This is a genomic window from Streptomyces roseolus (assembly GCF_014649855.1).
Taxonomy (GTDB): Bacteria; Actinomycetota; Actinomycetes; order Streptomycetales; family Streptomycetaceae; genus Streptomyces; species Streptomyces roseolus.
In genome coordinates this window covers 1-111,730 of sequence record NZ_BMTV01000007.1, presented here as the reverse complement: position 1 = coordinate 111,730, position 111,730 = coordinate 1, and the positions used below count along the sequence as shown (strand labels likewise).

At 73.4% G+C, this 111,730-nt stretch carries 113 protein-coding genes and 3 pseudogenes (1 of these 116 cut by a window edge); 53 read left to right on the top strand and 63 right to left on the bottom strand.

All coding sequences use genetic code 11. From position 1 onward, the window contains the following. A protein-coding gene (locus IE245_RS10410; protein ID WP_189946505.1) for a lipoprotein crosses the window boundary here: on the top strand, positions 1-187 show its 3' portion. Its footprint begins 440 nt before the window's first position; 187 of the gene's 627 nt are visible here — the last part of the coding sequence; the start codon falls outside the window, past its left edge; it ends in the stop codon at positions 185-187. A gap of 118 nt (positions 188-305) precedes the next feature. Here IE245_RS10410 and IE245_RS10405 read toward each other — a convergent pair whose 3' ends face one another. Continuing rightward, positions 306-1,832 carry a ricin-type beta-trefoil lectin domain protein gene (locus IE245_RS10405; protein ID WP_189946504.1) on the bottom strand — a complete coding sequence of 509 codons (1,527 nt, stop codon included), beginning with the start codon at positions 1,830-1,832 and terminating at the stop codon, positions 306-308. Positions 1,833-1,948: 116 nt separating this feature from the next. Between IE245_RS10405 and IE245_RS10400 the strand changes: the two genes are divergently transcribed. The 3 genes from IE245_RS10400 to IE245_RS10390 all read left to right on the top strand — a co-directional run bounded on the left by IE245_RS10400 (position 1,949) and on the right by IE245_RS10390 (position 6,345). Next, positions 1,949-3,349, top strand: coding sequence for a class II fumarate hydratase (locus tag IE245_RS10400; protein ID WP_373305308.1), 1,401 nt, complete (start codon positions 1,949-1,951; stop codon positions 3,347-3,349). 110 nt (positions 3,350-3,459) lie between these two features. After that, the gene (gene fomD, locus IE245_RS10395; protein WP_189946502.1) at positions 3,460-4,134 is read left to right on the top strand and encodes a cytidylyl-2-hydroxypropylphosphonate hydrolase; all 675 of its coding nucleotides are present in this window, start codon (positions 3,460-3,462) and stop codon (positions 4,132-4,134) included. A gap of 309 nt (positions 4,135-4,443) precedes the next feature. Beyond that, positions 4,444-6,345, top strand: a complete 1,902-nt coding sequence (locus tag IE245_RS10390; protein WP_189946501.1) for an ATP-binding SpoIIE family protein phosphatase — start codon at positions 4,444-4,446, stop codon at positions 6,343-6,345. A 78-nt stretch (positions 6,346-6,423) separates the two neighbouring features. Here IE245_RS10390 and IE245_RS10385 read toward each other — a convergent pair whose 3' ends face one another. Beyond that, a complete protein-coding gene (locus IE245_RS10385; protein WP_189946500.1) occupies positions 6,424-8,679 on the bottom strand; it encodes a transglycosylase domain-containing protein in 2,256 nt (751 codons plus the stop codon). A gap of 304 nt (positions 8,680-8,983) precedes the next feature. On the opposite strand from IE245_RS10385, the gene IE245_RS10380 reads away from it, so the two are divergent. Genes IE245_RS10380 through IE245_RS10370 form a run of 3 tightly spaced genes read left to right on the top strand, consistent with a single transcriptional unit; the run spans position 8,984 to position 12,545 of the window. Beyond that, on the top strand, positions 8,984-9,508 hold the full coding sequence (locus IE245_RS10380) for a PadR family transcriptional regulator (RefSeq protein WP_189946499.1): 525 nt from the start codon (positions 8,984-8,986) through the stop codon (positions 9,506-9,508). After that, a complete protein-coding gene (locus tag IE245_RS10375) occupies positions 9,505-10,179 on the top strand; it encodes an ABC transporter ATP-binding protein (RefSeq protein WP_189946498.1) in 675 nt (224 codons plus the stop codon). The genes IE245_RS10380 and IE245_RS10375 overlap by 4 nt, the downstream gene beginning before the upstream one ends. Beyond that, the gene (locus IE245_RS10370) at positions 10,176-12,545 is read left to right on the top strand and encodes an FtsX-like permease family protein (protein WP_189946497.1); all 2,370 of its coding nucleotides are present in this window, start codon (positions 10,176-10,178) and stop codon (positions 12,543-12,545) included. Before IE245_RS10375 ends, IE245_RS10370 begins: the two co-directional genes overlap by 4 nt. Before the next feature lie 129 nt (positions 12,546-12,674). On the opposite strand, the gene IE245_RS10365 is transcribed toward IE245_RS10370, so the two are convergent. Next, positions 12,675-13,610, bottom strand: coding sequence for a hydrogen peroxide-inducible genes activator (locus IE245_RS10365; protein WP_229851198.1), 936 nt, complete (start codon positions 13,608-13,610; stop codon positions 12,675-12,677). 152 nt (positions 13,611-13,762) lie between these two features. Between IE245_RS10365 and IE245_RS10360 the strand changes: the two genes are divergently transcribed. Together IE245_RS10360 and IE245_RS10355 are read left to right on the top strand one after the other, a co-directional pair. Continuing rightward, positions 13,763-14,317: a peroxiredoxin gene (locus IE245_RS10360; RefSeq protein ID WP_189946495.1), complete on the top strand. Its 555-nt coding sequence runs from the start codon at positions 13,763-13,765 to the stop codon at positions 14,315-14,317. 2 nt (positions 14,318-14,319) lie between these two features. Further along, positions 14,320-14,853, top strand: coding sequence for an alkyl hydroperoxide reductase (locus IE245_RS10355; protein WP_030498144.1), 534 nt, complete (start codon positions 14,320-14,322; stop codon positions 14,851-14,853). A 61-nt stretch (positions 14,854-14,914) separates the two neighbouring features. On the opposite strand, the gene IE245_RS10350 is transcribed toward IE245_RS10355, so the two are convergent. The 5 genes from IE245_RS10350 to IE245_RS10330 all read right to left on the bottom strand — a co-directional run bounded on the left by IE245_RS10350 (position 14,915) and on the right by IE245_RS10330 (position 20,627). Further along, positions 14,915-15,583 (bottom strand): hypothetical protein, encoded by a 669-nt coding sequence (locus tag IE245_RS10350; RefSeq protein WP_189946494.1) that lies wholly within the window; start codon positions 15,581-15,583, stop codon positions 14,915-14,917. Then, complete coding sequence (locus tag IE245_RS10345) at positions 15,580-17,022, bottom strand: AI-2E family transporter (protein ID WP_189946493.1); 1,443 nt, start codon at positions 17,020-17,022, stop codon at positions 15,580-15,582. The genes IE245_RS10350 and IE245_RS10345 overlap by 4 nt, the downstream gene beginning before the upstream one ends. A gap of 100 nt (positions 17,023-17,122) precedes the next feature. After that, complete coding sequence (locus IE245_RS10340; protein WP_229851197.1) at positions 17,123-17,854, bottom strand: aggregation-promoting factor C-terminal-like domain-containing protein; 732 nt, start codon at positions 17,852-17,854, stop codon at positions 17,123-17,125. Positions 17,855-18,242: 388 nt separating this feature from the next. Beyond that, positions 18,243-19,568, bottom strand: a complete 1,326-nt coding sequence (gene phoH2, locus IE245_RS10335) for an RNA 5'-3' helicase PhoH2 (RefSeq protein WP_189946491.1) — start codon at positions 19,566-19,568, stop codon at positions 18,243-18,245. Positions 19,569-19,865: 297 nt separating this feature from the next. Further along, positions 19,866-20,627: an isoprenyl transferase gene (locus tag IE245_RS10330; RefSeq protein WP_189946490.1), complete on the bottom strand. Its 762-nt coding sequence runs from the start codon at positions 20,625-20,627 to the stop codon at positions 19,866-19,868. Between the two features lie 129 nt (positions 20,628-20,756). Between IE245_RS10330 and mgrA the strand changes: the two genes are divergently transcribed. Continuing rightward, complete coding sequence (mgrA, locus tag IE245_RS10325) at positions 20,757-21,794, top strand: L-glyceraldehyde 3-phosphate reductase (protein WP_189946489.1); 1,038 nt, start codon at positions 20,757-20,759, stop codon at positions 21,792-21,794. Between the two features lie 335 nt (positions 21,795-22,129). Here the strand turns inward: mgrA and IE245_RS10320 are convergent, their stop codons facing one another. After that, a complete protein-coding gene (locus tag IE245_RS10320; protein ID WP_189946488.1) occupies positions 22,130-22,876 on the bottom strand; it encodes a prepilin peptidase in 747 nt (248 codons plus the stop codon). 29 nt (positions 22,877-22,905) lie between these two features. Here IE245_RS10320 and IE245_RS10315 point away from each other — a divergent pair, with 29 nt between their 5' ends. Next, a complete protein-coding gene (locus IE245_RS10315) occupies positions 22,906-23,403 on the top strand; it encodes a DUF192 domain-containing protein (protein WP_189946487.1) in 498 nt (165 codons plus the stop codon). Here the strand turns inward: IE245_RS10315 and IE245_RS10310 are convergent. Both IE245_RS10310 and IE245_RS10305 read right to left on the bottom strand, forming a co-directional pair. Next, complete coding sequence (locus IE245_RS10310; protein WP_189946665.1) at positions 23,375-24,445, bottom strand: mannosyltransferase family protein; 1,071 nt, start codon at positions 24,443-24,445, stop codon at positions 23,375-23,377. The genes IE245_RS10315 and IE245_RS10310 overlap by 29 nt on opposite strands. 115 nt (positions 24,446-24,560) lie before the next feature. Continuing rightward, positions 24,561-24,938, bottom strand: coding sequence for a hypothetical protein (locus IE245_RS10305; RefSeq protein ID WP_229851196.1), 378 nt, complete (start codon positions 24,936-24,938; stop codon positions 24,561-24,563). A gap of 245 nt (positions 24,939-25,183) precedes the next feature. On the opposite strand from IE245_RS10305, the gene IE245_RS10300 reads away from it, so the two are divergent. The 3 genes from IE245_RS10300 (at position 25,184) to IE245_RS37675 (ending at position 28,775) form a co-directional block, all read left to right on the top strand. Continuing rightward, positions 25,184-26,011 (top strand): hypothetical protein, encoded by an 828-nt coding sequence (locus IE245_RS10300; protein WP_229851195.1) that lies wholly within the window; start codon positions 25,184-25,186, stop codon positions 26,009-26,011. Positions 26,012-26,132: 121 nt separating this feature from the next. After that, positions 26,133-26,645 carry a hypothetical protein gene (locus IE245_RS37680; RefSeq protein ID WP_189946486.1) on the top strand — a complete coding sequence of 171 codons (513 nt, stop codon included), beginning with the start codon at positions 26,133-26,135 and terminating at the stop codon, positions 26,643-26,645. A gap of 3 nt (positions 26,646-26,648) precedes the next feature. Next, complete coding sequence (locus IE245_RS37675; protein WP_189946485.1) at positions 26,649-28,775, top strand: tetratricopeptide repeat protein; 2,127 nt, start codon at positions 26,649-26,651, stop codon at positions 28,773-28,775. Here IE245_RS37675 and IE245_RS10285 read toward each other — a convergent pair. The 13 genes and pseudogenes from IE245_RS10285 to IE245_RS10235 all read right to left on the bottom strand — a co-directional run bounded on the left by IE245_RS10285 (position 28,765) and on the right by IE245_RS10235 (position 38,083). Beyond that, complete coding sequence (locus IE245_RS10285; RefSeq protein ID WP_373305307.1) at positions 28,765-29,403, bottom strand: OmpA family protein; 639 nt, start codon at positions 29,401-29,403, stop codon at positions 28,765-28,767. The two genes, IE245_RS37675 and IE245_RS10285, sit on opposite strands and share 11 nt — an antisense overlap. Before the next feature lie 12 nt (positions 29,404-29,415). Beyond that, on the bottom strand, positions 29,416-29,988 hold the full coding sequence (locus IE245_RS10280) for a hypothetical protein (protein ID WP_189946483.1): 573 nt from the start codon (positions 29,986-29,988) through the stop codon (positions 29,416-29,418). A 14-nt stretch (positions 29,989-30,002) separates the two neighbouring features. Continuing rightward, positions 30,003-30,608: pseudogene (locus tag IE245_RS36835) on the bottom strand (pilus assembly protein TadG-related protein); the annotation flags it as partial. A gap of 20 nt (positions 30,609-30,628) precedes the next feature. Next, positions 30,629-30,838, bottom strand: coding sequence for a Flp family type IVb pilin (locus IE245_RS36830; protein WP_229851193.1), 210 nt, complete (start codon positions 30,836-30,838; stop codon positions 30,629-30,631). Positions 30,839-31,027: 189 nt separating this feature from the next. Then, positions 31,028-31,915: a DUF5936 domain-containing protein gene (locus IE245_RS10270; RefSeq protein WP_189946662.1), complete on the bottom strand. Its 888-nt coding sequence runs from the start codon at positions 31,913-31,915 to the stop codon at positions 31,028-31,030. 15 nt (positions 31,916-31,930) lie between these two features. Beyond that, positions 31,931-32,872, bottom strand: a complete 942-nt coding sequence (locus tag IE245_RS10265; protein ID WP_189946482.1) for a type II secretion system F family protein — start codon at positions 32,870-32,872, stop codon at positions 31,931-31,933. An 8-nt stretch (positions 32,873-32,880) separates the two neighbouring features. Further along, a complete protein-coding gene (locus tag IE245_RS10260; protein WP_189946481.1) occupies positions 32,881-34,236 on the bottom strand; it encodes a TadA family conjugal transfer-associated ATPase in 1,356 nt (451 codons plus the stop codon). Further along, the gene (locus IE245_RS37920) at positions 34,233-34,454 is read right to left on the bottom strand and encodes a hypothetical protein (protein ID WP_308436603.1); all 222 of its coding nucleotides are present in this window, start codon (positions 34,452-34,454) and stop codon (positions 34,233-34,235) included. Before IE245_RS37920 ends, IE245_RS10260 begins: the two co-directional genes overlap by 4 nt. 63 nt (positions 34,455-34,517) lie before the next feature. Next, positions 34,518-34,817: pseudogene (locus IE245_RS37915) on the bottom strand (hypothetical protein); the annotation flags it as partial. Beyond that, positions 34,814-35,191, bottom strand: a complete 378-nt coding sequence (locus tag IE245_RS10250; protein WP_189946480.1) for a TadE/TadG family type IV pilus assembly protein — start codon at positions 35,189-35,191, stop codon at positions 34,814-34,816. The gene IE245_RS10250 and the pseudogene IE245_RS37915, both read right to left, overlap by 4 nt. Positions 35,192-35,194: 3 nt before the next feature. Then, on the bottom strand, positions 35,195-36,457 hold the full coding sequence (locus IE245_RS10245; protein ID WP_189946479.1) for a CpaE/TadZ family protein: 1,263 nt from the start codon (positions 36,455-36,457) through the stop codon (positions 35,195-35,197). 9 nt (positions 36,458-36,466) lie between these two features. Next, on the bottom strand, positions 36,467-37,180 hold the full coding sequence (cpaB, locus tag IE245_RS10240; protein ID WP_189946478.1) for a Flp pilus assembly protein CpaB: 714 nt from the start codon (positions 37,178-37,180) through the stop codon (positions 36,467-36,469). Between the two features lie 51 nt (positions 37,181-37,231). Then, positions 37,232-38,083, bottom strand: a complete 852-nt coding sequence (locus IE245_RS10235) for a hypothetical protein (protein ID WP_189946477.1) — start codon at positions 38,081-38,083, stop codon at positions 37,232-37,234. Positions 38,084-38,422: 339 nt separating this feature from the next. Here IE245_RS10235 and IE245_RS10230 point away from each other — a divergent pair, with 339 nt between their 5' ends. After that, positions 38,423-40,144 carry a chitinase gene (locus IE245_RS10230; RefSeq protein WP_189946476.1) on the top strand — a complete coding sequence of 574 codons (1,722 nt, stop codon included), beginning with the start codon at positions 38,423-38,425 and terminating at the stop codon, positions 40,142-40,144. 196 nt (positions 40,145-40,340) lie between these two features. Further along, positions 40,341-41,687 carry a M14 family metallopeptidase gene (locus IE245_RS10225; protein ID WP_189946475.1) on the top strand — a complete coding sequence of 449 codons (1,347 nt, stop codon included), beginning with the start codon at positions 40,341-40,343 and terminating at the stop codon, positions 41,685-41,687. A 12-nt stretch (positions 41,688-41,699) separates the two neighbouring features. On the opposite strand, the gene IE245_RS10220 is transcribed toward IE245_RS10225, so the two are convergent. The 4 genes from IE245_RS10220 to IE245_RS10205 are packed head-to-tail and all read right to left on the bottom strand — an operon-like array spanning position 41,700 to position 44,509. Further along, positions 41,700-42,206, bottom strand: coding sequence for a hypothetical protein (locus IE245_RS10220; protein ID WP_189946474.1), 507 nt, complete (start codon positions 42,204-42,206; stop codon positions 41,700-41,702). A 44-nt stretch (positions 42,207-42,250) separates the two neighbouring features. Further along, on the bottom strand, positions 42,251-42,661 hold the full coding sequence (locus IE245_RS10215; protein ID WP_189946473.1) for a RidA family protein: 411 nt from the start codon (positions 42,659-42,661) through the stop codon (positions 42,251-42,253). Continuing rightward, positions 42,654-43,430: an IclR family transcriptional regulator gene (locus IE245_RS10210; protein WP_189946472.1), complete on the bottom strand. Its 777-nt coding sequence runs from the start codon at positions 43,428-43,430 to the stop codon at positions 42,654-42,656. The genes IE245_RS10215 and IE245_RS10210 overlap by 8 nt, the downstream gene beginning before the upstream one ends. Continuing rightward, on the bottom strand, positions 43,427-44,509 hold the full coding sequence (locus IE245_RS10205; RefSeq protein WP_189946471.1) for a sugar kinase: 1,083 nt from the start codon (positions 44,507-44,509) through the stop codon (positions 43,427-43,429). Before IE245_RS10205 ends, IE245_RS10210 begins: the two co-directional genes overlap by 4 nt. 88 nt (positions 44,510-44,597) lie before the next feature. Here IE245_RS10205 and IE245_RS10200 point away from each other — a divergent pair, with 88 nt between their 5' ends. Both IE245_RS10200 and IE245_RS10195 read left to right on the top strand, forming a co-directional pair. After that, positions 44,598-45,866, top strand: a complete 1,269-nt coding sequence (locus IE245_RS10200) for an alanine racemase (RefSeq protein WP_189946470.1) — start codon at positions 44,598-44,600, stop codon at positions 45,864-45,866. 13 nt (positions 45,867-45,879) lie between these two features. Continuing rightward, positions 45,880-47,478, top strand: coding sequence for an N-acyl-D-amino-acid deacylase family protein (locus tag IE245_RS10195; protein ID WP_189946469.1), 1,599 nt, complete (start codon positions 45,880-45,882; stop codon positions 47,476-47,478). On the opposite strand, the gene mptB is transcribed toward IE245_RS10195, so the two are convergent. Beyond that, complete coding sequence (gene mptB, locus IE245_RS10190) at positions 47,475-48,863, bottom strand: polyprenol phosphomannose-dependent alpha 1,6 mannosyltransferase MptB (protein WP_189946468.1); 1,389 nt, start codon at positions 48,861-48,863, stop codon at positions 47,475-47,477. The two genes, IE245_RS10195 and mptB, sit on opposite strands and share 4 nt — an antisense overlap. 52 nt (positions 48,864-48,915) lie before the next feature. Further along, on the bottom strand, positions 48,916-49,362 hold the full coding sequence (locus tag IE245_RS10185; protein WP_189946467.1) for a hypothetical protein: 447 nt from the start codon (positions 49,360-49,362) through the stop codon (positions 48,916-48,918). A gap of 107 nt (positions 49,363-49,469) precedes the next feature. On the opposite strand from IE245_RS10185, the gene IE245_RS10180 reads away from it, so the two are divergent. From IE245_RS10180 to IE245_RS10155, 6 genes are all read left to right on the top strand, one after another. Continuing rightward, positions 49,470-50,681: a pyridoxal phosphate-dependent aminotransferase gene (locus IE245_RS10180; RefSeq protein ID WP_189946466.1), complete on the top strand. Its 1,212-nt coding sequence runs from the start codon at positions 49,470-49,472 to the stop codon at positions 50,679-50,681. Between the two features lie 108 nt (positions 50,682-50,789). Beyond that, entirely contained in the window at positions 50,790-51,164 is a 375-nt protein-coding gene (locus IE245_RS10175; protein WP_189946465.1) for an SCO4983 family protein, read from the top strand. A gap of 204 nt (positions 51,165-51,368) precedes the next feature. Then, positions 51,369-52,493 (top strand): hypothetical protein, encoded by a 1,125-nt coding sequence (locus IE245_RS10170; RefSeq protein ID WP_189946464.1) that lies wholly within the window; start codon positions 51,369-51,371, stop codon positions 52,491-52,493. Continuing rightward, positions 52,490-53,746 carry a toxic anion resistance protein gene (locus tag IE245_RS10165; RefSeq protein ID WP_229851192.1) on the top strand — a complete coding sequence of 419 codons (1,257 nt, stop codon included), beginning with the start codon at positions 52,490-52,492 and terminating at the stop codon, positions 53,744-53,746. Before IE245_RS10170 ends, IE245_RS10165 begins: the two co-directional genes overlap by 4 nt. Then, positions 53,743-55,341, top strand: coding sequence for a substrate-binding and vWA domain-containing protein (locus IE245_RS10160; RefSeq protein ID WP_189946463.1), 1,599 nt, complete (start codon positions 53,743-53,745; stop codon positions 55,339-55,341). The genes IE245_RS10165 and IE245_RS10160 overlap by 4 nt, the downstream gene beginning before the upstream one ends. Continuing rightward, entirely contained in the window at positions 55,328-55,918 is a 591-nt protein-coding gene (locus IE245_RS10155; RefSeq protein ID WP_189946462.1) for a hypothetical protein, read from the top strand. Before IE245_RS10160 ends, IE245_RS10155 begins: the two co-directional genes overlap by 14 nt. Positions 55,919-56,057: 139 nt before the next feature. On the opposite strand, the gene IE245_RS10150 is transcribed toward IE245_RS10155, so the two are convergent. After that, the gene (locus IE245_RS10150) at positions 56,058-57,875 is read right to left on the bottom strand and encodes a phosphoenolpyruvate carboxykinase (GTP) (RefSeq protein WP_189946461.1); all 1,818 of its coding nucleotides are present in this window, start codon (positions 57,873-57,875) and stop codon (positions 56,058-56,060) included. Positions 57,876-58,073: 198 nt separating this feature from the next. On the opposite strand from IE245_RS10150, the gene trhA reads away from it, so the two are divergent. After that, positions 58,074-58,772, top strand: a complete 699-nt coding sequence (trhA, locus tag IE245_RS10145) for a PAQR family membrane homeostasis protein TrhA (RefSeq protein ID WP_189946460.1) — start codon at positions 58,074-58,076, stop codon at positions 58,770-58,772. Positions 58,773-58,799: 27 nt separating this feature from the next. Beyond that, positions 58,800-59,396, top strand: a complete 597-nt coding sequence (locus tag IE245_RS10140) for an acyl-CoA-like ligand-binding transcription factor (protein ID WP_229851191.1) — start codon at positions 58,800-58,802, stop codon at positions 59,394-59,396. Here the strand turns inward: IE245_RS10140 and IE245_RS10135 are convergent. Genes IE245_RS10135 through IE245_RS10125 form a run of 3 tightly spaced genes read right to left on the bottom strand, consistent with a single transcriptional unit; the run spans position 59,362 to position 61,569 of the window. Beyond that, a complete protein-coding gene (locus tag IE245_RS10135) occupies positions 59,362-60,387 on the bottom strand; it encodes a glycoside hydrolase family 26 protein (RefSeq protein ID WP_189946458.1) in 1,026 nt (341 codons plus the stop codon). The genes IE245_RS10140 and IE245_RS10135 overlap by 35 nt on opposite strands. A gap of 1 nt (position 60,388) precedes the next feature. Then, positions 60,389-61,048 carry a vitamin K epoxide reductase family protein gene (locus IE245_RS10130; RefSeq protein WP_189946457.1) on the bottom strand — a complete coding sequence of 220 codons (660 nt, stop codon included), beginning with the start codon at positions 61,046-61,048 and terminating at the stop codon, positions 60,389-60,391. A gap of 17 nt (positions 61,049-61,065) precedes the next feature. Then, complete coding sequence (locus tag IE245_RS10125) at positions 61,066-61,569, bottom strand: DUF5949 family protein (RefSeq protein WP_189946456.1); 504 nt, start codon at positions 61,567-61,569, stop codon at positions 61,066-61,068. 149 nt (positions 61,570-61,718) lie between these two features. On the opposite strand from IE245_RS10125, the gene IE245_RS10120 reads away from it, so the two are divergent. Both IE245_RS10120 and IE245_RS10115 read left to right on the top strand, forming a co-directional pair. Beyond that, positions 61,719-62,117 (top strand): tyrosinase family oxidase copper chaperone, encoded by a 399-nt coding sequence (locus IE245_RS10120; protein ID WP_189946455.1) that lies wholly within the window; start codon positions 61,719-61,721, stop codon positions 62,115-62,117. Then, positions 62,101-62,967, top strand: a complete 867-nt coding sequence (locus tag IE245_RS10115; protein WP_189946454.1) for a tyrosinase family protein — start codon at positions 62,101-62,103, stop codon at positions 62,965-62,967. Before IE245_RS10120 ends, IE245_RS10115 begins: the two co-directional genes overlap by 17 nt. Positions 62,968-63,042: 75 nt before the next feature. On the opposite strand, the gene IE245_RS10110 is transcribed toward IE245_RS10115, so the two are convergent. From IE245_RS10110 to IE245_RS10085, 6 genes are all read right to left on the bottom strand, one after another. After that, the gene (locus IE245_RS10110; RefSeq protein WP_189946453.1) at positions 63,043-63,327 is read right to left on the bottom strand and encodes a chaplin; all 285 of its coding nucleotides are present in this window, start codon (positions 63,325-63,327) and stop codon (positions 63,043-63,045) included. A 297-nt stretch (positions 63,328-63,624) separates the two neighbouring features. Then, entirely contained in the window at positions 63,625-64,137 is a 513-nt protein-coding gene (locus IE245_RS10105) for a hypothetical protein (RefSeq protein ID WP_189946452.1), read from the bottom strand. A 123-nt stretch (positions 64,138-64,260) separates the two neighbouring features. Further along, positions 64,261-65,367 (bottom strand): hypothetical protein, encoded by a 1,107-nt coding sequence (locus IE245_RS10100; RefSeq protein WP_189946451.1) that lies wholly within the window; start codon positions 65,365-65,367, stop codon positions 64,261-64,263. 161 nt (positions 65,368-65,528) lie between these two features. Continuing rightward, positions 65,529-65,801, bottom strand: coding sequence for a hypothetical protein (locus IE245_RS10095; RefSeq protein ID WP_189946450.1), 273 nt, complete (start codon positions 65,799-65,801; stop codon positions 65,529-65,531). 241 nt (positions 65,802-66,042) lie between these two features. Then, entirely contained in the window at positions 66,043-66,834 is a 792-nt protein-coding gene (locus IE245_RS10090) for a hypothetical protein (protein ID WP_189946449.1), read from the bottom strand. A 274-nt stretch (positions 66,835-67,108) separates the two neighbouring features. After that, positions 67,109-67,348: a chaplin gene (locus IE245_RS10085; RefSeq protein ID WP_189946448.1), complete on the bottom strand. Its 240-nt coding sequence runs from the start codon at positions 67,346-67,348 to the stop codon at positions 67,109-67,111. A gap of 403 nt (positions 67,349-67,751) precedes the next feature. On the opposite strand from IE245_RS10085, the gene IE245_RS10080 reads away from it, so the two are divergent. The 9 genes and pseudogenes from IE245_RS10080 to IE245_RS10040 all read left to right on the top strand — a co-directional run bounded on the left by IE245_RS10080 (position 67,752) and on the right by IE245_RS10040 (position 77,956). After that, positions 67,752-68,237 carry a hypothetical protein gene (locus IE245_RS10080; RefSeq protein ID WP_229851190.1) on the top strand — a complete coding sequence of 162 codons (486 nt, stop codon included), beginning with the start codon at positions 67,752-67,754 and terminating at the stop codon, positions 68,235-68,237. A gap of 1 nt (position 68,238) precedes the next feature. Beyond that, a complete protein-coding gene (locus tag IE245_RS10075; RefSeq protein ID WP_189946446.1) occupies positions 68,239-69,375 on the top strand; it encodes a glycosyltransferase in 1,137 nt (378 codons plus the stop codon). Continuing rightward, a complete protein-coding gene (locus IE245_RS10070; protein WP_189946445.1) occupies positions 69,372-70,826 on the top strand; it encodes an exopolysaccharide biosynthesis polyprenyl glycosylphosphotransferase in 1,455 nt (484 codons plus the stop codon). Before IE245_RS10075 ends, IE245_RS10070 begins: the two co-directional genes overlap by 4 nt. Positions 70,827-70,828: 2 nt before the next feature. Then, positions 70,829-72,166 carry an O-antigen ligase family protein gene (locus IE245_RS10065; protein WP_189946444.1) on the top strand — a complete coding sequence of 446 codons (1,338 nt, stop codon included), beginning with the start codon at positions 70,829-70,831 and terminating at the stop codon, positions 72,164-72,166. A gap of 238 nt (positions 72,167-72,404) precedes the next feature. Further along, positions 72,405-74,228, top strand: coding sequence for a murein biosynthesis integral membrane protein MurJ (gene murJ / locus IE245_RS10060; RefSeq protein WP_229851189.1), 1,824 nt, complete (start codon positions 72,405-72,407; stop codon positions 74,226-74,228). Further along, on the top strand, positions 74,125-74,928 hold the full coding sequence (locus tag IE245_RS10055) for a polysaccharide deacetylase family protein (RefSeq protein ID WP_189946443.1): 804 nt from the start codon (positions 74,125-74,127) through the stop codon (positions 74,926-74,928). The genes murJ and IE245_RS10055 overlap by 104 nt, the downstream gene beginning before the upstream one ends. Positions 74,929-74,951: 23 nt before the next feature. After that, a pseudogene (locus IE245_RS10050) lies at positions 74,952-76,085 on the top strand (glycosyltransferase); the annotation flags it as partial. A gap of 57 nt (positions 76,086-76,142) precedes the next feature. After that, positions 76,143-76,811, top strand: coding sequence for a YveK family protein (locus IE245_RS10045; protein WP_189946442.1), 669 nt, complete (start codon positions 76,143-76,145; stop codon positions 76,809-76,811). Positions 76,812-76,813: 2 nt separating this feature from the next. Continuing rightward, a complete protein-coding gene (locus IE245_RS10040; RefSeq protein WP_189946658.1) occupies positions 76,814-77,956 on the top strand; it encodes a GNAT family N-acetyltransferase in 1,143 nt (380 codons plus the stop codon). Positions 77,957-77,959: 3 nt separating this feature from the next. On the opposite strand, the gene IE245_RS10035 is transcribed toward IE245_RS10040, so the two are convergent. After that, positions 77,960-79,480 carry a glycoside hydrolase family 26 protein gene (locus IE245_RS10035; RefSeq protein ID WP_189946441.1) on the bottom strand — a complete coding sequence of 507 codons (1,521 nt, stop codon included), beginning with the start codon at positions 79,478-79,480 and terminating at the stop codon, positions 77,960-77,962. Positions 79,481-79,633: 153 nt separating this feature from the next. On the opposite strand from IE245_RS10035, the gene IE245_RS10030 reads away from it, so the two are divergent. Beyond that, positions 79,634-80,953 (top strand): carboxylate--amine ligase, encoded by a 1,320-nt coding sequence (locus IE245_RS10030; RefSeq protein ID WP_229851187.1) that lies wholly within the window; start codon positions 79,634-79,636, stop codon positions 80,951-80,953. A gap of 463 nt (positions 80,954-81,416) precedes the next feature. Here the strand turns inward: IE245_RS10030 and IE245_RS10025 are convergent, their stop codons facing one another. Continuing rightward, complete coding sequence (locus IE245_RS10025; RefSeq protein ID WP_189946440.1) at positions 81,417-81,650, bottom strand: chaplin; 234 nt, start codon at positions 81,648-81,650, stop codon at positions 81,417-81,419. 179 nt (positions 81,651-81,829) lie between these two features. After that, positions 81,830-82,243: a rodlin gene (locus IE245_RS10020; RefSeq protein WP_189946439.1), complete on the bottom strand. Its 414-nt coding sequence runs from the start codon at positions 82,241-82,243 to the stop codon at positions 81,830-81,832. Positions 82,244-82,462: 219 nt separating this feature from the next. Here IE245_RS10020 and IE245_RS10015 point away from each other — a divergent pair, with 219 nt between their 5' ends. Continuing rightward, a complete protein-coding gene (locus tag IE245_RS10015) occupies positions 82,463-82,873 on the top strand; it encodes a rodlin (RefSeq protein ID WP_189946438.1) in 411 nt (136 codons plus the stop codon). Between the two features lie 58 nt (positions 82,874-82,931). Here IE245_RS10015 and IE245_RS10010 read toward each other — a convergent pair whose 3' ends face one another. Then, a complete protein-coding gene (locus IE245_RS10010; RefSeq protein ID WP_189946437.1) occupies positions 82,932-83,090 on the bottom strand; it encodes a hypothetical protein in 159 nt (52 codons plus the stop codon). A 187-nt stretch (positions 83,091-83,277) separates the two neighbouring features. Between IE245_RS10010 and IE245_RS10005 the strand changes: the two genes are divergently transcribed. Next, positions 83,278-84,312 carry an LCP family protein gene (locus IE245_RS10005; protein ID WP_189946436.1) on the top strand — a complete coding sequence of 345 codons (1,035 nt, stop codon included), beginning with the start codon at positions 83,278-83,280 and terminating at the stop codon, positions 84,310-84,312. 96 nt (positions 84,313-84,408) lie between these two features. Continuing rightward, the gene (locus tag IE245_RS10000; protein ID WP_189946435.1) at positions 84,409-84,807 is read left to right on the top strand and encodes a rodlin; all 399 of its coding nucleotides are present in this window, start codon (positions 84,409-84,411) and stop codon (positions 84,805-84,807) included. A gap of 76 nt (positions 84,808-84,883) precedes the next feature. On the opposite strand, the gene IE245_RS09995 is transcribed toward IE245_RS10000, so the two are convergent. The 5 genes from IE245_RS09995 to mca form a co-directional block, all read right to left on the bottom strand. After that, positions 84,884-86,908: a thioredoxin domain-containing protein gene (locus IE245_RS09995; RefSeq protein WP_189946434.1), complete on the bottom strand. Its 2,025-nt coding sequence runs from the start codon at positions 86,906-86,908 to the stop codon at positions 84,884-84,886. Between the two features lie 36 nt (positions 86,909-86,944). Continuing rightward, the gene (locus tag IE245_RS09990) at positions 86,945-87,664 is read right to left on the bottom strand and encodes a 4'-phosphopantetheinyl transferase family protein (protein WP_189946433.1); all 720 of its coding nucleotides are present in this window, start codon (positions 87,662-87,664) and stop codon (positions 86,945-86,947) included. Next, positions 87,661-88,539 carry a metallophosphoesterase family protein gene (locus IE245_RS09985; RefSeq protein ID WP_189946432.1) on the bottom strand — a complete coding sequence of 293 codons (879 nt, stop codon included), beginning with the start codon at positions 88,537-88,539 and terminating at the stop codon, positions 87,661-87,663. Before IE245_RS09985 ends, IE245_RS09990 begins: the two co-directional genes overlap by 4 nt. Before the next feature lie 221 nt (positions 88,540-88,760). Then, positions 88,761-88,994, bottom strand: coding sequence for a hypothetical protein (locus IE245_RS09980; RefSeq protein WP_189946431.1), 234 nt, complete (start codon positions 88,992-88,994; stop codon positions 88,761-88,763). Position 88,995: 1 nt separating this feature from the next. Beyond that, positions 88,996-89,877 carry a mycothiol conjugate amidase Mca gene (gene mca / locus IE245_RS09975; protein WP_189946430.1) on the bottom strand — a complete coding sequence of 294 codons (882 nt, stop codon included), beginning with the start codon at positions 89,875-89,877 and terminating at the stop codon, positions 88,996-88,998. A 98-nt stretch (positions 89,878-89,975) separates the two neighbouring features. Between mca and IE245_RS09970 the strand changes: the two genes are divergently transcribed. Together IE245_RS09970 and greA are read left to right on the top strand one after the other, a co-directional pair. Continuing rightward, positions 89,976-90,377 (top strand): DUF4307 domain-containing protein, encoded by a 402-nt coding sequence (locus IE245_RS09970; RefSeq protein ID WP_189946429.1) that lies wholly within the window; start codon positions 89,976-89,978, stop codon positions 90,375-90,377. Positions 90,378-90,566: 189 nt separating this feature from the next. Then, positions 90,567-91,064, top strand: coding sequence for a transcription elongation factor GreA (gene greA / locus IE245_RS09965; protein ID WP_030497204.1), 498 nt, complete (start codon positions 90,567-90,569; stop codon positions 91,062-91,064). Between the two features lie 81 nt (positions 91,065-91,145). On the opposite strand, the gene msrA is transcribed toward greA, so the two are convergent. Both msrA and IE245_RS09955 read right to left on the bottom strand, forming a co-directional pair. Further along, the gene (gene msrA, locus IE245_RS09960) at positions 91,146-91,805 is read right to left on the bottom strand and encodes a peptide-methionine (S)-S-oxide reductase MsrA (protein WP_189946428.1); all 660 of its coding nucleotides are present in this window, start codon (positions 91,803-91,805) and stop codon (positions 91,146-91,148) included. Positions 91,806-92,220: 415 nt separating this feature from the next. Beyond that, positions 92,221-93,327: a tetratricopeptide repeat protein gene (locus IE245_RS09955; protein ID WP_189946427.1), complete on the bottom strand. Its 1,107-nt coding sequence runs from the start codon at positions 93,325-93,327 to the stop codon at positions 92,221-92,223. Between the two features lie 139 nt (positions 93,328-93,466). Here IE245_RS09955 and IE245_RS09950 point away from each other — a divergent pair, with 139 nt between their 5' ends. Continuing rightward, positions 93,467-94,621, top strand: a complete 1,155-nt coding sequence (locus IE245_RS09950) for a cystathionine gamma-synthase (RefSeq protein ID WP_189946426.1) — start codon at positions 93,467-93,469, stop codon at positions 94,619-94,621. Positions 94,622-94,763: 142 nt separating this feature from the next. Here IE245_RS09950 and IE245_RS09945 read toward each other — a convergent pair whose 3' ends face one another. From IE245_RS09945 to IE245_RS09930, 4 genes are all read right to left on the bottom strand, one after another. Then, positions 94,764-94,955: a DUF1059 domain-containing protein gene (locus tag IE245_RS09945; RefSeq protein WP_189946425.1), complete on the bottom strand. Its 192-nt coding sequence runs from the start codon at positions 94,953-94,955 to the stop codon at positions 94,764-94,766. Between the two features lie 71 nt (positions 94,956-95,026). Further along, positions 95,027-95,275: a hypothetical protein gene (locus tag IE245_RS09940; protein ID WP_189946424.1), complete on the bottom strand. Its 249-nt coding sequence runs from the start codon at positions 95,273-95,275 to the stop codon at positions 95,027-95,029. Beyond that, complete coding sequence (locus IE245_RS09935; protein WP_189946423.1) at positions 95,272-95,718, bottom strand: sigma factor-like helix-turn-helix DNA-binding protein; 447 nt, start codon at positions 95,716-95,718, stop codon at positions 95,272-95,274. Before IE245_RS09935 ends, IE245_RS09940 begins: the two co-directional genes overlap by 4 nt. 33 nt (positions 95,719-95,751) lie before the next feature. Continuing rightward, positions 95,752-96,264 carry a MarR family winged helix-turn-helix transcriptional regulator gene (locus IE245_RS09930; RefSeq protein ID WP_189946422.1) on the bottom strand — a complete coding sequence of 171 codons (513 nt, stop codon included), beginning with the start codon at positions 96,262-96,264 and terminating at the stop codon, positions 95,752-95,754. 146 nt (positions 96,265-96,410) lie between these two features. On the opposite strand from IE245_RS09930, the gene ilvA reads away from it, so the two are divergent. From ilvA to IE245_RS09915, 3 genes are all read left to right on the top strand, one after another. Further along, a complete protein-coding gene (ilvA, locus tag IE245_RS09925) occupies positions 96,411-97,640 on the top strand; it encodes a threonine ammonia-lyase (protein WP_189946421.1) in 1,230 nt (409 codons plus the stop codon). A 63-nt stretch (positions 97,641-97,703) separates the two neighbouring features. Beyond that, the gene (locus IE245_RS09920; protein WP_189946420.1) at positions 97,704-98,714 is read left to right on the top strand and encodes an ATP-binding cassette domain-containing protein; all 1,011 of its coding nucleotides are present in this window, start codon (positions 97,704-97,706) and stop codon (positions 98,712-98,714) included. Next, the gene (locus tag IE245_RS09915) at positions 98,711-99,571 is read left to right on the top strand and encodes an ABC transporter permease (RefSeq protein WP_189946419.1); all 861 of its coding nucleotides are present in this window, start codon (positions 98,711-98,713) and stop codon (positions 99,569-99,571) included. Before IE245_RS09920 ends, IE245_RS09915 begins: the two co-directional genes overlap by 4 nt. A gap of 76 nt (positions 99,572-99,647) precedes the next feature. Here the strand turns inward: IE245_RS09915 and IE245_RS09910 are convergent, their stop codons facing one another. Together IE245_RS09910 and IE245_RS09905 are read right to left on the bottom strand one after the other, a co-directional pair. Then, on the bottom strand, positions 99,648-100,919 hold the full coding sequence (locus IE245_RS09910; protein WP_189946418.1) for a L,D-transpeptidase: 1,272 nt from the start codon (positions 100,917-100,919) through the stop codon (positions 99,648-99,650). A 219-nt stretch (positions 100,920-101,138) separates the two neighbouring features. Continuing rightward, positions 101,139-101,501, bottom strand: a complete 363-nt coding sequence (locus IE245_RS09905) for a hypothetical protein (protein WP_189946417.1) — start codon at positions 101,499-101,501, stop codon at positions 101,139-101,141. A 114-nt stretch (positions 101,502-101,615) separates the two neighbouring features. On the opposite strand from IE245_RS09905, the gene IE245_RS09900 reads away from it, so the two are divergent. Beyond that, positions 101,616-101,882, top strand: coding sequence for a hypothetical protein (locus IE245_RS09900; protein ID WP_189946416.1), 267 nt, complete (start codon positions 101,616-101,618; stop codon positions 101,880-101,882). Between the two features lie 77 nt (positions 101,883-101,959). Here IE245_RS09900 and hutH read toward each other — a convergent pair whose 3' ends face one another. The 5 genes from hutH to IE245_RS09875 form a co-directional block, all read right to left on the bottom strand. Then, positions 101,960-103,501, bottom strand: a complete 1,542-nt coding sequence (gene hutH, locus IE245_RS09895; protein WP_189946656.1) for a histidine ammonia-lyase — start codon at positions 103,499-103,501, stop codon at positions 101,960-101,962. Between the two features lie 79 nt (positions 103,502-103,580). Continuing rightward, the gene (locus IE245_RS09890) at positions 103,581-104,714 is read right to left on the bottom strand and encodes a GGDEF domain-containing protein (protein ID WP_189946415.1); all 1,134 of its coding nucleotides are present in this window, start codon (positions 104,712-104,714) and stop codon (positions 103,581-103,583) included. An 85-nt stretch (positions 104,715-104,799) separates the two neighbouring features. Next, positions 104,800-105,588 (bottom strand): enoyl-CoA hydratase/isomerase family protein, encoded by a 789-nt coding sequence (locus IE245_RS09885; protein ID WP_189946414.1) that lies wholly within the window; start codon positions 105,586-105,588, stop codon positions 104,800-104,802. A 52-nt stretch (positions 105,589-105,640) separates the two neighbouring features. Beyond that, entirely contained in the window at positions 105,641-106,918 is a 1,278-nt protein-coding gene (locus IE245_RS09880; RefSeq protein WP_189946413.1) for an adenylate/guanylate cyclase domain-containing protein, read from the bottom strand. A 122-nt stretch (positions 106,919-107,040) separates the two neighbouring features. Further along, positions 107,041-107,892 carry a biotin--[acetyl-CoA-carboxylase] ligase gene (locus IE245_RS09875; protein WP_189946412.1) on the bottom strand — a complete coding sequence of 284 codons (852 nt, stop codon included), beginning with the start codon at positions 107,890-107,892 and terminating at the stop codon, positions 107,041-107,043. Positions 107,893-108,026: 134 nt separating this feature from the next. Between IE245_RS09875 and IE245_RS09870 the strand changes: the two genes are divergently transcribed. The 4 genes from IE245_RS09870 (at position 108,027) to IE245_RS09860 (ending at position 110,789) form a co-directional block, all read left to right on the top strand. Continuing rightward, positions 108,027-109,640: an acyl-CoA carboxylase subunit beta gene (locus IE245_RS09870; protein WP_189946411.1), complete on the top strand. Its 1,614-nt coding sequence runs from the start codon at positions 108,027-108,029 to the stop codon at positions 109,638-109,640. Positions 109,641-109,660: 20 nt separating this feature from the next. Further along, positions 109,661-109,873 (top strand): acyl-CoA carboxylase epsilon subunit, encoded by a 213-nt coding sequence (locus IE245_RS09865; RefSeq protein WP_189946410.1) that lies wholly within the window; start codon positions 109,661-109,663, stop codon positions 109,871-109,873. A gap of 150 nt (positions 109,874-110,023) precedes the next feature. Next, positions 110,024-110,152 carry a morphogenic membrane protein MmpB gene (gene mmpB / locus IE245_RS37670; protein WP_268256536.1) on the top strand — a complete coding sequence of 43 codons (129 nt, stop codon included), beginning with the start codon at positions 110,024-110,026 and terminating at the stop codon, positions 110,150-110,152. Positions 110,153-110,165: 13 nt separating this feature from the next. Next, positions 110,166-110,789, top strand: coding sequence for a nucleoside triphosphate pyrophosphatase (locus tag IE245_RS09860; RefSeq protein ID WP_189946409.1), 624 nt, complete (start codon positions 110,166-110,168; stop codon positions 110,787-110,789). 66 nt (positions 110,790-110,855) lie between these two features. Here the strand turns inward: IE245_RS09860 and IE245_RS09855 are convergent, their stop codons facing one another. Continuing rightward, a complete protein-coding gene (locus tag IE245_RS09855; protein WP_189946408.1) occupies positions 110,856-111,293 on the bottom strand; it encodes a hypothetical protein in 438 nt (145 codons plus the stop codon). A 372-nt stretch (positions 111,294-111,665) separates the two neighbouring features. Here IE245_RS09855 and IE245_RS38035 point away from each other — a divergent pair. Continuing rightward, positions 111,666-111,730, top strand: a 65-nt coding sequence (locus tag IE245_RS38035; protein WP_344069737.1) for a biotin carboxylase N-terminal domain-containing protein, incomplete at its 3' end; no start/stop codon positions are given.

Below are 111,730 nucleotides of genomic sequence, written 5' to 3'. Positions count from 1 at the left end.
GGCCGCCGTGGAGGCCCGCTACTCCGTCTACAGCGAGCTCGACGAGGCCTGGCGGGACGGGCGCTCCTTCGCGGTGACGACCCCGAAGGGCGCGGTCGTCATCGTGGAGCTCGGCGGTCTCGACGCCGAGGAGGACGCGGTGGTCGCCGCGTACGAGCGGGCGAAGTCGACCCTGGAGCTCACCTGAAGGCGACTGGGGAGCTCACCTGAGGCGGCCGGGGAGCCCACCCGGGGCGCCCGGGAAAAGGACCGTGGCCCTCCGTCCCGCACCGGACGGAGGGCCACGGCGTTCTCGGGCCCGCGGGCTACGCGAACCGCTGGTTCGCCGAGCCGTCGCAGGTCTGGAGCCGGACCGGCTCCTTCGCGGCGCCCTGCGCCAGGCAGAGTCCGGCCGCGGCGGCGGGCCGGATGGTGGCGCCGTCGCGGACGAACCTCTGGTTGGCGGCGCCGGAGCAGTTCCAGACGACGAGCGCCTTGCCGGCCTGGTAGGCGGCGCCCGGCACGTCCAGGCAGCGGTCCTGGGTGAGTTCGGTGTGGAGGGTCTTGCGGGCGGAGTCGTACCACCAGCCCTGGTTGCGGCCGCCGTGGCAGTCCCAGCCGAGGACGGCGGTGCCGTTGGCGGACTCGGCGGCGTTCACGTCGAGGCAGTCGCCGGTGGCGCCGTTCCGCAGCGGCTTGTAGACGTCGTCCCAGGCGAGCGGGAAGAGCGTCGGGGTGCCGGAGGAGTTCACGTCGGCGCAGCTCGCCTCGCGCAGGCCGGAGGCGTAGAGCTGGGTCAGGCAGGAGGCGAAGGCGGCGTGGCCGCTCTTGTTGGGGTGGAAGGACTGCCGGGTGGAGTTCTCGTCGATCCCGCCGGGCTTGGAGAGGTCGATGTACAGGCCCCGGGCCCAGGTGTCCTCCATGCAGACCTCGTGGCCGTGGAAGAGCCGCGAGTTGTCGAGGTAGACGGCGCCGGTGGAGGCGGCGACCCGGCGCATGCCGCGCTCGAAGGCGGGGACGGCGGTGTTGCGGCCCCACTTGGTGTCGGAGTCGTAGCCCATGCCGCCACAGGCCAGCTTGCCGGAGAAGTCCGGGTTGTCGCGGAAGTCGGGGCCGATGGGGCTGGGGTAGCCCATGACGACGAGCTTGTAGTCGCCGTCGGCGTATCCGGCGTCCCGCATGACGGTCTTCAGGTCGCGGACGGTCTGCTCGACCTTGGGGACGAGGGCGTCGACGCGGGCCTGCCAGCCGGGGGCGTACTTGGGCTCGCAGGCGCCCTGGCTGAGGACGTACCGGGTGACGCAGTCGGTCATGACCGGGCCGAACTGGAGGTCGTCGTTGGCGCCGGCGACCAGGAGGACCATCTTGATGCGGGTGTTGCGGGCCTTGACGGCGAGGTTGTCGCTCTGGACGAGCTCGTCCGCGTACTGCTTGTTCCCGCCGATCCGGATGTGGCCGGTGGAGGCGCCGGAGCAGGAGACGTTGAAGGTGAGGTCGGCGGCGATGCCGGTGCGGTGGATGGCCGCGTCGGGCGAGCGGTGGCACCAGTTGGTGGGACCGTTGGTGGGGGACTCGTAGTTCCCCACGCCCTCGCCGGAGATCTCGCTGTCGCCGAGCGAGATGAGGCCGGTCTTCCGCTGGTCGAGGGGGCGTTCCTCGGGGCTGCCGTAGATCTTCGTGGCCTCGGCCGCCCGGATGGCCTCCAGCTCGGGCGGGAGGGGTACGGAGGCGACGGCGGCCCTCGTACCGGTGTCGGCCGCTCCGGCGGGGGCGGCGGTCAGGGAGCCGAGGGCGGCGGCCGCCGCGGCGACGGCGGCGACGGGCCAGCGGAGTCTGTACCTGGTGCGCGTCATTGCGCCTCCTGGAAGTGGGGTTACCCACGGTTTTTACTGGCCGGTACACGCCTTGGGAATACATCGAACAAGACAAGTGCTCATCTTTTCATGGAGGTTGAGTGATGACCGAGGACATGAAGAACGACGACGGCTACCGGACCGAGCGCGACTCCATGGGCGAGGTGCGGGTCCCCGCGCACGCCAAGTGGCGGGCCCAGACCCAGCGCGCGGTGGAGAACTTCCCGGTCTCCGGGCAGCGCCTGGAGCGCGCCCACATCGAGGCGCTGGCCCGGATCAAGGCCGCCGCCGCCGCCGTCAACGCCGAGCTCGGGGTGATCGACCGGGACCGCGCGGAGGCCATCGCGGCCGCCGCCGCGGAGGTCGCGGAGGGCCGCTGGGACGACCAGTTCCCGGTCGACGTCTTCCAGACGGGTTCCGGCACCTCCTCCAACATGAACACCAACGAGGTCCTCGCCACCCTCGCCGGGGAGCGGCTTCCGGCCGACCGGGCCGTCCACCCCAACGACCACGTCAACGCCTCGCAGTCGTCCAACGACGTCTTCCCGTCCTCCATCCACATCGCCGCCACCGCCGCCGTCACCCACGACCTGATCCCCGCGCTCGACCACCTGGCCGCCGCCCTGGAGCGAAAATCGGCCGAATTCGCGACGGTCGTGAAGTCGGGCCGTACGCATCTGATGGACGCCACCCCGGTCACCCTGGGCCAGGAGTTCGGCGGCTACGCGGCCCAGGTCAGGTACGGGATCGAACGGCTGCGCTCCGCCCTCCCCCGGCTCGCCGAACTCCCCCTCGGCGGCACCGCCGTGGGCACCGGGATCAACACCCCGCCCGGCTTCTCGGCCGCCGTCGTCGCCGAGCTCGCCCGCGCCACCGGCCTGCCCTTCACCGAGGCCCGCGACCACTTCGAGGCGCAGGGCGCCCGGGACGGCCTGGTGGAGACCTCCGGCCAGCTCAGGACCATCGCCGTCTCCCTCACCAAGATCGCCAACGATCTGCGGTGGATGGCCAGCGGCCCCCGAACCGGCCTGGCCGAGATCAACCTCCCCGACCTCCAGCCCGGCTCCTCGATCATGCCCGGCAAGGTCAACCCGGTGGTCCCCGAGGCGGTCCTCATGGTCGCCGCCCAGGTCACCGGCAACGACACCACCGTCGCCGTGGCCGGCGCGGCCGGGAACTTCGAGCTCAACGTGATGCTCCCGGTGATGGCCAAGAACCTCCTCGAGTCCGTACGGCTCCTGGCCAACGCCTCCCGGCTGCTCGCCGACCGGACCGTCGACGGCGTCACCGCCAACGTCGAACGCGCCCGCGAGTACGCCGAGTCCTCCCCCTCCGTCGTCACCCCGCTCAACAAGTACATCGGCTACGAGGAGGCCGCGAAGGTCGCCAAGCGGTCCCTGGCCGAGCGGAAGACCATCCGCGAGGTCGTCCTGGAGTCCGGCTACGTGGAGCGCGGCGACCTCACCCTCGAACAGCTCGACGAGGCCCTCGACGTCCTGCGCATGACCCGGCCGTGACCCCGACATGACCCGGAGGTGGCCCCGGCACGAACCCGGGGCCGCTTTCGGATGACTCAACCGTGACCTGTGCCGCAGCGCCGGTGGGAGCGCGCCCCTAAGATCTGCGCATGACAGGAGCGGACGGTTCGGACGGCATCCGGCGCTGGGCGCCCGGGGAGCACATCCTCTGGCGCTATCGCGGCGTCGGCACCGACGAGGTGCACATCTGCCGGCCGGTGACCGTCGTCCGCGACACCCCGGACCTGCTCGCCGTGTGGATGGCGCCCGGCACCGAGTGCGTCCGGCCGGTGCTCGCCGACGGCACCTCCGTCCACGACGAGCCGCTCGCCACCCGCTACACCGCGCCCCGCACCACCGAGCGCGCCCGCTGGGCCGGCAGCGGGGTCCTCAAGCTGGCGAGGCCCGGCGACCCGTGGTCGGTCTGGCTCTTCTGGGAGCGCGGCTGGCGCTTCCGCAGCTGGTACGTGAACCTGGAGGAGCCGCGCCGCCGCTGGGCCGGCGGCGTCGACTCCGACGACCACTTCCTCGACATCTCCGTCTACCCCGACCGCAGCTGGCTCTGGCGGGACGAGGACGAGTTCGAGCAGGCGCAGCGCGCCGGGCTCATGGACCCGGCCGGGGCCGCCCGGGTGCGGGAGGCCGGCGCGGCGGCCGTACGGCTGGTCGAGAGCTGGGGAACACCCTTCCGGGACGGCTGGGAGGAGTGGCGGCCCGATCCCTCCTGGACCGTCCCCGCCCTGCCGGCGGACTGGGATCGCACCCCGGCGCACACCGCTCCATGAGACCCTTGCCGCGCCCCCCGGGTCGAAACGTAGGATCGTCCTCCGGGCGCCCGACGACGGGCGGACGCCACGTCACCGACCGAAGGCAGCGCAGCAACTGACCACACGTCACCGCACGTCATCGATGAGGGGGAGAGCAGTGCCGGAGCTGTGCCCGGGTCGCACTCCCCCCGCCCCTGCCGCGGTCCGCGGATCGTCCGTATCCACCGCGAACGCCGTCGCCGGAGGGTTTATCCCCGCCGGAGGCGCGGCATCGGCGAGAAGAGCGAGTGCATCGCACCACCGGCCCGGACGGACGGAATCCCACGCGTGACGGAGCATCCCACCTCCCACGAAGGCCGGCAGCCGCTGGCCGACCGGCCCCAGGAGCAGACGCGGCCTCGTCAGGAGGCGGCGCCCGCCGGCCTGCCCTCCGACATCCCCGCGCAGCCGGCGCAGCTCCCGGAGCCCCCGCCGGTGCCGGGGCCCGCGGCGCCCGCGGTCGCCGTCGCCGTCTCCCCCAGGGGGGCGGAGCCGGCCGGTCGGCGCGAGGGCGACCGGCTGCGGTTCGTCGGCGCCGCGACCCGGCGGATCGCCCGCGGCCTCGACCTCGACGAGATCGTGCTCGGCCTGTGCCGCGCCACCGTGCCGGCCTTCTCCGACGAGATCCTCGTCTACCTCCGCGACCCGCTGCCGGTCGGCGACGAGCGCCCGGTGGCGCCCTTCGTGCTGCGGCTGCGCCGCACGGACCGGCTGCGGTTAACGGATCTGGAGGGCGACGAACTCGTCCTCGTGCCCGATCCCGACCCGACGCCCGCGGCCGAACTGTGCGAGGTGCGCTCCGGCAGTTCCCTGGCCGAGGTGCTCCGCGGGGTCCGGCCGGTCTTCGGCGACTCCGCGGCCGCCCGGGCCGCGCTCGGCGAGCTCCTGGGGTCCGGCCATCCGCTGCCCCGCGGTCCGCGGGCGATACTGGCGCCGCTGCGCGGCCGTCGCCGGGTGATCGGCGCCGCCGTCTTCCTGCGCCGCGCCGAGCAGCCCGCCTTCGACCCGGACGACCTGCTCGTCGGCGCCCAGCTGGCCACCCACACCGCGCTCGGCATCGACAAGGCGGTGCTGTACGGCCGGGAGGCGTACATCGCGGACGAGCTCCAGCGCACCATGCTGCCGGACTCGCTGCCGCAGCCGACCGGCGTCAAGCTCGCCTCCCGCTACCTGCCGGCGGCCGAGACGGCCCGGGTGGGCGGCGACTGGTACGACGCGATCCCGCTGCCCGGCAGCCGGGTCGCCCTGGTCGTCGGCGACGTCATGGGCCACTCCATGACCTCGGCGGCGATCATGGGCCAGCTGCGGACCACCGCGCAGACCCTGGCCGGGCTCGACCTGCCGCCGCAGGAGGTGCTGCACCACCTCGACGAGCAGGCCCAGCGGCTCGGCGAGAACCGGATGGCGACCTGCATGTACGCGGTGTACGACCCGGTCTCGCACCGGATCACGGTCGCCAACGCCGGTCATCCGCCGCCGATACTGCTCCACCTGGACGGGCGCGCGGAGGTGCTGCGGGTGCCCGCGGGCGCCCCGATCGGGGTCGGCGGCGTGGACTTCGAGGCGGTCGAGCTGGACGCCCCGGCCGGTGCGACGCTGCTGCTGTACACGGACGGTCTGGTGGAGTCCCGGCTGCGGGACGTGTGGACCGGGATCGAGCAGCTGCGGGAGCGGCTCGCGGCGGCGGCCCAGCTGACCGGGCCGGACCACGCGCCGCCGCTGGAGGCGCTCTGCGACGACGTGCTCGACATGCTGGGTCCGGGCGACCGGGACGACGACATCGCGCTGCTCGCGGCCCGCTTCGACGGGATCGCGCCGAGCGACGTGGCGTACTGGTTCCTGGATCCGGAGGACGCGGCCCCGGGCCGGGCCCGCCGGCTCGCCCGCCGGGCGCTCGCCCGCTGGGACCTGGAGGAGCTGACGGACTCGGTGGAGCTGCTGATCAGCGAGGTGGTGACGAACGCGGTGCGGTACGCGGAGCGGCCGGTGACCCTGCGACTGCTGCGGACGGACGTGCTGCGCTGCGAGGTCGGCGACGACTCCCCGCAGCTGCCCCGGCAGCGGCGGGCCCGCGACACGGACGAGGGCGGGCGCGGCCTGTTCCTGGTGAACCGGCTGGCGCGGCGGTGGGGCGCGACCCGGCTGTCGGGCGGCAAGGTCGTCTGGTTCGAGCTGTCGACACGCGTCTGACCGCCGTACGTACAGAAGGCCGGTCCCCTGGTGGGGGCCGGCCTTCGTCGCGTACGGGAAGTCGCGTACGGGAGGGGGTCAGCGGGGCCGCTGGGTGGTGCGGTCCGGCGGGGCGGCGTCCTCGTCGCCGTCCGGGCCGCCGGCGTCGGGCGGCTGGACCGTCGCCGTGGTGGTCGGCTCCCCGGTGGGCTCGCGGGTCGGGTCCGGCGGGGTGGTGGTCGGCGTCCGGGTGGGCGTCGGCCGGGTCGTCGGCGGCGTGGTGGGCGGTGTGGTCGGCGCGGTGGGGGTGCGGGCCGGCGGGGTCGTGGCGGTCTCCGTCGGCTCCTCGGTGGGCTCCTCGGTCGCGGTCGGCGAGCTCGTCCCGGTCGGCAGGCCGCCGCCGCCGTCCCAGCCGCCGTCGGTCTCCAGGTCGAACTCGGCGTCGGAGCCCCCGTTCAGGGCGCGCTCGGTGTACGCGCCCCAGATCTTGGCCGGGAAGCCGCCGCCGTTGGCGCGGCCGGGCTCGATGGTGTCGGTGAGGGTGACCTGCTCGGCGATCTTGCCGGAGGTGTCCTCGCCGAAGAGGGCGACGGCGGTGACCAGTTCGGGGGTGTAGCCGACGAACCAGGCGGAGCGGTTGTTCTCGGAGGTGCCGGTCTTGCCGGCGGCCTCGTAGTCGCCGGCGGCGCGGAAGCCGGAGCCGTTCTCGACGACGCCCCGCATGGCCTTGGTGACGGTGTCGGCGGCCCGGCGGCTGATGACCTGCTCGCCGGTCTGCCGGACGGTCTCGACCCGGCGGTCGCTGTGCTGGGCGGCCTTGACGAGGACCGGGGTGACCTTCCGGCCGTGGTTGTCGAGGGTGGCGTAGGCGCCGGCCATGTCGAGGGTGGAGGCGCCCATGGTGCCGAGCGCCATGGCGGGGGTGGGCTCGAAGTCCTGGCCGTCCTTCATGCCGAGGTCGAGGGCGGTCTTCTTGGTCTTCTCAGCGCCGACGTCGACGATCATCTGGGCGTAGACCGAGTTGATGGACTTGTCGGTGGCCCGCTGGACGGAGACGGGACCGTACGACTGGTCGCCCTGGTTCTCGGGGGCGTAGGGGATCTTGCTGCCGACGACCGGACGCCGGGAGTCGCCGTCATAGACGGTGCCGAGGCCGATCTCGCGGCCGTCCTGGGTGGTCGCCTCGTTGTCGAGGGCGGAGGCGAGGACGATCGGCTTGAAGGTGGAGGCGGGCTGGAAGTCGCGCCGGGTGGCGTTGGACATCCAGTGCTCGGTGGCGCCGACGCCGCCGTACATCGCGACGACCGCGCCGGTCTTCGGGTCGACGGAGGTGGCGCCGGCCTGGACGGTGGCGGCCTTCTTGTCGCCCTTGCGGTCGAGCTTGGCCTCCAGCTCCTTGTCGACCGCGGCGACCAGGTCCTTCTGCTTGTCCTCGTCGATGGTGAGGGTGATGGTCCAGCCGCCGGCCTTGATGTCCTCCTCGCTGACGCCCTGGCGCATCAGCTCCTGGTTGGCGGCCTCGACGATGTAGCCGGTCTGGCCCTCCATGCCGGGGAGCGGCTTGGGCGCCCGCGGGACGGGGAACTCCAGTCCCGCGCGCTCGGCGGCGGGCAGCCAGCCCATCTCGACCATGTTGTCGAGGACGTAGTTCCAGCGCTCCTCGACGAGCTTCCGGCCGGTGGCGTTGGCGGAGGTCCAGTCGTACTGGTTGGGGGCCTGGAGCAGCGAGGCGAGGTAGGCGCCCTGGGCGGTGGTGAGCCGGGAGGCGTCGGTGCCGTAGTACGAGCGGGCCGCGGCCTGGATGCCGTAGGCGGAGCGCCCGTAGTAGCTGGTGTTCATGTACCCGGCGAGGATGTCGGACTTGGACATCTCCTCGTCGACCTTGACGGCGATGACCATTTCCTTGAGCTTGCGGGTCGCCGTCTGGTCCTGGCTCAGGTAGAAGTTCTTGACGTACTGCTGGGTGATCGTGGAGCCGCCCTGCTTGCCCTTGCCGGTGAGGGTGTTCCAGGCGGCGCGGGTGGTGCCCTTGATGTCGACGCCGTTGTCCTTGTAGAAGGTCTTGTTCTCGGCGGCGACGAAGGCCCGCTGGACGGGGAGCGGAATCTTCTCCAGGCCCACGATCTCGCGGTTGATCTCGCCGGTGCGGGCGAGGATCTTGCCGTTGGAGTACTTGTAGATGTTGCTCTGCATGGTGGCCTCGGCGTTGGCCGTGGGCACGGGGACCAGCAGGTAGACGGTGTAGAGGGCGCCGACACCGATGAGGCAGAGCAGGAGGAAGGTGCCCAGCAGCTTCTTCCAGGTGAAGAGGCGGTGTATGCCCCGTTTCTTCGCCTTCGCGTCCGGTCGGCCCATGTCGTGTGTCGCTCCGCTCGTCGTGTGTCCCGTCGCCCGGTCGTCCGGCGCGCCGGATCAGCTCAGCAAGCTAACACCGACACTGCGGACATAGGGCAACCGATCACGCCTTTTCAGGACGTGAGAATCAGCACCCACTCCCAGGGGAACCGACGCCCGGGCGGAGGTGATGGTTGCGTGAAGGAATGGCTCCGCTTCGGATCCACTTCGGCTCCGCTTCGCCCCCGTCTTCCCGCGCGTGTACCGCCGACACCCCTCGACTCATCTATACATCGCGCGTATACACACCGTGTAGAGTGGCGCCATGTCCATCGGTCACACCCTCCTCGGGCTCCTCGAATCGGGACCGCGCCACGGCTACGACCTCAAGCGCGCCTTCGACGAGCGGTTCGGCCACGACCGGCCGCTCCACTACGGCCAGGTCTACTCGACCATGTCCCGCCTCCTGAAGAACGGCCTCGTCGTCGTCGACGGCGTCGAGGCCGGCGGCGGCCCCGAGCGCAAGCGGTACGCGATCACCGACGCCGGCATCACCGACGTCGCCACCTGGCTCGCGACCCCCGAGAAGCCGGAGCCGTACCTCCAGTCCACGCTCTACACCAAGGTCGTCCTCGCCCTGATGACCGGCCGCGGGGCCGCCGAGCTGCTCGACACCCAGCGCGCCGAGCACCTGCGCCTGATGCGCGAGCTCACCCGCCGCAAGAAGGACGGCGACCTCGCCGACCAGCTCATCTGCGACCACGCCCTCTTCCACCTGGAGGCCGACCTGCGCTGGCTCGAACTCACCGCGGCCCGCCTCGACCGGCTCGCCGAGGAGGTCCGGCGATGACGCTCCTCCGCGCCGAGGGCCTGACCAAGGCGTACGGCCCCACCACCGCGCTCTCCGGGGCGGACTTCGCCCTGCGCGCCGGCGAGGTCGTCGCCGTCATGGGGCCGTCCGGCTCCGGCAAGTCCACCCTCCTGCACTGCCTCGCCGGGATCGTCCGCCCCGACGCGGGCACCCTCACCTACGACGGGCGCGACCTCACCGCCCTCTCCGACGGCGCCCGCAGCGCCCTGCGCCGCACCGACTTCGGCTTCGTGTTCCAGTTCGGCCAGCTCGTCCCCGAGCTCAGCTGCGTGGAGAACGTCGCCCTGCCGCTCCGGCTGAACGGCGAGAAGCGCAAGGCCGCCGAGGCGCGGGCCGCCGAATGGCTCGCCCGCCTGGAGGTCGACGACACCGCCGCCAAGCGCCCCGGCGAGATATCCGGCGGCCAGGGCCAGCGGGTCGCCGTCGCCCGCGCCCTCGTCACCGCCCCGCGCGTGATCTTCGCCGACGAACCGACCGGCGCCCTCGACTCCCTCAACGGCGAGCGGGTGATGCGGCTGCTCACCGACGCCTCCCGGGACACCGGCGCCGCCGTCGTCCTCGTCACCCACGAGGCCCGCGTCGCCGCCTGGTCCGACCGCGAGGTCGTCGTCCGCGACGGCGCGGCCCGGTCCACGGAGTGGGCCGCGTGAGCCCCCGCCTCTGGGCCCGCGACCTCGCCCTCGGCGCCCGCTTCGCCGTCACCGGCGGCCGCTCGGGCGTGCTCCGTACGCTGCTCACCGCCTCCGGCGTCGGCTTCGGCGTGGCACTGCTGCTGCTCGCCGCCTCCTTCCCGAACATGCTCTTCCAGCGGGAGGTGCGGGAGTCGGTCCGCGCCGTCGACGGCAGCGAGCAGGTCACCTCGCCCCGGCCCGACTCCTTCCTCCACCTCTCGCGGACCACGGTCTACCGCGACGACGTCGTGAGCGGACTGCTGCTGCGCCCCGAGGGCGACGCTCCCCCGGTCCCGCCCGGCGCCGACGCGTTCCCCAAGGCCGGCGAGATGCTGGTCTCCCCCGCGCTCGGCGAACTGCTCGACTCCCCCGAGGGCGCCCTCCTCAAGGAACGGCTGCCCTTCGAGGTCGCCGGGACGATCGGCGAGGCCGGCCTCATCGGCCCCGCCGAACTGCGCTACGTCGCCCACGCCGGCTTCCTCGACCCGGAGAACCTCGACGGTCGCGGCGTCCGCTTCGGCTGGTCGGTGCCCGAGGAACCGATGAACGCGTTCCTCATCCTCCTCGTCGTCGTGGCCTGCGTCGTCCTGCTCCTCCCGGTGCTCGTCTTCGTCGCGACCGCCGTCCGCTTCGGCGGCGAGCAGCGGGACCGGCGGCTCGCGGCGCTCCGGCTGATCGGCGCCGACACCGCCTCGACCCGGCGGATCGCGGCCGGCGAGTCCCTCGCGGGCGCGCTGCTCGGCCTCCTGGTGGGCCTCGGACTCTTCGCGGCGGCCCGGCAGTTCGCGGGCGCCTTCACCGTCTGGGACGTCAACGCCTACCCGGGCGACGTCATGCCGATGCCCGCGCTCGCCGCGCTCGTCCTCGCCGTCGTCCCGGTCGCCTCGGTCGTGGTCACCCTCTTCGCCATGCGGGGCGTGGTGGTCGAGCCGCTCGGCGTCGTCCGCACCTCCACCCCGCGCCGCCGCCGGCTGTGGTGGCGGCTGCTGCTCCTCGCGGTCGGCGCGGCCTTCCTCGTCCCGCTCATGGGCGACGTGCAGGTCACCCAGACCGGCCTCGACGCCGTGAGCGTCGTCACCGGCACCACGCTCGCCCTGATCGGCCTCACCACGCTCCTGCCGTGGCTCGTCGAGGCGGGCGTCAAACGGCTGGGCAAGGGCCCCCTGGCCTGGCAGCTCGCGGTCCGCAGGCTCCAGCTGAGCTCCGGCACGGCGGCCCGCGCGGTCAGCGGCGTCGTCGTCGCGGCCACCGGGGCGATCGCGCTCCAGATGCTCTTCCAGGCGATGGAGAGCGACTTCACCCAGCTCACCGGCCAGGACTCGTCCCGCGCCCAGATCGTCTTCGGCACCGACGCGGAGAACGCCGCCGAGGCCCGCGCGGTGATCGACCGCATCGAGCGGACCGAGGGCGTCGCCGGAGTGATCGGCACCGTCCAGTCGACCGTCTGGCGGCCCGGACCGCTGAAGGGGGGCGAGGAGTTCGCCCCGATGACCTCGCTCCGCGTCGGCGACTGCGCCTCCCTCCGGGAGTACGCCACGCTGCCGTCCTGCGCGGACGGAGACGTCTTCGTCTTCCTCGCGCACGGCGCGCAGGGCAACCCGGACGACTCCCACGTCACCCGGGCCGCCCGGCCCGGCGCCACGGTCGCCCTGCGCGACCCGCACCCCCACCCGGACGAGCCGAAGCGCCCCGCCGGCGCCCCGACGCTGTGGCGGATCCCCGCCGACGCCCGGGTCGTCGACTCCCGGCCGGCCCCGACGGGCATGTACGAGTACGGCGTGCTCGCCACCCCGTCGGCACTCGGCACGGCAGTCCTCGACGAGCCCGACGCCCAGGTCATGGTCCGGCTCGACCCGTCCGTGCCCGACGCCGCCGAGTTCGTGCGGAACGCGGCCGCGGACATCGACCCGACGTCCTACGTCACCGACCTGAAGGACACCGAGCGGGACGCGGCCTTCTCCAGCGTCCGCACCGGCATCCTCGTCGGCTCCACCCTGACGATGCTCCTCGTGGCGGCCTCGCTGCTGGTCTCGACCCTGGAGCAACTGCGGGACCGCAAGCGGCTGCTGTCCTCGCTCGTCGCCTTCGGCACCCGGCGCTCCACCCTGAGCTGGTCGGTGCTGTGGCAGACGGCGGTGCCCATCCTCCTCGGGCTCGCGCTCGCCGTGGCGGGCGGCCTCGCCCTCGGGGTCGTCCTGCTGCGCCTCGGCGGCCAGCAGGTGCGGGACTGGTGGGCGTTCCTGCCCGTCGTCGGGATCGGCCTCGGGCTGATCGCGGCCGTGACGCTGCTGAGCCTGCCACCGCTGTGGCGGCTGATGCGCGCGGACGGCCTGCGCACGGAGTGACCCCTCGGGCGGACGTACGGGGGAAAGGGCGCGGGTTCCCGATACCGGGGGGTTTCGGGAGCCCGCGCCCCTCCTCGTCTCGGGAATCCGTCGCCGCCGCGCCCCGGGAAACCCGTCGCCCCCCGCCTCTCAGGAGTCCGCGCCCAGCACCCGTACCGGCAGCGCCGCCAGCTCCTCGCGCAGCGCCCCCGCCAGCTCCTCGAACTCGGAGTGCCGGGCCGCGCCGGCCCGCATCGCGAGGGCGATCCGGCGGGTGGGCGCCGGGGCGGTGAAGGAGCCGGTGCTCAGGGCGGTGTTGCGGGCGGTCTCGACGGTGACGGCGGTGCGCGGCAGCAGCGTCACGCCGAGCCCCCCGGCGACCAGCTGGACCAGGGTCGACAGGCCGGCGGCGGTGGTGGTGACCTCGGCGCCGTCCTCCCGCCCGGCCTCGCGGCAGATGTCGAGGGCCTGGTCGCGCAGGCAGTGCCCCTCGTCGAGGAGGAGCAGCCGCAGCCCCCTGAGGGCCTCGCGCGGGATGTCGTCCCGGCCGGCCAGCGGGTGCGCCTCGGGCGCGACCAGGACGAAGTCCTCGTCGAACAGCGGGAGTTCGACGACCCCGGGCACCCCGAGCGGCACGGCGAGGAGCAGCAGGTCGAGCCGGCCCGCGGCGAGCCCCTCCAGGAGGGACGCGGTCTGCTCCTCGTGGACCTGGAGGTCGAGCTCCGGGTAGCGGGTGTGGACGAGCCGCAGCACGGTCGGCAGCAGATAGGGCGCGACCGTCGGGATCACGCCGAGCCGCAGCACCCCGGTGAACGGCGCCTGCGCGGCCTCCGCCTCCTCCATCAGCTCCCCGACGGCGTCGAGCACCGCGTCGGTCCGGGCCGCGAGCCGTTCCCCGGCGGGCGAGAGCAGCACTCTCCGTGTCGTACGCTCCAAGAGCTGGACACCGAGTGCCTCTTCGAGAGCCGAAACCGCGCCCGAAAGTGCCGGCTGGCTCATCCCGATCGCCGCCGCCGCGTCCCGGAAGTGCAGGTGCTCCGCGACCGCCGCGAAGGCTCTGAGCTGGGACAGGCTGGGTTGCTTCACGCGCCGGACGGGAACCACTGATAACCACCTTCGATCAACACGACCCACTCTAGCTATTTCACTGATCAATGCACTCCGTGCCAGTATGTGAGACGTCCAACCCCTCACGGAAGCCCTCAAAAGGGATCCTTCCGACTGTGCAAGGAGAGCGCGTGCTCACTGTCGGTGACCAGTTCCCCACCTACGACCTGACCGCCTGTGTGTCGCTGGAGAGCGGCAAGGAGTTCGAGCAGATCGACCACAAGTCCTACGAGGGCAAGTGGCGCGTGGTGTTCTTCTGGCCGAAGGACTTCACCTTCGTCTGCCCGACCGAGATCGCCGCGTTCGGCAAGCTGAACGACGAGTTCGCCGACCGCGACGCCCAGATCCTCGGCGTCTCCGGCGACTCCGAGTTCGTCCACCACGCCTGGCGCAAGGACCACGCCGACCTGCGTGACCTGCCCTTCCCGATGCTCGCCGACTCGAAGCACGAGCTCATGAGCGACTGCGGCGTCCGCGGCGAGGACGGCTTCGCCCAGCGCGCGGTCTTCATCGTGGACCCGAACAACGAGATCCAGTTCACCATGGTGACCGCCGGTTCCGTGGGCCGTAACCCCAAGGAGGTCCTGCGGGTCCTCGACGCCCTGCAGACCGACGAGCTCTGCCCCTGCAACTGGAACAAGGGCGAGGACACCCTCGACGCCGGCAAGCTCCTGGCCGGTGAGTGAGCATGGCCCTCGATGAGCTGAAGGCCGCCGTACCGGACTTCGCCAAGGACCTGAAGCTGAACCTCGGCTCGGTCATCGGCAACAGCGAGCTCCCGCAGCAGCAGCTGTGGGGCACCGTCCTCGCCTGCGCGATCGCCTCGCGCTCGCCGAAGGTGCTGAAGGAGCTGGAGCCCGAGGCCCAGGCGAACCTGAAGCCCGAGGCGTACCAGGCCGCCAAGTCCGCCGCCGCCATCATGGCGATGAACAACGTCTTCTACCGGACCCGGCACCTGCTGTCGGACCCCGAGTACGGGACGATGCGGGCCGGTCTGCGGATGAACGTCATCGGCAACCCGGGCGTCGAGAAGGTCGACTTCGAGCTCTGGTCGCTCGCCGTCTCCGCGATCAACGGCTGCGGCCAGTGCCTGGACTCGCACGAGCAGGTCCTGCGCAAGGCCGGCGTCGACCGCGAGACGATCCAGGAGGCGTTCAAGATCGCCGCGGTGATCCAGGCGGTCGCCGTCACCCTGGACGCGGAGGCCGTCCTCGCCGAGTAGGACGCCCCGCAGGTACGGGAGAGGGCCCCGGAGCACGCGTGCTCCGGGGCCCTTCCTCCTGTCACTTCCTGAGCGCCGCGAGCAGCGCGAGGGCGTCCTGGGTCAGCGGGACGTCGAGCCCGGAGAGGTCGGGTGCCCCGCGCTCGACCATTTCGCCGTTCTCGTCCTCGATGTAGGTGCGGTAGAGGGAGAACTCCAGGACGGCCTGCCCGTCGAGCACCCGCAGCGTTCCACCGTCCTCGCTGCCGCTGAAGAACGCCTGCTCGCCGACGCCCCCGACCGGCTCGGTCAGGTCGACCTGCTTCGCCCGCGCCGCGAACTCGGGCCCCGGATCGGTCTGCTTGTGCAGGGTGTAGGTGATCTGGACGCCCTGCTGGCGCTCCCCCTTGCCGAAGTCGACCGAGCAGGAGCTCTCGCTCAGCGTCGGCTCGTCCAGGTACGGGCCCGTCCCGGAGCCGCTCCGGTCGCCGAGGACCGCTTCCAGGCTCTTCAGTTCGGCCCGCGCGCACAGGTCCTCGACCGACGCGTACCCCCGCAGGTCCACGCCTTCCGGCTGCCGCCCGGCGTACGCGTACAGTCCGCCGCCCCACAGCACCGAGGCGGCGAGGGCGCCGCCGAGTGCCCACGCCCAGGGCGCACGGCCCCGCGGCGGGCGCGGCGCCCGCTCCTCGGTCAGCACCTCGGCCGTCTCGAAGGGGGCGCCGCCCTCCAGTTCGGGTTCGGATATCACGCCCGGCCCTTCCGGTCCGCCGACCCCGGGGCCGGCGTCGGCGCCACCTCGAAGGCGGTGGCGCCGCGCGGCTCGGGGGAGGTGAGCAGCGCCGGCTCCTGGCTCCACGCCTTCAGGTAGCCGACGACGGTGTTGGAGACCGCGACGAGCGGGACGGCGACGACGGCGCCGCCGATGCCGGCGGTCAGCCCGCCCGCGGCGACCGCGAGGACCACGGCCAGCGGGTGGACGCGGACGGCCCGGCCGAGGATGAACGGCTGGAGGACGTGGCCCTCGATCTGCTGCACGGCGAGGACCACCACGAGCACCATCAGCGCCGTGAACACGCCGTTGGTGACGAGCGCGACCAGCACCGCGAGGGCGCCGGAGATGACGGCGCCGACGAGCGGGATGAAGGCGAAGAGGAAGATGAAGACGGCGAGCGGGACCGCCATCGGCACCTCGAGGAAGTACAGCCCGAGGCCGATGAAGACCGCGTCGATGAGGGCGACCAGGACGGTGCCGCGCACATAGGCGGTGAGGGTCCGCCAGGCGCGCGGCCCGGCGCCCGCGACCCCGGGCCGCGCCTGCGCGGGGACGAGCTTCAGCGTCCACTCCCAGACCTTCTTCCCGTCGTAGAGCAGGAAGAGGGTGGAGAACATGGCGAGCAGGATGCCGGTCATGGTCTCGACGATCACGGTCACGCCCTGGAGGCCGGCGGAGGTGATCTGCTCGGCGTTGGCGCCGATGGTGTCGCTGAGGTTCTTCGCGATGTCGTTGATCTGGCGCTCGGTCACGTGGAAGGGGCTGTCGAGGAGCCAGCGCTTGAGCTCCTCGATGCCGTCCCTGACCCGGTCGGTGAGGTTGTCGATGTTGTCCATCACCTGCCACACCACGAACCAGCCGACCAGCCCCATCACGACGAAGCCGGAGATGGCGGTGATGGCGGTGGCGAGCCCGCGCGGCACGCCCATGGTGCGCAGCCGGGCCACGGTGGGCTGGAGCAGGGCGGTGACCAGGAGGGCGGCGACGAAGGCGAGGACGACGAGCTGGACGGAGCTGATGACCCGCATCAGGACCCAGACGGTCCCGGCGAGCACGAGCAGCCGCCAGCCGGCCTCGCCGGCGACCCGCAGTCCCCAGGGGATGGCGGAGACCGGGTCGGGGCGGGCGGGGACGGCGGGGGCGTACGCCGGCGGCGCGGGCACGGTGCGTCCCTCGGTCACGGCGACGGCGGGATCCCCGGCGGCCGGCGGTTCGGCCGCGGCGTCACCGGAGGGTTTCCCTCCGGCCGGCGCGCGTCCCGGAGCCGGCGACCGCCCGTCGTCCGGCCCGGCGTGTCCGGCCGGGCCGTGGTGCTCCGGGTCCCCGGCCGCCTCGGCGCGCCGGGCGTCCAGCGCCGCTCCCAGCCGGCTGACGCCCTCGCCCAGCCGGTTCAGCCATCCTGGCAGTCTCGCCATCTCGTTCCTCTTCCCCCCGTTCGGTCCCTGGCAACCTACACGCAGGAAGCCCCGCACCGTAGGACGGTGCGGGGCTTCCCGGGGTTGACCGGGTGCCGGCCTAGTACCAGCGGTTGGCCTGCCAGAACGACCAGGCGCCGCAGGGGCTGCCGTAGCGGTCGTTCATGTAGTTGAGGCCCCACTTGATCTGGGTGGCGGGGTTGGTCTGCCAGTCGGCGCCGGCCGAAGCCATCTTGGAACCCGGCAGCGCCTGGACGAGGCCGTAGGCACCGGAGGAAGGGTTCTGCGCCCGGTAGTTCCACGTGGACTCGTGGTTCACGATGTTGCTGAAGCACTGGAACTGCGAAGCCGGGACCATCTGGCGGGCGATCGCCTTGACCTCGGAGACGGAGTACGAGCCCTGGGCGGCGAAGCTGGACGCGTCGCGGACGGCGTCGCGGCTGGCGCGCTCGGCGGCCTCGGCCTTCTCGCGGGCCTCCCGCTCCTCGCGCTCCTTCTTCTCCCGCTCGGCCTTCTCGTCGGCGGCCTTCTTCTTCGCCTCCGCGTCCTGGGCGGCCTTGAGGCGGGCGGCCTCCTCGGCGTCCTTGCGCGCGGTGGCGTCCGCGGCGGCGGCCTGGACGTCGGCCTGCTCCGCGAGGGAGGCGACCTGGACCTGGGCCTGCGCGCCCACGGGGATGTCCGCGAGCAGCGTGCTGTCGGCCGCGGTGGTCTCGAAGTTGTCGTCAGAGGTGGCCTGGGCTGCGTTGCCCGTGGCGACGCCGACGACGGCGCCGACGGTGGTGACCGCAGTGGCAGACGCCACCGCGAATCCCCGGACCGAGATCCGGCTCACACGGTTTCCTTCCAGCATCGCCCACAGCGGTGACCTCGCGGGCGAAATCGTGCCCCTGGCACTGGTCTTCGTCGTACCGGTCACGGAAGACACGGGCCCGTGGTGCTGTGGGCGGCATACGACGACGACTGTGGAGTTGTGCGGTGGTGCGGTGTGCGCTCGAAGGGATCGAGGGTGCACGGGTGCCGTATGCGGGGCCTGACGGAAGCAAGACTTTGCCGGACGCGGACGCCGCAAGGCAATTCTGTGTTGCGTGTGAAAGCTCACACCTCATTGGACGCAGGTGTTTTGACGGATGTTGCGGACAGCGGGGCGCCGCCCGGCTAAGCTCCTGCGCTTCGCCGGGCGGCGCCAACTCCCTTACGGGAGGCAAACGGTATGAATCGGACTACAGGTGGCCGTCCTCCAGCATCTCGGTCACCAGGGCCGCGATCGGGGAGCGCTCGGAGCGGGTCAGGGTGACGTGCGCGAAGAGCGGATGCCCCTTCAGCTTCTCGACCACGGCGACGACTCCGTCGTACCGCCCCACCCTGAGGTTGTCCCGCTGGGCGACGTCATGGGTGAGCACCACCCGCGAATTCGCGCCGATACGGGACAGAACGGTCAACAGGACGTTCCGCTCCAGGGACTGGGCCTCGTCGACGATGACGAAGGCGTCGTGGAGCGAGCGGCCCCGGATGTGGGTGAGCGGCAGGACCTCCAGCATCCCCCGGGACAGCACCTCCTCGATCACCTCCCGTCCCGCGACCGAGGAGAGCGTGTCGAAGACCGCCTGCGCCCACGGGCTCATCTTCTCGGACTCGCTGCCCGGCAGATAGCCGAGGTCCTGGCCGCCGACCGCGTACAGCGGACGGAAGACCATCACCTTCTGGTGCTGCCGGCGCTCCAGGACCGCCTCCAGGCCCGCGCAGAGCGCGAGCGCCGACTTGCCGGTGCCGGCCCGGCCGCCCATCGAGATGATCCCGACGTCCGGGTCGAGCAGCAGGTCGAGGGCGATGCGCTGCTCGGCGCTGCGGCCGCGGATGCCGAAGGCCTCCCGGTCGCCGCGGACGAGGCGTACGTTCCCGTCCGCGCCGACCCGGCCGAGGGCCTTGCCGCGCTCCGACTGGAGCACCAGGCCGGTGTGCACGGGCAGCTCGGCCGCCTCGGGCACGTACAGCCGCTCCGCGTCGTAGAGGAGGTCGATCTGCTCGGCGGAGAGGGCCAGCTCGGACATCCCCGTCCAGCCGTTGGCGTCCGTGATGGCGAGCTCCGCGCGGTACTCCTCGGCGAGCAGGCCCACCGAGGACGCCTTGATGCGCAGCGGCAGGTCCTTGGAGACGACGGTGACGTCGTACCCCTCCGCCTGGAGGTTGCGCGCGACCGCGAGGATGCGGGAGTCGTTGTCGCCCAGCCGGTAGCCGGCCGGCAGGACGGAGGGGTCGGAGTGGTTGAGCTCGACCCGCAGCGTGCCGCCGAGGTCCCCGATCGGGAGCGGCGCGTCCAGGCGGCCGTACCGGACCCGGAAGTCGTCCAGCAGGCGCAGCGCCTGCCGGGCGAAGTAGCCGAGCTCGGGGTGGTGCCTCTTCGCCTCCAGCTCGGTCACCACCACGATGGGGAGCACGACCTCGTGCTCCTCGAAGCGGGACATCGCCTTGGGGTCGGCGAGCAGGACGCTGGTGTCGAGTACATAGGTGCGCCGGTCGGAAAGGCGGCGCTTCGTGCTGGTCACCACGGAAGGACAGACCCCCTCTGAGGACCCGAATGAGGCCGGGGTGCGACGGGACAACCGGTGTCGCGGCGGAATGGGACCGGGATCGGACCGCCCAGCGCGGACCGGACTCCGGCCCTCCGCGTCTCCCGTGCGTGTCCCGCACGGTCGTCCTGGTGCAAGGGGCCTCCCGGGTGGCGGTCTCCGTGCCGCTCACTTCACCAGGCTTATTCCCTCGAACACTCCTGGCCATGCCACGGCATGTGACGGCGTGTTCGTGAACGTCCGGTGACTCCCCCGGGTCGGGGGCGGAGGGGGGCCTCAGGCGCCGTAGCGCCGGTGGCGGGCCGCGTAGTCGCGCAGCGCGCGCAGGAAGTCGACCTTGCGGAAGGCCGGCCAGTGGACCTCGCAGAAGTAGTACTCGGAGTGCGCGCTCTGCCACAGCATGAAGCCGGAGAGGCGCTGCTCGCCGCTGGTCCGGATCACCAGGTCCGGGTCGGGCTGGCCGCGGGTGTACAGGTGCTCCGAGATGAGGTCGATGGAGACGGTCTCGGCCAGCTCCTCGAAGCTGGTGCCGCGCTCGGCGTGGTCCAGGAGGAGGGAGCGGACCGCGTCCGCGATCTCCTGCCGGCCGCCGTAGCCGACGGCGACGTTGACGAGTATCCCGGCGTTGCCGCGGGTGGCCTCCTCGGCCTCCTTGAGGACCGTCTGGGTCCGGGCGGGCAGCAGGTCCATGGTGCCCACGTGGTGCACCCGCCAGCGGCCGTCCGAGGCCAGTGCCTTCACCGCGCCCTCGATGATCCCGAGCAGCGGCACCAGCTGCTCCTCGGGACGGCTCAGGTTGTCCGTGGAGAGCATCCAGAGCGTGACGACCTCGACGTCGGTCTCGGCGCACCAGCCGAGCAGATCCCGGATCTTGTCCGCGCCGGCCTTGTGTCCCTGCTCGGGGGTGCCGCCGGAGGCCTTGGCCCAGCGCCGGTTGCCGTCGAGGATGACCCCGATGTGCTTGGGCACCTGATCGTGGTCGAGACGGCCTTCCACCCGGCGTGCGTAGAGCCCGTACACCAGGTCGCGCAGGTTCACTGTTCTTTACCCCTCCATGGGCGGGCGGTTCGCAAGCCGCCACACTACTGCCGTCGGGTGAAGGCTCCCAGCCCGGGCGTGTCACAACTCCCCACGGGACTGTCACAGGACCGTGATAAGCAGGGACACGTGACTGATTCCCCCCTCTACCGCGCCGCCCCGGAGCGCTACGACTCCATGGAGTACCGCCGCTCGGGCCGCAGCGGACTCAAGCTCCCCGCCGTCTCCCTCGGGCTCTGGCACAACTTCGGCGACGACCGCACGCTCGACTCGCAGCGCGCGATCCTGCGCCGCGCCTTCGACCTCGGCGTCACCCACTTCGACCTGGCGAACAACTACGGCCCGCCGCCCGGCTCCGCCGAGCTGAACTTCGGCAAGATCTTCGCCCAGGACTTCGCGTCCTACCGCGACGAGCTGATCGTCTCGACGAAGGCCGGCTACCTGATGCACCCCGGCCCGTACGGCGAGTGGGGCTCCCGCAAGTACCTGCTGTCGTCGCTCGACGCCTCCCTGGACCGGATGGGCCTCGACTACGTCGACATCTTCTACTCGCACCGCTTCGACCCGGAGACCCCGCTGGAGGAGACCATGGGGGCGCTGGCCTCCGCGGTCCAGCAGGGCAAGGCGCTGTACGTCGGCGTCTCCTCGTACAACGCCGAGCAGACCGCCGAGGCCGCGCGGCTCCTGAAGGAGATGGGCGTCCCGGCCCTGATCCACCAGCCCTCGTACTCGATGATCAACCGCTGGATCGAGGACGACCGCCTGCTCGACACCCTGGAGGCGGCCGGCATGGGCTGCATCTCCTTCGTGCCGCTCGCCCAGGGCCTGCTCACCAACAAGTACCTGAAGGGCATCCCGGAGGGCTCCCGCGCCACCCAGGGCAAGTCCCTCGACCCGAACCTGCTCTCCGACGAGGTGCTGCGCCGGCTGACCGGCCTGGCGGCCATCGCCGAGCGGCGCGGGCAGTCGCTGGCCCAGCTGGCGCTGAAGTGGGTGCTGCGGGACCCGCGGATGACCTCGGCCCTGATCGGCGCGTCGAGCGTGGGGCAGCTGGAGGAGAACGTGGCGGCGCTGGCCTCCGCGCCGCTGACGGACGCGGAGCTGAAGGAGATCGACTCCTTCGCCGTCGACACCGAGGGCACCAACATCTGGGCCGGCCGGAGCTGACCCGGTCTCCCGGGTGAGCGGAAGCCGGGTCCGGCCCGGTCCCCCGGGTCGGCGTAAGCCGGGTCCGGCCCGGTCTCCCGGGTGAGCGGGAAAAGAAAACGGGCCGGTCCGTGGGGGGGATACGGACCGGCCCGAGGGGGGGGTTCCACCATAACCCTTCCCTGGTCGGGCTGCGCGCCACGTGCGCCGAACGAACGGCGCGGATTTCCCCGGATCCCAGACGCCGCAAGGGTTCCGGGTCCGTGTGGCGGTTTTGTGCCCCGGCGTGGCGGCGGACTTCCGTCCCTCCGACGGGGGAACGCCCCCCGCCGCTCCCCCGTTGACGCCACCCGGGGTCAGGGCACGGCGGTGAAGGCGCCGAGGGCGAGCCCCAGGAGGGCGCCGGCGAGCATGAAGGGCCCGAAGGGGATCGCGGAGGAGCGGCCCGCGCGGCCGAGGAGGACCCGCCCGAAGCCGTAGCCGGCGCCCAGCAGGAAGCCCAGGAACGCGCCGGTGAAGAGGACGCCCCAGCCGTACCAGCCGAGCGCGGCGCCCAGCGGCAGCGCCAGCTTCACGTCGCCGAAGCCGAGGCCCTGCGGGCTGATCAGGTGCAGGGCGAGATAGCCGCCGCCGAGCGCGAGGGCCCCGAGCAGGGCCGACGGCCAGGACCCGGCGTCGTACGGGAGGAGCTCGGCGGCCCCGAGGAGCAGCGGCACGGCGAGCGCGAGCGGCAGGGTCAGCCCGTCCGGCAGCCGCTGCACCCGTACGTCGACGCAGGCGAGCAGCACCCCGAAGGGCGCCGCGAGCAGCCACACCGCGAGCTCGGGCCGGGGCCCTCCGGCGGCCGCGGCGAGCAGCGCGCAGACCGCGGCGGTCAGCAGCGGCGCGGCGAGCGGCGCCGGCGTCGTCGCGCACGCGGCCCGGCCGGGGCCGCCGAGCCAGCCGCCCGCCGGGCCGGTGAGGGCGTGCCCGGCCGGGCACCGCTCCCGCCACGGCTCCTCGGGCGCCACGGACAGCCGGTACGCGGCCCGCGGCACGAGCAGCCCGACGGCGGCGCCCCACAGGGCGGCGAGGACGACGAGGACGATCGGCGAGGCGTACACGGCCCGACCTTAGGTCTAAGGTCGGGCGCATGGGGCGGAGTTGGCGGGACGGGACGGGAACGCTCGCGGTGCCGCGGAGCCCGGCGGCCGACGCCGGGTCCGGGGCCGGGCCTGGGGGCGGGCTTGAGGCCGGGCGTGAGGTCGGGCCTGGGGCCGGGCGTGAGGTCGGTCCTGAGGGCGGGGGCGGGGCCGGGCCTGAGGGCGGGCTAGAGGTCGGGCTTGAGATCGCGGCCTCCTACCGGGCGCGGCGGCGCGGGCTGCTCGGCCGGGACGGGATCGCGGGGGCGATGCTGCTGACCCCGGCGAACAGCGTCCACACCCTCGGCATGCGCTTCCCGATCGACGTGGCCTATCTGGACCGGCGCCTGCGGGTGCTCGCCGTCGTCACCATGCGCCCAGGCCGGCTCGGTCTTCCCCGGCCGCGCGCCCGGCACGTCCTGGAGGCCGAGGCCGGCGCGATGGCGCGGTGGGGCGTCCGGGCGGGGACGCGGCTGACGCTCACGGCGGACCCGGCCCCAGGAGCGTGAAGGCCCCGTACCCGGCGGAGGCCAGCGCCAGCACGGCGAGGACGGCGGCGGCGGGGCCGGTGCGGAGCCGGGCGAGCGCGGCGGCGGGCGGCAGCAGCAGCCCGAAGGCGGGCATCATCAGGCGGGGCCGGGAGCCGAAGTACGCGGCGCCGACGAGGGGGACCACGACCACCCCGACCGTGTGGACGAGCAGCGGCAGCGGCTGCCGCTGCCGGACGCACAGCACCACCAGCCAGGCCAGGAGCGCGAGGGCCGCGCACAGGCCGAGCGCGGCGGGCCACGGCAGGGAGGCGATGAAGCGGGCCAGGGCGACGCCGCCGTCGATGGAGTTCCCCCACGCCGCCTGGACGTCGAAGTAGGCGGTGGCGCTCGACTCGCGGACGCCGACGTACGCCACGTACCCGAGCCAGCCGAGCGGCGCGAGCAGCACCCCGGCGAGCGTCCGGAGGGGCAGCCGCCGGTCCCGTACGAGGGTCACGGCGGCCGTGACGGCGAGGGCGGCGATCAGCGCGGCGGCGGTGGGCCGGGGCAGCCCGGCGAGCGCGCACAGGAACCCGGCGAGAATCCAACGCCCGCGCAGCACCGCGTACAGCGACCAGGCGGCGAGCGCGGTGAACAGCGTCTCCGTGTACGCCATCGACTGCACGAACGCCGTCGGGTACACCCCCCACAGCACGGCGAGGACGACGCCGGCGCGCGCCGAGACGACGTGCTCGCCACAGCGGAAGATCCCCCAGGCGGCGGCGAGCGAGGCGGTCCAGGAGACGAGGAGTCCGGCGCCGGCGGCGTCGAGCGGGAGGACGGCGGAGAGGCCCCGTTCGAGGGCGGGGAGGAGCGGGAAGAACGCCAGGACGGAGTGGACGTCGCCGTTCGGGAGCGTGGTCTCGTACCCGTATCCGTGCTCGGCGATCCGCACGTACCAGACGGAGTCCCAGCGCCCGCTCAGCCGGTGGAAGCCGTCCTTGCCGGCCGCCGCGGCGGCGACGGCGAGGACGGCGAGCCCGACCACCCGCGTGACGGCGTAGCCGCCGAGGGCGAGCAGGAAGGGGAGGGACGGGACGCGGGCGGGGACATGTGCTCGATTATCGCGGGCCGGTCGCCGGCTCCGGCGCTTCGGACGACGTCTCCGGCCGGCAGGGCGGCCGCCCGCCCGGGGCTCATCCCCGGGGTCTCATCCGCCCGAACCGGGCGGCCATGACGGGTCCGAGCTGCAGGACGATGCCGTGGCCCGGCTCGTGCGGGGACGGCAGGTCGCCGAGGAAGGAGGTCACGATCACCTCGTCGACGCCGGTGTCACCGCGCCCGCACCGCTCCTCCAGGAAGTCGAGGGTGCGGCGCCAGTCGGCCGCTTCCCCCTCGACGCCCGCCTCCGCTCCGGCGCCCGCTCCGGTGCGGGTGAGGAAGGAGCGGACGGTCCCCTGGACGACGTCCCAGAAGAAGACGTGCGGCAGGACGTCGCCCTGCCGGAAGACGTGGCTGTCGTAGGCGTCCTGGAAGGAGGGCACGTGGACGACGAGGTCGTGGACGAGCCGCACCCCGGACGTGCGTGCGGCGCTCCGAGGAATGGCGGTCCGAGGAGTGACGGTCTGAGGAGTGACGGTCTGAAAAGTGGCGGAGTGCGGCATCGGCGGCCCTGCCCCGGAGACGTTGTGGTGTTTCGGTCCAGAATGCTCCTCCCCGGCCTCTCCGTCCCGACATCTTTACGTTTTCCTGGGGATAACTTTCGGGGGGTTTTCCACAGGGGGTGCGAAGTGTCGCTCTTCCGTGGATCGTTGGGCGTATGTACGAGTTGGCGATCCTCACCAGGGGCGGGGTGCTCCTCACGGCCCGGGCGCTCGCGGCGGGCTGGCCGCCGGGCCGGCTCGCCGCGCGCCTGCGGCGGGACGGCTGGCAGCGGATCCGCCCGGGTGCGTGGGCGGCGCCGGGCAAGGAGACGGACTGGCGGGTCCGGGAGACCGCGCTGCAACTGCTGCGCCCGGGGCGGGTCTGCCGCCACGGGACGGCGGCCCGCGTCCACCGCATCGAGCTCCTGACGGGCCCTCCGCCGCCCGAGGCCTCCCGTTCCTCCCTCCCGCCGGAGGACGTCTGCCTGCGCCGGGGCCTGCGGGTGACGACGGCCGCGCGGACGGTCGCGGACCTGATACGGACCGCCGGGAGCAGGGAGGCGGCGGTGGTGACGGCGGACTCGGCCCTCTCCCGCCGGGTGGTCGAGGGCGTCCGCAGGGACCCGCTGGTCCGCTACGAGGAGCTGGCCGCACAGCTCGCGGTCCGCCGCCCCGGCGCCCCGCGCGCCCGCGCCTGGCTCCCCCTCGTCCACCCGGCGTCCGGCTCCCCCGCGGAGACGGTGGCCCGCCTGCGCATGGCCGACGCCGCCCTGCGTCCCGAGTGCCAGCCGCAGGTGCGCCCCCCCGGGGCCGGGCCCTGCGCCCGGACTTCCTCTTCCGGTCCGCGGGCCTGGCGGTGGAGGTCGAGGGGTACGCGTACCACGGCACCCCCCGCACCCACGAACGGGACGTCGCCCGCTTCAACGCCCTCCAGTCCTGCCCCGGGATCCGCCGCGTGCTCCGCTTCACGGCGAGGGAGGTCTTCACGGAGCCGGGGAGGATGACGGCGACGATCGCGGACGCGCTGGCCGACCTGACCGGTGCGACGGGCGGGTGTCCGCGATCGGCCTGACGGAGGGCCCGCCGGTTCGGCACCATGGAGCTCTCGCGGAGGGGGAGCGGCGGATGGCTCGTGCGGTGCGTTGGGGGGTGGCCGGGGTCGCGGCCCTGGTGACCTTCGGGCTGGGCGTGACCCTCGTACGGGCACTGCCGTGGGGCTGGCTGCCCCGGGAGGACGGGGCGCGGCTCGACACGGCGCTGGCGTTCGGCGCGATCGCCGGAACGGCGGTCCTGGGAGCGCTGAGCTGGTGGGCCGCCCGCGACCGGCCGCCCACGACCGTGCCCGCGACCGCCGTGACCGCCGTGACCGCCCCGACCCTGCTCCAGACGGCCACCGCCTCCGACGACGCCGAGATCCGCCAGTCCGGCGGCGGGGTCGGCGCGCCCCACCTGGAACAGCACGCGGAGGCGCGGGACTCGGGCCGCGTCACCCAGTCCGCCCGGACCCCCGGCACCGGAACCGACACCGGAACCAGGACCGGCACCGGGTACGACCGGATCGAGCAGCGCGGCACGGCGACGGGCCGGGCCCGCGTGGTGCAGTCCGGCGCCGACGACCGGCCCGCCGAAAGGACCTGAGCGTTGGCCGGCGCCGAACAGCACGCCACTGCCTCCGGCAACGCCCGGATCTACCAGGCCCTGGAGAACGTCTACGTCACGGAGACGCACCCGGCCCCCGCGCCGCGGTCCCTGGGAGCCCTGCCCGCCGCACGACGACTGACAGGACGGGACGAGCCCGTCTCCGCGCTCCTGAAGGCCCTCGGTCCGGAGGGGCCGGCCGCGACCGTGGTGACGGGGTCTCCGGGCGCCGGCAAGACGGCGCTGGCCGTCCGGGCCGCCCACCAGGCCGTGGCCTCGGGGCTCTTCCCCGGCGGAGTCCTCTTCGTGCACCTGCGCGGCTACGCCCCGGCGGGCGCCGCCACGCCCGAGGAAGCGCTGGAGACCCTGCTGCGGGCCCTGGGCGTACGGGACGCGGACCTGCCGCCGACGGGCGAGGAGCTGGCAGCGCTCTACCAGTCGGAGCTGGCCCGCCGGGCCGAGGAGCACGGGGCGGTCCTGATCGTCGCCGACGACGCGTCCTCGCCCGGCCAGCTCCGGCCCCTCGTCCCCGCGCACGCCCGCCACCGCCTCCTCTCCACCTCGCGGGACGCCCTGGCCGCCCCCGGCCTCGGGGCCCGCCTCGTCCCCCTGGCCGAGCTGGACGCCGAGTCGGCCACCGAACTGATCGCCGCCGCCCTCGCCGACGTGCGCCCCGACGACCCGCGCGCCGGGACGTCGCCGCGGGCGCTGAGGCAGGTGGCCGACTACTGCGGCCGGCTGCCGCTGGCCCTGACGGTCGCCGCCGCCCTCCTGGCCGACGACCCGGGGCTCCCCGTCGACGTGCTGGCGGGCGACCTCGCCGACGCCCGCACCCGGTTGGCGGCGCTCGAGCACGAGGACGCGGACGGTCACACCCTCGGGGTGCGCGCCGCCATCCGGCTCTCCCACCAGCGCATGAAGGAGCGGGAGGACCGGCTCTTCCGCCTCCTGCCCCAGGACCCCGGCCCGGACGTCTCCACCGAGGCGGCCGCCGCACTGTGCGACCGGACGCCGCGCGAGACGCGCAAGAGCCTGGCCGCCCTCACCCGTGCCGGCCTGCTGGCCGAGCAGCCGGTGGGCTCGAACCGCTGGCGCATGCACGACCTGATCCGCCTGTACGCGGCCGGACTTCCGCCCTGCCCGGGGACGGACGAAGCACGGGAGAGGCTGCTGATCCACTACGGCACGGCCTGCGTGGAGGCGAACGCCCACCTGTCCGCCCGGCCTCCGCGCTCCGGCACGGACGCGGGCGCGGCACGGTTCGCCGACCGCGCCGCCGCGCTGAAGTGGCTGGACGCGGAGTCCCGCAACCTCGTCGCCCTCGTCTTCCGCGTCGCCTCCCTGTACCCGCAAGCCTCCCTGATCACCGCGAACGCGCTGAACCTGTACCTCGACCGCCGGCACCGATTCCGCGAGATGGCCGAGATCAACGCCTTCGCCGTGACCGTCGCCCAGGCGTTGAAGGACCGCCGTCACGAGGGCCGGGCGCTCAACGGCCTCGGCAACGCCTACCTGAACCTGCGGCGGTACAAGGAGTCGACCGACGCACACCTCCGGGCGATGAAGATCCACGGGGAGCTCGGTGACACCGTCGCCCAGAACCTCACCCTCATGAACGTCGGCAACACCCTCCAGCTGCTGGGGCGCCACGACGAGGCCATCGACGTGCTCACGCAGGTGGTGGCCCTCTACCGGAAGGGCGACCACAGCCACGGCGAGGCCGCGGCGCTCAACAACCTCGGGGCCGCGCTGCTCTGCCGGGGCCGCCACGAGGACGCCATCGCCGCGTTCCGCCGGGCCGCGACGATCCACAGCGCCAACGGCGACAGCCACGAGGAAGCCCAGGTGCGCAACAACCTCGGCAGCGCGCTCCGCAGGACCCACCGCCACCGGGAGGCCGTCGCCGAACTGACCTGGGCAGCCGACACGTACCGCGAGTACGGCGATTTCCACCGCGAAGCCGAGACCCGCGACAACCTCGGCCACGCGCTGCTGCACACCCGACGCCACGAGGAGGCCGCCGCGGCGCACGCGTGGGCCGCCGAACTCTTCCGCCGCTTCGGCGAAACCGCCCGGGAGCGCCGCGCCCTGGCCCACGCCGGCCGGGCCCGACAGGCGCTCAGGGAGTAGCGGCCCGGGGCGGCGGTGGCGCGGTGCGGGGGAAGGACACCTCGACGCGGCGGTTCTTCTTGCGGCCCTCCTCGGTGCGGTTGTCCGCGATCGGGTAGTCCTCGCTGTAGCCGCGGATCTCGTACGAGGTCCCCGGCTCCAGCTCGCGCGCCAGGACCTGCTGCACGGCGACGGCCCGCTCCTTGGAGAGCTTCAGGCCGTGCTCGTACGTCCCGAGGTTGTCGGTGAATCCGAAGACGCGCACCTTCCCGGACCCCTGCGTCCGCACCTCCGCCGCGATGGCGCGGATGCGCGCGGCCGCGGCGGGGCTCAGCTTGGCGCTGTCCTTCGGGAACAGCACCTCCGCCTGCAGCGCGAACGTCACGTCCACGTTCGTGTCCTCGCGCCGCTGCTCGCCGCCCTCCTCCTCGACGATCTGCTTGATGTCGAGCACCTTGGCGGGCGCGAGCGTGGCGCCGTCGGGGAGCATCAGGTTCGGGGAGTTGGTGTCGATGGCGGGGGGCGGGGAGGTGGAGGTGCTGCCCGGCGGATCGTCCGCGTACGCCACGGGGCCGGCCGCCGCCGACCACCCGACCATCGCCACGACCACCAGCGCGGCCACCCTGCGTCGTCGTCCTGTCGTCGTCATCATGGCGTCGCCTCAGGAGAGCTTGAGCGTGGCGGGTTCGAAGGTGGGCAGCTGGAACGAGACCTCGGTGGTGGAGGCGGGGGGTGCGGGGAATTGCATGAAGACGGTGGTGGACTTGCCGGGGCCCAGGCTGTCGAGATTGGTGGTGGTGAGGGGGCGGCCGTCGGTGTCCCTGAGGACGTAGTACCGCTTCTTGCCGAGGGAGTCCACGAGGGTGGCACCGCCGAGGGACGTACCGTGTTTGACCACTTCGGTCTCGTTGCCGCTCGTCTGCGGAGGGACAGCAACCACCCCATTCGATGCGTTGCTCAGCCTGCCCTTGAGGGTCACGAATCCACCCGCATCTCGCTCGGCGGAGTTGATCGCGAGCTCGAGCCCCTTCTGCCCCTTGACGACCAGCAGCGTTTCCGTCGGGCTTTCGGCGCCCTCCGACGCAGTCGTCGACGCAGGTGGCTGAGCGGACTGAGTCACCTGCGTCGGCTTGTCGGCGGTCTTGGGTTTGGCATCGGCGCCACAACCGACAACGGTCAGGGAGGCTGCCACCGCGAAGGCGAGGAACCCCCCTCTCACGTACGAGACATTCATGAAGAGCTCTTCCTTTATTCGTCGTCGCCGGTCAGTCGGACACGGAAGAGATCACCCGCATCGGGAAGGTCAGGATCCATAGGATCAATGACCTGGGGCAATCCGTCACACTCGAGGCCCACGATCGGTGGGGGATCCTCCTCCTCAGGCGCAGCCGACGGCGTCGAAGTAGCCTCGGGCTCCTCGGTGGGGTCTACTTCAGCGAATGAGCAGCGCGGCTCGATCACGGCCACCGCAGAAGCCACCGCCGGGCTGTTCCCCACTCCTGGGACCGTGGAGTCTCCCACCGTGCTGGTGCTGTGAACGGTCACCCTGAAGCCGAAGGCCGTGGGCGAGCAGTCCTCGACCCGGGCACCATTGCGGGCAGCGAAGCTCGACGCCGCCTGGCACGCCAACTCGGGTTCGTAACCGTCACCTGCGACGTACTGCTGCCACTGAGCCGGGTTGTCGATGACTCCAAGCCAGCCCTCCCGTAGCTGCTGCCTTGCGTCCTGGGCGGCAGCAAGGGCTGCCGCGTCGGCAGCAGTCTGCGCACCGTTCCGCACAACGGCTGCCTTGCCCACGACGAAGTAGACGAAACCGAGTAACAGCAGCCCTGCAATCACCGCTACATATACGGGAAATGCCTGGCCCGCATCGGCTACTCTCCTCCGCCGCCGGTGATTTCGGCAATCTTCTGACTGATGGCGCCCTTGATCGACTGGCCGATGTCCGTCCCGGTGATCGCAATGATGATCGCCACCACCACCACAATGATCCCCAGATACTCCACCGCCGTCTGCCCCCGGTCGCCCCGGGACGCTGCGTGGAGTCGGGCTCTGGTCAGGGCCTTCAGCATGGCGTCGTACATCGTGCTCCCCTCCGAGGTCTGACGCTCGTGCGGTGGCACGGTACGCCCGGGGGGCCTGCCGTGGACAGGGGAGGCTGGGTCGTTCGTCAGCTCCGGGTTCGGGCGGGGCCGTGCACTCCGGCAGGGTATGGCCTGGGGCGGGGGTTCCGTGGGGAGTTGGGGGAAGTTTCATCCGTCGTCGCACCGCGCTCACTCCCCCGCGATCGAGCCGAGGTCCGTGCCCGTGCCGAGGAACAGGCCCGCGCCGAGGAGGATCATGGTCGCGGGGACCATCAGGGTGGTGATGACCATGGTCGCCTTGGGGACCGCCTTCGCCGCCTTGCGGCGGGCGTTCTGCGCGTCCGTGCGGCGCATGTCCTCCGCGATCTGGATCAGCGTGTCGACGATGGGCGCGCCGAGCTCCTCGCCCTGCTGGAGCGCGGTCACGAACTGGGCGACCTGCTCGGAGTCGTTGCGGCGGCGGAGTTCGTCGAAGGCCTGGCGGCGGGGGACGCCCATGTCCATCTGGCGGAGGGTGATGCGGAGTTCGTCGGACCAGGGGCCCTCGTACTTCTCCGCGACCCGTTCCAGGGCCTGGCGGAAGCCCAGGCCGGCGGAGACCACGACGGCGAGCACGTCGAGGAAGTCCGGGAGGGTGCGTTCGATCTGGTCCTTGCGGATGCGGACGGCCGACCAGATGCCGACCTCCGTCCAGAACGCGCCGAAGGCGAAGAGCAGCGCCGCCGTGACGTACGAGCCCCGCGTCAGCATCAGCAGGCCGCCCAGGCCGCCCAGGAAGCCGTACACCGCGCGCCGCGCGCCGTAGCGGTCGATGGTCAGGCCTCCGGGGTTGCCGGCCAGGTCGATGCGGCGGCGGACCGCCCCGACCCGCTTGGGGCCCATCCAGCGCAGGACCGTGGGGGACCAGCGCATGCCGAGCCGGTCCACGGCGGAGTCGACGGCGCCGGTGCGGGTCGCGCCGACCTCCAGGGCGAGGCGGAGGTCGTCGGGGAGGCGGGCGTCGGCGCGGTAGAGGCGGAGCCCGTACGCGAAGCCGGCGACGGAGAGGGCGGCCAGGAGGGCCAGGGCCAGTTCCAGCATCCGTACCAGTCCCTACACGTCGATCTTCGAGAAGCGGCGGATGACCGCGAAGCCGAGGACGTACAGCGCGCACGCCACGACCACCGCTCCCTGGCCCAGCGGCGAGCCGGTCATGCGGTCCAGCGCGCCCGGCTGCATGTTGTCGATCAGCAGTAGCGAGCCGAAGCCGATGACCGGGACCGCGTACGCCGTCATGCTCACCTGGGAGAGCTGCGTGCGGACCTCCCGCCGCGTCTCCTTGCGCTGCTCCAGCGTCTCGGTGAGGTTGCGGAGGGAGGAGACGACGGTGCCGCCGGCGCGGTTGGCGAGGACCAGGGTCGTCACCAGGACCACCAGTTCGCGGGAGGGGAGGCGCTCGGCGAGCTCCGCCAGGGCGTCGTCGAGCGGGGTGCCGACGGCCAGCTGCTGAGCGACCTTCTCCAGTTCGTCGCCCGCCGGGGACTCCATCTCGTCCGCCGCCAGGCTGATCGCCATGCGCAGCGCGAGGCCCGCCTGGGTGGCGTTGGCCAGGATCCGGGAGAGTTCGGGGAGCTGGTTGATGAAGCGCTCGATGCGCTTCTGCCGCTGCCAGTTGAGGTATCCGAGGGCCACCCAGACCCCCAGGAGGCCGCAGATCGGGCCGAAGAAGGGGGAGAGCGCCACCTGGCCGACCGTCCAGAGGACCGCGACCGTGACCGTCAGGCCGACGACGAACTCGCCCGGCGTCACGTCGAGTCCGGTGGCCGCGATCCGGCGCTCCAGGTTGCGGCCGAGGGCGGTGGCCCTGACCCGCCGGTCCAGGGACGGGAAGCGTCGCCTGCGGCGGCCGGTCGTCTCGGGCGCGGCGGTGTCGTCGAGGCGGGCGACGAGCGCGGCGTGGCGCCGGGCGCCGTTCGCGTACACCTGGACTCCGGCGACGCCGAGGACGCAGGCGAGCAGGGCGACGGCGGTCGTCAGCCAGAAGGGATCGGTCATCGGCGCTCCTAGGTCGCTTCCCGGACGGCGAGGGCGTCGTCGTCGGCGGCGACGCCGAAGGCCGGCGGGACGGGCTGGCCGGCCATGTAGAGGCGTTCGGCGACGCGGCGCGGGAGCGGATGGTGGACGTAGTGGCCGTGGACGCGGCCGTCGGCGGCGAGGGGTTCGGCCCGGAAGTGGCAGACGGTGGCGAGGAGGAAGCGTTCGCGGCCGTGGGAGGCGAGGATCGCGATCTCGGTGACGCGGCGGGTGCCGTCGGGGTGGCGGGTGAGCTGGACGAGGACGTCGACGGCGCTGTTGATCTGGTCGCGCAGTGCCTCGAAGGGGACCTTGACCTCGGACATGGAGGCGAGGGTCTGGAGGCGCGTCAGGGCGTCCTCGGCGGAGTTGGCGTGGACGGTGGCGAGGGAGCCGTCGTGGCCGGTGGACATGGCCTGGAGCATGTCGAGGGTCTCGCCGCCGCGGACCTCGCCGACGATGATCCGGTCGGGGCGCATGCGCAGCGAGTTGCGGACGAGGTCGCGGATGGTGACCTGGCCGCGGCCCTCGATGTTCGGGGGGCGGGCTTCGAGGCGGATGACGTGGGACTGCTGGAGCTGGAGTTCGGCGGAGTCCTCGATGGTGATGATGCGCTCGCCCTCGGGGACGAGGCCGGAGAGGGCGTTGAGGAGGGTGGTCTTCCCGGTGCCGGTGGCGCCGGAGACGATGATGTTGAACTTCGCCTGGACCAGGCCGGAGAGGAGCATCAGCATCTGCTCGTCGAGGGAGCCGAGGCCGATCATCTCGTGGAGCGTGTAGGCGCGGGGGAAGCGGCGGATGGTGAGGGTCGCACCGGTGAGGGAGAGCGGCGGGATGATGACGTTGACGCGCTCGCCGGAGGGGAGGCGGGCGTCGACCATCGGGTTCGATTCGTCGACGCGGCGGTTGACGGTGGAGACGATCCGCTCGATGGTCTGCATCAGCTGGTCGTGGGAGGCGAAGCGGAGCGGGAGGAGTTCCACGCGGCCGGCGCGCTCGATGTAGATCTGGTCGGGGCCGTTGACCATGATCTCGGTGATGGAGGCGTCTTCGAGGAGCGGTTCGAGGACGCCGAGGCCGAGGGCCTCGTCGACGACGCGGCGGATGAGCCGACCGCGTTCGGCGGTGGAGAGGACGGGGCCCTCGCGGCTGATGATGTGGCCGAGGACGCGTTCGAGGCGGGCCCGGCGTTCGGCCGCCGCGAGCGCGGACATCTCGGTGAGGTCGATCTCCTCCAGGAGTTTCGCCCGGAAGGAGACCACGAGGTGGCCGTCCTCCCGGCCTCCGTCGGGGCCGGGGGCACGCGGGTCGTCGCCGGTGTGGTGGATGCGGGCGCGCAGGCTCATGGGACCTCGTCCTCCTGCGGAGTGTAGGGCATGGTGGCGGACCTCTCGACCGGGTCGAAGGTCCAGAAGGGGACGACCTGGGGGACCTCGACGCGGACGGTGACGGTCACCGCCCCGTCGCTCACGGCCGGTTCCCCTCCGCTGACGTCGAGCCAGCCGCTGACGGCCGCCCGCGCGGCGGCGGAGGCGTCCGGCGCCTCCTCCTCGTCGCTGGTCACGGCGCGCGCGGCGGCCCGCGCCGCCGTCCCCGCCTGCTGCGCGGCGTACGCGGCGAGGCCGAGCTGGAGCCCCGCGAGCCCGACGAGGAGCAGGAGGGGGAGGAAGCCGAGGTATTCGATGGCCGCCTGGCCGCGGTCGCGGACCCGAGGACGAGATCCCGTACGGCTCCGAGGGCCGTCGCCCGGCCGCCGGGCACCGTCCCGCGGCGCACTGCCCCGGGCCCCGCCGGCACCGGCCCGCCGGGAAGCGCCCCCACGCCTCTCCGCACGTCCTCCCAGGCCACGCGTACCCGTCCCCCCGGCGGGGCCCGCACCCGGGCCGCCGACGCCGTCCCGCGCCCGGAGTCGTCCCGTACGCCTCACCGGTCCGTCCCCTCCCCCTCGTACACGGCGCCGGCCGTGGCCGGGACCCCGTCGAAGGAGCCCAGGCCTGGGAAGAGGACAGGGACGGGGACTACGACCGTCACCGTCACCATGCCGCCGGACGGCGCACCTCCGCATTCCACGGTGGCTCCCGCCCACGCCCCGTCGAGGTGCCGGCGGGCGGCGCCGTCGCAGTCGCCGTCCACGGCGGCCGCCCGTGCCGCCTCGTCCGCCGCGTTCCCCGCCAGGATGTAGGAGTACCCGACGAGCACCACCTGCCACAGCAGCGCGAGGGTCAGCAGGATGACCGGGACCATGCCGGCGAACTCCACCGCCACCTGGCCCCCGTCTCCGCTCCCCCGCTGCCGGCGCATGGTTCAGCGGCCTCCGCGGCGGCGCAGGCCGAGGGAGCCGCGGTCGCCGGCGCGGGCGAGCTGCTTCCCGGGGGCGGCGGGCGCTCCGGCCGGGGGGCCGGTGAGGCCCAGTTCGGCGGCGAGGGTCCACAGGGCCTGCTTGACAGTGGAGCGGGCGTCGAGTTCGTGGAGGCGGCCGGCGTCGACGACGGCCTGGAGTTCCTTGTAGGCGGCGGGGACGGTGACGCCGGCGATGCGGGTGCCGGTGATCTTCTGCACCAGGGGCGGCTGGATCTCGCTGGTGCGGGAGTGGCGGTTGACGACGGAGACGGTGGACTCCGCCTTGCGGACCTGGAGCCGTTCCCACATCCGTACGGTCCGCTTGGCGGCGCGGACGGCGATGACGTCGGGGGTGGTGACGAGGAGCGCGGTGTCGGCCGTCTCGACGGCGGCGGCGTTGGCGCTGTCGAGGCGGGAGCCGCAGTCGACGACGACGACGTCGTGGCGGCCGCGCAGGGCGCTGACGATCTGGCGGGCGGCGCGGTCGGTGACCTCTTCGCCGCGTTCGCCCTCGGCGGGGGCGAGGAGCAGGGAGAGGCCGGTCTCGTGGACGTAGACGGCGTCCTGGAGGACGCGGGGCGAGATGTCGTTGATGGCGGCGAGGTCGGCGGCGGAGCGGCGGAACTGGACGTCGAGGTAGGAGGCGAGGTCGCCGCTCTGGAGGTCGAGGTCGACGAGGGCGACGGTGCGGCCGGCGGCGCGGGCGGCGAGGGCGAGCTGGACGGCGGTGAGGGTGGTGCCGACGCCGCCCTTGGCGCCGCTGACGGTCACCACGGTGCCGCCGGGGCCGGCGAGGAGTTCGGCGGCGCCGCCGCCGAGGTGGCGGCGGAAGCCGGCGGACCACTGGGCGGCGGCCTGGACGCGGCCGGCCAGCTCCTCGTAGCCGAGCGGGAGGGAGACGAGGCCGCGGGCGCCGGAGTCCATGGCGGCGGAGAGGAGTCCGGGGCCGGAGTCGGCGGTGATGAGGACGACGCCGACGGCGGGGAAGCGGAGGGCGACCTCGCGGACGAGGTCGAGCGCGGGGACGGGGCCGATCCGTTCGTGGACGAGGACGACCTCGGGGAGCGCGTCGAGGGATTCGGCGGCGAGCCGGGCGAGGGCGTCGACGAGCTGGGTGGAGTCGGGGACGGGCGGGGCGGGCTCGGCGTCGGGGAGCTGGCCGAGGAGGGTGGCGACGGCCCGGGCGGCGTCGGGGTCGCCGACGGCCGGCAGGATCCTGGTGGGCATGGCCGGGCCTCACTTGTCCGTGTCGAGCGTGTAGGTGCGGTCGCCGGGCGCGGGCCCGGCGGGGGCGCCGTCGGCCGAGGGGGCGACGAGGGCGAGGCGTACGTGCTCCGCGAAGGACTCGGCGTAGGCGACGCGCTGGGTGTCCTGGGCGGAGAGGGCGAAGGTGATGGGGACGGCCTCGGTGTCGCGGTCGACGCGGTTGCTCCCGGTGTCGATGGAGGTCAGCTTGCCGACGTCGATGACGCGGGCGGCGGCGACGAGGAGGCGGGACTGGTCGGGCTCGTCCTTCTTGTCGCCGGCGAAGGTGGCGTAGATGTTGACGGTGGCACCGGGGTTGATCTTGCCGGCGACGCCGGTGGCGGCGTCGATCATGATGGCGATCTCCTGCTCGCCGGGCTTGAGCGCGGGGCGGGCGACGATCATGTCCTTCTGGAGGAGCGAGCCGGCCTTGAGGGTGGTGACGGCGATCTTGCCGTCGATCTGGGCGAGGTCGGTGACGGCGGTGCCGGAGAGCCAGCGCTCCGGCATGGAGACCTTCTCGAAGTCGCCCGCCTTCAGGCGGACGTAGGGCTTGATGTCCTTCTTGACCCGGTAGGCGGTGGTCTCCGGTCCGACCTTGGCGTTGACGTCGCTGATGACCGCGAGGACGCCGGCGAAGGCGCCGAGGGCGCAGAGGACGGAGAGCAGCAGCAGGATGACGCCGCGGCGCTGGCGGGAGTTCATCGGGTTTCCTCGTTCATCGGGTCGCCGTTCATCAGGTCGCCGTTCATCGGGTCACCGGCCCGCCTGGGCCGGCGCGGTGGGGCCGGTCAGGGGGGCCGCGCAGAAGCCGCAGCGGTCGCCGATGAGCTCCATGCCGCACCAGTGGCAGGTCTCGCGGCGCACCGAGGCGACGAGTCGGTGGAGGACGGGGAGGTCGGGGAGGTGGGCGGCGAACTCGGTGAGCTTGGGGGTGCCCCACCAGGCGGGCGAGGAGGCGGGGAGGGCGGTCTCCTCGACGGGGCCGGCGACGGCCCAGCGGGGGGCGAGGGCGGTGGTGGGCCATTCGGTGGCGAGCTGGCCGCGGGCGATCAGGAGCCGGGTGGCGAACTCGGGTCCGGTGAAGCCGGATTCGTCGGCGCCGACGCGGACGATCCGGGGGGTGGGTCCGGCGAGGACGGCGAAGTGGGCGCCGGGGAGCCAGCTCTTGAGGTGGGAGCCGAGGGTGACGGGGACACGGTCGAGGCGGGAGACGGAGCCGAGGACGGCGCCCGCGTAGATGTAGTGGGCGAGCAGCCGGGCGGCGGAGGCGAGGACTCCGGGGCTGAAGTCGCAGGTGGAGAGCTGTCGGAGCTGGCGGACGAGGACGGCGGCGCCGAGCGGCGGCAGATCGGTCCTGACCACCGCGATCCGGTCGCTCTCCAGGAGGCCGCGGACGGTGTGGAGGCGGTGGGCGACGGCGGTCGGCGCGGAGGCGGGGCAGACGACGAGGACGTGTCCGAACCGGTCGACGAGCCGGCGGAGTTCGGTGACCGAGTCGTCGAGGCTGCGGGCCGCCGGGTCGGCGAGCACGGCGGCGTTGGGGGTCGCGGGATCGGTGGGCGGCAGCACGAGGTCGGCGCCGGTGACCGCGATCGCTGTCGGCACGTCGGACCCCCCGTCTTCCCGTACCCCCTTCCCCTCGGGGCGCACGTCATGACTGTTCTGCACCTTATCCACGGGGACCGGGGTGGTGAACAGACAATCCGTCAACTCCCCCCTCCCATTTCGACCGCCGGACGTACGAGTTCCGGTTGTCAGAGGCCTTGACAACGCAATTGGTCTGGACCAACTTGGTGCGACGACGGCGGTGGCCACCTCCCGAGAAGCCCGAGAACCCGATCCCGCGATCCCTCCCCGATCGCGCCGATCCCCCGATCCTCGCTCCCGATCGCACCGATCCCCCGATCCCCCGATCGCCCCGATCTCCCCCACCGGAGGACGCACGTGGACCGCACCACCACCTCCCGGCCCGTCGGCCGCCGCCTGCTCGGCAGCGCCCTCGCGCTCGCCGTCGGGTCCGGCCTCGCCCTGGCCGGCGGCGTCGGCACCGCCTTCGCCGCCGACGTCAACAACGCCAGGAACGCGGGCTTCGAGAACGGCCTCGCCAACTGGTCCTGCTCGGCCGGCAGCGGCACCGCCGTCGCCACCCCGACGCGCACCGGCGCCGGCGCCCTCAAGGCCACTCCCGCCGGTCTCGACAACGCCAAGTGCGTGCAGACCGTGGCCGTGAAGCCCAACTCCGCCTACACGCTGAGCGCCTGGGTCCAGGGCGGCTACGCCTACCTCGGCGCGAGCGGCACCGGGACCGGCACCGGCACGGTCTCCACCTGGACGCCCGACTCCCCGTCCTGGAAGCAGCTGACCACCACCTTCACCACCGGCTCCTCGACCACCTCGGTCGAGATCTTCACCCACGGGTGGTACGGCACCGCCGCCTACCACGTGGACGACGTGAGCGTCTTCGGCCCCGACGGCGGCGGCACGCCGGACCCCGACCCGGTCGTCCCCGCCACCCCGGCCGGACTCGCCGCGGGCACCCCGACCACCAGCGCCGTCCCGCTGAGCTGGAACGCGGTCTCCGGCGCGACGAGCTACAAGGTCTACAAGGACGGCGCCCTCGCCGCGACCGTGACCGGCACCGCCACCACGGTCACCGGCCTCACCGCCGACACCGCGTACTCCTTCCAGGTCGCGGCCGCCAACGCGGCGGGCGAGTCCGCCAAGTCGGCCGCCGTGAACGCCCGCACGGCCAAGACCGGCGGTGGCGGCGGCGACAACCCGGCCGTCCCGAAGCACGCGGTCACCGGCTACTGGCAGAACTTCGACAACGGCGCCGCCAAGCAGAAGCTCCGCGACGTCCAGAACGCCTACGACATCATCGCCGTCTCCTTCGCGGACTCGACGGCCACGCCCGGCCAGATCGTCTTCAACCTCGACCCGGCCGTCGGCTACGCCTCGGTCGCCGACTTCAAGGCCGACATCGCGGCCAAGAAGGCGGCCGGCAAGTCGGTGATCATCTCGGTCGGCGGCGAGAAGGGCAACGTCACGATCAACAGCGACGCCAGCGCCACCGCCTTCGCGAACAGCGCCTACGCCCTCTTCCAGGAGTACGGCTTCAACGGGATCGACATCGACCTCGAGCACGGCATCAACTCCACGTACCTGACGAAGGCGCTGCGCCAGCTGTCCGCCCTCGCCGGGCCGAAGATGGTCCTGACGATGGCCCCGCAGACCATCGACATGCAGAACACGGGCACCGAGTACTTCAAGACCGCGCTCGCCGTGAAGGACATCCTCACGGTGGTCAACACCCAGTACTACAACAGTGGTTCGATGCTCGGCTGCGACGGAAAGGTGTACAGCCAGGGCTCGGTGGACTTCCTCACCGCGCTCGCCTGCATCCAGATCCAGGGCGGTCTCGACCCGTCCCAGGTCGGCCTGGGCGTCCCCGCCTCCACCCGGGGCGCGGGCAGCGGCTACGTCGCCCCGTCGGTCGTGAACAACGCGATCGACTGCCTCACCAAGCTGACCGGCTGCGGCACCTTCAAGCCCGCCCAGGCCTGGCCGACCCTCCGGGGCGCGATGACCTGGTCCACCAACTGGGACGCGACGGCCGGCAACGCCTGGTCGAACGCGGTCGGCCCGCACGTCCACGGCCTGCCGTAACCCGTCCGGACCCTTCCCCCGAGGCGTCGCCGGCTCTCCGGCGGCGCCTCGGCGCGTGCGGGGGCGGGGTCGCCTACCGTGGGCCGACCATGGCCGAACTCCCCCCCTTGACCCGTCCATGACACGACGTCACCATGTGCCCCGGACACCCGCACCTGTTGTCGCACTCCCCCACACTCCCCACCCAGGAGACACCATGCGACGTCCCCGAAGCGGCAGAAGGTCCGCCACCCTCGCGGCCCTCGTGGCGCTCGCCCTCGCGGCGCCCCTCTCCGCCCTCTCCTCACCCGCCGGAGCCGACCCGGCCACCACCGCACGGACCGACCGGGACGTGATCCGGCAGTACGAGATCACCGGACCCGCCACCCCGGCCGCCCGCACCGCGCTCACCGCCACCGGCGTCTCGATCGACGAGGTCGACGCCCGCTCGGTCGTGGTCAGCGCCGACGCGGGCGAGCTCGCCCGGCTCAGGGCCCTCGGCTACGAGCCGGTCGCCCTCCCCGGCCCGCCCGACCGGGGCGAGGCCGGCCGCTCCGCGCTCGGCCCGCTCGACTTCCCCTCCGCCGACGCGAAGTACCACAACTTCGCCGAGATGACGGCGGAGATCGACCAGCGGCTCGCCGCGTACCCGTCGATCATGAGCAAGCGGGTCATCGGCAAGAGCTACCAGGGCCGCGACATCGTCGCCGTCAAGATCAGCGACAACGTGGCCGCGGACGAGAACGAGCCGGAGGTCCTCTTCACCCACCACCAGCACGCCCGCGAGCACCTCACCGTCGAGATGGCGCTGTACCTGCTGCGCGAGCTGGGCGCCGGATACGGCTCCGACGCCCGCGTGACGAAGATGGTGAACGAGCGCGAGATCTGGATCGTGCCGGACCTCAACCCGGACGGCGGCGAGTACGACATCGCCTCCGGCTCCTACCGCAGCTGGCGCAAGAACCGGCAGCCCAACTCCGGCTCCTCGTACGTCGGCACCGACATGAACCGGAACTGGGACTACAAGTGGGGCTGCTGCGGCGGCTCCTCCGGCTCCAAGAGCTCGGAGACGTACCGGGGCGCCGCCCCCGAGTCGGCCCCCGAGGTGAAGGTCGTCGCCGACTTCGTCCGCTCCCGCGTGGTGGGCGGCAAGCAGCAGATCAAGGCCGGCGTCGACTTCCACACCTACAGCGAACTCGTCCTCTGGCCGTTCGGCTGGACCAGCGCCGACACCGCCCCCGGCATGACCCAGGACGACCGCGACGCGTTCGCCGCCGTCGGCGGCAAGATGGCCGCCAGCAACGGCTACACCGCCGAGCAGTCCAGCGACCTCTACATCACGGACGGCTCGATCGACGACTACCTGTGGGGCGTCCACAAGATCTTCGGGTACACCTTCGAGATGTACCCGACCTCGTCCTGGAACGGCGGCTTCTACCCGCCCGACGAGGTCATCGAGCGCGAGACGAGCCGCAACCGCGACGCCGTCCTCCAGCTCCTGGAGAACGCCGACTGCATGTACCGCTCCATCGGCAAGCAGGCGCAGTACTGCGGTACCGCGTGAGCTGACCGGGCGTCAGGACGCCTCGTCGAAGTAGGCGTCCAGGACCGCGTCCAGCTCGGTCTCCCAGCCCGCGATGTGCCCCCTGTCCGGCGCGATGATCTCGATCGGGTACCAGCGCCGGTCAGGGGTGTGCACGGTGACGGTGAACCGCTTGCCGAACCGGCCCTTCTCGCTCTCGACGGCGGCGATCTCGTCCCAGCGGAAGTCGCACGCCTCCTCGTCGTAGCTCAGCCGCACGCCCTCGGAGTCGGCGACGATCCGCCCCCGCCGGTCGGCGGCCTCGAAGACGGGACCGTCGGCGGCGACGGCCGCCGGGGCCGCGTCCTCCTCGTCCTCCTCGACGTCCTCCTCGACGGCGTCCGGGTCCGCGACGGCGTCCGCCGCCACGTCCTCGGGCGCTTCCTCGGTCCCGGGCGCGTCGTCGGGGGACGCCACGACCCCGGCGAGGCCGGGGACGAACGCCGGGTCGGCCGAAGCGGCGTGCAGGGGCTGCTGTATGGGTCCGTTGCTCTGCTCCACGGCGGCAGTATGGCCGACGCCGCTGTGAAGGGCCCATGGAGGGGTCAGTCGAGGACGGCCAGCGCGTCGATCTCGATGAGGAGGCCCTTCGGGAGGCCGACGTAGACGGTGGTGCGGGCGGCCGGCGGGGCCTTGAGGTCCTGCTCCTCGAAGTACTGGTCGTAGAGCGCGTTCATCTCGGCGAAGTGGTCCACGTTCGTGAGGTAGACGCGCATCATCATCACGTCGTCCCAGCTCGCCCCGCCCGCCTCCAGGATCGCCTTGACGTTGGCGAAGGTCTGGAGGGTCTGCTCGCGCAGGGTCGGTCCGGCCGGCGTCGGCGGCTGCCCCTCGACGGCCGGGAGGAAGCCGACCTGGCCGGCGACCTGGAGGATGTTCCCCTTCCGCACGCCGTGCGAGAACGTCGCGGGCGGGGTGGTGTGGGACGCGGGGGTGATCGCGGTCTTCTCACTCATCGTCAGTGGCTCCTGCTTCCTTCGGTGGGGTGGTTCCGGAGTAGTCGTGGCTGATCGCCTCCGCCGTGCGGCGCACCAGCGGCAGCAGGGCGAGCAGTTCCTCGGCGGTGACGACGACGTTGGGCGCCGAGACCGACATGGCGGCGACGACCCGGCCGTCGGCGCCGCGGATCGGGGCGGCGACGCAGTTGATGGACTCCTCGTGGCCGCCGAGGTCGGTGGCCCAGCCCTGTTCGCGCACGGTCGCCAGCTCCTGGAGGAAGGCGGCGGCGTCCGGGGTGGAGCGGGGCGTGTAGCGGGGGTAGTCGAGCTTGGCGGCGAGGGCGCGGCGTTCGGGTTCGGGCAGGTCGGCGAGGAGCAGTTTGGCGACGGCGGCGACGGTGATCGCGACGGGCTTGCCGATCCGGGAGTACATGCGGACCGGGTAGCGGCTCTCGACCTTGTCGATGTAGAGCACCTCGCCGTCCTCGTGGACGGCGAGGTGGACGGTGTGGCCGGTGCGTTCGTTGAGCGCGGCGAGGTGGGGGTGGGCGATCTCGCGCACGTCGAGGTTCTCGACGGCCTCCTGGGCGAGGGCGAAGAGCCGGGCGCCGAGGCGGTAGCGCTGGTCCTGCTGCCGGTAGACGAGCCCGTGCTCGTGGAGGGTGCGCAGCAGCCGCAGGGCGGTGGACTTGTGGACGCCGAGCCGGTCGGCGACCTGGCCGAGGTCGGCGGGCCCCTGGGCGAGCAGCGGCAGGATGCTGAGCGCGCGGTCGACGGTCTGGCTCATCGGGTACGTACCTCCTCGTCGGCCTCCGTGCCGGCGGACGTCCACCCGGGGCCGAGGTGCAGTCTCCCCCAGGCGTCGTCGTCGAGCCCGGCGAGCCGGTCGGCGCGGGCGTGCCCGGGGGGCGCGGCGAGGTCCCCGGGGACGGTGAGCGCGGCGGCGGCGGCGAGGTGCCCGTGGCGGAGGCGGTCGCGCATGCGGAGTCCGCGGAGGACGGCGGAGAGGTAGCCGGCGGCGAAGCCGTCGCCCGCGCCGACGGCGGCGAGGACGTCGACGCGGGGCGCGGGGACGGTGGTGACGGTGTCGGCCCGCCCGTCGCGGGGCCGCTCGAAGGCGACGGCCGGGCCCTCGCCGCCCTTGACGACGAGGACCGCCGGCTCCGGCAGGAGGGCGCGGACGGCGGCGGCGTCGGCGGTGCCCCAGAGGCGTTCGGCCTCGTCGGCGCCGACGAGGACGAGGTCGGCGCGGGCGGCGAGCTCCCGCAGCACCTCCGGGGCGCCTCCCTCGTGCCACAGCGCGGGCCGGTGGTTGACGTCGAAGGAGACGAGCGGGCGGCCGGGGCGGGGGGCGGTGAGCTCGTACAGCAGGGCGCGGCAGTCGGCGGAGAGCGCGGCGGTGATGCCGGTGAGGTGGAGGATCCGGGCGTCCGCGACGGTGTCGTACGGGACGGTCCTCGGCGACATCGCGGAGGCGGCGGAGCCGGCCCGGTAGTAGACGACCTCGTGGGCGTCGGTGGTGCGGTCGGCGTCGGTGCGGAAGTAGACGCCGGTGGGCCGGTGCGGGTCGCGGCGGACGGCGCCGGTGTCGACTCCGTACGCTGCGATGGTGTCGAGCAGGTGGTCGCCGAAGCCGTCGGTGCCGACCCGGCCGACCCAGCGGGCGCGGTGGCCGGTCGCGGCGAGGGCGCAGGCGACGTTGGACTCGGCGCCGCCGATGGCGCGGGTGAAGGCGGGGACGTCGGCGAGCCGGCCGGGCCGGGTGGGCAGGAAGGTCACCATGGACTCGCCCACGCAGACGACGTCGCACGACGGTCCGGCCACGGTCACGGTCACGCTCCTGCGGGTCGCCGGGTCCGGGTCCATTGACCCGGCCTCGGCCCGGATGTTAGACAGCGGTGAGCGATATACGCAATGCGCGTTGCGCATGACGCAACGCCCGGAGGAGGGATCCATGCCGACCGATCTGTCGGGCGAGCGCGTCGACCACCGCTTCAAGGGTCTCCCGCCGGACGCCGAGGGCCTCACCGTCGGCGAGCTGGCCGCCCAGCGCCGCTCCCTCTTCACCGGCGGTTTCACCACTCCCGTCCTCGCCCTCTCCGCCGAGTCGGTCGAGCACAACCTCCGCGCCCTGGAGGAGTACGCCGAGCGCCACGGCCTCGCCTTCGCCCCGCACGGCAAGACCTCGATGGCGCCGGTCCTCTTCCACCGCCAGATCGAGCACGGCGCCTGGGGCATCACCGCCGCCGTCCCCCATCAGGTGCGGGTCTGCCGGGCGCACGGCGTCGACCGGGTCTTCCTCGCCAACGAGGTGGTCGACCCGGCGGCGCTGCGCTGGCTCTCCGCCGAGCTGGACGCCCACCCGGACTTCCGCCTGGTCTGCTACGTCGACTCGGTGCGCGGGGTCGGGCTGATGGACGCGGCGCTGCGCGCGGCCGGGGCCCGGCGCCCGCTGGACGTGGTGGTGGAGCTGGGCGCCGGCGAGGGGGCCCGTACCGGTGCCCGTACGGAGGCGGAGTGCGCGGCCGTCGCCGACGCGGTCGCCGCGACCGCCACCCTCCGGCTCGTCGGCGTCGCCGGCTACGAGGCCGAGGTGCCGGGCGCCGACGGGGAGTCGGTCCGCGCCTGGCTGCGCCGGCTGACCGGCCTCGCGGTCGCCTTCGACGAGGACGGCCGTTTCGACCCGGCCGCCGGCGAGATCGTGGTGAGCGCGGGCGGCAGCGCGTGGTTCGACGCGGTCGCCGACGTCTTCGCGGAGATCCCGGAACTCTCCCTGCCCGTCCTGAAGCTGCTGCGCTCCGGCGCGTACGTCTCGCACGACGACGGCCAGTACCGCGAGCGGACGCCCTTCAACCGGGTCCCCGAGGAGGGCGCCCTCCGGCCGGCGTTCCGCCTCTGGTCGCAGGTGGTGTCGCGGCCGTCCGCCGGGCAGGCGTTCACCAACGCGGGCAAGCGGGACGCCGCGTACGACCTCCACCTGCCGGAGGCGCAGGTGGTGCGGGACGCCGGGACCGGCGAGGTCCGGCCCGCCGACGGGATCACCGTGACCGCGCTGTCCGACCAGCACGCCTGGCTGCGCACCGGGGACGGCGCGGAGCTGGAGGTCGGCGACTGGGTCGGGATGGGCCTGTCGCACCCGTGCACGTCCTTCGACAAGTGGCAGCTGATCCCGCTGGTCGAGGCGGACGGCACGGTCGTCGACTACGTCCGCACCTTCTTCTGAGCCGGGGGCCGGGATGAGGGATCTGGTCCTGCGGGACGCCGAGGTCGTCGACGGTTCCGGCGCGCCCTCCTACCGGGCCGACGTGGCGGTCGAGGACGGCAGGATCGTCTCGATCGTGAAGGAGGCCGCGGCGGCCGGCTGCCAGCGGCCGACGGCCACCCGGGTCGTCGACGCGGAGGGCCTCGTCCTGGCCCCCGGCTTCGTCGACATGCACGCCCACAGCGACCTCGCGCTGCTCCGCGACCCGGACCACGGTGCGAAGGCCGCGCAGGGCGTGACGCTCGAAGTCCTCGGCCAGGACGGGCTGTCGTACGCGCCGGTGGACGACCGCACCCGCGAGGAGGTGCGGCGGGCGATCACCGGCTGGAACGGCGACGGCTCCGATCTGGACCTGGACTGGCGGACGGTCGGCGAGTACCTGGACCGGCTCGACTCCGCCCACGGCGGCGAGGGCATCGCGGTGAACGCCGCCTACCTCGTCCCGCAGGGCACGGTCCGGATGTACGCGATGGGCTGGGAGGACCGGCCCGCGACCCCCGCCGAGCTGGACCGGATGCGGCGGCTCGTCGCCGAGGGCCTGGAGCAGGGCGCGGTCGGCATGTCCTCCGGCCTCACCTACACCCCCGGCATGTACGCCCCCGACGCCGAACTGACCGAGCTCTGCCGGGTGGTGGCCTCGTACGGCGGCTACTACTGCCCCCACCACCGCAGTTACGGGGCGGGGGCGCTGCGCGCGTACGAGGAGATGATCGCGCTGACCCGGGAGGCGGGCTGCGCCCTCCACCTCGCGCACGCCACGCTGAACTTCGCGGGGAACGAGGGCCGCGCCCCCGAGCTCCTCGCCCTCCTGGACCGGGCCCTCGACGCGGGCGCCGACCTCAGCCTCGACACGTACCCGTACACCGCCGGCTGCACCACCCTGCTCGCGCTGCTCCCCTCGTGGGCGCAAGAGGGCGGCCCGGAGGCGGTCCTGGCGCGCCTCGCGGACGGGGCGACGGCGGAACGGATCCGGTACGACCTGGAGGTGACCGGTTCGGACGGCTGCCACGGGGTGCCGGTCGACTGGCGGACGGTGGAGGTCTCGGGCGTCACGGAACCGGCGCTCGGGGACCGGGTGGGCAGGCGGCTCGCCGGCTGGGAGGAGGCGCGGGCGCTGCTCCTCGCCGACCGGCTCGGCACGACGGTCCTCCAGCACGTGGGCCACGAGGAGAACGTGCGGGCGATCATGCGCCACCGGGTCCACACGGGCGGTTCGGACGGCATCCTCCAGGGCGCCAAGCCGCATCCACGGGCCCACGGCACCTTCCCCGAGTACCTGGGGCGGTACGTCCGCGAGGAGGGCGTCCTCTCCCTGGAGGAGTGCGTGGCCCACCTGACCTCGCGCCCGGCGGCCCGGATCGGGCTGCCCGACCGGGGCCTCGTGAAGGAGGGGTACGTGGCGGACCTGGTGCTCTTCGACCCGGCGACGGTCGCGGCGGGAGCCACCTACGAGGCCCCGCGGACCCTCCCCGTCGGCATCCCGCACGTCCTGGTCGCCGGCCGCTTCGTCATCGAGGACGGCCGGCGCACGGACGCCCTCGCGGGCCGCGCGATCCGCCGGACGCCGTCCTAGACGCGTTCCGCCACGCGGGCGGTGGCCGACGGCCACCGCTCGCGCCGCAGCCACACCAGGCCGAGGGCGAGGACGAGACCGGCGGCGACGAAGCCGTACCAGGGGGTGTGGCCGGCGGGCTGCGTCTCGTAGACGAGGGCCGCCGAGACGACGGCGAGCACCTGCCCGGCCCGGCTGTGCCAGGCGACGGCCGCGACGGCGGCCGTGCCCCAGAGCAGGTACCAGGGCTGCACCATCGGCGAGAGGGCGACCAGCGCGACGAGCCCGTACCCGAGCCCGAGGACGGGGTCGATCCGTCCCCGGTACGCCCGCCACGCGAGGGCCGCGATGATCGCGGCGGCGGCGAGCAGCCCCAGCTTCTGGACGACCGCCTTGACCGGCTCGGGGTCGTCGGCGACGAGCGTGCCGAGCGCCAGGCCGAGGTCGCTGGTGAGCGAGAGCGGGGTGTGGATGGCCCCGGCGACGGACTGCGTCCCCAGCCAGCCGAAGCCGGTCCCGGAGACCAGGCTCGCCCCGGCGGCCACCGCGCCGGCGACGGCCGGCGGGAGCAGCAGCCCCTTGAGGAGCCCGCCGCGCCGGGCGACGACCACCGCGACGAAGAGGAGCGCGACTGCCGCCGGCGACTTCACCATCACGGCGCAGCCGACGAGGGCGCTGCCGAGGACCCACCGGCCGCGCACGGCGAGCAGCACCCCGCCGAGCATCAGTCCGGTCATGAGCCCGTCGTTGTGGGCGCCGCCGACGACGTGGATCAGGTAGAGCGGGTTGAGCACGGCGAGCCACAGGGCCCCGTCCCCGCGCCCGAAGCCGCGCACCGCCCAGACGGTGAGGGCGAGCGCGCCGACGGCGACGAGCCGCAGCAGCAGGACGGCCGGGACGACGGCCCCGCCGGTCAGCTTCACCACGCCCTCCGCGAGGAGCAGGAAGACGGGCCCGTACGGCGCCGGGGTGTCGGTCCAGTTCCCGCCGACGCTCGCCGCCGCGTCCGCCCCGAGCTGCCCGGGCGCCAGCACGGAGGGTCCGGCGCCGTAGACGTCGTGGCCCTCCAGGACCATCGCGCCCTGGGCGACGTAGCTGTAGACGTCGGCGCTGTGCAGCGGCGGGGCGGCCAGCAGCGGAGCGACCCACGCGGCGAGCGTGACCGGCACCCGGTCGCGGGCGCCGCGCGCGAGGAGCAGGCCGTACCGCCACCAGGCGGCGACGAGCAGGGTCAGCCCGACCGCCGCGACGACGGCCCCGACGGTCTCGACGGCGCCTTCCCGCGGGGCCCACGGGGCTCCGCCGCCGACCACGGGCAGCGCCCCGGCCGCGTACCCGCCGACGGCCACGGCGAGCGATCCGCCCGCACCCAGCCATCGACATCCGGAAGCACTCACGACCCACATGACCTGCAAACCTACCGTCCCCGTGGAGGGCGGGCGCCCCGCCGGGGGTGCCTCAGCGCTGGCCCCTGCCGTTCCCCCGCCCCCGCCCCGGCTTGCCGGTCGTCGCGGAGGGGCGGGGCGCGGCGGTCCGCGGGGCGGCCTCCTTCGACGGCGCCGCCGTGGCGGACGGCGCGGCGGAGGTCGTGGCGGACGCGTCGGGCGTCACCGTCGTCCCGGGGCCCGCCGGGCGGCTCGCGCCGCGGCTCGCCGACGGCGTGGGCGACGGCGTCGGAGCCGTACCGCTCCGGTCCGGGTCCGGCTGGATCAGCGCGGGGAGCCCCCCGCCGCCGTCGGCTTCCCGTTCGGCCGGACGCTTCCCCCCGCCCCCGCCGGTCAGCGCCACCGCGCCGAGGCCGAGCACCGCGGCCCCGCCGACGGCGACCAGCCACACCGCCCCGCGCCCGCGCCGGGCGGAGGCGTGCCGGCGGCGCGCGGGTCTCTCAGGGTCCTCGAAGCTCATGGCCCCGCATTCTAGGGAGCGCGGCGATCACCCGAAGCGGGCGCGCCCCCGCCCGACGTGGCCGAGAACACCACGCGTCCCGCCGCCACCCGCCGTAAGCTCTCGTCATGCAGGTGATCCAGTCCACGAAGCTCGCCAACGTCTGTTACGAAATCCGGGGCCCGGTGCTCGAAGAGGCGATGCGGCTCGAAGCCGCGGGTCATCGCATCCTCAAGCTCAACACCGGAAACCCGGCCGCCTTCGGCTTCGAGTGTCCGCCCGCGATCCTGGAGGACGTCCTCCGGAACCTCTCCGAGGCGCACGGCTACGGCGACGCGAAGGGCCTGCTGTCCGCCCGCCGCGCGGTGATGAGCCACTACGAGACCAAGGGCATCCACCTCTCCGTCGAGGACGTCTACCTCGGCAACGGCGTCTCCGAGCTGATCCAGATGGCGATGCAGGCGCTGCTCGACGACGGCGACGAGGTGCTCGTCCCGGCCCCCGACTACCCGCTGTGGACGGCGTCCGTCTCCCTCGCGGGCGGTACGGCGGTGCACTACCGCTGCGACGAGCAGTCGGACTGGATGCCGGACCTCGCCGACATCGAGCGGAAGATCACCGACCGCACCAAGGCGATCGTGATCATCAATCCGAACAACCCCACCGGCGCCGTCTACGACGACGAGATGCTCCGCTCGCTCACGGACCTCGCCCGCCGCCACGACCTCGTCGTCTGCTCGGACGAGATCTACGACAAGATCCTCTACGACGGCGCCACCCACACCCCGACCGCCGCGATCGCCCCCGACCTGCTGTGCCTCACCTTCAACGGCATGAGCAAGAACTACCGGGTGGCCGGTTTCCGCTCCGGGTGGCTCGCGGTCTGCGGCCCGAAGCACCACGCCTCCTCGTACATCGAGGGGCTGACGATCCTCGCGAACATGCGGCTGTGCGCGAACATGCCGGCCCAGCACGCGGTGGCCGCCGCCCTCCAGGGACGGCAGTCGATCGAGGACCTGGTGCTGCCGGGCGGGCGGCTCCTGGAGCAGCGGAACACGGCGTACGAGCTGCTGACCTCGATCCCGGGCGTGACCTGCGTGAAGCCGAAGGGCGCGCTGTACCTCTTCCCGCGGCTCGACCCGAACGTCTACAAGGTCAAGGACGACCGGCAGATGGTCCTGGACCTGCTGCGGGCCGAGAAGATCATGGTGGTGCACGGGACCGGCTTCAACTGGCACGAGCCCGACCACTTCCGGATCGTCACGCTGCCGTCGGTCGCGGACCTCACGGACGCGGTGACGCGGATCGGCCGCTTCCTGGACGGCTACAGCCAGCACTGACGGCCGCTGCGGGGCCCCGTTCTTGACCCGCCCTCGAACCGGACCGGAATCAACTTTAGACGGAATCTAAGCTAGGCTGGTCTCCGAGCAGTGAAGGAGGCCGTCCCCATGTACGAACCGATCCGCACCAAGTCGGTCCACACGACGGCCGGCGAGTCCGGCACCATCCCGCACCGTTCCCGCGAGGAGGAGCTGGACATCCAGCTCGCCGGCCACCTCGCCGCCCTGCTCGCGGTCACCGACGAGCTCGGCGACGGCGAGGGCGGCGAGCAGATCGCCCGCCAGGTGGCCCGGCTCCGCGGCGCGCCCCCCGCCCGGCACGCCGCCCTGAGCGGCGCCTCCCCCGAGGCACTCCACCGCAAGGCCCACGCCCTCGCCGGCCGGGCCCTGCTCGTCGCCGCGTCCCGCGCCGACACCTCCGCCGCCATCCTCGCGGCCACCCGCATGGACACCCACACCGCGGCCCTCACCGCCGCCCCCTAGTCGGCCCCGGGCCGCGCGGCACGAACCGCCCGGCCCGGGAGCCATCCACCCAGGGTCCACACCCACCCCGCACCACCTCCCCCCGCCCCACACTCCGCCCCGCCACACCCCCGCGGCTCCCCCGGCCGCCATCCGGCGGTCATCCCTCCGGTTCCCATCCGGGATCGCCCCTTCACCCGCCGTCCACCCAACTCCCTCTGGAATGTGGGTTTCCGCGAGCACTCTGCCCGCGTGAGACGCATTCTCGGAATCGTCCTTGCCGTCCTGCTCCTCGGCGGCGTGGCCGTCGTCCTCGTGACGGGCGGCGAAAAGGACCAGGGCACGGCAACGAAGACCGTGCGAGGAGTCATCGGCTCGGAGAAGAGCGAGTTCTTCTCCGACCCCGACGTCGTGAAGGCCCTGTCCGCCAAGGGCCTCACCGTGAGCACCGAGACCTCCGGGTCCTGGGACATGGAGCAACTCCCCCTCCAGGGATACGACTTCGCGTTCCCTTCCTCGAAGGGGCCGGCCGACGAGCTGCGCGCCAAGGCCCCCGACAAGGCCGCCGCCGCGCCGCTGCGCCCGTTCTACTCCCCCCTCGTGGTCGTCGCGCACAGCAACGCCGCCCGGGTCCTCGCCGGCAACGGCCTGGCCACCCTCGGCGCCCGCGGCACCAGCGGCATCCTGAAGATGGACGCCTATCTGGACGCCGTCCGCGCCGACCGCGGCTGGCGCCAGCTCAAGGGCGCCGACAAGCACACCGAGCTGAGCGGGACGCTCTTCATCACCTCCACCGACCCGATGGCCTCCAACTCCGGCGCCCTCTACCTCGCCGCCGCGAGCTACGTCGCCGACGGCGGCCGGGTCGCCGACGGCAAGGAGGCCGTCACCCGCACCGCCCCGCTCCTCCGCAAGCTCACCCAGGTGCAGGGCGCCCAGCAGACCAGCTCCGACGCCCCCTTCCGGGACTTCGTGAGCGGCGTCGGCAACCCCCTCGTCCTCGTGTACGAGTCCCAGGTCGCCGCCCAGCTCCTCGCCGGCCGGCCCATGGGCGACCTCGTCGTGCTCTACCCGGACACCACGGTGAACAGCGACCACACCCTCGTACCGCTCACCGAGGGCGGCAAGGAGCTGGGCCGGCTGCTCGCCGAGGACCCGGAGCTGCGCCGCCTCGCCGTCCGGCACGGCTTCCGGCCGCAGGGCGCCGCGCCCGAGTTCACCGAGGCCACCAACCCGTACGGCCAGTACCTCAACCAGACACTGACCGGAGTCCGCCAGGCGCCCGTGCCCACCGGCGCGGTGCTGCGCGACATGGCGCGGCGGGCCCGTGACCAGGGGGGCACCGCATGACCGGACCGACCGACCCGCGCGCCGCCGGCGGGCCCCGCAACCCCTACGCGGGACCGCCCGAGGCCACCTTCCTGCTGTCCCCGCCCGAGCAGGACGCCCCGCTCGTCCTCACCCCGCCCGCCCCGGCCCCCGTGGTCCGCGCCGAGCAGGCCTCCGGCCTGGTGCCGCTGGACGAGTCGGTGCGCGCCGAGACGGCCCGGCGGGCCGAGGAGTACGTGGGCTCCCTCGCCGGACTCGACCCGCGCTCCCCGGAGTTCGCGAGCCGCATCGGCGAGATCACGGCGCTCGGCTCCGGCGAGATGCGGGCCGCCGCCCAACAGTCGAACCGGATGCTGGACCGCACGGTCCGCTCCCTCGGCCGGGGCGGCGGCGACGCCTCCGCCCGCGTCGGCTCCTCGCTCGTCGAACTCCGGCGCACCGTCGAGGACCTGGACCCCGGGGACACCCCCGGCAAGGGCTTCAAGGGACTCCTCGCCAAGCTGCCCGGCGGCAACAGGTTCCGCGACCACGTCGCCCGGTACGCCTCCTCGCAGGCGACGCTCAACCGGATCGTCGGCGCGCTCCGCGGCGGCCAGGACGAACTGCGGCGCGACAACGCCGCGTTGCAGACCGAGCGGGCCCGGCTCTGGGAGACCATGGGCAAGCTCCAGGAGTTCGCCGTCCTCACCGAGGCCCTCGACGCGGCCGTCGAGCAGCGGATCGCGGGCACCCACGACCCGGCCGAGGCGGACGCGCTCCGCGCCGACGTCCTCTTCCCGGTCCGCCAGAAGCACCAGGACCTCCTCACCCAGCTCGCCGTCTGCGCCCAGGGATACCTCGCCATGGACGTGGTCCGGCGGAACAACGACGAGCTGATCAAGGGCGTGGACCGGGCCGCGACGACGACCCTGTCGGCGCTGCGGATCGCGGTCATGCTCGCCTCCGCCCTGGAGAACCAGCGCAAGGTCACCGAGCAGGTGAACGTGCTCCGCTCGACCACCGAGGACCTGATCCGCGGCAACGCCGAGATGCTCTCCACCCAGGCCGGCGAGATCCAGCGGATCGCCTCCGACCCGGCGGTCGGCGCCGAGACCCTGCGCGCCGCCTTCCAGCAGATCTACCGCACGCTCGACGCCATCGACACGTACAAGGTCCAGGCGACCGAGGCGATGGCGGCGACCGTGTCCTCCCTCACGGGCGAACTCCAGGAGGCGAGCGCCCACCTGGACCGCAGCCGCCGCACGGGCGCTCTGGAAGGCGGCCCCTCCGCATGAGACCCCGCACGCTCCCCCGCCTCCTGGCGGGCCTCGCGCTCACCCTGCTCCTCACGGCCACCGCGGGCTCCTGCGGCACGATCGACAACTCGGCCGGCGGCACCGGCGAGCAGTTCGACAAGTCCGACACCAGCCCCGCCGGGCCCGGCACCCTCCGCGTCCTCGCCTCCTCCGAACTTGCCGACATGGCACCGGTCCTGGAGGACGCCCGCGAGGCGACCGGCGTCACCGTCCGCACCACCTACGCGGGCACCCTCGACGCCGTCGAGCAGATCGCCTCGGGCCGGGCCGAGAAGGAGTACGACGCCGTCTGGCTCTCCTCCAACGACTACCTGCGGCTGCGCCCCGACACCGCCGGCCGGATCAGCAACGAGACCCCGGTGATGACCTCCCCGGTGGCGCTCGGCGTCCGCCCCGAGGCCGTCGCCCGGCTCGGCTGGGACCCGGAGAAGGTCACCTGGTCGCAGCTCCACCAGGCCGTCGCCGCCGGCCGGCTGACGTACGGCATGACCGACCCCAAGCGCTCCAACTCCGGTTTCTCCGCACTGGTCTCGGTCGCCTCCGGGCTCTCCGGCGCCCAGTCCGCGCTGAGCGACGGCGACGTGGCGAAGGCGACCCCGAAGCTCCGCGAGTTCTTCACCGGCCAGAAGCTCACCTCCGGCTCCTCCGGCTGGCTCGCCACCGCCTACGGCCGCCGCACCGACGTCGACGCCCTGGTGAACTACGAGTCGGTGCTGCTCTCCACGTCCGGCCCGCTCACCGTGATCCGCCCCTCCGACGGCGTCGTCACCGCCGACTACCCGCTCACCCTGCTCACCGCGGCCCCCGCCGCCGCCAAGGAGTCGGCCCAGCGGCTCACCACCTACCTCCGCACCCCGGAGGCGCAGCGCCGGATCACCGAGACCACCCTGCGCCGCCCGGTCGTCGCGGGCGTCGACCCGGCGCCCCGGCTCGACCGCGGACTGCGGCGCGAGCTGCCCTTCCCCGGCAGCCGCTCGGTCGCCGACGGCCTGCTCGACGCGTACGACAACACGCTGCGCCGGCCCTCCCGCACGGTCTACGTCCTGGACACCTCGGGCTCGATGCGCGGCGAGCGGCTGACCCGTCTCAAGGCGGCGATCGCCGAGCTGACGGCGGACTTCCGGGACCGCGAGGAGGTCACCCTGATGCCCTTCGGCTCCGCGGTGAAGGACGCCGAGGTGCGGACGTACACGGTCGACCCGGCGGACCCGGCGAAGGCCAGGGACGCGATCCGCGCCGACGCCGGACGGCTGTCCGCCTCCGGCGGCACCGCGATCTACTCCAGTCTGAGCGAGGCCTACCGCGCCCTGGGCTCCGCGCCCCGCGACACCTTCACCTCGATCGTGCTCATGACGGACGGGGAGAACACCGACGGGATGAAGGCCGCCGGCTTCGACGCCTTCTTCCGGGAGCTGCCCGCCGAACAGCGGCACACCCCGGTCTTCCCGGTCCTCTTCGGCGACTCCGACCGGAGCGAGCTGGACCACATCGCGGAGCTGACCGGCGGCAAGCTCTTCGACGCGACGAAGGGCTCCCTGGAGGGCGCCTTCGAGGAGATCCGTGGCTACCAGTGACCGGGTGCTCCGGTACGCGGAGTCCCGCAAGAACCTGACGGGCTGTCTGTGCGGCCTGGCCGGACTCGGCATCGGCCTCACCGGCGCGGCCGGCGGCCTGTGGCCGCTGGTGGTGCTCGGCCTGTACGGCGCGGGCGCGCTGATCGCCCCGCCGGAGCGGCCGGACGCCCCGGCCTTCCCGAGCGCCGACGAGCAGCTGGAGTCGCTGCGCGCGGACCACGTCACCCTGCGGGAGTACCTCGCCGAGGTGGAGCTGCCGGAGGAGTCCCGGAAGCGGCTCGACGAACTGGACGCGCTCTTCGAGGCGCTGCTCGAACCGGGCTGGGTCAGCGACCCGGAGCATCTGCACGTGCTGGCCCGCGCGGTCCGCCAGGACGTGCCGGAGGCGGTCGACGCCTTCGTCCGCACCCGCTGGTGGACCCGGGTGAACCCGGGTTCCGAGCCTCCCGAGCGCCATCTGGAGCGGCAGCTGGCCGCCCTGCGCGAGGAGGCCGGCCGGATCGCCGCGGCACTCCAGGAGGCGGAGGAGCTCCGCCAGCGGGCGCACACCCGCTACCTGGAGGACCGGGGTGACTGATCCCCGCACGGGGACGTGCGCCGGCCCCGGAGCCTGAGGGGGCTCCGGGGCCGGTTGCGTCGTGGTGGACCGTCGTGACCCCACTGGTCAGGGCGGTATGTCGGGGCAGCCCACCACGAGTCTCGGTGCCGCCGCGGGATCAGCCCAGGCGCTCGACCAGCGCGCGGTACTCGTCCCACAGCTCCTTCGGGGTGTGCTCGCCGAAGGTCTCCAGGTGCGCGGGGACCAGGGCGGCCTCCTCGCGCCAGACGTCCTTGTCGACGGTGAGCAGGAAGTCCAGGTCCTCGTCGGCCAGGTCGAGGCCGTCGGTGTCCAGGGCCTCCCGGGTCGGCAGGACGCCGATCGGGGTCTCGACGCCCTCGGCCTTGCCGTCGAGACGCTCGACGATCCACTTGAGGACGCGGCTGTTCTCGCCGAAGCCGGGCCAGACGAACTTGCCGGCGTCGTTCTTGCGGAACCAGTTCACGTAGTAGATCTTCGGCAGCTTCGCCGCGTCGGCGGTGGCGCCGACCTTGACCCAGTGGGCCATGTAGTCGCCCATGTTGTAGCCGCAGAACGGCAGCATGGCGAAGGGGTCGCGGCGCAGCTCGCCGACCTTGCCCTCGGCGGCGGCGGTCTTCTCGGAGGCCACGTTGGCGCCGAGGAAGACGCCGTGGTTCCAGTCGAAGGACTCGGTGACCAGCGGGACGGCGGAGGCGCGGCGGCCGCCGAAGAGGATCGCGGAGATCGGGACGCCCTTGGGGTCCTCCCACTCGGGGGCGATCGTCGGGCACTGGGCGGCCGGGACGGTGAAGCGGGCGTTCGGGTGGGCGGCGGGCGTCTCGGACGCGGGCGTCCAGTCGTTGCCCTTCCAGTCCGTGAGGTGCGCGGGCGCCGTCTCGGTCATGCCCTCCCACCAGACGTCGCCGTCGTCGGTGAGCGCGACGTTGGTGAAGACGGAGTTGCCCCAGAGGGTCTTCATGGCGTTGGCGTTGGTGTGCTCGCCGGTGCCGGGGGCGACGCCGAAGAAGCCGGCCTCGGGGTTGATGGCGTAGAGGCGGCCGTCCTCGCCGAAGCGCATCCAGGCGATGTCGTCGCCGATGGTCTCCACGGTCCAGCCGGGGACGGTCGGCTCCAGCATGGCGAGGTTGGTCTTGCCGCAGGCCGACGGGAAGGCGGCGGCCACGTACTTCGCCTCGCCCTGCGGCGGGGTGAGCTTGAGGATGAGCATGTGCTCGGCGAGCCAGCCCTCGTCACGGGCCATGACGGAGGCGATGCGCAGGGCGTAGCACTTCTTGCCGAGGAGCGCGTTGCCGCCGTAGCCGGAGCCGTACGACCAGATCTCGCGGGTCTCCGGGAAGTGCGAGATGTACTTGGTGGAGTTGCACGGCCACGGCACGTCCTCCTGGCCCTCCGCGAGGGGGGCGCCGAGGGTGTGGACGGCCTTCACGAAGAAGCCGTCGGTGCCGAGCTCGTCGAGGACGGCCTGGCCCATGCGGGTCATGGTGCGCATGGAGACCGCGACGTAGGCGGAGTCGGTGATCTCGACGCCGATCGCGGAGAGCGGGGAGCCGACGGGGCCCATGCAGAAGGGGACCACGTACATGGTGCGGCCCTTCATGGAGCCGCGGAAGATGCCCTCGGAGCCCGCGAAGAGCTCCTTCATCTCCGCCGGGGCCTTCCAGTGGTTGGTCGGACCCGCGTCCTCCTCCTTCTCGGAGCAGATGAAGGTCCGGTCCTCGACGCGGGCGACGTCGGTCGGGTCGGAGGCGGCGTAGTACGAGTTCGGGCGCTTCACCGGGTCGAGCTTCGTGAACGTGCCCTTGGCGACGAGCTCCTCGCACAGGCGCTCGTACTCGGCCTCGGAGCCGTCGCACCAGACGATGCGGTCCGGCTGCGTGATCTCGGCGATCTCGTTCACCCAGGAGACGAGCTCCTGGTGCTGGGTGGGAAGGGGAGCCGCGTTGTCGCGCGCCACGATTGCTCCTTGTAGAGGGGTGTATTCCGCTGTATGCCCCGTGGGGGCCGCGACCCGGATGCGTCGTAGCTGCTCATCCGGTGCCGACCGCACTCATTTGATCATCCGCTGGAAACGCCCATATGTCCAGGGGGGTGCACACGTGAGCATCGCCACTCATATCCGGGACCTACGGGCGCGTAGGTACGATGTGGTGTCATGACTGCAGCCACGCCGGAAGTGACCCCGGTCGAGCCCGAACCGATCGCCCAGTCCCCGTCGGCCCCGCTGAAGCCCCTGCTCCGAGGCTGGTTGCACGCGGGCATGTTCCCCGCCGTGATCGTCGCGGGCCTGGTCCTCGTCGCCCTCGCCGACTCCCCGCGCGCCCGGATCGCCTGCGGGATCTACGTCCTCACCGCCTGCCTGCTCTTCGGCGTCAGCGCGCTCTACCACCGGGGCGACTGGGGCCCGCGCGGCGAGGCCGTCCTGCGCCGCCTCGACCACGCCAACATCTTCCTGATCATCGCGGGCACCTACACCCCGCTCACCCTGCTGCTGCTCCCGGACTCCACCGCGAAGCCGCTCATGTGGGCGGTCTGGGCCGCCGCGGCCGCCGGCATCGCCTTCCGCGTCTTCTGGGTCGGCGCCCCCCGCTGGCTCTACACCCCCTGCTACATCGCCATGGGCTGGGCCGCCGTCTTCTTCCTCCCCGACTTCATGCGGACCGGCGGCATCGCCGTCCTGGTCCTGGTCGTCGTCGGCGGGCTGCTCTACAGCGCCGGCGGCGTCATCTACGGCATCAAGCGACCGAACCCGTCCCCCCGCTGGTTCGGCTTCCACGAGGTGTTCCACTCCCTCACCCTCGCCGCCTTCATCGTCCACTACGTGGGCATCTCCCTGGTCGCCTACCAGTCCTGACCAGGCATGACACGGCAGAATGACCCCATGACCAGCGGTCTGAGGGAACGCAAGAAGCAGAAGACCCGCGCGGCGATCCGCCGGGCCGGACGACGGATCGCCGCCGCCCACGGCTGGGAGGCCGCCACCATCGAGCGCATCGCCGCCGAGGCCGAGGTCTCCCCCTCCACCGTCGTCCGCTACTTCCCCGTCCGCGAGGACATCCTCCTCACCGACGAGGACGACGAGCACCTCGAAGCCCTGCTGCGCGCCCGCCCGGCCGGCGAGGAACCCCTCGAATCCCTCCGCGCGGTCACCGTCGAGGCCATCGGCGCGGCCCTGGCCGCCGACCCGGAGGAGCTCAGGCTCCGCGCCCGGCTGATGGCCGACACCCCCGCCGTCCGCGCCCGGTTCACCGAGACCACCGCCGAGACCGGCCGCCGGCTCGCCCGCGCCCTCGCCGACCGCACCGGCCGCGCCCCCGACGACCTGGAGGTCCGGGTCTTCGCCGCCGCCGTCCTCGGCGCCCTGCGGGAGGCCGTCCTCTACTGGGCCGAGCGCGGCCTCGCCGAGGACCTCACGGCGCTGCTGCACCGCACCCTCGACACGCTCAGGACCGGGCCGGCGCTCCCAGCGCGCCCCTGACCACCTCGGCCGAGCGCGGATTGGCCGCGCACCCCCACACGCCGTGCGGGCAGTAGTCGGTCACCGTCTGGTAGACGGGCCGGTGAAGGGCGAACCAGTCGAGCATCCCCCGTACGTACGCGGGGTTGTCGCCGTTCCGGAAGAGCCCCCACTCCGGGTACGAGACGGGCTTGCCGTGCCCCTTCGCGAAGGCCACGTGGTGCGCGAGCCCGTACTCCTCGCTCACCTGCTCCTCGAAGGAGGCCCCCTCGGGCTGGTCGTAGGCGTCCATCCCGATGATGTCGACGACGTCGTCCCCCGGGTAGCACTCCGGCCACGGCACCGCGTCCCGCCCCCGGCTCGGCGTGAAGTCGAAGCGGAACCGCTGCCCCTCGACCCCGCGCAGCACCCCGACCACCTGCCGCCAGTACGCCTTCCAGGCCGCCGGGTCCGGTCCGCAGCGGTGCCCGTACGTGGTGCCGTTCATCTCCCAGCCGAGCACCAGGACCGCGTCCCCGAGCCCGTGCTCCACCAGCCCCTCGCCCAGCGCCTCGAAGTGCGCGTCGAAGGCGCCGCCCGCCCCGCGCCGCAGCCCGTCCCGCACCTCGGCGTCGCTCAGCCCCGCCTCGTTCCGGTCCATCATCGGCACGTTCAGCACGAAGAGCCGCCCCGGCCGCTCGGCCTTCCACCGCGCCCAGGGCGCGAAGAGCTCCGGGTGGCCCTCGATGTTGGTCCAGCGGTCACCCGGCAGGTAGGTGTGACCCACCGACAGCTCCCCGCCGCCCAGCCAGGCCTGCGCCCCGGCGATCCGCCGCACCCCCTCCGCGTCGGAGCCGGTGAAGAAACCGGACGGCACCCCCGGCAGCGGCGGCGGCTCGGTCGCGGTTCCGGCGTGCCGCTCGTCCGTCGCGAGCCGGCCGACGATCCCGGGCAGCAGCACGAGCGCGGCGACGGCCGCGAGCAGCACCCAGAGTGCGGCCCGCGGCCGGGAACGGTGACGGGGAGGACTCACGTCAACTGGTCCAGAACTCCCACCAGCGGGTCAGGATCAGCATCCCGATGATCCCGATGTGCAGCACGGGCGGCGCGAAGGCGAAGTCGCCGAGGAAGCCCCGCACCGCCGCCGGAGCGGGCAGCACCCCGGTCCGCACGTTGTGGGCGGTGACGTACCAGAACATGGTGATGGTCGCCGCCCAGGCGAGGCAGCACCACAGGCAGAGCGCGTTGATCTCGTACAGCGACTGCTGCATCAGCCAGGTGCAGAAGCCGACGCCGAACAGCGTCCCGCCGTTCAGCCCGAGCCAGAACCACCCCCGGTACCGGGCCCCCGCCAGGAGCCCGGCACCGATCGCGACGACGACGCCGTACGTGACGAGTCCGAGCATCGGGTTGGGGAAGCCGAAGACCGCCGCCTGCTCGCTCTTCATGATGTTCCCGCAGGACACGACCGGGTTCAGGCTGCACCCCGGCTGGAAGCCCGGGTCCTCCAGGAGCTTGAACTTGTCGATCGTGATCACCCACGCGGCCAGGATCCCGGCCGCGCCGGTGACGACGAGGAGCAGGCCGAGCCCCCGTCCGGCGCCGACGGTGCCGTCCTCCCGCCGCCCGGCCTCCGCCGCGCGGTCCTCCCGCCGCTGCCCCGGGAGCCCGCTCCGTACCCCGAGCGTCGTCATCGCGCCGCCCCTCCCGCTCAGGCCTGCACGCGCCGGACCGGCAGCAGGACGTGGGCGCACTCCGCGAGCGTCTCCTCGTCGGAGACGAAGGCGCGCAGCCGGTCCTCGTCCACGGGCTGCCCGGGGACCGCCTCGGCCCACGGCCGCACCGAGCAGAGGAAGTAGACCTTGCCGGTCTCGCGGGCGGCGGCCTGCCACTCGGCGGGCACCGGGCACTGCACCTTGAGGAAGGGCAGGGTGAGGACGGCGGTGCCGGCCTCGACCAGCAGCGAGGCGCTGATCCCCGCGTCCTTCTCCAGGTCGAAGAGGCGGTCCCCGACCGAGAGGCCCATCGACTCCAGGGCGGCGCGCATGGCCTGCTGCCCCGCCTCCGGTCCGTCCCGGCCGTCGCCGAGCGAATACGCCATGAGGAAAGGCGTCCCGGCGGAGTCTTCGGTGACTTCGCTGGACCACGGAATCACCGTGAGCGTGCCCAGCGGAGAGACGCTGCGCGCCTCGGAAAGGACGTGGGGAGTGGTCATGGAAGGGGATGCTAGTGGGGCAACCACCCTTTCCCCGTACCGAATTCACTCATCCGGCCGACATTCCCCCGCTCGAACTCCCGGCCGCAACGAACGCGGGTTTTCATCGTTGTGCCCTGAGGCCCCTTGTCGACACCAGGAGATCGCCGATGCCCTTCCCGCGCCGTGTCGCCCTCCGGTCGCTGTTCGCGCTGGCCGTCACCGCCGCCACCGGCGGGACCCTCGGCCGGATCGCCGCCCGCCCGCCGGAGACGGGAGCGGACCCGTACGCCTTCGACGAGATGTACGCGGGCCGCCGGATCCGCGGCCTGACCGGGCCGGGGGGCGAGCCGGTGGCGCTGGTGGACGGGCGCCCGCTGCACCTGATGCGCTGCGCCGACGGCGGCTGGGTGACCCCGCTGGACCACTACGAGTCCTGTCCGAGCCCGCTCGCCGCCACCCGCGCGGCCGTGGACGCGGCGGGGTCGGCCCCGCTCTCCCGGTACGCGGCGGGGCACGGCCTCCACTCCGATCCGACGGGAGGGAACCCGCGTGGTGTACACGCGTAAGAACCAGCGCGACCTGACGACGGCCGAGCGCCGCCGGTTCGTCGCCGCGGTGCTCGAACTGAAGCGCCGCGGCACGTACGACGAGTTCGTCCGGACGCACATCGACCACTACGTCGCCGACGGCGCCGGCCGGCTGCGGACCGCCCACATGGCGCCGAGCTTCCTGCCCTGGCACCGGAAGTTCCTCCTGGAGTTCGAGCGGGCGCTGCGCCGGATCGACGCGACGGTGACGGTCCCGTACTGGGACTGGACCCGGGACTCGACCCCGGCGGCCTCGCTCTGGTCGGAGGACTTCATGGGCGGCAACGGCCGCCGCTCGGACCTCCAGGTGACCACCGGCCCCTTCGCCTACGCCAAGGGGAAGTGGACGGTAAAGCACGCGATGACCGAGACCTCCTTCCTGACCAGGGACTTCGGCCGTCCGCGCGATCCGGTCGCGCTGCCGACGGCGGCCCAGCTGGAGGAGGTGATGCGGGAGCGGACGTACGACACGGCCCCGTGGAACTCGACCAGCCCGTCCGGCTTCCGCAACCGCCTGGAGGGGTGGGCGCAGGGCTCGGGCAACGACCGGTTCCGGATCCACAACCGGGTGCACCGCTGGGTGGGCGGCCTGATGCTCGGCGGCGGTTCGGTGAACGACCCGGTCTTCTGGCTGCACCACTCCTTCGTGGACCTGGTGTGGTCGAGGTGGCAGCAGCGCAATCCGCAGGCCGCGTACCTGCCGGCGGAGCCGCCGCCGCTGGGCGACGCGCAGTACCGGAAGGTGGTGGCACGGCACCAGCCGATGGCGCCGTGGGGCGTGACGCCGGCCGAGATGTTCGACCACAGCGCCGTCTACCGGTACGTCTGACGGGACCGGCCCCATGACGCGGGCGTCCCCCCGGCCCTCGAGTGGCCGGGGGGACGCTCGGGGGAAGCGGGGCGGTCAGCCGCCGTAGCCGCCGTCGCCGTGGCCGTTGCCGTCCGGGCTGTCGACGTTGGCGCACTGGTTGCCGAAGGCCGGGTTCAGCAGGCCGATGACGTTGACGGTGTTGCCGCAGAGGTTGACCGGGACGTGGACCGGGACCTGGACGACGTTGCCGGAGGCGACGCCGGGCGACTGGGCGGCGACGGCCTCGGCGCCCGAGTCGGCGACGGCCAGGCCGGCTCCGCTGAGGGCGACGGCACCGGTGCCGGCCAGAACGGCGGCAGCCTTCGCGATGCGAGACATCAGAACTCCTTGAATGGGTCGAGCGACCGCAGGGATCACGGCCGTCACGTGCGTTCAACGCCGTACCACGGAGGGGGTCACGGCCATTGGGCTGAAAAGGTGGCCCGCGGTCCGAGGACCGCCCCCCGTCGGATACGAGGGGCGGCACTCCGGTCCGCGGGCCGCGGCCATGCGACAAGCCTTCCGGTGCAACGAGGAAAGACCCTTGCGGTAGCGGGGAAGAATCGTGTCTTCACTCGCGCGGAACGCGCCCGAACGGAATTCCGAAAAGATGGACGGGGAGCGTGGAGAAAGGGTTCAGCCGCGCTCGGGGGCGAGGCCGAGCTGGGAGTCGAGGGCCCCGCTGAGCGTCGGGGCGATGAGGCCGAGCCTGGGGTCGGCGAGCCGGGGCAGTCCGGCGAGGCCGTCGCCCCGGGGCGCCTCGACCGGGTGGCCGAGGGTGGCGCCGGGGGTGGCGGCCTCCATCTCGGAGTACGGGGAGGCGAGGACCGCCCGGCCCGGCTCGCCGCCCTTCAGGAGCTCGGGGAGCGGGGCGTCCACGACGGTCTCGGGCAGGGTGCCGGTGAGCGGGACGGACGGCAGGGTCACGTCGGGCAGCGCGCCGAGGCCCTTCTGGAAGCCGGTGGGGGCGCCGGGCATCGGCACCGGCACGCCGGTCGCGACGGTCGGGGCGTCCATCGGCAGGACCGGCTCCAGTCCCTGGAGGGGAACGATCACCGGGGCCTCGACGGCGGCGGCCGGGGCGGCCATGGCGGCGGAGGCGAGCGCGGTCATGAGGAGCCCCATGCCGGCGTGAGAGCGCAGAGTCATGCCGGGTGAACGAGCCGTCTGGCCGAAACGTCGCGCGGGTGTCCCCCGTGTGCAGCAATGCCGGAGGCCCCCACCGGTGAGGGCGGGGGCCTCCGTTGACGTCACGTCGGGCGGACGCGTACGTCAGTGGCGACGGCTCCGGACGAGGCGGCCGCCCCGGAGCTGGACGAGGGTGCCGCCGATGATGAGGGCGGCACTGACCGCGGCCGCTCCCCACAGGGCGGGATCGCTGCCCGTGTCGGGGAGTTCGGGCTTGTCGGGCCCGTGCGGCGGGGTGGTCGGCGTGGTGGGCTCGCAGCCGGGCTCCGGGGTCTGGCCCGGCTCGGGCTCCTCGCACTCGCCGGGAGGCGTGGTGGGCTCACATCCCGGCTCGCCCTCCTCGCACCCGCCCGGCGGCGTGGTCGGCGGCGGCGTGGTCGGAGGGTGGGTGGTCGGCGGGTGGGTGGTCGGCGGGTGGGTGGTGGGGGGCTTGGTGGGCTCGCACCCCGGCTCGCCCTCCTCGCACCCGCCCGGCGGCGTGGTCGGCGGGTGGGTGGTGGGGGGCTTGGTGGGCTCGCACCCCGGCTCGCCCTCCTCGCACCCGCCCGGCGGCGTGGTCGGAGGGTGGGTGGTCGGCGGGTGGGTGGTCGGCGGGTGCGTGGTGGGGGGCTTGGTGGGCTCGCACCCCGGCTCGCCCTCCTCGCACCCGCCCGGCGGCGTCGTCGGCGGATGGGTGGTCGGCGGCGCCGTCGTCGGCGGATGGGTGGTGGGAGGCGCCGTCGTCGGCGGGTGGGTGGTGGGGGGCTTGGTGGGCTCGCACCCCGGCTCGCCCTCCTCGCACCCACCCGGCGGCGTCGTCGGCGGATGGGTGGTCGGCGGCGCCGTCGTCGGCGGCTGGGTGGTGGGAGGCGCCGTCGTCGGCGGATGGGTGGTCGGCGGCGCCGTCGTCGGCGGCTGGGTGGTGGGAGGCGCCGTCGTCGGCGGATGAGTGGGCTCTTCGCCGTAGCCGCCGTCGGGTTCCTCCGTCGCGCGGGCGCAGAGGTCTCCGACGGCCGAGGCCACGTAGTCACCCAGGTCGAGGCCGGCGCAGAGTTCCGGCGAGAGGGGGGCGTGGGCCTGCCCGTTGCCGGGTCCTGGGGCGTCGCCCGTGCCGGGGTGCGCGTTCGCGGCCAGTGCGAGACCGCCGGTCAGCGACAGCAAGCCGGTCGCTGCCGCCGCGGTGAGTACTTTCCTGCTGATGATGGACCGCATACCGCTCTTCCTCGGGAGAAAGGGAGAGACCGGCGAGGATCCCCCCTCGCTCCGTCCGGCCGCGTCCCGCGCTGACGTTCGCGTGGGACGGTCCCGAGAGTAGGGAGCGGCACACCGTGTGAAGACGAGGCCACACGGCGACCGGTCAGAAAATCATTCGATCAGCCGCCGAGCGGGTTGACCGGGAGGCCGCCGACCAGCGGGAGTCCCTTGCCGGTCTGGTTCAGCTGGGTCGCGGCGTCGGTGACCGACTTGACCGGGGAGCCCTCGGTGGTGCTGCTGAGCACGTCCGACTTCAGACCGTTGGCGGCGATGGCCTCCAGGCCGCCGTTCAGGCTGGTGGGCGTGAGCGCCTGCTGGGCCATGGCGGGGGCGGCGGCGCCGAGGGCCATGAGGGAACCGGCGACGACCGCGGCGACCTTGGTGGGCTTCATGGGGAGAATCCTTCCTCTGTTCTTCAACTCGCGTTCCGCACGGGCTTCTTGACGAATTCCCGAGCTTCGCTTCCGTCTTCTGTAACGAGAGGTTCGCTCCCCGGAAACTCCAGAAGGAAGGATTTCTCGACACTGCACCCGATCGAAGGGGACCGGTGTTATTTCCGGATGACCGGGCGCGGACGCGCCCGTACCGGCCCGGCGGGAGGCCGGACCGGTACGGGTCGGGGGTGCGCGCGGGTCAGCGGACCGGCAGCGGCGGCTTCACCGGTACGTCGACCGGCGGCTCCGGCGCCTCGGCCGGCGGGTCGACGGGCAGTTCGGGCGCCTCGGCCGGGAGCGCGGGCAGCGCCGGCAGGCCGGGCAGGTCCGGGGCGGGCAGTCCGCTGCCGAGCACGGTGGCGACGGCGAGGTCGACCAGGGACGTCAGTGTGGCCGTGGCCTGCGGGGCGACACCGGCGGCGTCCCCGGAGGCGGCGGCGGCGAGCAGCCCGGCGACGGCCTTCTCGACGGTGCCGAGTGCCGCGCCCACCGGATCGGCGGGCGCGGCCCGAGCGGACCCGGCCGCGACGGACAGGGTGACGGGCGGCTTCGCGGGCAGTCCGGCCGGGGACTCGACGGCGGGCGAGGAGACGGGGGTCCCGCCGGCCGGAGGGGAGACCGGGGCGTTCACGACGGGCGGGGCGGCCGGGGTCTCCGGAAGCGGCGCGGGGGCGGCCTCCCCGGCCCGGTCGACGGCGGCCTGGATCTTCGCCTTCAGGGCGTCGGCGTCGGCCGCGGGAATCCGACCGTCGTCGGCCTTCAGGGCGGCGGCGACGAGTTCGGTCACGGGGACGGTCACTCCGCCGACGTCCGCGAGCGCCCGGGTCCGGGCCGGCAGGGCGGCGACGTCGGGGAGCGGGGCGCGGGCGGCCCGGTCGGCGGCCGCGCGGGAGGGACGGTGCTCGTCGGCGAGGGCGGGTCCCGCCGTGCCGAGGGCAAGGACGGCTGGTATCGCCAGGGCGGCGAGACGGCGTGCAGCCAGGGGACGCACATGTGTTCCTTTTCCTTATGCGTCGGACAACTGCCCTCCCACCGGGCCTGCGGTTATAGCCCTCCGCGATCGGAGAACTACTGAGCGCCACGCCCCCGTTCGAGTGAATCCGTCTTCCGGCCTGCTCCCCCGAGGGGCGTACGCCGTTGCACCGGGCGGCGCACGGGGGTGCGTCCGAACGGGTGCCGGCCCGGTGGCCGCAAGGAAAAAGCCGGTGCGCCCGCCCCGAGGGGCGGGCGCACCGGCTTCGGAAGGACCGATCAGACGTGCGAGGTCAGACGTTGGCGCAGACGTTGCCGAAGGCCGGGTTCAGCGCGCCGATGACGCTCACGGTGTTGCCGCAGACGTTGACCGGCACGTGGACCGGGACCTGCACGACGTTGCCGGAGCCGACACCGGGGGACTTCACGGCGGCGCCCTCGGCGATGGAGTCGGCGGCGGCGGCACCGGCGGCACCGGCGACCGCGGCGGCGGCACCCACGGTCAGGACGACGGCCTTGGCGATACGGGACATGGAGAAGTTCTCCTCGATCGATTTCCAACTCGGACTGCGCGGACTGTTCGGCCCGGCTCCCTCAACAACGCGCCGGTTTTTCTTCGGTTGCTCTCCCGAACGGGTGACGTTCAACCGATCTTTGGCTTGCAGGAGGGCCATTCGAGCGACGGGCCGGAGAAAGGCGCAACACGCTCAACGAGGAACCTGCCGCACGGATACGGGAGTTAGCGTTTCCGGGCAGCTAATGCTTACTATCGCCCCGCACCGGGGTTATAACGTTCCCGAACGTTGCTTCCGGGCCCGCCGCGCGTTCACCCATTTTGTGCGGACGACACCTCCCCCTCCCCCGGTCTTCACGGGTCTTCCCTTCCTTCTCTCATCAAAGCGGAGAACCTGTATGCGGAATTCAGCGGTTCTTGCTGTGCGTCGCGGCGTGTGGTGCGCCCCGCCGTGCGCGGTTCTGTCCGCCGCGTCGCCACTCGCCTCCGCCGCCGCGCCGCCCGCACCCGGGGAGGCCGCCCGGGCCCGGCTGCACCGGGGCGCCGACCCGCGGGTGGGCGAGCAGAAGTCGCCGAAGGACAACGGGCGGGTGCTGATCGCGGAGCCCGGCGACCGGGAAACTGCCGGGGATTACCCGGCGGCGCGGACGCGCCGTCAGGAGTCCGCGTCGATCAACGATTCCACCCATTCCGCGGACGACTGGCCGAACTCCGGGAGCACCGAATTCGGCAAGGCCGGTACGGCACGCTTCCCCGCCGTCGGGAACACCCCGGGGTACGACTCCGACGTCTTCGATCTGCGGGGGGCGCCGCGCAACGGGGCCGACCGTGTCCACGTCCGGCTCGGCAGCCGCGAGGACACCGTCTGGCCCGGCGCGCTCTTCCCGCGGGCGGACGTACGGCGCTGACGTGCGGGCCCCGATCGAGGCGGACCCCGGGTCCGTCACCGTCCTGCACGCGGTCCAGCCCGGTGACGGCGGGGTGGCCAGGGTCGTCGTCGACCTGGTGCGCGCCCAGCGCGCCGCCGGGCTGCGGCCCGTCACCGCCTGCCCGCCCGGCACCGCGCTCGCCGCGGATCTGCGCGCCGAGGGCGCCGAGGTCCACGACTGGCGGGCCGGGCGCGACCCCGGCCCCGCGCTGCTGCGGGAGACCCGCGGGTTGGCCCGGGTGGTCCGGGCCGTGCGGCCCGGGCTCGTCCACGCGCACTCGGCGAAGGCCGGGCTCTGCGCCCGGCTCGCGGTGCGCGGCCGGGTCCCGACCGTGTACCAGCCGCACGCCTGGTCCTTCGAGGCCGTGACCGGCACCACCGCCGAACTGGCGCGCCGCTGGGAGCGTTTCGGCGCCCGCTGGACCGACCGGATCCTGTGCGTGAGCGAGGCCGAGCGGCGTACCGGCGAGGAGGCCGGGGTGGCGGCGGCCTGGTCGGTGGTGCACAACGGCGTGGACGTGGCGCGGTTCGCGACCGACGGCCCCGCCGGGAACCCGGCGCCGACCGTGGTGTGCGTGGGCCGGCTGTGCCGGCAGAAGGGCCAGGACGTGCTGCTCGCCGCCTGGCCCGCGGTCCTCGCCGAGGTGCCGGCCGCGCGGCTCGTGCTCGTCGGCGACGGTCCGGACGGGGAGCGGCTGCGGGCCGCCGCCGGTCCCTCGGTGCGGTTCGCCGGCGCGGTCGGCGACACCGCGCCCTGGTACCGGGAGGCGGACGTCGTCGTGTTGCCGTCCCGCTGGGAGGGCATGGCACTGGCGCCCCTGGAGGCGATGGCGGCGGGCCGGCCGGTCGTCGTCACCGAGGTCGACGGGGCCCGCGAGAGCCTGCCGCCCGGCCACGAAGCCCTGTGCCTGGTCCCGTCGGAGGACCCGGCCGCCCTCGCCACCGCTCTCGGCCGTCTCCTGGGCCGGCCGGAGCTGCGGCACCACCTGGGCCGCGAGGCCCACGAGCACGTCCTCAGCAGTTTCGATGTGCGGCGCACCGGCGCGGCCGTCGCGGAGATCTACCGCGAGCTGGCCGGAGTGCGGGGCACGGAGCACAGAGAGCCGATTGCGCAGTGACCACGGAAAGTACCAGCGTTCCTTCCTCACCCGGCCCGTGGCCGGTCGCGGGTCCGGCCTTCGGGCCGGCCTCGTTCGTTCCCCGCCGGCGACTCTCGGGCCGGCTCGCGCCGGCGCGCCGCCGGGCGGCCGTGCGGCCGGGCCCCGGGGCGTCGGCGCTGCGGGTCGTCGACTGTCTGGCGGTGCTGGCCGGGGCCGCGCTGCTCGGCCCGGCGCACCAGGACCCGCGGCTGCTGCTGCCGGTCGTGGCGCTGCTGCTCCTGCTCGACGGGCGCGGTGGGCTCTACCGGCCGCCGATGCACGCGCGTCTGCTCGACGAGCTGCCGGCGCTCGCCTCGCGGGCCGGGGTGGTGTGGTGCGTGGCGGCGGCGGGCGCGGCGGCCTGGTCGCCGCTGCTCGCGATCGGGCCGCTGCGGCTGTGCGGGGCGTACGCCGCGCACGTCGGGGTGGCGGCCGTGCTGCGGGCGGTGCTGCTGGCGCGCGGGCGGCGGATCGCCCGGGAGCGGCCGCGGTCGGCGCTCGTGGTGGGTCCGCCGGCGGCGGCCCGCCGGTTCGCGGCGGCGGCGGCGCAGCACCCCGAGTACGGGATGCGGCCGGTCGGGATCGTGGGGCTGCCGGAGGCGACGGTCGGCGAGCAGCGGCCGGTCGAGCCGGGGCTTCCGCTCCTGACGACGGCGGAGGAGATCCGCCGGGCGGTCATCCAGAACACGGTCCGCGAGGCGGTGTTCCTGTCCCACGAGCCGGAGCTGGTGACGCTCTTCCAGCACTACGGCTGTACGACCTGGCGGGTCGGCGGGGAGTGGCACGAGGGTCCGATGGGCGAACACGTGTGGGGGTACGCGCGGCGTCGTCTGGTCCCGGCGACCGAGCGGCGCGGGGCGGTGGCCAAGCGGGCTTTGGACATCGCGCTCGCCGGTCCGGCGCTGGCGCTGGCCCTGCCGGTCCTCGCGGCGTGCGCGCTCGCGGTGCGGCTGTCGGACGGGCCGGGGGTGCTGTTCCGGCAGGAGCGGGTGGGCCAGCACGGGCGGCACTTCACGCTGCTGAAGTTCCGGACGCTGCGGCCCTCGGACGAGACGGAGTCGGCGACCCGGTGGAACGTGGCCGGGGACCGGCGGATGAGCGCGGCCGGCGGCTTCCTGCGGAAGTCGTCGCTCGACGAGCTGCCGCAGCTGTGGAACGTGCTGCGCGGCGACATGAGCCTGGTCGGGCCCCGGCCCGAGCGCCCTTACTTCGTCGCCCAGTTCAGCAAGATCCACGCGGGGTACGCGGCCCGCCACCGGATGCCGGTCGGGCTGACCGGTCTGGCGCAGGTCCACGGGCTGCGCGGCGACACCTCGATCGAGGACCGCTGCCGCTTCGACAACCACTACATCGACCACTGGTCGCTCTGGCAGGACGTCTGCATCCTCGTCCGCACGGCGGCCGGGCTCGTCCGGCCGACGGGGAGCTGAGGATGGCGACGGCCGTGACGACGGTGCCGGCCCCGGCGAGGGTTCCCGAGCCGAGGGACTGGGTCCGCAGGGCCGGGGCGCTCTCCCCGGTCCTGGCGGTGATCGCGCTGCTCCTGGTGCCGGGCGGCGGGGCGCAGGGCGGGACCGGCGGCACCGGCACGGTCGCCGACGCGGCCTCGGGACTGCTCGTCCTGATCTGTCTCGTACGGCTCCTGCGCGGCGGCGCGCGGCCGCTGACCCGGACGGCGGCGGTGGTGCTCGGGCTGCCGGTGTTCGGGATCTGCCTGGCGGCGGTCACCTCGAACGACCCGGCGTCGAGCCTGCCGGGCGTCGCCCGCTACGTGCAGGTCTTCGTGCTCGTCCCGGCGGCGGTGCTGCTGACGATCCGGGACCGGCGGGACTTCGCGGTGGTCGCGTGGGGCGTGGTGGCGCTGGCGCTGGTCCAGGGCGCGGTGGGCGTCGGGCAGTTCCTGACGGGGACGGGCGCCTCGTACCAGGGCGAGGACATCCGGGCGGTCGGCACCTTCGGCGCGACCGACGTGATGGGCATGGCGACGGTGGTCGCGTACGGCCTGGTGATCGTCACGGGGATCGCGCTCGGTTCGCCGGCCGGGCGGACGCGGACCGCCGCGCTGGTCTGCGCCGCGCTGCTGGTGGTGCCGCTGCTGCTCTCCTTCAGCCGGGGCGCGTGGATCGCGACCGTGCTGGCCTGCGGGATCCAGCTGCTGCTCGGCGGGGTGCGGCGGGCGGCACGGGTGACGCTGGCGGTGGGCGCGCTCGCGGTGGTCCTCGTCGGCGGCCTCGGGATCGGCTCGGAGATGGTGAAGGAGCGGGTCACCAGCATCACGCGGGTGACGGCGGCGCCGGACCAGTCGGTGACGGACCGGTACACGATGTGGGCGGCGGCCGGGCGGATGTGGCGCTCCGAGCCGCTGACCGGCGTCGGCCTGAAGGGCTTCCCCCACTACCGGGACTCGCACGCCTCGGTGGCGCTCTCCGCGGGCAGCGACACGGCGGGCGCGGGCGCGGGGTACCGGAAGCAGCCGCTGCTCTCCCCGCACAACATGTACCTGCTGGTCCTCGGCGAGCAGGGGCTCATCGGGCTGCTCGCGCTCGCCGGGAGCTGGCTGGCGCTGCTCGTGGGCGCGCTGCGGCGGCGCCGGACGGGGGCGGAGTGCGCCCTGGTGGCGGGCGGGCTGCTGGCCTGGCAGCTGATCGACTTCTTCTACGCGGACATCGGCGGCCCGTCGACGGTGCTGATGTCGGTGGTCTTCGGGCTCGCGGCCTGGTGGGCCCTCGCACCCGGGCCGGAGGGCCCGCCGGAGGTGCGCGGTGCGTGACCCGTGGGCCGGTCCGCCGGATCCCACGGACGCGCACGTCGCGCCTCCGGGCTCCGGCGGCCCCGCCGCCCCGCCGTGTCCGCCGCGCGGCGAACCCCTGACCGACCCCTGGTCCCCCCAGCCCCCGGACGCCACGGACTCCCCGTGCGCCCCGGGGGCCGCCGTGCTGCCGGGGGGCGGTGCCGGGGCGCCGCCGGCCGGACCGAGCGGGGCGCGGCGGATCCCGGTGCGCCGCCCGGTGGGACACACCCCGGCCTCCGACGTGTGGGCACCCGCGCCGGCCGCCACGGCCACCGCCCCGCCGCCCGACCCCTCCTCCGCCCACGCCCCCGCGCCCGTCACGCCGAAGGGGCGGCGGGCGCACGCGCGGGCCAAGGCGCGGGCGGCGGGGGGCGGACAGGGGCGGGGCTTCCTCGCGAAGGCGGCGGCCGTGACGGCGGTGCTGACGGCCCTCGGGGCGGTGCTCGGGCTCGTACGGGACCAGATCCTCGCCGGATACTTCGGCGCGGGCGCGGAGACGGACGCCTTCCTGGTGGCGTGGACGGTGCCGGAGTTCGCGTCGACGCTGCTCATCGAGGACGCGATGGCGCTGATCCTCGTACCGGCCTTCTCCCGTGCCCTCGCCCGCCGTCCGGGGTCGCTCGGCGGGGATCCCGTACGGGAGCTGGTGCGGGGGACGCTGCCGCGGCTCACCCTCTCCGTCGCCGCCGTCGCCGCCGTCCTGGTCGCGGCCGCGCCGGCGGTCGTCCGGCTGCTCGCGCCCGGCCTCTCCGACCCCGGCCTCGCGGTGGACTGCACCCGGCTCACCGCGACCTGTGTGCTCACCTTCGCGCTGGTCGGCTACTGCTCGGCGGCGCTGCGGGCGCACCACGTCTTCCTGTCGCCGGCCGCGATCTACGTGGCGTACAACGTCGGCATCATCGGCACGATGGTGCTCCTGCGCGATCCGTGGGGGGTGCGGTCGGCCGCCGCCGGGGTCGCGGTCGGCGGGGTGCTCATGGTGCTGGTGCAGGTGCCGGCGCTCGTGCGGGAGCTGCGGGCGCGGCCGGTGCCGGCGCGGGAGCCGGAGTCGTCCGCGCCGGGCTTCGCCGGGGACGGGCGGCTCGTGGTCCTCGGGCTGGTCGCGCCGGTGGTCGCCTTCTCGCTGATCCGGCAGTCGCAGACCCTGATCGAGCGGTTCCTCGCCGCGCCGCTCCCGTCGGGCGCGATCTCGCACCTGAACTACGCGCAGAAGATCGCCCAGATGCCGATGATCCTGTCGCTGATGCTGTGCACGGTCAGCTTCCCGGTGGTCGCGCGGGCGCTGGCCGCGGGCGATCCGGAGGGGGCGCGGCGGCGGGTCGAGCGGGATCTGCTGCTCGCGGCCGTGGTGGTCCTCGCGGGTGCCTCCGTGGTGATCGCCGCCGCCCCCAAGATCGTCGAACTACTCTTCCAGAGGGGGGAGTTCGACCGCTCGGACACGGTCGCCACCGCCGCCGTCATGCGGGTCTACGCCCTCGGGCTGCTCGGCCAGACCATGGTCGGCGCCCTCGTCCGCTGCTACTTCTCCGCCGCCCGCCCCCTCTGGTACCCGGCCGCCGCGATGGCCGCCGGGCTCGCCGCCACCGCCGCCGCCGGAGTGCCCGGCGCCGCCGCCTGGGGCGCCGTCGGCATCGCCGCGGCCAACGCCCTCGGCATCACGCTCACCGCCGTCCTGCTGCTGTGCGGGGCCCACCGGCAGACCGTCCCGGTCCGGGCCGACCGGCTCGGCGACGGCCTGCTGCGGCTCGCGACGGCGGGCGCCTGCGCGACCGGCGCGGGCTGGCTCTGCTCGGTGGCGGTCGGCCCCCCGCTGGTCTCCCTCGCCGTCGCGGCCCTCGCCGTCGCGGCCGTCTTCCTCGTCTTCCTCGCCTGCGCCGCCAAGGCGCCCGAGATCCCTCCCCTCCCCCACGCCACCACCCGACGCCGAAGGACAGACCATGCCCGCCCCCACCGCGCTGCGCCGTCTGCTGCCGAAGCCGCCCCTGTGGGCGAAGCCGCCCCTGTGGGTGGCGATGTACCACTCGATCACGGACACCGCTGACGATCCGTACCGGGTGACGGTCTCCCCCGTACGGTTCGCCCGTCAGCTCCACTGGCTCGGCGACCGGGGCCTGCGCGGGGTGTCGGTGCGGGAGCTGCTCGCCGCGACCGCCGCCGGACGCGCCGGGGGCCTCGTCGGCCTCACCTTCGACGACGGCTACGCCGACTTCCTCGACTCGGCGCTGCCGCTGCTGCGCCGGCACGGCTTCACGGCCACGGTCTACGTCCTGCCGGGCCGGCTCGGCGGCACCAACGACTGGGACGCCGAGGGGCCGCGCAAGCCGCTGCTCACCGAGGAGGGCATCGAGCGGATCGCCGGCGCCGGCATGGAGATCGGCTCGCACGGACTGACGCACCGCCGCCTCACGGAGGCCGACGACGCCACCCTCGCCGACGAGACCCGCCGCTCCCGGGCCCTCCTGGAGGAGATCACCGGCGGCCCGGTGGACGGCTTCTGCTACCCCTACGGGGCGGTCGACCCGCGCGTGGTCCGCGCCGTGCGCAAGGCCGGGTACGGCTATGCCTGCGCCATCGACCCCGGCCCCCTGACCGGCACCCACGCCCTGCCCCGCGTCCACATCGGCGAGAACGACACCCCGTGGCGGCTCACCGCGAAGCGGGCCCTGCACCCGCTGCGCCGCCGCCATCCCGCCGAACTGGTCCCCGCCCGCACCGGCCCGGCGGCGGCGGTGCTGGGATGAGCCGCCCCGGAAAGAGCGGGCCCCTGAAGGTCCTGCACGTCATCACCGGCCTCGGCATCGGCGGCGCCGAGCAGCAGCTCCGCCTGCTGCTGCGCCACCTCCCCGTCCAGGGCCGGGTGGTGACGCTCACCAACCCCGGCCCGGTCGCGGCCGGCATCGAGGCCGACGGCACCCCGGTCAGCCACCTCGGCATGACCGGGAACCGGGACGTGGGCGCCCTGCCCCGGCTCGCCCGGCTGATCCGCGGGGGCGGCTACGACCTCGTCCACACCCATCTGTACCGGGCCTGCGTCTACGGCCGGCTCGCCGCCCGGCTCGGCGGCGTCCGCCGGGTCATCGCCACCGAGCACTCGCTCGGGGAGAAGCAGATCGAGGGCCGTCCGCTGTCGGCGGGCACCCGCGCGCTCTATCTGGCGTCGGAGCGGCTCGGCACCTCCACGGTCGCGGTCTCGGCGAGCGTGGCCCGCCGGCTCGCCGACTGGGGGGTGGCGCCGGACCGGATCCAGGTGGTGCCGAACGGCATCGAGACCGACCGCTTCGCCTTCGCGCCCCGCGCCCGCCGGCTCACCCGGGGCGTCCTCGGCATCCCCGAGGACGCCTTCGTGGTCGGCGGGGTGGGCCGGCTCGCGCCCGGCAAGCGGTTCGACCGGCTGATCCGGGCCGTGGCCGCGGTGCCGGAGGCCCGGCTCCTCCTCGTCGGCGACGGCGAGCGCCGCGAGGAGCTGCGCACGGTGGCCCGCGAGTGCGGCGCCGCCGGCCGGGTGCTGTTCTTCGGCGCCTGCGAGGACCCGCCGCTGGACGTCCCCGCCGGGCCGATGCTCCCCGAACTCCTCGCCGCCATGGACGTCTTCGTCTCCACCTCGCCCGACGAGGCCTTCGGACTCGCCGTCGTCGAGGCGCTCGCCGCCGGGCTGCCCGTGCTGTACGTGGCGTGCCCGGCGATCGAGGACCTGCCGGCCGACGCGGCGCCCGGCGCCCGGCGGATCGGCGAGTCGGTGCCCGAGCTGATCGGCGCCCTGCACGAGCTGCGGGCCGCGCACGGCCCCCGGCCCGTACGCCTGCCCGCCCCGGCCGCCGCCCGCCGCTACGACATCGCGCACAGCGCCGACCGGCTGATGACCCTCTACGACCGGGCCGTCCACGGCCGCCCCGCACCGTGAGCACCCCCTGAAACGCCTTCGAATCCCCTGCCCGTCCCAGCGAGAGAGCCCGTCATGACCACCACCCCACCCCGCGCCGCACGCGTGCCCGCCCCCCTGCGCTCCCCCGGCCGCTGGGCGGTGCTGCCCGCCGCCGTGGTCGCCGGGGCCGCGCTCGGCGGCGGCTACGGGGCCCTGAAGACCCCCGAGTACGCCGCCACCAGCTACGTCATCGTCGTCCCCGGCGAGAAGTCCGACCCGGCGGCGGCGCTCGGCTTCGCCCAGGCGTACGGCCGGGTCGCCACCGACATCGCGGTCACCGGCGACGCCCAGGTCTGGGCCGGCGTCAGCGCCGCCACCCTCCGCGAGAGCGTCCAGGCCGAGACCTCCCCGGACGCGCCGATGATCTCCCTCACCGCCCGGGCGTCGAAGCCGTCGAAGGCGGTGTCGATCGCCGACGGCGTGGCCCGCGCGCTCGTCCTCAACTCCTCGCACGTCGCCGGCAGCACCGGCGTCAAGGTCGTCCAGTTCTCCCGGGCGACCAAGCCGACCGCCCCCGTGTCGCCGTCCGCGCCGCTCTCCGCACTCGTCGGCGCCTGCGCCGGCGGGCTGCTCGGCGGGCTCGCGCTGCTCGTCCGCCCGAGGCGGTCCGCCGGACGCGCCGAGGGCCGCCACTCCCGTCCCGCGGCGGCCACGGGCGCCGCGGTGCCCGCGCCCGCCGCCCACCAGCCGGAGGCGGTGTGACCTTGGGAAGAACCCTGCGGACCGAACTCTGCCGTGACACGGAGGCCTTCGGGCGGCTGGCGGCCGAATGGACGGCGCTGTACGGGCGCTGCTCCTCGGCGACCCCCTTCCAGTCCCACTCCTGGCTGCACTCCTGGTGGGTGTCGTACGGCCGTCCCGGCGCGCTGCGGGTGGTGCTCGTACGGGACGGCTCCGGCGCGCTGGTCGCGGCGGCACCCCTGATGCGGGCGCGCGGGCCGCTGCCCGTGCTCACCCAGCTCGGCGGCGCCATCACCGACTTCACCGACGTCCTCCTCGACGACGAGCGCCCCGAGGCGGCCGCCGCGCTGGCCGCCGCCGTCGCCCGGGCGGCCCGGGGCGCGGTGGTCGACCTGCGGGAGGTGCGGCCCGGCGCCGCCGCCGAACGGGTCTTCGCGCACTGGCGCGGACCGCGCCGCCGGCTCCCCGACTCGCTCTGCCTGGAGCTGCCGGCCGTCCCCATGGAGGGCCTGCTCGAACGGATCCCGTCCGGGAAGGCCCAGCGGGTCCGCGCCAAGCTGCGCAAACTCGACGCGCTCGGCATCGACGCGCACGTGGTGACCGGCCCCGACGTGCCGGCCGCCCTCGACCGCCTGCTCACCCTCCACCAGCTCCAGTGGCGGGGCCGCGGCGTGACCGCCGAGCACACCAGCGAGCGGTTCGCCCAGCACCTGGCACGGGCGGTCCGGCCCATGGTGGAGCGGGGCGACGCGATGGTCACCGAGTTCCGGCTCGGCGGGGACGTCGTCGCCGCCGACCTCACCCTGATGTCCCCGCGCCTCGCCGGCGGCTACCTGTACGGCGCCGACCCGGTGCTGCGGGAACGGAAGGTCGACGTCGCCGCGATGCTGCTGCGGCACGGGGCCCGGGAGACCAGCGCGGGCGGCCGGGCCACGCTGAGCATGCTGCGGGGCAGCGAACCGTACAAGCAGCACTGGCGACCGGAGCCGGTCCGCAACCGGCGGCTGCTGCTCACCGCCCGTGGTACGGCCCCGCTGCTCTGGCTCCGCGCGGGCGCGGCGGACGCCCGGCGCTGGGCGGCCCGGCAGGCGCGGGAGCGGGCCTGGGCCGGCCGGCTCCTCGCCCGCCTCCCCGGCCGCGCGCCCGCGTCCGCGCCGGGCGGCTGACCGTCAGAACGGCCAGGCGCCGTTCAGGGCCTCCTTCCAGACGAGGTCCAGCTTCAGGCCCAGGTCGAGGTCGAGCTTCGGCTCGTCCTTCCAGCCGGTCTCCTCGGACACGCACACCGGCCCGCCGAGCCAGCTCTCCACCCAGTCCCCGAGCTCGACCTCCCAACAGTCGGGCTTGGGCTCGGGCTTGGGTTCAGGCTTGGGCTCAGGCTTCGGTTCCGGCTTGGGCTCGGGCTTCGGCTCAGGCTTCGGTTCCGGCTTGGGCTCGGGCTTCGGCTCAGGCTTCGGTTCCGGCTTGGGCTCGGGCTTCGGCTCGGGCTCGGGCTTGGGCTCAGGCTTCGGTTCCGGCTTCGGTTCCGGCTTCGGTTCCGGCTTCGGTTCCGGCTTCGGTTCCGGCTTCGGCTTCGGCTCAGGCTTCGGCTCGGGAACCGTCGGGTCCACCGGATCCACCGGGTCGACAGGATCCACCGGGTCCACGGGGTCGACCGGATCCACCGGCACCGAAGGCTCCGCCCCGTACAGCATCTCCCGGAACACCCGTGACGACTGCGGATTGTCGTCGCACTGCCAGACGCCGTGCGGGCAATAGTCCGTGATGGTGTGGTAGAGCGGCTTGTGCTGCCGGATCCATTCCAGCATGCGCCGCATGTACGTCGGGTTGTCGCCGTTCCGGAAGAGCCCCCATTCGGGATAGGAGATCTGCTTTCCGTGCTCGGCCGCGAAATCGACCTGTTTCTGGAGCCCGTACGGCTCGTTCACGTGCCGGTCGAAATCCGAACCGGGCGGCTGGTCGTACGAGTCCATGCCGATGATGTCGACGACGTCGTCGCCGGGGTAGCACTCGGTCCACGGCACGGCGTCCCGGCCGCGGCTCGGGTTGAAGTCGAAGCGGAACCGCTGGCCGGGCACGGACCGCATGGTCGTGACGATCCGGTTCCAGTACTTCTTCCAGGCCGTCGGGTCGGGCCCGCAGCGATGGGTGTAGGTGGTGCCGTTCATCTCCCAGCCGAGGATGAGGACCGGGTCCAGGGCCCCCGCCTCGACGAGCCGCTGCGCGAGGGTGCGGAAGTGGTGGTCGTAGTAGCCGGCCGCGCCGAGCTGGAGCTGGCGGCGTACCTCCTGGTCGGAGACGCCGGCCTCGTTGCGTTCCAGCATCGGGACGTTGAGGACGAAGATCCGGTCCCGTTTGGCGTTGCGCCAGTCGGCCCAGGCGTCGAGGAAGCCGGGCGGGCCCTCGATGTTGGACCAGAGGTCGCCGGGCAGGTAGGTGTGGCCGACGCGGAGCTCGCGGCCGCCGAGCCAGCGCTCCAGCTCGGCGATCCGGCTGACGCCCCGCGAACCGGAATCGAGGAAGGCGCCCATGGCCGAGACGGCGGGGAGAGCCTTACCGGGATCCTCCGTCATGGGGGACGCGGCGGCGTGGGCGGGTGCCGACAGCACGACCGAGCCCGAGACGAGGAGGCCGGCGGTGATCACCCCCAGCCATGTTCTTGTTCTTCTCGGTGTTCCTCCGACAGGTTCCATGGCCGCTCCTTCAGACACACGCCGCTTGACGCACAGTCAATCCGATGTTCTGAAAGTATTCCTAATGAGCCGACCGTGAACGCGGCTTTCCTTCTCTCCGTAGTCCATTAGAGGATTTCATCGCCCACTTGGGGCACCCGAGATGAAGGGGCCATGGCCGTGCCGCCTTTCGACACCCGCGTACCCGCAGTCCTCGTGCGGCTCGACCGGAACCCCTTCCACCACGGGACCCTCGGGGCGGCCCGCTCCCTGGGCCGGGCCGGGATCCCCGTGCACGCGGTCGTCGAGTCCCGCGACAGCCCCGTCGCCCGTTCGCGGTACGTCCGCTCGGTCCACGTCCGGCCCGCCTCCACGGCCTCCACCGAACTGGCCGCGCTGCTGCGCCGGATCGCCGATGAGGTCGCCGGCACCGCGTCGGGTCCGGTGCTGGCCGTGCCGCTGGACGACGTCAGCGCCCTCGCGCTCGCCCGCCGCCGCACCGAGCTCGCGGGCAGGTTCCTGCTGCCCGAGCGGACCGAGGAGCAGCTGCTGCGGGTCGCGGACAAGGCCCGGCTCGCCGGGGTCTGCGCCGAGCTGGGCCTGCCCCACCCGCGCACCGGCCTCCCCGCCGACGCCGAGGAGGCCGCCGCCATGGCCTGGTCGCTCGGCCTGCCGGTGGTCGCCAAGTGGAGCCGCCCCTGGCTGCTGCCCACCGGTTCGGGACTGCGCAGTACGACGATCCTCCGCTCGCCGGCCGAGGCGCGGGAGCTGTACCGCCGCACCCCACAGGCCGGCAGCCGGCTGCTGCTCCAGGAGCTGCTGCCGCCGGGCCGGGACCTCGACTGGTTCTTCCACGGGTACGCGGACTCCGCCGGCCGCTGCGCCGTCGGGGCCACCGGCCGCAAGGAGCGGTCCTGGCCGGACGGGGCCGGGCTCACCGCCGTGGGCCGCTGGACGCCCAACCCCGAGGTGGACCGGCTCGCCCGCGGGCTGCTCGAAGCCCTCGGCCACCGGGGCGTCTGCGACCTCGACTTCCGGCTCGACCCGGACACCGGCGCGTACCACCTGCTCGACTTCAACCCCCGCCCCGGCGCCCAGTTCCGGCTCTTCGCCGACCGCGGGGGCCTCGACGTGGTGCGGGCCCTGCACCTGGACCTCTCCGGGCGCCCGGTGCCGCCGCTCTCCCCCGCGTACGGCCGCCGGTTCGTCGTCGAGAACTACGCGGCGCTCTCGCTGCTCGCCTCCCCGCGCCGCCGGTACGCCCCCGGACCCGGCACCGCCCGGCAGCCCGCCGAGCGCACCGAGCGCGCCTGGTGCGCCGCCGACGACCCGGCGCCCGCGCTCGCCATGGGCCGCGCCTGGTGCGCCCATCTGCTGCGCCGGGCCCTGGCGGCGGTCCGCCGGCGGCTCGCGGCCCGCCGGCCCCGGCACCCGGTCACCCTCCCCCGCCCCGCGGGCCGCCCCTCCTCCCCCGCCCGGCTCACCCGGCGATGAAGAAGGAAGGCACGAGGACGTACGCGCATCCGGTCCACGGCCCGACGGCCGTCGGGCCGGCTCCTGTGGGCTCTCGGTAGCCGCGCACGCGGCGGCCCGCGGCCTCGACCCGGTCGCCCTCGGCCGGCCCATGGAGCCCTGGCACACCACGCCCTCCGGCATGTTCCCGAAGTCCGAGCCGTGGGCCTCGCGGCTCTCCGCCCGCCCCGGCAGGGGCGTACGGGCTCGACGCCTACGCGGCCGCCCGGGGCGTGCGGCCGATCACGGCGTCCCGCTCCCGGCCTCCTTCTTCGCCGCCCACGGCGACCGGTTCGCCGGCCGCGCGGCGGCGGGCGGGCGGCGGCGGGCGGGCGGCGGCGGACAGCGGCGGGCGGGCGGACGGGCATGGAAAGGGGCCGGCCCCGGGAGGCGGTGTGCCTCCCGGGGCCGGTGGTTGCCGTGGACTCCGCCGCGGCGGTCTGGATCAGTCGTTGACGCAGACGTTGCCGAAGGCCGGGTTCAGCGCGCCGATGACGTTGATGCTGTTGCCGCAGACGTTGATCGGCACGTGGATCGGGACCTGGACGACGTTGCCCGAGAGGACACCCGGCGAACCGATGGCCGCACCGGCCGCCTCGGCGTCGGCGAAGGCGGGGGTGGCCGCGCCCATGGCCATGATGACTCCGGCGATGACGGCGGCAGCCTTCTTGCACTTCATTTCGTCTGGCTCCTTTTCCGCGGCGGAAGATCGGCTTCCGTCGCTCACACGGACAACGACAAACTGCCGCGAAGGAAACCGGAATTCGCGTTGCCCGGCCGGGCATTCACTCCGTTGGCGCGCACGACACAGGGCCGGAGGAAGGAATTCCTCCGGCCCTGCGGTTCGCTTTTACCGGATCAGCTGTTGCCGATGCCGTTGCCGGAGAGGACCGGGATGTCCTCCACGAGGTGCGACAGCGGCTCGTCGCCCTTGGCCTGCGTCGAGTTCTCGACGCACTGCTGGTTCTGCGGGGAGGACAGGACGTTGATGTCCTGGACGGCGACCGGGACGAGGACGCCGACGACCGAGCCGACGTTGCCCTTGACCGGGACGCCCAGGCAGAGCTTGTTCAGCGAGCCCTGGACCGCCGAGAACTGCGGGCTCATGTCGCCCTTGGTCTTCGAGTTGCCGAACGACTGGTGGGCGCCGTTCCCGGAGAGGGAGGTCGTGCCGCCGTCGTTGGCGATGGCCATCGCGGGAGCGGCGGCCGCGGCGGCGACGCCGACGGCCGAAGCGGTGACGGCCGCGGCCGTCATCATCTTCTTGATCACGGTGATTCCGTTTCTCTTCCCACCAATCGACGTGATTGATGCGACGGGATCAACTGCGGGCGGGGGCGGAGGTTCCGGCGCTTCACCCGATCGACTGGGCGCCGCGACGAGCGCTGCCGCGCGCGCTCCGCCAATGGGGTGACCGGGCGGAACCCAGCGCTCCGAAGCCAGTTGACCAGGGGGCTCCCTGCACGGAGCCGGTTCTAGAAGGGAACTCCCGTGATCAAGAAGGTCATGGCCACTGCGGCCGCCGCCGCCTCGATCGTCGGCGCCACCGCCGCCGCGGCCACCCCCGCCCTCGCCATCGCCGACGACGGAGGCACCACCTCCAAGAGCGGCAACTTCGCCCACCAGGAGTACGGCAACTCCTACACGTACGGGAACATGAGCCCGCAGTTCGCGCTGGTCCAGGGCTCCCTGAACAAGCCGTGCATCGGTCTGCCGGCGAAGCTCAACGCCGGTTCGCTGGTCGGCGCGATCCCGATCGCGGTCCAGGACGTCAACGTCCTGTCCTCCCCGCAGAACCAGCAGTGCGTCGAGAACTCGACGCAGGCCAAGGGCGACGAGCCGCTGTCGCACATCCTGGAGGACATCCCGATCCTCTCGGGCAACGGCGTCGGCAACAGCTGACGACCGCGCGTCGAGGGGCCGCCCCGCCGGGGCGGCCCCTCCGCGCGTACCGGGCCCGCTAACGCGGCCAGACGGGCGTGGACATCAGGCGCTCCCACTCCCGGTCCGGCATGCCCGGCACCGCCCGCCCCTCCTGCACCCACTGGGTCACCAGGGCGGAATAGACCGGGAATTGCCGGGTGGACGGGGCCGGGTCGACGGTCGGCGGATCGCTCACGTACCGGCTCTTCGGAATGAAGGCCATCCGTTCCCATTTCCCGGGATTACCGGGAACCGGCGGCGTCATTCTCGCTCCTTCCGCTGCTATTCCCGCATCATTACACAAGCCTCGCAACGGAGTGATTCACACACCCGGCACCGCGTCGCGCAACTGTGTGCGAGCGGGGTCGAAATAGCGTGCGGGCATGAGATTCCCGCGTCCGTGGCGGCTCCTGCTCGCACCGGCGGCGCTTCTCGCGCTCGCCCCCGGAGCCCTCGCCTCCGCCCTCGGCGGACCCACCGAACTCCCCTCTCCCCCCAAGGGACTCAATCTGCTCCTCGTCGGCATCGATTCCCGGGCGGGGGTCACCGCAGAGGAGAAGGAACGTTTCCGGCTCGGCGGCGCGGACTGCGACTGCGCGGACGCGATCATGCTCGTGCACGTCTCCGCCGGGAACGACCGGGTGAGCGTGCTCTCCCTGCCCCGCGACTCGCTCGCCGAACTCCCCGGTCCGCACACCGACCGGCGGACCGGCACCGTCCACGACGCCCACCTCGCGAAGATCAACGCGGCGCGCGCGGAAGGCGGTCCGGCCCTCGCGATCGAGACCGTGGAGGCGATGACCGGACTCCCCGTGCACCGCTACCTCGAAGTCGACTTCCGACGCTTCATGGACAGCGTCGACCGGGTCGAGGACGGGGTGCCCATCTGCACGCAGAAGCCGCTGAAGGACCCGGCGACCGGGCTGGACCTCCCGGTCGGCACCCGGAACGTGGGCGGCGGCGAGGGGCTGCAGTACGTGCGCTCGCGGAAGGCCGACGGGGAGATGGACTTCGGCCGCATCCGCAAGCAGCAGAAGTTCCTCGTCAACATGCTGGAGCAGGTGCGCTCCGGCGGGATCCTCGGGGACCCGGCGAAGCTCCGGACCCTCGCCTCGACGCTGCGCGGCGCGGCCGCCGCCGAGCGGGGCGTCTCGGTGTCCGAACTCCTCACGCTCGCGAACCGGTTGAAGGCCCTCGGGCCGTCCCGTACCGAGTTCGCGACGGTGCCGGTCCGCGGCTTCAACCCGGTGATCGACGGGGTCGGATCCACCGTGGGCTGGGACGAGGAGGGGGCCGCGGAGGTCTTCGCGCGGCTGCGCGCGGACCGGCCGCTGCCGCCCGGCGACGTCATCGCCCCCAGCAAGCTCTCCGTCGCCGACTACGCCCCCGCCCGGGGGTCTTCGCTCATCTGCCCGTAGGCCGTCCGGTGGACATGCCGGAACCTCGGCCCCTCCGGCCAGTTGATCAGTACGGCTCGGCACTCAGCTCGGGCCAGTCATCCGAAAGGCCAGAACATGAAGAAGCTCCTCGCGACCGCTGCGGTGGCTGTTTCGGTCGTCGGCGCGACGGCCGGGCAGGCGCTCGCGATCGCCGACGACGGTGGCACCACCTCGCTCTCCGGAAACGGCGCGCACCAGGAGTTCGGCAACTCCGCCACCCACGGCGACATGAGCCCGCAGTTCGCGCTCGTCCAGGGTTCCCTGAACAAGCCGTGCGTCGGTCTCCCGGCCAAGGTCAACGCCGGTTCGATCGTCGGCCTCATCCCGATCGCCGTCCAGGACATCAACGTCCTGTCCTCCCCGCAGAACCAGCAGTGCGTCGAGAACTCCACCCAGGCCAAGGGTGACGAGCCGCTCTCGCACATCCTCAGCGACATCCCCGTGCTGTCCGGCAACGGCGCCGGCAACAGCTGAGCAACGGCGCTCGGCCACGGCGCGGCCCCGTCGTCCCTCTCTGGAGGGGCGGCGGGGCCGTGCCCTTGTCAGGGGATCAGCGCAGCGTCCGGGCCAGGGCGTCCGGGTCGGTGACGGGTGCGTCGCAGGTGAAGTGACGGCAGACGTATGCGGCGGCCGAACCGGCGACCAGGGGGCGGTCGCGCAGGAGCGGGAACTCCTCGCTGTCGGGGGCTCCGGCGGCGAGGACCGCTCCGGGGGTGGCCGCCCTCAGGGCCGTACGGCGCAGCTCCTGGTAGACGGGGTCGGCGGCGTGGCCGACGACGGCGATCTCGCGGGGGCCGTCGAGCAGGGCCTCGGCGACGGCGAGGCCCCAGCCGATGAAGCGGGGGGCACGCGGGCCGAGCGCCTTGACCACGCCGAGGGCGCCCTCGGCGGCGGTCCGGTGGGCCTCCGAGCCGGTGTGGGCCGCGTACGAGAGCAGTGCTCCGGCGGCGGCGGTCCAGCCGGACGGGGTGGCGTTGTCGGTGGGGTCCTGGGGACGCCGGATGAGGGTCTCGGCGTCGTGGGCCGTGTCGTACAGCGCGCCGCCCTCGCCGGTGAAGCGGTCGAGGACGTGGTCCAGGAGGAGGCCGGCGAAGTCGAGCCAGGCGCCCTCGCCGGTGACGGCGGCGAGGGCCAGGAAGCCCTCGGCGACGTCGGCGTAGTCCTCCAGGACGCCCGCGTGGCCGCCGGCCCGCCCGTCCTTCGAGGTGCGGGCGAGCCGGCCGCCGTCGTCGAAATGGAGGCGGACCAACAGGTCGGCGGCCTCGGTGGCGCGCTCCACCAGGTCGGCGCGGTCGAAGAGGGCACCGGTCTCGGCGAGGGCGGCGATCGCGAGGCCGTTCCAGGCGGCGACGACCTTGTCGTCGCGGCCTGGGCGCTCGCGCCGCTCGCGGGCGGCGTGGAGCCGGGTGCGGATGGAGGCGATCCGGCCGGCGTCGGCGGGACCCGCCTCCTGGGGGAGCTGGAGGACCGAGGCGCCGTGCTCGAAGGTGCCCTCCTCAGTGACTCCGTAGTGGGCGGCGGCGAGGGCGGCGTCCTCGGCGCCGAGCGCCTCCTCCAGCTGGGCGGGGGTCCAGACGTAGTAGGCGCCTTCGACGTGCTTGCCGGTGCTGTCGTCACTGTCGGCGTCGAGCGCGGAGGCGAAGCCGCCTTCGGGAGTGCGGAGTTCGCGCACCATGAAGTCGGCGGTCTCCAGGGCGACCCGGCGGGCGAGGACGCTGCCGGTGGCCTTCCACAGGTGGGCGTAGACCCGGCAGAGCAGGGCGTTGTCGTACAGCATCTTCTCGAAGTGCGGGACGACCCAGGCGCGGTCCACGGCGTAGCGGGCGAAGCCGCCGCCGAGCTGGTCGTAGATGCCGCCGCGGGCCATCGCCTCGCAGGTGTCGGCGGCCATCTGGAGGGCGCCCTCGGAGCCGGTGCGGGCGTGGTGGCGGAGGAGGAACTCCAGGACCATCGACGGCGGGAACTTGGGGGCGCCGCCGAAGCCGCCGCGGGCGGCGTCGTAGTCGCGGGTGAGGCCGAGGAGGGCGGCGGCGAGCTCCTCCTCTCCGGGGAGGCCGTCGCCGACGACGGCGAGGGAGCGCCCGGCGAGGTCCTTCACGATCCGGCCGGCGACCTCGGCGACCTCGCCGCGGCGCTCGGTCCAGGCGGTGTGGACGCCTTCGAGGACCTCGGGGAAGGACGGCATGCCGTGGCGGGGCTCCGGCGGGAAGTAGGTGCCGAAGTAGAAGGGGGCGGCGTCGGGGGTGAGGAAGACGGTCATGGGCCAGCCGCCCTGACCGGTGGCGGCCTGCACGGCCTCCATGTACACGGCGTCGATGTCGGGCCGCTCCTCCCGGTCCACCTTCACGGCGACGAAGTGCTCGTTGAGCAGCGCGGCGGTGGCCTCGTCCTCGAAGGACTCGTGCGCCATGACGTGGCACCAGTGGCACGAGCTGTAACCGACGCTGAGCAGTACGGGGACGTCCCGGCGGCGGGCCTCCTCGAAGGCCTCGGGCGACCAGGGCCACCAGTCGACGGGGTTGTCGGCGTGCTGGAGGAGGTACGGGGACGTGGCCTGAGCGAGTCGGTTGGGCATGTCCCCATCCTTGCGCAACGGGGGGCGCGATGGCTGTTACGGGGCGCTTCCGGGCGTCGCGATGGGGGGCGAGAGGGGCCGGTCGCGGGTCTCCCCGGTGCCGGGGGCCGGGACGTGGACCGAGGTCACGACGTGGTGGGGGGTGATCGTCCAGCGGCCGGTGAAGCCGGTCAGGGTGCGGCCGTCGACGTGCGGGCCCGGGACGAGGAGGCGGGCGGTGAAGCGGCCGTCCGGGGCGAAGGCGAGGCGGGCCTCGTCGAAGCCGAGCATGCGGCCGGCCAGCGGGAACCACGCCTTGTAGACGGACTCCTTGGCGCTGAACAGCAGACGGTCCCAGTGGACGTCGGGCCGCTCGCGCCGCAGGTCCCGGAGGTGCGCGGCCTCCTCGGGGAGCGCGATGGCGTCGCGTACGCCCTCCGGGAGGGGGGCGTGCGGTTCGGCGTCGATGCCGACGGAGCGGAGGTCCGTGCGGCGGGCGACGGCGGCGGCCCGCAGTCCGGCGCAGTGGGTGAGGCTGCCGACGATCCCGTCCGGCCAGCGGGGTTCGCCGCGCGGCCCGGCCGGTATCTCGACGGGCGGGACGCCGAGGCGCGCCAGGGCCAACCGGGCGCAGTGCCGGCCGGCGGCGAACTCGGCGCGCCGGGAGGCGACGGAGTCGGCGACGAGCGCGGCCTCGGCGGGGAACAGCACGTCGGGCCCCGGGTCGTGGTCGAGCGTCGCCCAGGACGCCTCCGGCGGCAGGACGGCCCCGATCACCGCTCCTCCCCGCGCACCCGCAGGACGTCCCGCAGCACTCCCCGGGGCAGGCCGCGCTTGCGGTGCTCCCTCGGGTAGCCGATGGAGACCTCCTCGAAGCGGACGCCGTCGTGGAAGGTGGTGCGCGGGATGTGCAGGTGCCCGTACACGACGGCCGCGGCGCGGTAGCGGGTGTGCCAGTCGGCGGTGAGCGTGGTGCCGCACCACTGGGCGAACTCCTGGTAGTGGAGCAGTGCGGTGTCCTCCCGCACGAGCGGGAAGTGGTTGACGAGGACGGTGGGCAGGGACGGGTCGACGGCGTCGAGCCGGGCCCTGGTCTCGGCGACCCGCGCCCGGCACCAGGCGTCGCGGGAGGGGTACGGCTCGGGGTGGAGGAGGAACTCGTCCGAGCAGACCACGCCCGACTCGTACGCGGCGGCCAGCGCCTGCTCCTGGGTGAGGCCGTCGGCGCGGAACGAGTAGTCGTAGAGGAGGAACAGGGGAGCCACGACCACCGGGCCGCCGGCTCCGGTCCACACCGGGTACGGGTCCTCGGGGGTCAGCACGCCGAGTCCCCGGCAGATCTCCACGAGGTGGCGGTAGCGCTCCTCCCCGCGCAGCTGGACGGGGTCGTCCCCCGGGGTCCACAGCTCGTGGTTTCCGGGCACCCAGATCACCCGGGCGAAGCGGTCGCGGAGCAGCTTGAGGGCGCCTTCGACGTCGGAGACGGTCTCGCCGACGTCGCCGGCGACCAGCAGCCAGTCGTCGGGGGAGGTGGGGAGGACCCGCTCCTCCAGGATGGCGCGGTTCTCGCGGTAGGCGATGTGCAGGTCGGAGACGGCCAGCAGACGGCCGGCGGACCGTCCCGTGCCGGCGATGGCGGTGTCTTCCGGCATCAGTTCTGTCCACCCTCACGTGTCGGCGCGGGTCCTGCGGCGGTCCTGACGAAGTCTGCGCCACCGGGCGCGTGGCGCGCACGCGTCCCGCCACACCCTGTCACGTCGCTCTCGGTGACCGGCGCCGCCGGCGCGGGCCGCCGGCCCGGAGACACGCGTGTCCGCACCGCGAGGAGACGCGGTGCGGACACGTGTACGGGAGTGCGGGAGCGGGTGCTCCGCTACTTCGCGGCGGGGGCGGCCTTGCCGCCGCCGGGGGCGGCCTCGGCGGTCTCCGGGGCCTCCTCGAAGTCGATCTTGTGCATGTGGCGGTTCATCGACTTCATCAGCGCCCAGACGGCGAGGGCCAGGACCGCGAAGACGACGAACCCGAGGACGCCGGGGGTCACCTTGTTCTTGTCCAGCTCTTCGGCGGCGAAGGGGACCAGCTGCGTCAGTGCGAGGTGTGCGCTCATGCTAGGCATTGTCCCGGATGCCCGCGAAGAGATCTTCCTCGGGGAGGGAGGTCGGCACCAGGGACTTGCTGAGCTCGTACTCCTCCGTCGGCCAGACCTCCTTCTGGATCTCCATCGGGACGCGGAACCAGCCGCCGTCGGGGTCGATCTGGGTGGCGTGGGCGATCAGCGCCCGGTCGCGGGTCTCGAAGAAGTCGGCGCACGGGACGAAGGTGGTGAGCGTCCGCTCCTTGCGCTCGAACTCGCTCCACCGCGCCAGCCAGTCGCCGTACGGGGACTCCAGGCCCCGGTCGAGGAGCGCCTTGTGCAGGGCCTCGGTGCGCGGGCGGTTGAAGCCCTGGTTGTAGTAGAGCTTCTGCGGCGTGAAGACCGGGCCGTACTCGGCCTCGGGGAACTTCTCGGCGTCGGCCGCGCCGTCGAAGGCCACCATCGTGATCTTGTGGGTCATGATGTGGTCCGGGTGCGGGTACCCGCCGTTCTCGTCGTAGGTCGTGATGACCTGCGGACGGAAGGAACGGATCTTGCGCACCAGCTCGCCGGCCGCGTGGTCCACGTCCTCCAGGGCGAAGCAGCCCTCGGGGAGCGGCGGCAGCGGGTCGCCCTCGGGCAGCCCCGAGTCGACGAAGCCGAGCCACTCCTGTCGCACGCCCAGGATCTCCCGGGCCTCGTCCATCTCCTTGCGGCGGACCTCGTGGATGTTCTCCTCGATGGAGGGGTCGCCCTGGAGCTTCGGGTTCAGGACCGAACCCCGCTCGCCGCCCGTGCACGTCACCACCAGGACGTCCACCCCCTCGGACACGTACTTGGCCATGGTCGCCGCGCCCTTGCTCGACTCGTCGTCGGGGTGGGCGTGAACGGCCATCAGTCGCAGCTGCTCAGTCAAGACTCGATCCTCAGTGATTCGACGCGGAGGGTGGTCTCTATAGTGACGGAATCGGGGGGACGAAAATTCCGCCGCCCCCGCCCCGAGAGGACCGAACCATGAGCGCCGTGCGAGAGCAGCCGCCCGAGGGGCGCTACGGGCGCTCCGCGGACGAGCGGGCCGACCGGAAGCTGAAGATCGCCGGAGCGGTCCTCGGCACCCTCTTCCTCGCCATGATCGTCTGGTTCGGCTGGCACCACGTCGGCGGCAGCAGGATCAGCGCCGAGTTGATCAAGTTCGACGTGGTGAGCGACTCCGAGGTGCAGGTGCACCTGGAGGTCCGCAAGGACGAGGGCGTCGAGGGCGTGTGCACGCTCCGCTCCCGTTCCGAGGACGGCGCCGAGGTGGCCCGCAAGGACGTCGTGGTCGACGAGCCGGCCGGCCGGGTCGACCGCGTCTACTCGCTCCGCACCACCGCCCGCGCCACCAGCGCGGAGCTGCTGGGGTGTACGCCGCGTTAGCGGCGGGTAGGGACATCGGGACGGGCCCCGGCGGGCCACCGCGGTGACCTGGACCGACGCCATTCCGATGGTTTATGTCCTCCCGCTTTCCGCCACACATTGTTAGGCTCGTGGTTTCGCCCACCCGGAAGGCGCCGGCTTTCCGCGTAGGGCGATGCTTTGTATTCCCAGTACCTACGAGGAGCACCTGTGACCCAGACCAGCGACAACGTCACCTGGCTCACCCAGGAGGCGTACAACAAGCTCAAGGACGAGCTTGAGTACCTGTCTGGTCCCGCGCGTACCGAGATCGCCGCGAAGATCGCCGCCGCGCGCGAGGAGGGCGACCTGCGCGAGAACGGCGGGTACCACGCGGCGAAGGAGGAGCAGGGCAAGCAGGAGCTCCGGGTCCGCCAGCTGACCCAGCTGCTGCAGAACGCGAAGGTCGGCGAGGCCCCGGCGGACGACGGCGTCGTCGAGCCCGGCATGGTCGTCACGATCGCCTTCGACGGCGACGAGTCCGACACGATGACCTTCCTGCTCGCCTCCCGCGAGTACGCGAGCGACAAGATCGACACCTACTCGCCGCAGTCTCCGCTCGGCATCGGCGTCAACGGCAAGAAGGCCGGCGACGACGCCGAGTACGAGCTTCCGAACGGCAAGAAGGCCATGGTCAAGATCCTCAGCGCCAAGCCCTACACCGGCTGAGCCCCCTCTCCACGACCGAAGGGCCGGTCCCCCTCCCGGGGGGGGACCGGCCCTTCGGCGTCGCAGGGTCCCGCGCGCCGGCTACTCGGCCTTGGCGACCCCGATCGGGCAGGAGACGCCGGTGCCGCCGATGCCGCAGTAACCGGCCGGGTTCTTGTCGAGGTACTGCTGGTGGTAGGCCTCGGCCGGGTAGAAGGCGCGGTCGTCGGCGGGGAGGACGGTGGTGGTGATCTCGCCGTAGCCGGAGGCCGTCAGGACCTTCTGGTAGGCGGCGCGGGACGCCTCGGCCGTCCCGGCCTGGGCGGGCGTGTGGGTGTAGACGGCGGAGCGGTACTGGGTGCCCACGTCGTTGCCCTGGCGGAAGCCCTGCGTCGGGTCGTGGGACTCCCAGAAGACCTTGAGCAGGGTCTCGTACGACACCTTCGCCGGGTCGAAGACGACCCGGACGACCTCGGTGTGCCCGGTGAGGCCCGAGCAGACCTCCTCGTACGTCGGGTTCGGCGTGTAGCCGCCCTGGTAGCCGACGAGCGTGGTCCAGACGCCGTCGGTCTGCCAGAACTTCCGCTCGGCGCCCCAGAAGCAGCCGAGGCCGAAGTCGGCGACCTCCAGGCCCTCCGGGTACGGGCCGAGCAGCGGGTTGCCGAGCACCGTGTGGCGCTCGGGGACGGAGAACTCCGGCTCCGGGCGGCCGCGCAGGGCCTGCTCCGGGGTGGGCAGGACGGGGGTGCGGGACAGGAACATGCGGCATCTCTCCTCGACGCGGTTCGGCAGTGGACACAACGCCGACGGGGGCACCGCTGTTCCCCGCGGGCGGCTGCGGAGCGGGCTCGGAGGAGCGGCCCCGCAGGGGGCCGGGCGACGGCGCGGCCGGAGCCGGGCGGAGGGCGGGGCGGCGGGGGCGCGGACCACGCGGGGCGGGGGCGCGGACTGCGGGACGGCGGGGGCGGGGTGGCGGGGGCGCGGGCTGCGCCGGGGGGCGCGGACGGTGGGGCCACGGAGGGCCGGACTGCGCGGAGGGCGACCCCGTGGAGGGCGGGACCCGCCGAGGACCGGGCCACGTGGGCGGTCGGGCCCGCGTCGAGGGCCGGGCCGCGTGGGCGGCCCGGCGTGGCCCGGAGAGGGCTCGTCGGGGGCGGGGGCTCGGTGCCGGGTGTCGTCAGTGGCGCAGGGTGGCCGGGCTGCCGCCGTTCGACTCGTAGCCGGCCACCGCCAGGTTCCGGTACAGGGTGTACTCGGCCGCCGGGTCGCCGCTCAGCGTCCACGGGACCGCGCCCACGTGGCCGTCGACGTGGACCAGCTGGCGCATCGCCTCCGCCCAGCGCTCGCCGCGCACCAGGAAGTACACGAGCAGATGGCGCACGTGCGACAGCATCGGGTCGTCCGGGCGGGCCGAGTGCACCGCGTACAGCGCGCCCTCCATCGCCCTGCTCACCACGGCCGTGCGGTAGAAGTCCTGGACGAGCACCACGTCCGGCACGTGCTCGAAGACCGCGAAGAGCGGCAGCGCGGCGAGCAGCGAGCCCTGCGGGGCGCGGGCGGCGGCCGTCGTCGCGAAGTGGTCGGCCTCCTCGCGCGAGCCGTGCCACTTCTCGCACCAGTAGTGCAGGGCCGCCAGATGCGCCCCCATGTGCTGCGGCGCCCGGTCGATGACCTTCGCCCACACCTGGTCGAACTGCTCGTGGGTGTAGCCGAGTCCGCGGGCCACGGCCAGCTGCGTGATGTACGGGACCGGGTCGCCGGGGGCCAGCAGCGCCGCCTCCTCCGCGACCTTCCGGGCCTCCTCCAGGATGATCCGGAAGTCGTCGCTGCCGGCCGCCGAGGAGCGCCACGCCTGCTGCACCAGGAACTCCGCGTGCACCGCCGCCGCGCCCGCGTCCTTCGGCGCGTCCGAACGCCAGGCGCGCAGCCAGGAACCGCCGGCGCCCGGCTTCTCCGCGAGCTCCAGGGAGGCCGCGCCCGCGAAGGCCTGGACGCGCTGCCAGCGGACCTCGCCCTCCTTCGGCGTCCCGGCGAGGAGCTGGGACGCGGCCCGCCAGTCCTGGGTGGCCTGGACGACCCGGAGGACGTCGAGGAGATCGTGGTCGGGGCCCGGGAGCCGCACGTCCAGCTCCTCCTGACGGACGAATCCGTACGCCTCCGGGTCGGCCGCGTCGGGCGTGCCGGGCGCGACCTGCCGGATGCCGCCGCCGCGACGGCGCAGCAGATAGGGGCCGAGGACGCCGAAGAGCAGGCCCAGGGCGATCAGGAACCAGAGAATCTCCATGCGTCCATTGTCCAGGACACCGGTGGGGAGGAACCCGGCCGGGACCGGTCTGTGGACAACTCCCCGGCATCCGCCGGGCCACGCCGCCCCTGTGGACGAACAGCGGCAGGAAGCGGACCCCGGCACTACGCTCCTGACCATGAGCGACCAGCACAACCACCAGAACTTCGAGACCCGCGCCATCCACGCGGGCAACACCGCCGACCCGCTGACCGGCGCGGTCGTCCCGCCCATCTACCAGGTGTCCACCTACAAGCAGGACGGGGTGGGCGGGCTGCGCGGCGGCTACGAGTACAGCCGCAGCGCCAATCCGACGCGTACCGCCCTGGAGGAGAACCTCGCGGCCCTGGAGGGCGGCCGGCGCGGCCTCGCCTTCGCCTCCGGCCTGGCCGCCGAGGACTGCCTGCTGCGCACCCTCCTCTCCCCCGGCGACCACGTGGTCATCCCGAACGACGCGTACGGCGGCACCTTCCGGCTCTTCGCCAAGGTCGTGCAGCGCTGGGGCGTGGACTTCTCCGTGGCGAACACCTCGGACGTCGCCTCGGTGCGCGCCGCGGTCAACGACCGCACGAAGCTGATCTGGGTCGAGACGCCGTCGAACCCGCTGCTCGGCATCACCGACATCGAGGCGGTCGCGGGCGTGGCCCGGCAGGCCGGGGTGAAGCTGGTCGTCGACAACACCTTCGCCTCGCCCTACCTCCAGCAGCCGCTGGCGCTCGGCGCGGACGTCGTCGTGCACTCCCTCACCAAGTACATGGGCGGCCACTCGGACGTCGTCGGCGGCGCCCTGGTCGCGGCCGACGCGGAACTCGGCGAGGAGCTGGCGTACCACCAGAACGCGATGGGCGCGGTGGCCGGTCCGTTCGACTCGTGGATCGTGCTGCGCGGCATCAAGACCCTCGCCGTCCGCATGGACCGCCACGGCGAGAACGCGACGAAGGTCGCCGACTTCCTGACCCGGCACCCGAAGGTCACGCAGGTCCTCTACCCGGGGCTCGCCGAGCACCCCGGCCACGAGGTCGCGGCCAAGCAGATGCGGTCCTTCGGCGGCATGATCTCCTTCCGCGTCGAGGGCGGCGAGGAGGCGGCGGTCGCCGTCTGCGACCGCGCGAGGCTCTTCACCCTGGGCGAGTCCCTCGGCGGCGTCGAGTCGCTGATCGAGCACCCGGGCCGGATGACGCACGCCAGCGTCGCCGGTTCGGCCCTGGAGGTCCCGGCCGACCTGGTCCGCCTGTCGGTCGGCATCGAGAACGTCGACGACCTGATCGCCGACCTCCGCGAGGCGCTGGGCTGATCCGGCGGCGCCGGTCCGCACGCGGGCCCGGGTACGGCGAGGTGATCCCGTGCCCGGGGCCGCCGGGCCGCCCAGGTCCCCGGCGGCAGGCCGTTCGGGACCCCGGCAGCAGGCCGTCCGGGTCCCTGGGCGCCGGGCCGGCTCAGGTCCCCGGCAGCGGGTCCTTCAGGCTCGCCCTGATCTCGTCCCGCAGCTCCGGCGAGTCCGCGTGCTCGTGCACGGAGACGGCGTGCTCGGTGGCCGCGCGGACCACTTCCTCCTCCTCGCCCGAGATGTAGAGCGAGCAGCCCGACACGCTCGGGGTGTCCCGGCAGTCGGCGGCTTTCCTGGTCATGTCGGCCTCCTGCGACGCTGTTCCGGCCGATGCTGTTCCGGCCGCCCCCTTCCTCCAGGCTAGAACCGTCCTCACGGCCCGGCGAACGGCGGTGTCGTCGCGGCCGGCGGCGGCTCCCAGGGGCGGGCCTCGGCCGCCCAGAGGGAGAAGGCCAGCGCGGCGATCCCGGCCAGCACGCCGCCGGTCCGCCGCAGCGCCCGCTCCCGCCGCCGGGCCCGGCCGCCGCGGGCCGCCGCCCGCGCCGCCAGATCGCCCGGGACGGGCGGATGGGGCGTGTCGAGCAGCCGCCGGACGGCCGCCTCCTTGTCACCGTGCCTCACGCGGCGGCCCCCTTCCTGACGCGCGCCACCGCGCGGGCGCACACCGCGCGGACCCGGGCCTCCGGGAGGCCGAGCAGCGCGGCGGTCTGCTCCTCGGGCACGTCCTCGTACAGGCGAAGCACGAGGACGAGCCGCTCCCGCGGGGTGAGGAGGCCGAGGACGCCGCCGCGGCCGGCGCGGTGCCGCCGGGCGGTCCGGGCGAAGCGGAGGGCGAGCCCGTCACGGGTCAGGGCGTACGGATCCTCGTCGTGGCCGCGGTCACGGACCGCGTACGTGTGGGCGAGGGCGGCGGCGAGGAGCGCGCGGGCGTACGGGTTCCGGGCCCGGGTCTCGGCGGTGAGCAGCGTCGCGACGTGCAGCAGCCGCCCCGCCGCTCCCGCCACGAAGGCGTCGAACTCCCGGGCGCGGGCGGCGTGTTCCGATCGGATCCGCTGCTTCCCCACCCGCTCATGTATGGGGCGGGGAGGGAAGCGGGGTCAACCCCCCTGCGTCGAACTCCCGCTGCCGGCGGGGTGCCCGGACTGGCGGGCGGAGAGCGCCGCGTTGAAGCGGGTGAGCAGGGAGCAGAAGGACGCGCGCTCGTCCTCCGTCCAGCCGTCGGTGACCTCGGCCATGAGCGTGCGGCGCGAGGAGCGGACCTCCTCCAGGCGCTCCAGGCCCCGCGGGGAGAGCTGGAGGACGACCGCGCGGCCGTCCTCGGGGTGCGAGGCGCGCTTGACGAGGCCGGAGTCGACGAGCGGGGCGACCTGGCGGGTCACGGTCGAGGAGTCGATCCCCATGCCGGCCGCGAGCGCCTTGACGCCCATCGGCCCTTCCTGGTCGAGACGGTTGAGGAGGAGGTAGGCGGCCCGGTCCATGGAGTTGCGGAGCTGTCCGGTGCCGCCGAGGCGGGTCTGCTCGGCCCGGCGGGCGAAGACGGCCACCTGGTGCTGGAGGGCATCGAGGAGGCCGGGGTCGAGCTCGGTCGTCATGTCCTGAGATGTGGGCATGGCTGGGGGGCTCTCTCGTGCGGGGGTGGTCGGTGTGGGGGACAGAGTACGCGGACGGGGCGGGCTCCGTACCGGCCGTGCGCAAACCCGCGACGGGCCCGCGGTCCGCGCGGCCGCGACCCCGGTGAGCTGCGAGACTTGGGGTCATGACCTTCGGTACGCCATACCCCTTGCACCGGCTGATGCTCGACGACGTGCGCGGGGCGCAGAAGATGCTGGCGGGGGTGGCCCGGATGACCGCCCTGGAGGGCAGCCGCCACCTGTCGTCGCTGGTCGGGGCGCCGGTCCTGCTCAAGTGCGAGAACCTCCAGCGGACCGGATCGTTCAAACTGCGCGGTGCGTACGTGCGGATCGCGGGGCTCCGGCCGGAGGAGCGGGCGGCGGGGGTCGTCGCCGCGTCGGCCGGGAACCACGCGCAGGGTGTGGCGCTCGCCTCACAGCTCCTCGGGGTGCGGGCGACGGTCTTCATGCCGGTCGGCGCCCCGCTGCCGAAGGTCGCGGCGACCCGCGAGTACGGCGCGGACGTGCGGCTGCACGGGCACGTGGTGGACGAGACGCTGGCCGCCGCGCAGGAGTACGCGCGGGAGACCGGCGCGGTCTTCATCCACCCCTTCGACCACCCCGACGTCATCGTCGGCCAGGGCACGGTCGGTCTGGAGATCCTGGAGCAGTGCCCGGAGGTCCGCACGATCGTCGTCGGGATCGGCGGCGGCGGGCTCGCGGCCGGGATCGGCCTCGCGGTGAAGTCGGTCCGGCCGGACGTGCGGATCGTCGGCGTGCAGGCGGAGGGGGCGGCGGCGTATCCGCCGTCGCTGGCCGCCGGCCATCCGGTGGTGGTGGACTCACCGGTGACGATGGCGGACGGCATCAAGGTCGGCCGGCCCGGGGACGTGCCCTTCGGTCTCGTCCAGGAGTACGTGGACGAGGTCCGCACCGTCTCGGAGGACGCGCTCTCCTCGGCCCTGCTGCTCTGCCTGGAGCGGGCGAAGCTGGTGGTGGAGCCGGCCGGGGCGAGCCCGGTCGCGGCGCTGCTGAGCGATCCGGCCTCGTTCCGGGGCCCGGTGGTCGCGGTCCTGTCGGGCGGCAACGTCGACCCGCTGCTGCTCCAGCGGATCCTGCGGCACGGCATGGCGGCGGCGGGCCGCTATCTGAGCCTGCGGCTGCGGGTGGCGGACCGGCCGGGGGCGCTGGCGACGCTGCTCGCCGTGCTGACGGTGGTCGACGCGAACGTGCTCGACGTCAGTCACGTGCGGACCGACCCGCGGCTCGGCCTCACGGAGGTGGAGGTGGAGCTGCATCTGGAGACGAAGGGCCCGGAGCACTGCCGTGAGGTGGAGGGGGCGCTGCGGGAGGCGGGGTACACGGTCCTGGCCTGAGCACGGCCCTCCACACTGCCCTAGGATCGGCAGAAATGCCCGAAATGATCCGGGAGTGTGGACATGCCAGGCGCGATCCACGCCGAGGGACTGGTGAAGACCTTCGGCGACGTCACCGCACTGGACGGAGTGGACCTCGACGTGCCCGAAGGCACCGTCCTCGGTCTGCTCGGACCCAACGGCGCGGGGAAGACGACCACCGTACGGGTCCTGACGACCCTGCTCCGGCCCGACAGCGGCACCGCCACCGTCGCCGGCGTCGACGTCCTGGAGCACCCCGACGAGGTCCGCCGCTCCATCGGCCTCTCCGGCCAGTTCGCCGCCGTCGACGAGTACCTCACCGGCCGCGAGAACCTCCAGATGGTCGGCCGGCTCTACCAGATGAGGGCGAGGGCCGCGAAGGAACGGGCCGGTGAGCTCCTGGAGCGCTTCCACCTCGCCGACGCCGCCGACCGCCCCGCCAGGACGTACTCGGGCGGCATGCGCCGCCGCCTCGACCTCGCCGCCGCCCTGGTCGTCGCCCCGCCCGTGATGTTCATGGACGAGCCGACCACCGGCCTCGACCCCCGCAACCGGCAAGCCCTGTGGGACGTCATCAAGGAGCTCGTCTCCGGCGGCACCACCCTCCTCCTCACCACCCAGTACCTGGAGGAGGCCGACCACCTCGCCCACGACATCGCCGTCGTCGACCACGGCAAGGTCATCGCCCGCGGCACCTCCGACCAGCTCAAGGCCCGCACCGGCGGCGAGCGCGTCGAGGTCGTCGTCCACGACCGCGAGGCCGTCGCCCCCGCCCGCGCCGTCCTCGCCCGCTACGGCCCCGGCGGACGCGGTCCCGACGACGTCTCCGTCGAGGAGCACACCCGCAAGCTGACCGTCCCCGTCACCGGCGGCGCCAAGCTGCTCGCCGAGGTGATCCGGGACCTCGACGCCGTCGGCGTGGAGATCGACGACATCGGCCTGCGCCGCCCCACCCTCGACGACGTCTTCATCTCCCTCACCGGCCACGCCGCCGCGCGGGCGCAGGAGGACGGGAACGGCGGGGGCCTCCAGCGGAAGGAACCGGCCGCATGAGCAGCCTCACCGACACCGCCGCGCACGCCCCCGCGCCCCGGGGCGGCATCGCGCAGTCCTTCTCGGACTCCCTGGTCATCACGAAGCGGAACCTGATCCGCATGTCCAGGATCCCGGAGATGATCCTGTTCGGGCTGATCCAGCCCGTCATGTTCGTCGTCCTGTTCACGTACGTGTTCGGCGGCTCGATGCAGATCGGGAACAGCACCGATCCGGACGTCTACAAGAACTTCCTGATGGCGGGCATCTTCGCCCAGACGGTCACCTTCGCCACCGCCGGCGCGGGCGCGGGCATCGCCGACGACATGCACAAGGGGCTCATCGACCGCTTCCGCTCGCTGCCGATGGCGCGCGGCGCGGTCCTGACCGGCCGCACGATGGCCGACCTCGTGCAGACCGCCCTGACCCTGCTGGTCCTCGCGGTCGTCGCCCTGCTCATCGGCTGGCGGCCCGGCTACGCGGCGCCGACCGACTTCGGGAAGATCATGCTGGGCTTCGCCCTGCTGCTGCTCCTCGGCTACGCCTTCACCTGGATCGGCGCCCTCATCGGCCTCTCCGTCCGCACCCCGGAGGCGGCCACCTCCGGCGGCCTGATCTGGCTCTTCCCCGTCACGTTCCTCTCGAACGCCTTCGTGGACTCCAGCAAGCTCCCCGGCTGGCTCCAGCCGGTCGCGGAGTGGAACCCGTTCAGCGCCACCGTCCAGGCCTGCCGGAAACTCTTCGGCGACCCCGGTCTCTCCCCCTCCGACGCCTGGCCGATGCAGTACCCGGTGTGGGCCTCGCTGATCTACTCGGTCCTCATCATCGCCGTCTTCCGCACCCTCTCCGTCCGCAAGTACCGCCGCGCGGAGGGCTGAGCGGAGGGCTGACGAGACCGCGGAAAGGCCCCCCTCCGGAGCGGAGGGGGGCCTTCTCGTGGCGGTACGGGGCGGCTCAGAGGGCCGAGCCGGCCTTCCAGGCGGACCAGTTCATGTTCCAGCCGTTGAGGCCGTTGTCGGGGGCGATCGTCTTGTCCTTGGAGTTCTTGACGATCACGACGTCGCCGATCATCGACTGGTCGTAGAACCAGGCGGCCATCTGCTTGGGGTCGCCCGCGCCCTTGACGTCGGCGAGGCCGACGCAGCCGTGGCTGGTGTTCACGGAGCCGAAGATGGAGCGGGCGCCCCAGTAGTTGCCGTGGATGAAGGTGCCGGAGGTGGACAGGCGCATGGCGTGCGGCACGTCCTTGATGTCGTACTCGCCCTTGCCGTCGGAGTCGGTGAAGCCGACGGTGGCGCCGTTCATCCGGGTCTCCTTGAACTTCTCGGAGATCACCATCTGGCCGTTGTACGTGGTGTTCTCCGGCGATCCCGCGGAGATCGGGATCGTGCGGATCACCTTGCCGTCGCGCTTGACGGTCATCGTCTTCGTGGCGACGTCGACGGTGGAGACCTGGCTGCGGCCGACCTTGAAGGTGACCGTCTTCTGCTGGACGCCGAAGACGCCCTTCGCGCCCTCGACGCCGTCCAGGTCGAGCTTCAGGGTGACCGTCGAGCCGGCCTTCCAGTAGTCGTCCGGACGGAAGTCGAGCCGGGTCGAGTTGAACCAGTGGCCGACGACCTCCTGGCCGGAGCTGGAGGAGACCTTGATGCCGCCCTGGACGGCCTTCTTGTCGGTGATCGCCTTGTTGAAGTTGATCGAGACCGGCATGCCCACGCCGACGGTCGAACCGTCCTCGGGGGTGAAGTTGCCGATGAAGCTGTTCTCCTTCGACACGGTGGTGAAGGAGGAGTTCTCGTGCGCCTCCCTGCCCTCCGCGTCGACGGCGGTCGCGGCGATCTTGTAGACCGTGGCGCGCTCCAGCTGGCCGGCCGGCTTCCAGGAGAGGCCGTCGGCCGCTATCTCGCCCTTGACGGCGGTGCCCTCGGAGGAGGTCATGGTGACCTCGGTGAGCTTGCCCTCGGTGACGGCGACCTTGGCGTCGTTGTTGATGGAGGCGTTCTGCGAGCCGTTCTCCGGCGAGATGGTGATCTGCGCCTTGGACGTCTTCTGCTCGGCGGCCTCGTCGACCTGGGCCTGTGACGTGGCGGAGGCCGAACCGGACGCGGCCGGGCCGGCCGCCTCGCCGTCGTCGCAGGCCGAGAGCACGAGTACGCCGCTGAGCACCGCCGCCGCCGCGGCCAGGCTCCTGCGGCGCTTGCCGACCGTCATCACACGCTTCTCCATCGTCGCCGATTCCCTGTCAATCCATCAGAACACCCATCAGCCCCCTCCGGTTCCGGAAGCGGGGGGTTTGTGGGCAACACCACTGAACACCACTGAACTACACGAACGCGGAGGACTCCCGGTTCCCCGTCCGCCGCGCGACGGCGCGAAAAGGCCCCGGGACGCCGCCCCGGGGCCCACCCGCGGAGGGCGGGTCGCACCGCCCTCCGCCCGCGCCTTCTACGGCCGGTCGTCGTCCTCCCCGTCCTCATCATCCTCGTCGAGGTCCCACTCCATCGCGTCGGGGTCGTACTCGATCTCCTCGCTGCTCCAGGCGGCCTGGACGAGCTCGACGCCCGGCAGGTCACGGACCAGGTCGAAGGGCTCCACGAGGTAGGCGAGGGCCTCGGAGGGGTCCTCCTGGACGGCGGCCCTGGCGTGCTCGCGCTCCTCGGCCGGCATGAACTCGTCGGCGTCGATCCGGCCTTCGGCGGCGGCGGTCAGCTCGGCGGGGCCGTCGATCTCCAGGACGATGTCGACCCGGAGGCGGACGTGGCGGGCGGCGGCCCCGGCGGCGGTGGCGGGGGTTTCGGAGGTGCTCATGGCTGGGAGCGTAGGGTCTGCCCGGCCTCGGCTTTCCCGCGACCCGCTGGGTTCACTAGCATCGGCGCACCGCGGGCTTCCCGCGGGGCTTTCCGTGAGGAGAACGAGATCCGCGTGTCCGCCGCCCGACGCCCGCTGCTGACCGCCACCGCGGCGGGGACCCTGCTGTGCGCCCTGTGGTTCGTCCCCTCGGCCAACGCCTCCGACGCGGCTCCCGGGGCGGCGGCCGTACGGAGCGGGAGCACCGGGCCCGCGACCGGCCGGCTCGCCGAGACCGGCGGCCCGGACACCACCGCGTACGTGCTCGGCGGGACCGGTTTCCTCGGGGTCGGCGCCGGCTTCGTGGCGCTGGCGATGCGGCGTCACGGGCGCGCGTCCTAGAGGACGGCGCGGGGCGGGTCGCCGGTGAACGGCGGAGGGCCGCCCCGGTGGGGCGGCCCTTCCGGTACGGACGCGGGTCAGGCCAGCGGGCCGGTGACCGGTTCGACGGCGGCGACCAGGCGCCCTTCCCGGACGAAGGCGTCGGCGGCGGCCAGGTCGGGGGCGAGGAAGCGGTCCGGGCCCGGGCCCTCGACGCCGGCGGCGCGCAGGGCGTCGATGACGGCCTGGGAGGCGGGCGCCGGGGTGAGGCCCTCGCGCAGCTCGATGCCGCGGGTGGCGGCGTACAGCTCGACGGCGATGATCCGGGCGAGGTTGCCGACGGCGGTGCGCAGCTTGCGGGCGGCGGACCAGCCCATGGAGACGTGGTCCTCCTGCATCGCCGAGGACGGGATGGAGTCGGCGGAGGCCGGGACGGCGAGCCGCTTCATCTCGCCGACCAGGGCGGCCTGCGTGTACTGGGCGATCATGAGGCCCGAGTCGACGCCGGCGTCGTCGGCGAGGAAGGGCGGCAGGCCGTGGCTGCGGTTCTTGTCGAGGAGCCGGTCGGTGCGGCGCTCGGCGATGGAGCCGAGGTCGGCGGCGGCGATGGCGAGGAAGTCGAGGACGTACGCGACGGGGGCGCCGTGGAAGTTGCCGTTGGAGCGGACCTCGCCGTTGCCGAGGACGACCGGGTTGTCGACGGCGGCGGCGAGCTCGCGCTCGGCGACGAGGAGGGCGTGGGCCATGGTGTCGCGGCCGGCGCCGGCGACCTGCGGGGCGCAGCGGATCGAGTAGGCGTCCTGGACGCGGGGGGCCTCGCCGGCCTGGAAGTGGCCGGTGAGGCCGGAGCCCTTGAGGACGGCCAGCATGTTGGCGGCGGAGGCGGCCTGGCCGGGGTGGGGGCGGATGGCGTGCAGCTCGGGTTCGAGGACCTTCTCGGTGCCGAGGAGGGCTTCGAGGGAGAGGGCGGCGGTGACGTCGGCCGACTTGTAGAGGGTGTCGAGGTCGGCGAGGGCCATGATCAGCATGCCGAGCATGCCGTCGGTGCCGTTGAGGAGGGCGAGGCCCTCCTTCTCCTTGAGGACGACGGGCTCGATGCCGGCGGCGGCGAGCAGTTCGCCGGCGGGCTTCACGGTGCCGTCGGGGCCCTCGGCGTCGCCTTCGCCCATGAGCGCGAGGGCGCAGTGGGAGAGCGGGGCGAGGTCGCCGGAGCAGCCGAGGGAGCCGTACTCGTGGACGACCGGGGTGATGCCGGCGTTGAGGACGTCGGCCATGGTCCGCGCGACCTCGGGGCGGACGCCGGTGTGGCCGGAGGCGACGGTCTTGAGCCGCAGGAACATCAGGGCGCGGACGACCTCGCGCTCGACGCGCGGGCCCATGCCGGCGGCGTGCGAGCGGACGATGTTCCGCTGGAGCTGGGTGCGCAGCTCGTGGTCGATGTGCCGGGTGGCGAGGGCGCCGAAGCCGGTGGAGACGCCGTAGACGGGCTCGGGCTTGGCGGCGAGCGCGTCGACGACGGCGCGGGACGCGGCGAGCGCCTCGACGGCCCCCTCCGACAGCTCGACACGGGCGCCGTGGCGGGCGACGGCGATGACGTCCTGCGGGGTCGTGCCGGACGTGCCGAGAACGACTGTCTGCATATCCATATTCAGCACCCTACGGATTGAAGAGCGACCTGTCACTAGGCAATCTGTCACCGTCCCCCACCAAGGCGGCCCCTTACCTTTCCGGCGGCGGCTCCACCGTCGGCGCGTCCCGGAAGCGGCGGCGGTCACGGGCGCCGGGCGGGGCGTCGGCGAGGCGGATGACGGCGCCGTCCCGGCCGGCCACGACGGGCTTCGTGGAGCGGGCGGCCTTGGCCTGGTACTGCGCCGCGTCGGCGAGCCGGAAGAGCCGGCGGGCGGACTTCAGGGGCCCGATGGGGTCGCCCGTGGAAGCCACCCCGCAGGCGACGCCCTCGCCGAGCTCCAGCTCCGCGGCGCGGACGCACAGCTCCTCCGCGACGGCCACCACCTCGTCCGCGCTCGGGCCGACGGCCAGCAGGCAGAACTCGTCGCCGCCGAGGCGGGCGGCGAGGGCCCCGCGGAGCCGGGCGCCGCAGCGGGAGAGGACCGAGCCGAAGCGTTCGAGGAGGCGGTCCCCGACCGCGTGGCCGTGGGTGTCGTTGACGCGCTTGAGGCCGTTGAGGTCGCAGACGACGAGGCTGACGACGGAGCCGTCGGACCGGTAGCGCTCGATGGCCTCGTCGAGGCGGGCGTCGACCGCCCGGCGGTTGGCGAGGCCGGTGAGGGGATCGGTGAAGGCCAGCTTGCGGACCTCCTCCAGGCGCTGGGCCTGGGCGATGCCGGCGGCGACGACCGCCGCGAGGACGTTGGCGAAGTCGGCGTCCTCACTGGTGAAAGGTTTCGCCCCCAGTGGCCTGGCCACGTACAGCTCGCCCCAGGCCCGGCCGTGGAGCACGATCGGGGCGACCACGCAGGCGCCCCGGCCGCGCCGCCGCAGCCCCTCCACCCGCCCGGTGACCCGCTCGGCGCCGGCCGTCTCGATCCAGGCGTGCGGACCGGCGCCGAGCGCCCACCGCTCGTGCAGGAACTCGGTGATCTCGGGGAACTGGTGGACCGGATACGTCTCCGCGTCCGGGAACTCCTCCTCGCCGGGGGCCCGCTCCCCCGCGTTCACCAGGACCCGCAGCCGCCCGTGGTCCCGCTCCCAGACCGACAGGGCGCCGAAGCTCCCGCCCAGTCCGGCGGACACCCCGAGCGCAGCGGCCCGCCAGAACTCGCGCGGGGTGTGCGCCGCCGCCATCCCCTGCGCCAGCGCCACCACGGCCCGCAGCCGCACGTCCTCTCCCATTCCTCCAGCTTAGGGAGGTTTGACCCGTTTTCCCTACCGAGACGTCACGGAAAGTGACAAATGGTGCGAAATTGGATCAATTTCGTCACTCGCCGGGCCACTCCGGCTTCCGCTTCTCGTTGAAGGCCGCCACGCCCTCCGCACGGTCGCCCGAGAAGGCCACCGAGCGCCAGGCACCGTCCTCGACCTCCAGGCCGGCCCGCAGGTCCAGGCCCTGGCCCAGCCGCATCGCCTTCTTCGCGGCGCGCAGCCCGACCGGCGAGTTCGCGGCGATCCGCCCCGCCAGCTCCAGGGCGGCCGTCCGGGCGTCCTCCGCCAGCACGTCCACCAGGCCCAGCTCCGCGGCCTCGGCGGCCTCCACCCGGCGGGCCGTGAAGACCAGCTCGGCGGCGCGCGCGGCACCCACCCGGCGCGGCAGCAGCTGCGTGCCGCCACCGCCGGGGATGACGCCGACGGAGACCTCGGGGAGGCCGACGACGGTGGTGGCGTCGGCGACGATGACGTCGCAGGAGAGCGCCAGCTCGTACCCGCCGCCGAGGGCGAAGCCGTGGACGGCCGCCACGGTCGGCATCGGCAGCTCCAGGACGCCGGTGTACGCCGCCCGGGCGGTGGGCCGCTGGCGGACCAGCTCGGCGTCGGTGAAGGAGTTGCGCTCCTTCAGGTCGGCGCCGACGCAGAACGCCCGGTCGTTCGAGGAGCTCAGGACCGTGACCCGGACCTCCCGGTCGGCGGCGAGCGCCGCACAGGCCTCGCCGATGGAGCGGGCCATCTCGGAGGAGACCGCGTTCATCGCCTTGGGCCGGTCGAGGACGAACTCGGCGACGTGCCCCTCCTTGCGGACCAGCACGAACTCACCAAAACGCTGCTCGGACATCTCCTGCGCCCTCCCGGTTAACGACGGTTCACACGGTTCACCGGGAGGGATCTTAGGTCGGACGGCGGTTCAGGAGCCAGGGCTCCACGACGCCGAGGCCGCGCACCGACCGCTGCCACATCGGCTGGAGCGCGAAGCGGTACGTCTCCGGGGCCCGGCCCTCCTTCTCCGCGAGGGCGGCCTCCTCCGCCGCCCTGGCCTCCGAGACGGGCACCTCGCCGGTGCGGGTCAGCTCCTCGGCGAAGGCGCTGTCGACCAGCACGGCGTCCTTCGGCGCTATCGAGGTGAGCCGGCTGGCGAGGTTCACGGTGGTGCCGAAGACGTCGCCCATCCGGGTCGTGACGGTGCCGAAGGCGATGCCGACCCGCAGCGCCGGCATGGTCTCGTCCTGGCTGAGCGTCTCGATCAGCCGGAGCGCGATCTCGGCGGCGATGCCGGCGTCGTCCGCCGCGTACAGCACCTCGTCGCCGAGGGTCTTGATGAGCCGGCCGCCGTGCGCGGCGACCAGGTCGGCGCAGGTGGTCTCGAAGGCCTCGACCAGCTCGCCGAGCTCCTCCTCTTCCAGGCGGCGGGTGAGCCGGGTGAAGCCGACGAGGTCGGCGAAGGCGACGGCGAGGCGGCGGTCGACCATCTCCTCGTCGTCGGCGGCCTGGGCGACGCGCCCGGTGGCGGCGGCGAGCTGCCGCCGCCACACGTAGATCAGGAACTCCTCCAGCTCCGGCAGGAGCAGCTCCACCAGCGGGTACGTGACCTCGGCGCGGGTCATGCCGGGCTCGGGCGGCTCGGTGAGGCCCTCCAGGAAGGAGTCGATCTGCCATTCGGCCAACCGGGCGGTGGTCTGCCCGGTGGAGCGGGCCACCTGCACCGCCATCGGCTCGCTCAGCAGCCCCGCCTCGACGAGACCGGCGAGCCGGCGCAGGGCGAGGACGTCGGCCTCGGTGAGCGCCTTGGCCTGCCCGATGTCGGCGAAGCCCATGGCCCGCCAGAAGCGGGAGGCCAGCTCCATGGAGACGCCGGCGGTGCGGGCGGCCTGGAAGGGGGTGTAGCGACGGTCGGCACCGAGGATGAGCTGTTCGAGGCGGATGGCGAGCGGGTCGTCGGTCGGCTCGACGGTGTGGTCGACGGCGTGGTGCGGCGTGGGATAGGCCGGGCCCTCGGCGCCACCGGAGGCGTCGGCCGCGCGGGACGGCTCGCGCGCGCCGTCCGGCTCGTGCGGACCGTCGGGCTCGCCCGCGCCCTCCGGCTCGTGCGGACCCGCGGGCTCGCCTGAGCCCCGCGGCTCGTGCGACTCGGAGCGGCCGTCGCCCGCGTTCGCGTCGTCGACGGTCACCGGCCGCCTCCTGCCCGTTCCCTGCCGCTGCCGCTTCCCACAGTCCTGCCGATCTGTTCGCCTGGATCGCGCTCCACGATACGACAGGTGTGGGCTGGCTCACGCCCGAACGGTCCGGGGGTTCAGCCCGTCGCCCGCAGGTGGACGACGTCGCCCGCGCCGACCGCCTCCGTGCCGCCCCCCTCGGTGGCGACGACCAGGCGCCCGTCGCCGTCCAGGGAGACCGCCTCGCCCTCCAGCATCCGCTCGCCCGGCAGGTCGGCGCGGATCCGTCGGCCGAGGGTCGCGCAGTCGGCCGTGTACGCCGCCAGGATCCCGGACGCCTCGGGGTCGCCGTCGGCCCGCACCCAGGCGCCGTACCGGTCGGCGAGGGAGCGCAGGACGGCCCGCAGCAGGGTGTCGCGGTCGGTGGAGACGGCGCCGGCGAGCAGCAGCGAGCCGGCCGTGGGTACGGGCAGCTCGTCGGCGCGCAGCGAGACGTTGATCCCGAGCCCGACGACGATCCCGTCGCCCCCGGCCCGCTCGGCGAGGATCCCGCCGGTCTTCCGCTCCTCGCCGTCGACCGTGACGAGGAGGTCGTTGGGCCACTTGAGGGAGAGGTCGACGCCGGCCGCCTTGGCGAGGCCGGTGGCGGCGGCCACGCCGGTGAGCAGCGGCAGCCAGCCGAGCCGGTGCGCGGGCACGTCCGGCTTGAGGAGCACGGAGAGGAAGAGACCGGACCGCGCGGGCGCGCTCCAGGTGCGGTCGAGCCGGCCCCGGCCGGAGGTCTGCTCCTCGGCGACGAGCACGGCCCCCTCGGGCAGTTCGCCCGCCCGCGCGGCCAGATCGGAATTGGTCGACCCGGTGCTCGCGACCACGTCGAGGGAGCTCCACAGCCCGTCCGGGAGGAGGAGGGCCCGGCGCAGGGCGGAGGCGTTGAGCGGGGGCCGGTCGAGGTCGGACCAGCGGCCGCCGGAGGCGTTGGAGGACGTCATGCAAGCCAGACTAGGTGTGGCAAAGACCGCAGTGCCGAACCGTATCGCCGTCGATACCCTACGGATCAGTAGGCCTTCAGTAGCCCATTCGCAGTCAACGAACCCCCCGTGACCAGGCAGGGAGCCGCATCCCGATGTCCGAGCCGGCAGAGCAGTACGAGATCGACATTCACACGACCGCGGGCAAGATCGCGGACCTCAGGCGCCGTATCGACGAGGCCACGCACGCCGGTTCGGAGCGGGCCGTGGAGAAGCAGCACGCGAAGGGGAAGCTGACCGCGCGCGAGCGGATCGCCCTGCTGCTCGACGAGGGCTCCTTCGTGGAGCTGGACGAGCTGGCCCGGCACCGCTCCACCAACTTCGGCCTGGAGAAGAACCGGCCGTACGGCGACGGGGTCGTCACCGGGTACGGCACCGTGGACGGGCGTCCGGTGGCCGTGTTCTCGCAGGACTTCACGGTCTTCGGCGGGGCGCTCGGCGAGACGTACGGCCAGAAGATCATCAAGGTGATGGACTTCGCGCTGAAGACCGGCTGCCCGGTCGTCGGCATCAACGACTCCGGCGGCGCCCGCATCCAGGAGGGCGTGAGCGCGCTCGGCATGTACGGCGAGATCTTCCGCCGCAACACCCACGCCTCCGGCGTGATCCCGCAGATCTCCCTGGTCGTGGGCCCCTGCGCGGGCGGCGCCGTGTACTCCCCCGCGATCACCGACTTCACGGTGATGGTGGACCAGACCTCGCACATGTTCATCACGGGTCCGGACGTCATCAAGACGGTGACCGGCGAGGACGTGGGCTTCGAGGAGCTGGGCGGCGCCCGGACGCACAACGCGACCTCGGGCGTGGCGCACCACATGGCCGGCGACGAGAAGGACGCCGTCGAGTACGTGAAGCAGCTGCTCTCGTACCTGCCGTCGAACAACCTCTCGGAGCCGCCGGCCTTCCCGGAGACGGCGGAGACCGAGGTGTCGGCCGAGGACCTGGAGCTCGACACGCTGATCCCGGACTCGGCGAACCAGCCGTACGACATGCACAAGGTCATCGAGCACGTCGTGGACGACGGCGAGTTCCTGGAGACGCAGGCGCTCTTCGCGCCGAACATCCTGACCGGCTTCGGCCGGGTGGAGGGCTTCCCGGTCGGCATCGTCGCCAACCAGCCGATGCAGTTCGCCGGCTGCCTGGACATCGACGCCTCGGAGAAGGCCGCGCGGTTCGTGCGGACCTGCGACGCCTTCAACATCCCGGTCCTCACCTTCGTGGACGTGCCGGGCTTCCTGCCGGGCGTGGACCAGGAGTACGGCGGCATCATCCGGCGCGGCGCGAAGCTGATCTACGCGTACGCCGAGGCGACCGTCCCGCTCATCACGGTCATCACCCGGAAGGCCTTCGGCGGCGCGTACGACGTCATGGGCTCCAAGCACCTGGGCGCCGACCTGAACCTCGCGTGGCCGACGGCGCAGATCGCGGTCATGGGCGCGCAGGGCGCCGTCAACATCCTGCACCGCCGCACGATCGCGGAGGCGGAGGCGAACGGCGGGACCGCCGAAGAGGTCGAGGCGGTGCGGGCGCGGCTGATCCAGGAGTACGAGGACACCCTGCTCAACCCGTACACCGCGGCCGAACGCGGTTACGTCGACGGGGTGATCCCGCCGTCCGAGACCCGGCCGCAGATCGTGAAGGGTCTGCGTCAGCTGCGGACGAAGCGGGAATCCCTGCCTCCGAAGAAGCACGGCAACATCCCGCTCTAGCCCTCGGGAGGGACAGCACGATGATCAAGGTCGTACGAGGCAACCCGACGCCCGAGGAGCTGGCCGCCGCACTGGCGGTGGTCCAGGCCCGGGCCGCGGCCACGGCGGCGGCTGCCGCCCCGGGTCTCGGCCCGGCGGTACCGGAAGGCTGGTCGGACCCGTCCCGCATCGCCCGCTCGGCCCGGCCCAGCCCGGGTCCGCGGGCCTGGGCCCGGTCCTACTGGCCGGCCTGAGGGGCAGGGCGCGAGCGGCGTGACACGAACGAAGGCCGGGCCCCTTGTGCGGGGGGTCCGGCCTCCCGCACACCCGCTCCCGCACGGCCACCGGGCCGGTTGAGTATCCGTACTCAGGCGTTCCGGGCGGCCCGGCAGCAGGATCGGGGCATGCTGTGGTCCGACCCGGAGAACAAGCCGCCGAAGTTCCTGCGCGAGGCACAGGCCATGATGCGCAGGTCCGGTGTGATCCTGGCGCTGGCCATGGTCGTCCTGATGCTCGCGGTGGGCGCGCGCTGAGTACGCTGCCCCCATGACTGCTGATCACCCGGGCGGCACGCCCCGCCGGCTCGTCCTCGCCTCCGCCTCGCCCGCCCGGCTCGGTCTGCTCCGGCAGGCCGGCCTCGCGCCCGAGGTGATCGTCAGCGGGGTGGACGAGTCCAAGCTCCACGCCCCCACCCCGGCCGAGCTGGCGCTGGCCCTCGCGGAGGCCAAGGCGGCGCACGTGGCGGCCCGCCCGGAGGTGAGCGGCGCGCTGGTGATCGGCTGCGACTCGGTGCTGGAGCTCGACGGGCGGGCCCTCGGCAAGCCCGCCGACGCCGCCGAGGCCACCGCCCGCTGGAAGGAGATGCGGGGCCGGGTCGGCATCCTCCAGACGGGTCACTGCGTGTACGACACGCGGGCCAAGCGGTACGAGTCGGCGACGGCCTCGACGGTGGTGCGGTTCGGCGAGCCGACGGACGCGGAGGTGGCGGCGTACGTGGCGAGCGGCGAACCGCTGCACGTGGCGGGCGCGTTCACGCTGGACGGCCGCTCGGCGCCGTTCATCGACGGCATCGACGGCGACCCGGGCAATGTGATCGGTCTGTCGCTGCCGCTGCTGCGCCGGCTCCTCGCCAAGCTGGACGTGGGGATCACCGAGCTCTGGAGCGCCTGAGCCCGGACGGGGCGAACGGGCTCCGTCCCGAGCGTCCGGGCTCCGTCCCGGGCGCCCGAGTGGCCGTCAGGCCTCGTTCGGCTCCAGGGCCTTGACCGGCTCCGGGGCCGCGCCTTCCTTCCCGTACATGACCAGGGTGAGCACGATGAGCCCGACGACCGTCATGAGGACGGCGAAGGCGTGCCAGCCGATCAGGCCGACGGCGACCGCGCCGAGGACGCCGTGGACGATGGCGCAGCCGATGAGCAGTCCCCGGCCGAGGCGGCCGGGGCGGCGGTCGCGGATCCCCGCGAGCAGGGCGACGAGGGAGCACAGCGCGAGGGCGACGCCGGAGCCGATGCCGAGGGCCCAGGTGCCGGTGACCATGTGGTCGGGGTCGAGCCCGTCGAGGGACATCGACTGCGCCTCCACGAAACGCGCCATGACCGCGTTCAGGCCGACGATGGCCGGCGCCTCCACGAGGAGCACGGCGGCCGTGACGAGTGCGATCGGTCTGCGGGCCACTCGGCCACCCCCTGGATTCACCTGTTACCGACAGTACGGTCGACAGCGCGAAGGCTACTGGCCAGTAAACGCCCGGACAAGAGTGTGCGCCGCATGGCCGAAGCCCGACGTTCCGGCAAAGAATCATTGCGCCATTCGTAGGGACTCCACAAAGAAACCCGAATGGCGACTGGCTCCACGAACAGAGACCTGCGCCACACCTCGGAGCTACTGTGCCGTAAAGGAACCCTGCGTACCGTGGTGCGACAAGGGATTTCACGACCCGAGGAAAACTCGAGCCGCCCTCTATGTGGGCAAGCTCACCAAGGGACACGGGTCGAGGGGCCGTGTCGGTAGTCCCTAAACTCAGCTTGTTTCAAGGAGGGAGCCATCGTGCGCAAGGTGCTCATCGCCAACCGTGGCGAAATCGCTGTTCGTGTCGCCCGTGCCTGCCGGGA

Coding starts and splice junctions, on each gene's coding strand:
- IE245_RS10300 (WP_229851195.1), top strand. CDS start 25,184: ATGTACGAGTTGGCGATCCTCACCAGGGGCGGGGTGCTCCTCACGGCC.
- IE245_RS10130 (WP_189946457.1), bottom strand. CDS start 61,048: ATGACGACGCTCGGGGTACGGAGCGGGCTCCCGGGGCAGCGGCGGGAG.
- IE245_RS10400 (WP_373305308.1), top strand. CDS start 1,949: ATGAAGAACGACGACGGCTACCGGACCGAGCGCGACTCCATGGGCGAG.
- IE245_RS09950 (WP_189946426.1), top strand. CDS start 93,467: ATGAGCGACCAGCACAACCACCAGAACTTCGAGACCCGCGCCATCCAC.
- ilvA (WP_189946421.1), top strand. CDS start 96,411: ATGACCTTCGGTACGCCATACCCCTTGCACCGGCTGATGCTCGACGAC.
- IE245_RS10265 (WP_189946482.1), bottom strand. CDS start 32,872: ATGACCGATCCCTTCTGGCTGACGACCGCCGTCGCCCTGCTCGCCTGC.
- fomD (WP_189946502.1), top strand. CDS start 3,460: ATGACAGGAGCGGACGGTTCGGACGGCATCCGGCGCTGGGCGCCCGGG.
- IE245_RS09865 (WP_189946410.1), top strand. CDS start 109,661: ATGATCAAGGTCGTACGAGGCAACCCGACGCCCGAGGAGCTGGCCGCC.
- IE245_RS10065 (WP_189946444.1), top strand. CDS start 70,829: ATGGCGACGGCCGTGACGACGGTGCCGGCCCCGGCGAGGGTTCCCGAG.
- IE245_RS10095 (WP_189946450.1), bottom strand. CDS start 65,801: ATGAAGCCCACCAAGGTCGCCGCGGTCGTCGCCGGTTCCCTCATGGCC.
- mptB (WP_189946468.1), bottom strand. CDS start 48,863: ATGTGGGTCGTGAGTGCTTCCGGATGTCGATGGCTGGGTGCGGGCGGA.
- IE245_RS09910 (WP_189946418.1), bottom strand. CDS start 100,919: ATGGAGAAGCGTGTGATGACGGTCGGCAAGCGCCGCAGGAGCCTGGCC.
- IE245_RS09945 (WP_189946425.1), bottom strand. CDS start 94,955: ATGACCAGGAAAGCCGCCGACTGCCGGGACACCCCGAGCGTGTCGGGC.
- IE245_RS10185 (WP_189946467.1), bottom strand. CDS start 49,362: ATGAGCTTCGAGGACCCTGAGAGACCCGCGCGCCGCCGGCACGCCTCC.
- IE245_RS10030 (WP_229851187.1), top strand. CDS start 79,634: ATGGCCGTGCCGCCTTTCGACACCCGCGTACCCGCAGTCCTCGTGCGG.
- IE245_RS10100 (WP_189946451.1), bottom strand. CDS start 65,367: ATGCGGTCCATCATCAGCAGGAAAGTACTCACCGCGGCGGCAGCGACC.
- IE245_RS10160 (WP_189946463.1), top strand. CDS start 53,743: ATGAGACCCCGCACGCTCCCCCGCCTCCTGGCGGGCCTCGCGCTCACC.
- IE245_RS10285 (WP_373305307.1), bottom strand. CDS start 29,403: ATGACGACGACAGGACGACGACGCAGGGTGGCCGCGCTGGTGGTCGTG.
- IE245_RS09970 (WP_189946429.1), top strand. CDS start 89,976: ATGAGCGCCGTGCGAGAGCAGCCGCCCGAGGGGCGCTACGGGCGCTCC.
- IE245_RS09920 (WP_189946420.1), top strand. CDS start 97,704: ATGCCAGGCGCGATCCACGCCGAGGGACTGGTGAAGACCTTCGGCGAC.
- IE245_RS10165 (WP_229851192.1), top strand. CDS start 52,490: ATGACCGGACCGACCGACCCGCGCGCCGCCGGCGGGCCCCGCAACCCC.
- IE245_RS10125 (WP_189946456.1), bottom strand. CDS start 61,569: ATGACCACTCCCCACGTCCTTTCCGAGGCGCGCAGCGTCTCTCCGCTG.
- IE245_RS36830 (WP_229851193.1), bottom strand. CDS start 30,838: ATGTACGACGCCATGCTGAAGGCCCTGACCAGAGCCCGACTCCACGCA.
- msrA (WP_189946428.1), bottom strand. CDS start 91,805: ATGTTCCTGTCCCGCACCCCCGTCCTGCCCACCCCGGAGCAGGCCCTG.
- IE245_RS09930 (WP_189946422.1), bottom strand. CDS start 96,264: ATGCCCACATCTCAGGACATGACGACCGAGCTCGACCCCGGCCTCCTC.
- IE245_RS10180 (WP_189946466.1), top strand. CDS start 49,470: ATGCAGGTGATCCAGTCCACGAAGCTCGCCAACGTCTGTTACGAAATC.
- cpaB (WP_189946478.1), bottom strand. CDS start 37,180: ATGAACTCCCGCCAGCGCCGCGGCGTCATCCTGCTGCTGCTCTCCGTC.
- IE245_RS10210 (WP_189946472.1), bottom strand. CDS start 43,430: ATGAGCCAGACCGTCGACCGCGCGCTCAGCATCCTGCCGCTGCTCGCC.
- IE245_RS10005 (WP_189946436.1), top strand. CDS start 83,278: ATGAGATTCCCGCGTCCGTGGCGGCTCCTGCTCGCACCGGCGGCGCTT.
- IE245_RS10355 (WP_030498144.1), top strand. CDS start 14,320: ATGGCCCTCGATGAGCTGAAGGCCGCCGTACCGGACTTCGCCAAGGAC.
- IE245_RS10085 (WP_189946448.1), bottom strand. CDS start 67,348: ATGTCCCGTATCGCCAAGGCCGTCGTCCTGACCGTGGGTGCCGCCGCC.
- IE245_RS10055 (WP_189946443.1), top strand. CDS start 74,125: ATGCCCGCCCCCACCGCGCTGCGCCGTCTGCTGCCGAAGCCGCCCCTG.
- IE245_RS09955 (WP_189946427.1), bottom strand. CDS start 93,327: ATGGAGATTCTCTGGTTCCTGATCGCCCTGGGCCTGCTCTTCGGCGTC.
- IE245_RS09885 (WP_189946414.1), bottom strand. CDS start 105,588: ATGTCCGAGCAGCGTTTTGGTGAGTTCGTGCTGGTCCGCAAGGAGGGG.
- IE245_RS10380 (WP_189946499.1), top strand. CDS start 8,984: ATGTCCATCGGTCACACCCTCCTCGGGCTCCTCGAATCGGGACCGCGC.
- IE245_RS09860 (WP_189946409.1), top strand. CDS start 110,166: ATGACTGCTGATCACCCGGGCGGCACGCCCCGCCGGCTCGTCCTCGCC.
- IE245_RS10105 (WP_189946452.1), bottom strand. CDS start 64,137: ATGACTCTGCGCTCTCACGCCGGCATGGGGCTCCTCATGACCGCGCTC.
- IE245_RS09995 (WP_189946434.1), bottom strand. CDS start 86,908: ATGCCCAACCGACTCGCTCAGGCCACGTCCCCGTACCTCCTCCAGCAC.
- IE245_RS10405 (WP_189946504.1), bottom strand. CDS start 1,832: ATGACGCGCACCAGGTACAGACTCCGCTGGCCCGTCGCCGCCGTCGCC.
- IE245_RS10280 (WP_189946483.1), bottom strand. CDS start 29,988: ATGAATGTCTCGTACGTGAGAGGGGGGTTCCTCGCCTTCGCGGTGGCA.
- IE245_RS10000 (WP_189946435.1), top strand. CDS start 84,409: ATGAAGAAGCTCCTCGCGACCGCTGCGGTGGCTGTTTCGGTCGTCGGC.
- IE245_RS10260 (WP_189946481.1), bottom strand. CDS start 34,236: ATGAGCCTGCGCGCCCGCATCCACCACACCGGCGACGACCCGCGTGCC.
- IE245_RS10385 (WP_189946500.1), bottom strand. CDS start 8,679: ATGGGCCGACCGGACGCGAAGGCGAAGAAACGGGGCATACACCGCCTC.
- IE245_RS09980 (WP_189946431.1), bottom strand. CDS start 88,994: ATGAGCGCACACCTCGCACTGACGCAGCTGGTCCCCTTCGCCGCCGAA.
- IE245_RS10045 (WP_189946442.1), top strand. CDS start 76,143: ATGACCACCACCCCACCCCGCGCCGCACGCGTGCCCGCCCCCCTGCGC.
- IE245_RS10205 (WP_189946471.1), bottom strand. CDS start 44,509: ATGGACCCGGACCCGGCGACCCGCAGGAGCGTGACCGTGACCGTGGCC.
- IE245_RS09890 (WP_189946415.1), bottom strand. CDS start 104,714: ATGGGAGAGGACGTGCGGCTGCGGGCCGTGGTGGCGCTGGCGCAGGGG.
- IE245_RS09905 (WP_189946417.1), bottom strand. CDS start 101,501: ATGAGCACCTCCGAAACCCCCGCCACCGCCGCCGGGGCCGCCGCCCGC.
- mmpB (WP_268256536.1), top strand. CDS start 110,024: ATGCTGTGGTCCGACCCGGAGAACAAGCCGCCGAAGTTCCTGCGCGAG.
- IE245_RS10225 (WP_189946475.1), top strand. CDS start 40,341: ATGCGACGTCCCCGAAGCGGCAGAAGGTCCGCCACCCTCGCGGCCCTC.
- IE245_RS10200 (WP_189946470.1), top strand. CDS start 44,598: ATGCCGACCGATCTGTCGGGCGAGCGCGTCGACCACCGCTTCAAGGGT.
- IE245_RS10215 (WP_189946473.1), bottom strand. CDS start 42,661: ATGAGTGAGAAGACCGCGATCACCCCCGCGTCCCACACCACCCCGCCC.
- IE245_RS09875 (WP_189946412.1), bottom strand. CDS start 107,892: ATGACGTCCTCCAACGCCTCCGGCGGCCGCTGGTCCGACCTCGACCGG.
- IE245_RS10175 (WP_189946465.1), top strand. CDS start 50,790: ATGTACGAACCGATCCGCACCAAGTCGGTCCACACGACGGCCGGCGAG.
- IE245_RS10140 (WP_229851191.1), top strand. CDS start 58,800: ATGACCAGCGGTCTGAGGGAACGCAAGAAGCAGAAGACCCGCGCGGCG.
- IE245_RS10375 (WP_189946498.1), top strand. CDS start 9,505: ATGACGCTCCTCCGCGCCGAGGGCCTGACCAAGGCGTACGGCCCCACC.
- IE245_RS10195 (WP_189946469.1), top strand. CDS start 45,880: ATGAGGGATCTGGTCCTGCGGGACGCCGAGGTCGTCGACGGTTCCGGC.
- IE245_RS10120 (WP_189946455.1), top strand. CDS start 61,719: ATGCCCTTCCCGCGCCGTGTCGCCCTCCGGTCGCTGTTCGCGCTGGCC.
- hutH (WP_189946656.1), bottom strand. CDS start 103,501: ATGCAGACAGTCGTTCTCGGCACGTCCGGCACGACCCCGCAGGACGTC.
- IE245_RS10345 (WP_189946493.1), bottom strand. CDS start 17,022: ATGGCGAGACTGCCAGGATGGCTGAACCGGCTGGGCGAGGGCGTCAGC.
- IE245_RS10245 (WP_189946479.1), bottom strand. CDS start 36,457: ATGCCCACCAGGATCCTGCCGGCCGTCGGCGACCCCGACGCCGCCCGG.
- trhA (WP_189946460.1), top strand. CDS start 58,074: ATGACTGCAGCCACGCCGGAAGTGACCCCGGTCGAGCCCGAACCGATC.
- IE245_RS10315 (WP_189946487.1), top strand. CDS start 22,906: ATGGGGCGGAGTTGGCGGGACGGGACGGGAACGCTCGCGGTGCCGCGG.
- IE245_RS09870 (WP_189946411.1), top strand. CDS start 108,027: ATGTCCGAGCCGGCAGAGCAGTACGAGATCGACATTCACACGACCGCG.
- IE245_RS09985 (WP_189946432.1), bottom strand. CDS start 88,539: ATGCCGGAAGACACCGCCATCGCCGGCACGGGACGGTCCGCCGGCCGT.
- IE245_RS10110 (WP_189946453.1), bottom strand. CDS start 63,327: ATGTCTCGCATCGCGAAGGCTGCCGCCGTTCTGGCCGGCACCGGTGCC.
- IE245_RS09915 (WP_189946419.1), top strand. CDS start 98,711: ATGAGCAGCCTCACCGACACCGCCGCGCACGCCCCCGCGCCCCGGGGC.
- IE245_RS10025 (WP_189946440.1), bottom strand. CDS start 81,650: ATGAAGTGCAAGAAGGCTGCCGCCGTCATCGCCGGAGTCATCATGGCC.
- IE245_RS10250 (WP_189946480.1), bottom strand. CDS start 35,191: ATGCGCCGGCAGCGGGGGAGCGGAGACGGGGGCCAGGTGGCGGTGGAG.
- IE245_RS37680 (WP_189946486.1), top strand. CDS start 26,133: ATGGCTCGTGCGGTGCGTTGGGGGGTGGCCGGGGTCGCGGCCCTGGTG.
- IE245_RS10035 (WP_189946441.1), bottom strand. CDS start 79,480: ATGGAACCTGTCGGAGGAACACCGAGAAGAACAAGAACATGGCTGGGG.